Raw genomic sequence first — 115,343 nt, forward strand, 5'->3', positions numbered from 1 at the left:
AGGAGAAAGATCGGCAACTTCCAGCGCCACGGATTTCGATTGCGCGATCGCAGCCTTCGCGGCGGGGCTCAGCTGCGAGATGCGCGGATCGCTGAGGTGCATCGTCCCGAATAGGTAGGATCGCCCGGAGCCCGGCTTTTCAATCTTCCAGAGCATGGCTTCGGTGTTTGAGAGCTGATCGCTCTCGGCCATTACCTTTGCGTAAAGCTCGGGTTTGTTGGCCTGCATCTCGGCCAGCATGTCCTTGCCCTGGCAGTGGGCATCCGCCTCGGCGGCCGTCACGGGTGCCGTGGCGCCCGCTAAGAATATCAGCGCGTAGAGCGTTTGGCGGCTATATCGAAGAATGTACGAAAGCGGCGGCATGGGAATACTCGTGACAAGCGTCAGCGGCTTCAGGGTTGCGCTGCTCTCGGATGAGCCTGATCGTAGACAGCCAGCAAGCGCGCCCTGTCGACCTCCGTATAGACTTGGGTGGTCGACAGCGAGGCGTGACCCAAAAGCTCCTGAATTTGGCGTAAATCCGCACCTGCAGAAAGGAGATGCGTTGCAAACGAATGCCTGAGCGCGTGCGGCGTCGCCGTGTCCGGCAACTGCAACTCGTATCGCAATTTCTCCATCGCGAGCTGAATGAGCCGCGGCGACAATGGCCCGCCCCGGGCGCCCCGAAAAAGAGGCTTATCGGGCTCGAGTGGATAGGGGCAGAGCCGCATGTATCTGCCGATGGCGTCGGAGACGATGGCGAGCGCTGGGACGAGGCGCTGCTTCCCGCCCTTGCCCGTCACGTGCATGATATCGCGACCCTCGATCGGTGCCGTGCGCGGCGTCAGGCTCAAAGCCTCGCTGATCCGCAATCCCGCGCCGTAGAGCAGCAGCATCACCGCGGTATCGCGCGCGGTGATCCATTCCTCGGCATCGCCTCCTTCTCGTCCGACGAGCGACGCCGCGCCCTGAACGGTCAACGGCTTCGGAATGGAATGCGGGATTTTCGGCGTGGCGACCTGCATGACAGCCCGATTTTTCACCGCTTCTTCGCGTTCGAGCCACCGGAACAGCGTACGCAGTGCCGACAGCGTCCGCGCCAGCGACCGCGAGGTGACGCCCGCCTTGCGCCGGTTCGCGAGAAAAAGCCGGATGGTCTTCGCATCCAGCCGCTCGAGATCAGCAAGGCACGGCGGATGACCAAGATGCAATTTAAGAAACGCCAGGAATTGACGCGCATCGCGCTCATAGGCTTCCCGCGTCGCCGTGCTCTGCCCGCGTTCGACGATGAGATGATCGAGCCACGCCGCCATGACGACTTTGAGATCGCCGCTCAGCGGCAACTCGGCATCAGCCGTCAGAATGTCGTCGAGCGATTGCGCCAAGAAAAATGCCCCCACGTCGGCGTCAGCGTAACGTCCGAGCCTCCACCGGCTTTGGTTAATGAAAGCTTAACGCGTTACGCGCTAAAGCAATTTGCCGGGGTTTAGGATCCCTTTCGGATCAAGCGCATGCTTGACCGCTCGCATCATGTCGATCTCGACTTGAGATTTATAGCGGACGAGCGCCTCGCGCTTCATCTGCCCGATGCCGTGCTCGGCCGAGATTGAGCCGTCGAGTTCGGTGACGAGTTCGAAGATCGCCTCCGACATCGTCTCCCACAGTGCCAGATAGGCCGCTCGATCCATCCCTTCGGGCTGGCTGACGTTGTAATGTAGGTTGCCGTCCCCGAAATGGCCGAACGGCACCGGCCGCGCGCCAGCGCAAATGCGCTCGACCACCACCGCAGACCGCTCGAGAAACTCTGGAATGCGCGCGACCGGCACGGAAATGTCGTGCTTGATGCTGCCGCCGGCCCCCTTCTGCGCCTCTGAGAACGCTTCGCGCAGCCGCCAGAAGTCTTCCGCCTGACGCAGCGAGCGCGCGATGGTGGCATCGAGAATGAGGCCCTTCGCATGCGCGCACGTGAGTAAGGGCTCGATCGTGTTGGAAACGCGCGCGCCGCTGCCGCCGTGCGAAAGCTCGATCAGCGCGTACCACGGATAGGCATCCGTGAAGGGATCGCGAACATTGGGACTGTAATCGAGCGCGAACGCCTGCGCCCGATGCGCCCAGAACTCAAACGCCGTCAGCGCGCCTCCGGCCTCGGCTTCCGCCAGCCGGAAAAGCTTCAGCGCCTGTTGCGGCGATTGCAGCGCGACAATCGCGGTCTCGCGTTCCGCCGGCGCCGGAAAGAGCTTCACGCAGGCGGCAGTGATGACGCCGAGCGTTCCTTCCGACCCGATCAGGAGATCGCGCAGATCGTAACCCGTGTTGTCTTTCTTGAGCCGCCGCAGACCATGCCAGACGCGGCCATCGGCGAGCACGGCCTCGAGCCCGAGCGTCAGACTGCGCGCATTGCCGTAAGCCAGAACCGCAGTGCCGCCTGCGTTCGTCGCCAGCACGCCGCCGATCTGCGCGCTGCCCTCGGAAGGCAGGCTCAACGGAAACATGCGGCCCGCCGCCGTCGCCGCATTCTGCGCGCCGAGCAGCGTGACGCCGGCTTCGACGATCATCGTGCCGCCGGCCGCATCGACATCCCGCACCTTGTTGAGACGGCCGAGCGAAAGCACGATCTCGTTGCCCTCAACCGAAGGGATCTGCCCGCCGACGAGACCCGTATTGCCGCCCTGCGGGACGACACCGACGCTCTCCGCATACGCCAGCGCCAAAATGCGCGAGACTTCCTCGGTCGAGCCGGGCCGCAGAACAACGGGCGTCTTACCCGAATAGCGATCCCGCCATTCGGTGAGATAAGCCGCTTGATCGCCGGGGCGCGTCAATGCGTTCGCGTCGCCGACGATGTGTGCGAAGCGCTCGATCAGATCCTCGGATAAGGGTTCGCGCACGTGTTCGTGCCTGCCTCACACGATCTTTTGGCCGGTCTTCTTCCAGTCGTTGACGAACGTGACGAGACCGGCGTCCGTCAGCGGATGCTTGACGAGCGCCTTCAGAATGCCCGGCGGAATGGTCGCCACATCGGCGCCGATCATGGCGGCTTCCTTCACGTGGTTCACCGTGCGGATCGAAGCTGCGAGAATGTCCGTCGAGAGATCGGGATAATTGTCGTAGATCGCCCGGATCTCGCGAATGACGTCCATGCCATTGAGCCCGATATCGTCGAGACGCCCGATGAACGGCGATACGAACGTGGCACCGGCTTTCGCCGCAAGCAACGCCTGATTGGCCGAGAAGCACAGCGTGACGTTCACCATCGTGCCTTCGCCCGTCAGCGCCTTGCAGACCTTGAGGCCATCGAGCGTCAACGGCACTTTGATCGTGACGTTCTTGGCGATTTTGCGCAGAACTTCCGCTTCCTGCAGCATGCCGGCATAGTCCGTCGCCGCCACTTCGGCCGAAACCGGACCCGGCACGAGCGTGCAGATCTCTTTGATCATTTCCTTGAAGTCGCCGCCGGCCTTCGCGACAAGAGACGGGTTCGTCGTAACGCCGTCCAGCAAGCCCGTCGCCGCCAATTCCTTGATCTCGGTCACGTCGGCGGTGTCGACGAAGAATTTCATTTCTTTCTCCTCACCTCGTCCTTAAGTCTGGCCCTGCCTTTGGTGCGCCGCAACTTCTGGGCAAACCTAGCACGACCGATTCTTGGGAAGCTTCTAGTCCGTTGAACGCCCCTTTGGATAGCCTGCTTCAAATCCTGGATAATGGCGCCTCGGAGGCCGCGGCGCCCTCTCGCAGCGTGCCCGTGCTCATGCCCGTGGCCCTCGATCAGACCTACGATTATCTGGTGCCCGATGGCATGGATGCCGCGCCTGGGTCCTTTGTTCTCGTGCCTTTCGGGCCGCAAACCCGCATCGGCATCGTTTGGGATACACCTCGCGGCGAAGGTAAACCCGTCGATCCCAAGAAGATGAAGGCGCTGACCAGCCGGATTGACGCACCGTGCCTGCCCGAAATTTCCATGCGTTTTGCCGAATGGGTCGCGCGCTACACATTGGCGCCCCTGGGCATGGTCGCACGCATGATGATGAGTGCGGATGCCGCATTTGAGCCGCCTAAACACCGTTTCGGCGTTTGCATCGTCGAAGGCGCGACGCCGCCGCCGAAAATGACCCAGGCGCGCACCCGCGTCATGGAAATCGCAGCCGACGGCCTCATCCGCTCGAAGTCCGATCTCGCCAATCTAGCTGGCTGCTCGACGGGTGTGGTGGATGGCTTGGCCGCAGCCGGCATGCTCGTCGAAGTGGCAATTCCCGAACGTGTTTTCCCACGTCCGCACGCCGGTCACGGCACGACCGGCTTCACCGACGATCAGACGCGTGCTGTCGAAAGCCTGCGCAGCGCGGTCGATGCGAATAACTTCTCCGTCACCTTGCTCGATGGCGTCACGGGTTCGGGCAAAACCGAAGTCTATTTCGAAGCGGTGGCACGCGCGCTCGAAGCTGGACATCAGACGCTGATCCTGCTTCCCGAAATCGCACTGACGAGCCAATTCCTCGACCGCTTCGCGCGCCGCTTCGGTGCGCCCCCTGTCGAATGGCATTCCGCATTGAGCCCCGCCGAACGCGGCCGCATCTGGAAGGGCGTCGCACGCGGCGACGTCCGCTGTGTCGTCGGCGCGCGTTCCGCGCTCTTCCTGCCGTTCTGCGATCTGGGCCTCATCGTCGTCGACGAAGAGCACGACCAGGGCTTCAAGCAGGACGACCGCGTCCACTATCAGGGTCGCGACATGGCGGTGGTGCGCGGCAACCTCGGGAAGTTTCCGGTCGTCCTCGCGTCCGCCACGCCGTCGATCGAAAGCCATGTGAACGCGCTCATCGGGCGCTATCGCCACGCCATTCTTCCGGGCCGCTTCTCGGGCGTCCAAATGCCCGACGTGAGCGCGATCGATCTGCGCTCGGAAAAACTCACGCCCGGCAAGTGGCTGGCCGAGCGCCTCGTCGCCTCGATGACCGAGACGCTCGAAAAAGGCCAACAAACGCTGCTCTTCTTGAACCGGCGCGGTTACGCCCCGCTAACATTATGCCGGTCCTGCGGACATCGCCTCGAATGCCCGCAATGCACAGCTTGGCTTGTCGAGCATCGCTTCAAGAAGAAGCTCACTTGCCATCACTGCGGCTTCTCGCTGTCGCTGCCCGAGAAGTGCCCGAAGTGCGCCGCGCCGGGTTCGCTCGTAGCCTGCGGTCCGGGTGTCGAGCGCGTGCAGGAAGAGGTGGCCGAGCGCTTCCCCGATGCCCGCGTCGCGCTCCTCTCCTCGGACCTCATTCCGGGTCTGCCCGAAATGCGCGAGATGATCCGCGGTATCGAAGCCCGCGAGTTCGACATCATCATCGGCACACAGATCGTCGCCAAGGGCCATAACTTCCCGGGCCTCGCCCTCGTCGGCGTCGTCGATGGCGATCTGGGCCTCGCCCACGGCGCCGACCCGCGATCCGCCGAACGCACTTTTCAGCTCCTGCATCAGGTGACGGGCCGCGCTGGGCGCACGAGCTTCGTCGGCCGCGGCTTCGTGCAGACCTATTCGCCCGACCACCCGGTGATGACCGCCATCGTCGCCGGCGACCGCAACGCGTTCCTCAATTACGAAGTCCAAACCCGCCAGGCCGGACTGCTGCCACCCTACGGCCGCCTCGCCGCGATTATCGTCTCATCGCGCGAGAAACCTCTGACCGAACAGGTCGCCCGCGAGATCGCCCGCCGCGCGCCCCCAAGCGACGTCATCTCCGTGTTGGGCCCCTCCGAAGCGCCCATCGCCGTCGTACGCGGCCGCCACCGCTGGCGCCTTCTCGTCAAAGCCCCGCGCGATGCCGATCTGCAGGGCTATCTCCGCGCCTGGGCTGGAACCATTCCAAAACTGAAGTCGGACGTGCGGATCACCGTCGATATCGACCCCTATAATTTCCTCTGACGGAAGCGGCCGCCGCCAGGAACTCTGCGGCATGTTTGCCATACGAGGCACGCCAGCAAGGCGACCCGCCAGCCCATCATTCCGCCCGCTCCGCAAATCGTCTAAACGACGAAGAGGCCAGCGGGCCAATGCGCTGGCTTGATGAAACGCCGATACATCACGAAAGCACGTCATGCCCCTCCGCATTGCCGTCCAGATGGACCCGATCGACCGCATCGACATTGCGGGCGACTCGACCTTTGCCATCCTTCTCGAAGCGCAAAAGCGCGGGCACGATATTTTCTACTACACGCCGTTCGATCTGAGCCTGCGCGGCGACAAGCTCTTAGCGCGCGGCCATACGCTGAAGGTCGAAGACAAGCACGGCGCGCACCACGCGCTTTCCAATCCGCGCATCGAAAACCTCGGCGATCTCGACGTGGTGCTGCTGCGCCAAGACCCGCCCTTCGACATGAGCTACATCACGACCACGCATCTGCTCGAGCGCATTCATCCGAAAACGCTCGTCGTCAACGATCCGGCAAGCGTGCGCAACGCGCCGGAGAAGCTGTTCGTGCTCGACTTCCTCGACCTGATGCCGCCGACGCTCGTCACGCGCTCGCTCGCCGACGTGCAGGCGTTCCGCGCCGAATACAAAGACATCATCGTCAAGCCGCTCTACGGCAACGGCGGCGCCGCTGTGTTCCGCCTGCGGCCCGAGGACGGCAACCTGGGCTCCCTCGTCGAACTCTTCCAGACGGTCTTCCGCGAGCCCTTCATGGTGCAGGAGTTCCGCCCCGAGGTGAAGGACGGCGACAAGCGCATCATCCTCGTCGATGGCGAGATCGCAGGCGCGATCAACCGCGTGCCGCAAGCCGGGGAAACGCGGTCCAACCTGCACGTGGGCGGCACCGCCGCGCCCGTCGCATTGACCGATCGCGATCTCGAAATCTGCGAACGCTTGAAGCCCGAACTGAAGCGCCGCGGCCTGATCTTCACCGGCATCGACGTCATCGGGCCCTACATCACCGAGATCAACGTCACCTCGCCGACGGGCATCCGCCAGGTGAAGGCGTTCGGCGGCAACGACATCGCCGCCATGATCTGGGACGTCATCGAAGAGCAGAGACAGCAGCAGCGCTCGTGAGCGCGCTCAACGGGGGAAGAGCATGACAGGCATTTCGAAGTGGAAGTCGCTCACGATCGCCGGCGCGCTGGCAGCGGTTGTGTTCGCCGGCAATGAAGCCAGCGCCGTCACGGCCTCGCCGTTCGCGCCCCTCATCGGCCGATGGACCGGCGCCGGCATGATTGGCTACAAGGCGAGCCCGGCCGAGAAGGTCAAATGCCGGGCGACCTATCTCCTAACTGACGCCGAAGACGAGCTGAAGCAGACGATCCGCTGCGCGACGCCCGGCGGCGCGGTCGAGATCGTCAGTAATGTGAAGGAAACGGACGGCAAGCTCTCGGGCCATTGGAAAGAGACGATCCGCAATTTCGAAGGCGACCTGACCGGCGAGGTGACGCCGAAGGGCTTTCACGTCGTCATTCAAAGCAGCGACGTCGCCGCCAACATGGACATCGTCGTCAACAAAGACAAACAGGCCGTCGAAATTCAGTTCACGAATTCATCCCTGATCGGAATGACGCTCGTGATGACGAAGGGGTGAGGCTGCGCAGTCGCGCGAACGCGCGTTCATGTGTATGCCCCAAGCGCGGCTAGAACAGAATTTCTCAGGGCGCTAGCCCGCTCTTGCAGCGCCCCAATTTCCTTTATCGTCTTCGTCACGTCATCAAGGTCGATGTCTTTTATCCCGTATCGACGATCGGCGTTCGGCATCGCTCTAAACTGGCCGACAGCGTCGGAATTTGCATCGATGTACCACGGGTCGTGTACCCATCGAGCCCGCCAGTCAGCTACCGGATATGCATCACTCATCAACGTGCGCGCGGGTTTTAAAACGCTGTCATCCAACTCTCTTAGTTCGCCAAGAGCTTGGATCACTTTGCAGCGGGGTCCAACGCCCATGATCTGAGCGGTAATGCAAGCCAGAACGCTCTGATGCATGTTGAGCTTCCACCCGGCTAGGTCCCAGATAATAAGATCGAGCGTGTGCTCAAGATGGGCCCATTCAGACGCGACGCGCCCAATGGCCATGTAAAATGGGTGCTCGTCGGGAAGTCGCTTATGGTGACGCAATTTGACTGTGGCCGCTTGCGTGAGGGGCCCTAGGGCGACGTTGTGTTCAACCTCGATAGGCCCCTTAGAATCATCTGGCATAGAATTCACCACTTCCTTCTAGTAAGAGGGCGGACGTTTCCCTTGTATTCAGGATGTGTATTGGGGACGTTTTATGAAGTGCCCTTATCTGTCTGAAGCCAGTGGGGACAGATCTGCGCAAGAGAATAAGATCTAAGGATGCCTCGGTCGCGGCGGTCGATACTTTGTCAGGTTTGATTGATCTCGTGCGAACTTAGGCCGTCTGCTGAAAAGTTGAGCTTGTGCAATCTATGGCGTTCCCTCTTCGTTCTTGACTTCGGCTCATTCCGGTGATTAGCTCCTCTCAGGGGGAGCAAATGTACGGTCAGATCTCCACGCTCGCGTTCATCGGCATCGAGGCCCGGCCCGTCGAAGTGCAGGTTCGGGTGACGCCGGGGGCGGCCGCCTTCGCCATCGTCGGCCTGCCCGATAAAGCCGTCGCAGAAAGCCGTGAGCGCGTCCGTAACGCCCTTCACGCGGTCGGCCTGGGGCTCCCCTACAAGCACATCACCGTCAATCTGGCGCCCGCTGACCTGCCCAAGGAAGGCAGCCACTTCGATCTGCCCATCGTGCTGGCGATGATGGTGGCGATGGAGGCGATCGCGCCCGACGCCATCGCGGGCTACGCCGCCATCGGCGAGCTGGCGCTGGATGGCTCCATACGGGCCGTACCGGGCACGCTGCCGGCTGCCATCGGGGCCAACGCCATCGGCAAGGGCCTCATCTGCCCCGCCGCCTCGGGCCCCGAGGCGGCCTGGGCAAGCGAGGACATCGCCATCCTCGCCGCGCCCCACCTGCTGTCGCTCGTCAATCACTTCAAGGGCACGCAGACGCTGTCGCGGCCCGAACCCAATGTTCTCCCCGCGCAGAACTACGCCGCTGATCTCCGCGACATCAAAGGCCAGGAAACGGCAAAGCGCGCGCTCGAAATTGCAGCCGCTGGAAATCACAACCTCTTGATGATCGGCCCGCCCGGCTCCGGCAAATCGATGCTGGCCTCGCGCCTGCCCTCCATTCTGCCGCCGCTACAACCCGAAGAGATCCTCGAAGTCTCGATGGTGCATTCGCTCGCGGGCGAGCTGATGGGCGGTAAGCTCACGGTCGAACGTCCGTTCCGCGCGCCGCATCATTCAGCGAGCATGGCGTCGCTCGTCGGCGGCGGTTCGCGGCCAAGGCCCGGCGAAGTGTCCCTCGCCCACCACGGCGTGCTCTTCCTCGATGAGCTGCCCGAGTTCCAGCCGAACGTGCTCGATGCGCTGCGCCAGCCGCTGGAATCGGGCGAAACCGTCATCGCCCGCGCCAACCACCGCATTTCCTATCCCTCGCGCATTCAGCTGATTGCGGCGATGAACCCGTGCAAATGCGGAGGCAGCAATCCCGGCGAGCCCTGCCGCCGCGGGCCGCGTTGCGCCGGAGATTATCAGGCGCGCGTATCCGGCCCGCTTCTCGATCGCATCGATCTGCAGATCGAGGTTCCCGCCATATCTGCGGCAGATCTCGTGCTGCCGTCTCCTTCAGAGGGAAGCGCGGAAGTCCGCACGCGCGTTGCGGCAGCGCGCGAACGCCAGCGCGCACGCTTCGAAGCGCTGGGCGCCAGAGGCGTCCGCACCAATGCCGATTGTTCGGCAACCCTACTTGAACAAACTGCTATGCCTGACGAGGCAGGCGTGACATTGCTACGCCATGCAGCCGAAACCCTGGGTCTATCGGCGCGGGGCTTTCATCGCACCCTTAAAGTCGCACGAACAATAGCGGACCTGGAGCGTTGTGGCACGGTATCCCGCGCGCACGTCGCGGAGGCGCTGAGCTATCGAGGAGAGACATTGCGGCAGCTGAGAGCAGCTTGAATTTTCAAGGAATGGTGAAGCGCATGGAATTTCGAAACTCATCAATTATTCGAGCCGCGGAGTACGATCGTACAAACAAGACGCTCGACATCGTCTTTTCCGACGGCACCTGCTTCACGTACTTCGAAGTGCCTGATCGCGAATACGAAGGCCTCGTCAAAGCGGCCTCCGTTGGCGATTACTTCAAGAAGCGCATCCGCGCCAAATACATGTGCGAAGAGCGTGTGCGAAAGCCTTCGTCCCGCGCAAAGAAAAGCGCCGGAACCCGAAAGTCCCGGCGCACAATTCACTGAGTGTCAGGCCGTAAGGCTCAGCCGAATACCGACTTCACACCCGCCTGCATCGCGGCTGCCTGAGCCGTGTTCCGCAACAGACACGCAATCGTCATCGGACCAACGCCGCCCGGAACCGGCGTGATCGCACCGGCAACCTTCGCGCACTCTTCATACGCGACGTCGCCCACGATCTTCGTCTTGCCGTTCTCCGACGGAACGCGGTTGATGCCGACGTCGATGACGGTCGCACCGGGCTTGATCCAGCTGCCCTTGACCATCTCCGGAATGCCGACGGCAGCGATCACGAGATCCGCGCCGCGGACGACCTCTTCGATGTTCTTCGTGCGCGAGTGCGCAATCGTCACCGTGCAGTTTTCACGAAGCAGCAGCGCCGCGACCGGCTTGCCGACGATGTTCGAACGGCCGATGACAACGGCGTTGAGGCCCGAAAGGTTCTGCTGAACGGTCTTCGCCAGAATGACGGAGCCCGTCGGCGTGCACGGTACCAGCGCGCGTTCGCCAACCCAAAGGCGGCCGACATTCACCGGATGGAAGCCGTCGACGTCCTTATCGGGGCTGATGAGGTTCAGCACCTTCTCGGCGTTGATGTGCTTGGGCAGCGGCAACTGCACGAGGATGCCGTGGCAGGCCGGATCGTTGTTGAGCTTCTCGACGAGCGCCAGCACGTCGGCTTCCGGCGTCTCGGCGGGAAGGCGATGCTCCCACGAGTTCATGCCGACTTCGACGGTCTGCTTGGCCTTGTTGGCGACATAGACCTTGCTCGCCGGATCTTCGCCGACGAGCACGACGGCCAGTCCGGGCTTGATGCCATGCTCTTTCTGCAGCCGCGCGACTTCGGCCGCGACCTCAGCGCGGACATTCGCCGCAATCTCTTTGCCATCGATGATTTTCGCCACGGACATTTCCCGTCTTTCCTCCTCGTTCCCTTATTTTCTCAAACCGTCGCTTCGTTCCTGCAGTAGCCTTTCGACCGCCTCCGGATCTCCGGAAATCCGCAAGGACTTGAGCCGCGACTTGCCCCCGGATGCCAGCGAAACCGAGCTTTTCGCCACGCCGAGCCAGCGCGCGGCCAGCTCTTCGAGCGCCCGGTTGGCGGCTCCATCCTCGGGAAGTGCGCGCACTCGCGCCTGGAAGGCCGGACCGTCGGGGGTTTCGACGATGCCGTCAATCGCCTCTTTGGAAGATTTTGGCGTCAAACGAAAGAGCGCAATGACGCACGCGCTCCCATGCCGCCAAGCCTTGCGACCCGCCGGCTGAGCCGCGTCGCGGCGGATCACACGATCGCCTTGGCGATATTCGGCAGCACGACGCTCTGAATGAAGTAGCAGGCGAGCAGCAGAATGACGGGCGAAATATCGAGCCCGCCCATGTTCGGAAGGGCGTTCCGGATGGGGCGAAGCAACGGCTCGGTCACCGCGTTCAACCCCTGCCAGATCGAGCGCACCATCGGGTTGTAGGCATTGATGACCCCGAAGGCCATGAGCCAGCTCACGATTACGACGGCGATGACGACGTAAGTGTAAAGAGTGATGAGATAGCTGATAAATTGCAAAAGCTCGAGCATTCGCCGTCCCGCAGTTGTGCGCCTCGCGCCATGTAGCCCCGACGGCCAGCGCGCCGCAAGTAGTGATAAGGTTGCAGGACAGGGGGCCTTGCGGGTGCCGGCGGATGCGCCGCTTTCTTGACAACAAATGGGCCCCAACCCTAAATCGGGGCCACCTGGGGCCGTAGCTCAGATGGGAGAGCGCTGCAATCGCACTGCAGAGGTCAGGGGTTCGATTCCCCTCGGCTCCACCAATGCCCTAAGCATTTGCAATCGTTGAATTGGCAGAACGCCAGCGACAGCCTGGCAGGCTTGGCCATTGCAAGCCGCCATTCGCCGGGTTGGATCCACTTACAACCTGTGCTGCAATATCCAGAAATCCACCTAGGTGCGATCGGCAGAGGGCTGATGACAGCCACGGATTGGATAGCCGCATTCCCCGGATTGAAACAGCTCGAGCCTGCCATCACACGGCGGCTCGTCGAGACGAGCACGGTCGTGCGGCTTGCCGCGGGCACGCGAATCTTCGGCCCGGGACAGGCGCCGGAAGCCTACCTGCTGCTGCTTGAAGGCGTCGTGCGAGTCCAGCAGGTTTCCGACACAGGCAGGGAGATCGTGCTCTACCGTGTGTCGGCCGGCGAGAGCTGCGCGCTGACCACGGCGTGTCTGATGGGGTATGAGGAATATCAAGCGGAAGGCATCGCTGAGACCGACGTCGAGGCCGTCGCAGTTCCGCGCGGCACCTTCGACGACCTGATCGCGAGCTCGGCCACCTTCCGGAAATTCGTGTTCACCGCGTTCAGCGTACGTATAACGAACCTGTTCCGCGTCATCGATGAAGTCGCATTCTCCCGTATCGACGTGCGGCTAGCGCAGAAGCTTCTGGAGCTGGGCAGCGGCAAAGGCCATATCGACTCGACCCATCAGCAGCTCGCAGCCGAACTCGGAACCGCGCGCGAGGTCGTCAGTCGTCAGCTCAACGAGTTCCAGCGGCGGGGGTGGATCACGACATCGCGTGGCGCCATCGACTTGGCCCGTCCGGAGGCCCTTCGCCAGCTCGCCGCCGCACCCTGACTTTGGTTTGTGACTAGGTCACAGACCGCAGGACCGCTCTCGGGGTAAGCGTACCTCTAGAATTTCGATCCTGAGCATGGGCGCATGAGACGACCACATGCCGAGGGTCCAATCCGGATCAAAAAGCAAGCCGCTTCGGCGGCTCTGAGCGAGACAAGCTATGACGAATTTCACACCTCTAACCGCAGCCCTTGGCGGCTTATTGATCGGCCTCGCGGCCAGCCTTCTGATGCTTGGGATCGGCCGCATCGCTGGCGTCAGCGGCTTCGTGTCCCGCCTGCTGCCGCCCTACGAAGACAGTGACTGGTCTCTTCGGATCGCCTTTCTCGCCGGACTGCTCGCGGCGCCCTGGCTTTGGCAGGCCCTCAGCGGGGAGACAATCGAGATCACGGAGACGGCAGGGACGGGACTGCTCATCGCGGCCGGCCTCCTCGTCGGCTTAGGCTCTGTGCTCGGCGGCGGCTGCACGAGCGGCCATGGTGTTTGCGGCACAGCCCGCTTGTCGCCCCGCTCCTTGATCGCGACGGCGACGTTCATGCTCTTCGGCCTCGCGACGGTTTTCGTAACGCGTCACATTTTGGGGATTGCATGATGAAAGTTTTCATCGCGTTTGCCTCCGGGCTCATCTTTGGCGCTGGGCTCGTTGTCTCGGGCCTTATTAACCCGGCCAAAGTTCTAAGCTTCCTCGATGTTGCAGGGAACTGGGACCCGAGCCTCGCGATAACCATGGCAGTTGCGGTTGTCGTCACCGCTGCTGGCTATCGCCTCGCATTTGGCCGCGGTCACCCCATGTTCAGCGGGAAATTCGAACTGCCCAAATCAACGATGATCGATGCGCGCCGTGTTGGCGGCGCGGCCGTCTTCGGAGTTGGTTGGGGATTAGCTGGCTTTTGCCCCGGCCCGGCGCTCGCCGCATCGGCTCTTGGCATCGCACCAGCACTCATATTCACGGCGGCAATGCTTGCCGGCATGGCGATGGCCCGCCGCATCACTTCGCCGAGGCGCTCCACCATCAGCTCGCGCCCGGCACCCGAAAATTGAGAGACCCAGGAGATAGTTTTTATGAATTCCATCCCGCATCCGGTTGACCTGAGCGTGAAGCCCGAGGTCACCGCATTTTTTGATGAGCAGACCAACACCGTCAGCTACGTCGTCAAGGATCCAAAGTCGAACGCGTGCGCGATCATCGATAGCGTCATGGACATCGACTACGCCGCGGGAAGGATCAGCTATGAATCTGCGGACAAGATCATCAAGTTTGTCAAAGATCATGAGCTCCACGTCGACTGGCTGATCGAGACGCACGCCCACGCCGACCACTTGTCGGCGGCGCCCTACATCCAGAGCAAGCTCGGCGGCAAACTCGGTATCGGCGAGAACATCAAGATCGTGCAGCAGGTCTTCGGAAAAATCTTCAACGAAGGGACCGAATTCCAGCGCGACGGCAGCCAATTCGACCGCCTATTTAAAGACGGCGACACATATCAGATCGGCTCGATGACCGCGTTCGCGATGCTGACGCCCGGCCACACGCCTGCGTGCATGACCCACGTGATCGGTAACGCCGCCTTCGTCGGCGACACGCTCTTCATGCCGGACGGCGGAACGGCGCGCGCGGATTTTCCGGGCGGAGATGCGCATGTGCTCTATCGCTCAATCAAACGCGTGCTGGCGCTCCCGCCGGAGATGCGGCTCTTCATGTGCCACGACTACGCGCCGGGCGGACGCGAGATAAAGTGGGAGACGACGGTCGCTGAAGAGCGTGCCAACAACGTCCATGTGCACGACGGCGTGAGCGAAGACGAATTCGTCAAGATGCGAACGGCACGCGACGCGACGCTCGACCTGCCGAGGCTCATCATCCCATCCATCCAGGTCAACATGCGGGGAGGCAATCTTCCCGAGCCCGACGAGACGGGCAAGCGGCACCTGAAAGTGCCAATCAACGAGCTTTGACCTGCTCACGACGTTCCGGAGTTACAGGATGCAAGTTAAGCAGCTGACACCCGATCTATCCGTCGCCCCTCAAGTCGGCACCACGGATATGGCTGACATCGCAGCTCAAGGCTTCCGGTCCATCATATGTAATCGCCCTGATGGCGAAGGCGCGGACCAGCCGTCGTTCGCAGAAATCGAAGAGGCAGCCACGGCCGCGGGACTGCGTTCGCGCTACGTGCCCGTCATTCCGGGCAAAATTTCGGAGTTAGATCTGGCGCAATTTACGGCGGCGCTCAGCGATTTGCCCAAACCTGTTCTCGCCTACTGCCGGAGTGGATCACGCTCCGCTCAGCTGTGGTCGCTAGCGCAGCAGAGGGGCGAAGCTGCATCGCGCTCAACGGCAATCGGCAAACCAGCAGCAAGCCACGACATCGTCATTGTGGGAGGCGGCGCCGCCGGTGCAGCCGTTGCGGCAAGCCTCCTTCGCCGCAATCGCGATCTCGACATCGCCATCATCGAGCCTGCGGAGACCCACTATTATCAACCTGGCTGGACGATGGTCGGCGGCGGCATCTTCAATGCTGCGTCAACCGCTAAGCCTATGGCTGCGGTCCTGCCGAGCCGGGTCAACTGGATCAAGGCTGCCGTCACGGCATTCGACCCGGACAACAACACGCTCGTCGCCGACGGCCATGCTGGCGTTCGCTACAACCATCTCGTCGTATGTCCCGGCATCAAGCTGGACTGGGGCGCTATTGAGGGCCTCTCCGAAACGCTGGGCAAAAACGGCGTGACCTCTAACTACCGCTATGACCTCGCTCCCTACACATGGGAACTGGTGCGCGCGATGAAGTCAGGCCGCGCTCTCTTCACCCAGCCGCCAATGCCGATCAAGTGCGCCGGCGCCCCACAGAAAGCGATGTACCTTTCAGCCGACCATTGGTTGCGCGAAGGCGTCCTCAACAAAATAGACATTGAGTTCTTCAATGCTGGCGGCGTCTTGTTCGGCGTCGCCGATTACGTTCCGGCGCTCATGGACTACGTCAAACGCTACGATGCGGCGCTGAAGTTTCATCACAACCTCGTCGCCATTGATGGGCCCGGCAAAACCGCATTCTTCAAGAAGACCGGCTCGGACGGGAGCGTCGCAACCGTCGAAGCACGCTTCGATATGATTCACGTTACGCCGCCGCAAACGACACCGGATTTTGTTCGCGCGAGCCCGCTCGTAGACACGGCCGGGTGGGTCGATGTCGATCAGACAACGCTCCGCCATAAGCGCTACGCCAACATCTATGGCCTCGGAGACGTAACAAACACGCCGAATGCCAAGACAGCCGCCGCAGCAAGAAAGCAGGCACCCGTCGTGGCGGAGAACCTGCTCTTCGACAAGGGCCAGCGTCCCTCGGTGTACGCCTACGATGGCTACGGATCGTGCCCACTGATCGTGGAGCGCGGCAAGGTCGTGCTGGCAGAGTTCACATACGGCGGAAAGATCGCGTCCAGTTTTCCGCCTTGGCTCATCGACGGTACAAAGCCGTCCCGGCTGGCGTGGCTTCTGAAAGAGCGAATTCTTCCCCCGATCTATTGGCAAGCCATGCTGAAAGGCCGCGAATGGATGGCCAAGCCGAAGGCCGTCAGCTGATCATCGCGAATGGCGACACGCATTGTGGAGCGATCTAACGCGCCACTGAATGTGAAGCGTCCGTATGCGGATTTAATGTGGGATAAGCCAGTCAGGTATGAAATATCAAGAGCGGCTCTGCGTTCGTGAAAGTATACCTGTACGCATCCATTGCTGACGATATTTTAGAAGACCTGAAGTCAATATACTCGAAATCTCAATTACTTTTGGCCGCCCGAGTCCTGCACATCTGGCCGAAGACATATTTGTCTCGTCCGCGGTCAATCGAAGAGCCTGCTTTCCGCAAAGCTTCTGCATGATCGACCGTCGCGTAAAAACAGATGCGGAACGAAACGCTTTTGTAGAGTGCCGCCGCACTCAGCCGGTCGTGTTGTGTTCAAAGTCAGGGGGCGCGAACCATGTACGCTGGAAGCATAAGACGGTATTTTAGGAGCTTGGAAGAGAGTGCCAGATGGGATGCTGTCTTTCAGAAGGCCGGCACTTGTAACGATCTAAGCCAGTATGAGCAGGAAAAGTACCAACACACACTGAAGCTCCTACCGGAGGATATCGCTAAAGACGCATTAGAGCTCGGCTGCGCTGAAGGTATATTCACTGAGATGCTGTCCGCGCGCGCCGAGCGGGTTCTTGCGACTGACATTTCGATGGTTGCGATTGAGCGTGCACGAGAACGCTGTGCGCGACTGTCGAATGTCTCGTTCGCTTGGTGCGATATCTCTGCTTCGCTTCCAAGGGGTGAATTCGACCTGATTGTCTGTTCGGAAATTCTCTACTACCTGCAGGACAGCAATGCGCTACAGGACTTTTCTGAGCGAATTGGCTCGCTTCTAAGACCTGGCGGCAGCCTTGTTTTAGCTCATGCGAACGCGGTTGCCGATGACCCCGACTCGACAGGATTTGACTTTGCCTCGTTCGGCGCGAAGTTCATTGGGCAAATTTTTGCTAGCCTTCCACAGTTTGAGTTTTCTTGCGAATTGCGCACACCCCCTTATCGGATCCAGCGGTTCAAGAAGGTCGAAACCAGAGCACGCCGCGCGTGGAGGGATCGATGCACGGCCGCACTCGAAGTGATAGAAGAAAATACGACCTTCGCCCATCCCGCATTGAAGATTGGCGGTTGCGCCGTCGTCGACTCAGAGGCGCGCCATTGTTATCGTACGCGGAACATTCCAATCTTGATGTATCATCGCATTGCGTCTGACGGCCCAACTGAACTTGCGCCGTATCGTGTGACACCCGAAATGTTCGCCCGTCAGATGCAGTTCTTGCATCGTCACGGTTATCGCACCGTCTCCGTGGATGAGGCGAGTGCAAGCTACCAGTGCCCTGCAGAGAAAGACGGGAAGGCCGGCCGGCTGATTGCCTTGACTTTTGATGACGGCTACCTCGATTTCCTCGAGGAAGCTTGGCCTATCATGCGTCGCTACGGATTATCGGCGACGGTCTATCTCCCCACCGACTTCGTCGGTGGAAGATCGGACTGGGATGCATCCTATGGAGTTCCCGCCCCGCTGCTATCTTGGGACCAAGTCTCCAAACTCAGCGATGAGGGCGTAATTTTTGGTGCCCATAGCTGCAGTCATCGGCGCCTGTCCCTCCTGAACCAAAGACAATTGTTCGAAGAACTGAACGGTTGTGGAGAGATCATCCGCTCGAAAACAGGACAGGCTGTCACGTCCTTCTGTTACCCTTATGGGGATGAGAACCCGGAGGTACGTCGCGCTGTCGCCGATGCCGGCTACGAGAATGCTGTCGCGGCATATCTCAGTGACGGGACAGACCGATTTGCATTACCAAGAATCGATATTAGCGGTTCCTACTCTTTGGAACAGTTCGTTGCAGTTCTCCCTGAGCCAGAATTGGTATCCGAGACAGATCTGCAGCATTACCGCAGCCTTCGCGCGCTGAAAGACCGTCGCCTGTATATGAGCTGAGCTAATGCTTCGGAATGGTCGAGGGGTTCACGCGCCTTGACGCGTTTCAGGAAGCAGGTCGCAATCCCCGGCGCGCGTTGACGTTGCGAGAGAACTCAAACTTCAAAATTCGGCGGGCGCGGCAGCAGATGCGCTAGGTTGAGAGCTGTACAAAGCGCCATCTGCGCCGAAACTGCTTTTGCTTACCTAGGTTGAAGGGGTGGCGCATGAACGACAGGAACGCTAGGAGGCGCCGATATTGAGACCGGTCCACACGCTTTCCCGATTGAGCTGCGACACATACGGGGCAGGCAGGCTTTGATACCTCGGCGTGCTGCTCTGGGATAAGAGGCATATGCGTAGGCATATGCGTATAAGCGCGACCATTGAAGTCGATGCCTATGGATCCCGGAGGTAGATCAAACCTTCCTTCGAGTTTCCAAATGGCCTTCATTTGATCCATATAACGCCAAGGTATTTCGCCGACCTCAGCTGTGCTGACGTTTACGCATTCGCCCCCGACTCCTCTGACATCGATCACGCGATCAACATCCCACTTTTTTGAGAATAGCCGCCAACCGTCCAACCGGCCGCGAAGGTGCTGATAATCAGCGCCGTAGTGGCTGTTCGCATGATGATGATAAGCCATCATGGATGGGCAATAGGCGACCTTCAAGTCCGGAGCGTTCGTTTTCAAGTTGAGGTAAAAATCTTCATGCTCGCCCGTGATTTTAAACTGCGGATCCCAGCCCACCCTTCCGCTATGAAAGGCGCTGGTTCTCATCATTGCAAAATTGAGAACCGCATCGACGAGAAAATAAGGAACATCACCTGCATAGATGGGTCTGGGCCGTCCAATTTCTGCTGGGATTAGGGTCAACGTTCTCCGGCTTTTGTCGAGGTACAATACCTTTTCCCAGGAACGAGGATGATTATCGCTAATCATTTCGCCGTCACGGAGGTCAAACAAGAGCCCGCCAACAATAGCGATATCGGGGTCCGAATTAAAAACGATCTGCGCGCACGCAAGATCCGTAATGGCGGAGAAAATGAAATCGTCATCGCAAAGTAAAAAATATGGGGTCCTAACCAAAGAAGCCAGAGCGTTGCGTGACGCTGAGACACCAAAATCGTAAGGTAAACTCACGACTTCGGCATCTATGCCAGCCAACTTAGAGCAGCCCGCGTTACGCTCTTGCTCACCGATCAATATTCTCACGTTCGGATAATGCCTTCTGATGCTCTCGACTAAACGAAAGCACGAGGCAGGGCGGTCAATCGTAGCAAAGCATATTGTTACGTTAGACGGCGATATCGTCATTGTTATCGACCAGATATCAATTCGTTGAGGCCAATGATGTAACCAAGGTCGGATATTCGAAAGCAGTTTCCGGCGAATTCCTCATCGCTGGTGCTATCAGACAATAGGTTAAGCCAGTCCCGCGTCGATGTCGGAACGCCGATTTGCTGCCAATACGGATAATTCTGATCATACTTCTGTCTGGCAATATTGGGGTATTTCGACTGGGTAACGCCCTGCCAAAAATAGCGTCTGCGAAACCAAGTTTTGGTGAGCCGAGAGGCCGGAATGAAATGTTGTACCCGAATGGCAGGGTCGAAGTATTCTTTGAAACCATTACTTCTTGCAATCACATTCACGAAATTCTCGCCCGATAGCAAGTTATCGCCCTTCCTCCCGAGCTCTTCGGGAAAGCCGCCGTGCTGCCGCAGCAGTTCCACTCGGAATGCAATATTGACTTCGCATAGCCATTCGTCCGAAACCAACATCCGGGCCTCGTCCGACCATCCCAGTCGCGCGGAGAGTGGCTTCAGAAGCTCATCTGTCAGCCAATGCGGCCGATCCGCTTCAAAAATTGGATCTATTTCTCCGCCAATAGCAAAAACATCATCGGGAAGTTTGGAAAAGGTCTGAAAGTACGATTGAACCCAGTTGTCCGGAACAACGGCATCGTCATCTGTGAAAGCAATAAAAGGCGATGCAGCCATTTCCAATGCATGGTTGCGTGCTCTCGCCAGGCCTTCCACAGGTTCGTATGTGTAGATAAAGCGAGGATCGCGGTCAGCCCATCGCTCTGCAACCTCTCGCGTTCCATCGGTGCTGGCATTATCGACAATAATGACTTCGAAATTGGGAGATGAAGCAGTCTGCCGACTGAATGACTCCAGGCATTTATCTAGATGAAGCGCCCGATTATAGGTGCAGACCGCTGCAGAGAAATCGACCATAATTGGTGTCTCCAGGCGAAACTAATGGTTCGTCCATCCATCTCCGCGTCGAACGCGATCGCTTTCCGTGATCACGCGGAGGCAAAATTATACGCTCACTGGAAAAATGGGTTTGTCGTGGTCGCAGATAAAAAGAGGACCAACTAATTACAATGCAGAACGATATGCGTCCGGCGACGGAAATAAATCCAGCAGATAAAAGTTTGTATGGGCTCTGACGAATTGACTTTTACTGAGATCTGGAATGGCGTCGAAATGAATGTTGAGCGCAGGAACTGCGTCGAATGCCGTTATGGCATTGATCACGTCTCCCGCAGCAAAACCAAACCGCGGATCTGTTCGTGAGACAATTGGAACGTGGCACTATACATCACAACCCTGTGAATTCGGTATTTGTTCGGGTCAAATGTCGAGAGCGACTTTCAATCACCTTAATTACAAGCCGCTTGAAGTCGCTGCGCGGTCGGTGATGCGCCTGGCATAGGAATGAGCGAGGAGCTGAAGCTGGGGTTTGGCTGGAAGATTGGTACTCCCCTCGCTCCTAACAGTGTACACTGCCTTGTGACGGAGGGCGAACAAGAGGCTCGAAAGAGCCCCAGCCTGTGGAGGTCACGCCCATGAAACGATCCAATTTCAGCCGACAGCTGATGATCTTAGCCCTGCCGCTCCTCGCGTTGGGAGCGCTGCCTGCAGCGTCCCAAGCACAGGAGCCGGCGCCGCCAGCCCGCCACTATCCTCCCAACGCCTACGGACCACCTCCAGCAGGATATGGCTTCAGACAGCGCGCACCTGTCGCGGTAACGCCGCCCGCGAGCCGCAACGGATGTGGCGTCTTCCGTTACTGGGACGGACGGAAATGCCTCGACGCGCGTGATACGCCGCCGAAGCTTGATTAGCTATCGAGCGATCGCAACCCTGAGCGACGAGCAGGATCCGGCGCGTCTGTCACGAATGTCGATATTCGGCCGCCGCGGCGCCTCCGATAGTTCGTGTCCAAACTGACGCCGCGATCGGGTGTGCAGCAGATGTTTACCCTGCGGCGGTGAGCCTTCATGCTTCATTGCAGGACAATTCGGCCGCAGCGGCAATAGTGATCAGTTAGCGTCAGATTCTAAGCACAATTGATGTTGAACCTCGGGATACAACCCCGAGGGATCTCTCTGAAGTGAAACATCGATTTGTGCTGAGTATTCTGGCGGCAGCCGTGGCAACGGTCTGCGCGCATCGAGCCGAGGCTGCCACCACCGTCTCAATTGCCGGACAATCCATGAGCTGCGGCTCAACACGCGTGTTTTCCGACAATCGTCTTCCGATGGAAGGACGCTTCGTGCCTGGCAGGGGCATCATTATCAATCATGGGCTGATGAATCAGCTGCCACCGGCAGTCCGGAAGTTCGTCTTCAAGCATGAATGCGCACACAAGACGGTGGGCGGCAACGAACTCGCCGCAGACTGCATCGCGGCCCAAGAGGGTGCGCGCGAAAAATGGCTGACGTCCGAGGGCGTCGATACCGTGTGCAAAGCCTTGGAAAATGAACCGGCCAGCCCCGGATATCCGTCCGGGATCGCGCGCTGCGCGAACATCAAGAAGTGCTACGCCAATCCGTCAACGAGAAGCGTGCAGAAGTCTGGATCCCAAAGGCCGGCAGGAAGCCGCGCTCCGCGGCCGGCATACTAAGCGCGGCCTAGCGCGGTCAAAATAAATGCGGACCGCATATGTATGTTATGCGGTCCGCTTAGTGATTTGAGAAAGCGGCGTGCGGAATCGTCCGCCGCCACTTCGATATGAACTTATCTGCCTCTGAAGCCGCCGCCGCCTCTGAAACCGCCACCGCCACCGAAGCCGCCTCTGAAGCCACCACCACCGAGGCCGCCTCTAAAGCCACCGCCCATACCTACGCCTCTGAACCCGCCGCCTCTAAAGCCGCCTCCGCCGAAGCCGCGGCCGCCAAAGCCCGCACGTCTGAAGCCCGGGCCACCGCCCCAACCACGGCCTCCCCAGCCGCCGCGGAATCCATAGCCAGGACCGCGATAGCCGCCTCGCCAACCCCATCCTCTATGCCGCCAACCCCAGCCTCTGCCGCCGCGCCAGCCCCAGCCGATGCCCCAGCCGGGGTAGCCCCAGCCTGCACGCCAGCCGTAGCCATAGCCGGGATATCCCCAAGCCCTACGACGCCAGCCCCAGCCGCCATAACCCCAGCCTCTGCGCCAACCCCAACCTGCGGCGACCGGATAACCAACGCCGGCACGCCAGCCGTAGCCACCACCACCGCATCCGCATCCGCCAAAACCAAAGCCGCATGCGTTTGCCGATGTTGAAAGCATGCCGCCGCCAAGCGCGAGAGCAATTGCGCAAATGGCGATCTTCGTTTTCGAAGCATTTCTGATAGCCATTTATATTCTCCTTAAGCTACCCGAGGGCTTGTGCCTCTCTGCGCGCAAACCGGGGTTTCGCTTGGCAGTTCCACTGTTTCTTCTGAGTGCTTAACGGATAGAATGCTCTTCAATTCGCGGCATCGCGATTGCTGCGCAATTCCCAAGGCGCATTTGCGCCATCGATGCGAAAAAAGGAAACGTCAGTGGCGTTTCTATCGGATGTATGCCGCGGGGCAACTTCAGAAGGGACAAGCCGCTGGTACGCCTGGATTGGCGGCTGCCGTTCAAGCGCCGGTTATCCAGTATTCAGTGCTTGCAAGAAGACCTCGCGAAGGTCACCGGACAAAAGCGCGGCGAGCAACTTGTCGTCGCGCGCGAGGACCGGCTCGCGATGAGCGGGTTGTGACGATATAAAATCGCTAGGCGTGCCCGCAACTGATGATGAGCAGCCCGTGATCAACGCACTTTGCGGCCAGAGGATCAGCTCGCCAAACGATCGCCGCTCAAAGCAATCCGCACAGAGATGAAATTGCTCTCGGCCGCCATAATGCCTGCATTTCGAAACTCTGAAAAAACACTATCGCTGGATGGCTTCTTCAGCCGACCTTAAATTTTGCCGTCTATGTTGGTCCCGCCAATTCACCAAACATCGAGAAGGCGCGTGATTTATCTCACGTCATATTTGTTGCGGTGTATTGGGGCCGCGGTAGTAAGGAACGGCTAGCAATAAAGAAACATCTCCGCCGCACGCAATTTGATTTGGCTTGAGTTCCCTGGTGCGGCGCGTAAAAAAGCGAGGCTTTGCCGTAGCGCCTGAGTGCCGACTGACGATTTTGATGTATTGAGAATTTTTTCGCTGAAATTTCCTTTTTCGTTGCAGATGAATACGATCCGAATTGCACGGTTGCAAACGGGGCCTAGCGTCCCGGGTAACTAAATAAGCGCATATTGGATTTTTGAAATTACGGCTGCGGCTTTGATGTTTTCGCGGCCGAACGATATTGCACGTGAATTGTATGTTGGCGATTTTCTTTTAACCGGAATTTTCCGGGGGTAACCCATGCTGCTGAATGTTGTGCGTCGCGCATCGTCTCTATTCAATCTGCTCTTTCCAATCGCGTTAATCGCGATTGTCGGCTGGTTTGCGTATTTAAAGCTCGATTTGACGTCGGCGGCGGCGCCTCGGGCGAATTCCGCGCCGTTGATCGCGATTAGCGACGCAGTTGAACAGAGCAAACCTGTAAAGACCGCAGCGCCTCCAGTTACGAAGCCCGCGGAGAGAACAGGCGACAATTCGATAATCTCGGTGGGCGACACGCTGCAACTGGCGTTCTACGAGCGCCTGATAAACGAGGACGACAAATGGGCGGCGAAGAGCTTCTCTAACCGCCCGGCCGTCAGCTTCCAGCAAAGAACTGAGCTAACAGGCGACTACGACGTCCGGGAGGATGGGGTGGTTGTGGTCCCGCTGCTCGGTGCGTTCCAGGTCGCAGGCCGATCGGTAGCTCAATTCGAGGCCGACGCAAAAACCGCCTTCGAGCAACTCATCGGACGCTTCGCCTTCATGAGCGTCACTGTCAATCGACGGCCCGTCTATATCGTCGGACCCGTCAAGAAGCCCGGCTATTACAAGTACAAGGACGGCATGACGGTTCTTCACGTCATCGCAATGGCCGGAGGCTATGATAATCCGGCTGTTGACCTCGGAAACATTCTCCAGGCCGTTCATGAGGCCGAGCAGAAACAGAAAGCCGGCGATCGGCTGAAGCGGCTCTGGGCCAAGCTTGACGTTTTGACAGCAGAGCGTGACGCAACAGAAGTCTCGGCATCGCGCGAGCTCCTCCAACTTTGCAGCCCAAGTGAAGCCAAGGAACTCCTCGCAACGGAAGCATCGTTACGGGCGCTCGCGGTACGAAACAGGGAGGCTCAGGCCAAGGCCCTCGCCTCTTCCATTCAATCGACCCGCAATGAACTGCAAAGTCAGATTGAGCGGCAGGATCAGGTTCAATCGGGCGTTTCGGCAAGACTTGCGCGCGTCGATAACCTCGCCAGTCTCGGTGACAAGATCGGCCGCCCGATCCGCGCTGCGGCCGAAGCTGAGCTGAGTGACACGAGAGCGCGAGTACACGAGTCGAGCATCGCCATCCACGAGACGGAAAGCAAGTTGGCGCAGCTGGAAAAAGAGCAGCAGACCCTCGAGAACCAGACTAAGATCGAACTTCAGCAGCAGATTGCGGAGCTGCGTTCGCAAGTCGCGGAAGCTTCGAGCACGACGTCCGCGAGTTCCAGTGCGCTCGATGCGATGCGCACTGCCCTCATCGTTGATAGCGAAGGCAGCGGCGGCAACACGCAATTCCAGATCGTTCGCGGAACCCGCAGCAACCGGCAAACTCTCACCGTTCCCGGCACAGAATCCATCAATCCCGGTGATCTCGTGCGTGTCGTTGTGACGTCGGAATTCAAACAGCCGATGTGATCCCCCACCTTTTTGTCCTGGCGTAGCGGGAGCAGCCCTATGAGTACGAGTGCCACGTCGGCCGCCAATAAAGGCGTGCCCAAAATTGCCGAATGCAGCGTCGGATTTCCGACAGTCAGCGTGATTGTCCCGACGCTCAACGAAGCCAGAAACCTGCCGATCTTATTCGCCAGAATGCCTGATTGGATTCATGAGATCGTCATCGTCGACGGCCGCTCCACCGATAATACGCGCGAGGTCGCGCGCGCATTGCATCCGGCCGTCCGCGTCATCGAAGAACCCAGGAAGGGCAAGGGTGCGGCGCTCCGCGCCGGCTTCAACGCAGCGTCGGGTGACATCATCGTTTCCATTGACGCCGATGGCTCGATGAATCCTCAAGAACTGATTTTGTTCGTTGCCGCGCTGATGGCGGGAGCAGATTTCGCAAAGGGGTCGCGGTTCCTGCAAGGCGGCGGCACCGAAGACATGTCGTTCATTCGGATGCTTGGAAACTGGGGGCTCACGCAAATCGTCCGCGTGCTTTTCGGATCCGGCTTTTCAGACCTCTGCTACGGCTACAACGCGTTCTGGAAGCGTCATCTGCCGCTCTTCAATGTTGCGTGCGATGGCTTCGAAATCGAAACGGCGCTCAATCTCAGTGCTTTGCGCTCCGGCGTGAAAATCATTGAAGTCCCGTCGTTCGAGACAAACCGGATTTATGGGGAAAGCAATCTCAATGCGTTGACGGATGGCAGCCGGGTTCTCTGGACGATCTGCAAGGAGGTGTTCCGAAAACCGGCCAGTCGAACCATGAGCACCGATGGTGCGTCGCCTTCGCCGTTAGGCGGTGAGCAGCGTGTAGCGCGGACGGTGTGATGCGTATTTTAATGGCCTCAGCGCGCTATTTTCCATTCGCGGGCGGAACGGAAACCCACGTTCATGAGGTGGGACTCCGTCTCGCCGCTCGCGGTCATGCCGTCTCCATCCTCACGGCCAATCCGGGAGGCAGGTTACCGGAACGCGAAATCATCGCTGACATGAACGTGCTCCGCTTGAGGAGCTGGCCGGCTGGGCGTGACTGGCATCTGACCCCCGGGGTCACACGCGAAATGACGAGTGCGCGTCCCGACATCGTCCACGTCCAAGGCTATCATACGCTGTTTGCGCCAGCCGCAATGTCGGCGGCAGCGAAGAGCGGCATTCCATTCATCCTATCCTTCCATAGTGGCGGGCATTCGTCAGCACTGCGGAACGGTATTCGGGGAATTCAGGCTGCCGCACTGGCCCCTCTCGCGCGCCGGGCCGAGATCTGCATCGCCGTATCGCACTTCGAGGCTGCGCACTTCGCGCGTGCGATGCGCATGCCCGAAGAGCGTGTTTGCGTGGTGCCGAATGGAGCCGACTTCAGCGCGCAAATGGTGCCCGGCGGCCAAGCGGCCGGAGATGAAAATCTCATCCTCTCGGTCGGCCGGCTCGAACGGTATAAAGGCCATCACCGCGCGCTTGAAGCCATGCCGCATCTTTTGCGTTTGCATCCGGGCGCCCGGCTTCAGATCGTGGGTGGCGGCCCTTACGAGCAAGCTTTGCGGACGCGCATCGCGCGGCTCGGCCTGGCCGATAAAGTCAGCATAGGGGCAATTCCGCCAGGCCGCCGTGCCGATATGGCGGCATTGCTGACCAAAGCCCGCCTCGTCGTTCTCTTCAGTGACTATGAGGCCCACCCTGTGGCCGTCCTGGAAGCACTCTCGCTCAACAAAACGGTGCTGGTTAACTCCACATCTGGGTTACGGGAACTTGCGGACCGCGGATTGGCCCGAGCAGTCCCGCTGAACGCCAGCCCGGAAGCCGTCGCGGCGGCAATGCATGACGCGATGACGAAGCCGCAAGCGCCGAGGCTTGTGAAGCTGTCGTCTTGGGATGAATGCGCGAGCGAGCTTGAAGACCTGTATCGAAGCGTCCTCGCCAAGCGCATCCCTAACGCAGCACTGCCGCAGACCTGCGAGGCGCAATGAGTTCATTCCTCGCACGAGCATGGACGGTGGCGCGACCGCTGTTTCCAGCGGAGGCGGGCTATCCGCAGGAGCGTGCAACGACAGCGGACTGGGGCTGGTTTCCCTCTTTAGCGCTATGGGCCGGCGTTTGCATCGCTTTGGCCGCGACCGGCACGCAGGCCAATCGCTGGTCGGCTGCGTGGGCCTCCCCTCTATTCTATGCCGCCATTGGCCTTCTCGTGCTACCGATCAGCGCCCGGCTGGTCTGGCCCACCCCTTCGAGGCTGGAGCGGATCGCGCTTCTTCTGCTCGCGGCTTTGGGTCTGTTTCTCATCCGCATGCTTCACGAGCCGACGGCATTCGTCGATCACGACGCGTTTCTGCACTGGGCCACGGCAAACGACATTATGCGGTCAGGCCACCTCTTCACGCCCAACCCCCTGCTGCCGATTTCATCGGTGTATCCGGCTATCGAGATCGTGACGACCGCGCTCACCGAGATCTCTGGATTGCCGCTCTTTGTCAGCGCGCAGCTTCTGCTGATCGTTATCCGCATGCTCTTCGTTGCCGCGCTTTTTCTCGTCTATGAGCGGGCCTCAGGCTCGCAGCGTGTGGCCGCGCTTGCCGCCGCGGTCTACATGTGTGTGCCGAGCTTCGTCTACTTCGACACCACGTACTCCTATGGAAGCCTCGCGATATTCTTTCTCGCCATCGCGCTCCTTATCGATGGCCGGGTCGAGCAGACCGAGAGTTGGCGACCCGTCTGGATCATTGCACTGCCGATCCTTGCCGCGCTTGCAGTAACGCATCACTTGACCGCCTTCATCACAGCCCTGCTGTTGGCCGCGTTCGCCGTCGTCGAGATCGCGAGCCGGAAGTCCCCTCGCTCTCTCCTGCGCATTCTAGCGCTGCCGGCCGTTGCGATCGTGTCTGCCGGCGGTTGGAGCATGTGGACCGGTAACCCAACAGAAAATTATCTCGGACCCGTTTTCGACCAAGCGGTCGCGGAAGCCGCGCGTTTCCTGTCCTTTGGTGGCGGACGTCTGCCATTCGTCGCCGAAGATGGATCGACAGCGCCCGTCTGGCAGCGAGCCATCGCGATAATATCCGTTGTGCTTATGTCGGCGGCACTCGCCACAGGCTTCTTTCGCGCCCTGGCCGCCGGCGGCGTCCCAGTGCTTTGGCAGCGCTTTCCTGGGAAGTGGCGCGAATTCCTGCGTTGGGACAACAACCGGCTCGTTGTTCTGACCTTGCTGACCTTGGGTTACCCGGTGAGCATCCTGCTACGCCTGACGCATGCTGGCTGGGAGGTTGGCAATCGGATCGCGCCGTTCGCATTCCTGGGGGCCGGCGTCGTCGTCGCGATTGCCCTCATCACGTTTTGGCAGGGCTGGTCACAGAGCCGCCTGCGCGCCGGCATCATCGGCACCGCGATTGCGCTCTGCGTTTCTGCCGGCGTCTTCAGCGGCAGCGGCGCTTTCATCCTAGGTAGCCCGGTCTATCGGGTCGCCGCCGATTCCGATTCCGTAGAACCGATGGCGATCAGCGCAGCGACCTGGACCCGCCAATGGCTCGGCACCCGCAACCGCTTCTTTTCAGACCGCGTCAATCGTCTCCTGCTGTCAGCATACGGTGGCCAGCAGGTGATTACGAACCTTTACGACAGGGTTGATCTTGGAGAGGTCCTCTTTGCGGAGAAAGTCGGCCCGGCGGAAATCGATGCGATCCGCCAAACATCGGCGAGTTATTTTCTTATCGACATGCGGCTTACCCAGCAGCTGCCGCCCATGGGCTTCTATTTCGATCCCGGACCTGTTTACCGCAAGCCGCCGCTCCCGCGCGTTCTGACCAAGTTCAACGGCCTCCCTGGCGTCAGCCGCGTTTTCGACAACGGCTTCATGTCGATCATAAACATCGCAGCACTGCGGGATGCCACCGATGCGCAATGACCCTCAGATTTGCGCAACGCTCGCGCTCGCAACATTGATATCGCCGCTGTTTCCCGAGCCAGCGCGCATCTGCTTGGCCGTTCCGATGATCCTGTTCGTTCCGGGCTTCGTGGCAACAAAGATCGCATTTCCCGGTCTGCCGCTCGATCTGGAGCGGTTCGCACTCGCCGTCGCGGCTAGCCTTGCTATCACCGTCCTGGCAGGTTTCGGCCTGGACAAGATTGCGATGCTGAAGCCCGCGGGATGGTCGATCATGATGGGCAGCATCACACTCCTGCTCTTGCCCTTTGCCGGGTGGAGCGACCAGACGAACGAACGCCTGCCGAGGTTCACGAAACGAGACAAGCGCTCTCTTATTGGGGCCTCCGCGCTCGCGATATCGGCGCTGCTGCTGTCGGGATACGGCTATGTCAGGCATCGCGAGTTCCGCTTTAGCGAGCTTTGGATGGTGCCGGCAGGAGGCTCGCTTTACGCGGTGGGTTTCTCAAATAAGCAGCTGCGGCCGTCAACTTATGACTTCGACGTCCTATCGAAACAGGGGACCATCGCGTCTTGGAGCGGCATCGTTCTGGCCGATGGCGAGACATGGCAACGCGTCATTGAGCTGCCGATCAAAGCCAACTTCCCAAAAGAACAACGCTTCATAGCCAGACTTCGCGATCGGAGCGATCCGGGGATCGAGGGCCAGAAGGTGTGGGCCTCGATCCCTCCGGCAAAGAGCACTGAGCAGCAGCTGCAGATCACGGCCGAAGTCCATCAGCCAACGCAGGAAGGGGTGCGCTGAATGCGGATCTTAATGCTCACTCAGTTCTTCCCGCCAATCATCGGCGGCGAAGAACGGCACGTCAAAGTTTTGAGCGAAGCTCTTGTCCGAAGAGGACACGACGTCAGCGTCGCGACGATCAAGCAAGGCGATCAGCCCGACGTCGAAGTTCAATCCGGCGTCACGATCCATCGCCTGCAAGGATCTCTGCAACGCAACGCAGGTTTGTTCTCTGAAAGCCAGCGACGGCACGCGCCGCCCTTCCCTGATCCGGAATTGATGTTTCGCCTGAACCGCATCCTGCGGGCGGAAAGACCGGATGTCGTTCATGCCCACAACTGGTTGCTGCACTCGTACCTGCCGTTGCAGCGCATTTATAAGCAGCGCCTCGTCGTGACCCTGCACGACTACAGCATCGTTTGTGCCAAGAAGAGCATGATCCGTGACGCCGCGCCCTGCTCGGGTCCAGCGCCGTTGAAGTGTCTGCCTTGCGCGAGCCAGCATTACGGCGCTGTCAAGGGCGCGGTGACGTGGCTCACGAATGCATCTCTTGGACGTATGGGATTGAGCCAAGTCGATACGTTCATTGCGGTCAGCAATTCGGTGGCGAGCCGGTGCGGAATGGATCCGAAGCTCCACCAGTTCGAGGTCATTCCCACCTTTATTGCCGAAGATGTCGGTCAGTTGGCGGACGGCTACGAAAACTATCTTTCGCTCTTGCCAAAATCGGATTTCATGCTGTTCGTCGGCGACCTGATGCGGCTCAAGGGCGTGCACACGCTCATCGAGGCTTACCGCAGAATGGCCAATGCTCCACCGCTTGTGCTCATCGGCCGCCGCTGCAAAGACACCCCGAACAACCTCCCTCCAAATGTCACGATGTTGGATAGCTGGCCTCACGCAGCAATCCTGCACGCGTGGAACCGTTGCTTGTTTGGAATTGCGCCCTCCGAAGGTCTCGAAACCTGCGGGACCGTGGTGATGGAGGCAAATGCGTTCGGCAAGCCTGTCGTCGCTTGTCGCACCGGCGGGCTTCCCGAGACCGTCGCCGACGGCAAGACGGGCATTCTCGTTCCGCCTGCTGATGTCGAGGCCCTAAGAGGGGCTCTGGTGACGATGTCAGAGAATCACGACTTGCGAGAGAAAATGGGCGAGGCGAGCCGCGTCCACGTTGGCGCCTTCATGTCCGAAGCCGTCGTTCCGCGGATCGAGAGAATTTACGAAGGCGGCATAGGCGTCTCGCGCGCCGGGAGGCTGCAATGAAGATCTGCGTGGTTATCGGCGAAACGTGCGCGCGTGAGTGGCACAAGGTCCTCGTCGCGCGATTGCTCGCCGAAGAGCACGATCTCGCTCTGTACATTTCCGACGGGAAACTTCCGCTACCCGCCGCCTTGCCGCTGACGCTGGCCTTTGAACGTGTCGTCTACGGCATTTCGGAAAAACCTCTTATCGCCGCCATACCATCCGATGAAGCAGAACTCGGAGCGCAGCCGATCCCGCACCAGGACTCCTGCGTGTTCGACATCGTCATTCGCTTGGATGGCGGTGATGCGCTTGCCCCCGATGGCCGGAGAGTTCTCCGTCCTCTCTTCAACGGATTGCCGAGCGAAGCCGGAGCACTCGCTGCGATGCTTGACGACCGGCAAGTCACGATCGGCGTTGAGGAGGCAACGCATGGCGGTGCGAGTACGGCATATGCCATCGAAACCGAACGCCCCACCATTCTTTCCAAAACACTCAACAATGCCTGCGGCCGCATGATCGATCTGCTGGTCTGGGAATGCTCAGCCGTGCCGGTTCGGCCTGCAGCAGGCACGGCCCACGCCGGAAACGGGGGCGTCACACGCGCGTCGCTGGCGTTGCCAATGATCATGCATGCGGTATCGGCGTTGAGTCACCGTCTCGCGCGCCGCTTGGATACGATGTCCCGCGGCGGCGATAGATGGGTCATTGGATGGCGCAACGCAGCGGGCACGCGGTTTGATCCGGCCGGCGCCGCGACGACGATCACCTATAGCCGAATTCCCGATGATGGCCGCCGCTTTCTTGCCGACCCGTTTCCCGCCTTCTCGCAAGGCCACGCGTGGGTGTTTTGCGAGGAATATCCCTACGCAACCGGCAAGGGCATCATCTCGGTCATTGACCTGAATGATCCAAAGATGGCTCCACGGCCGATTATCGAAGAGCCGCATCACCTCTCCTACCCAATGATTTTCGCGGACAACGGGCAGTGCTGGATGATTCCCGAATCCGGCACGAGCGATCAGGTCTCCCTCTATCGCTGCAAGACGTTCCCCTTCGAGTGGGTCAAGGAGGCGGTGCTCATCGAAAACGTCGCGGCATCGGACCCGACGCTTTATCGTGATGCTAGCGGCTATTGGCTCTTTTTCGCCTCTTGCGCCGGCAAGGGATCGCCATCCGATCGTTTATGTCTCTTCCATGCGCCGGCATTGCAAGGTCCGTGGGCTCCCTGCGGGCCGCAACCTTTGTCGCTCGATCCCAGAACATCCCGGCCCGCGGGGCACATCATTGGCGCTGGCGAAACTCTCTACAGGCCCACTCAGGACTGCACGCACCGGTATGGCGGCGCAATCGTCTGGTGCCGGTTCACGTTACCTGCGGGTCGCGCCTTCATGCAGGACGAGGTTGGAACGCTCCGGCCGCGTGATGTCAGAGAACTTCCCGGAGGTCACACCTTCAATCGCTGCGGACCCCTCGAGACCGTCGATGTATTCGGCGCCCCGAAGAGCGATCTCATCGAATTCGTCTACGAGACGAAAGCAGCTGCGCGCGACTTACTGCCGAGCACATCTGGCCATGCAGCCGTTCTGAAGAAGGAGCAGACATATGCTCCCAACTGAAGGCGTCTCGGTGATCATCTGCGTCCATTCGAACAAGCGGCGCGAAGCGATGCTCGAAGCCGTTCGATCGGCCAGATGTCAAACCCTGCCGGTCAGCGAAATCATTGTTGTCGTTGATCACAATCTCGAGCTGCAGGCATGGCTCACACAGACATTGGCCGGCGTAAAGATCATCCCCAATGTTGAGGAGCCGGGTCTTTCAGGCGCGCGCAACACCGGCATTGCAAACGCCAAGGGCGGCCTGCTGCTGTTCCTGGATGATGATGCGGCGCTGGAGGATCACTGGGTCCAAAAGGTATCGGCGCATTTCGAAGACGAAAACGTGTTGGGTGTCACGAGCCGTATCGTCCCGCGCTGGCAGCAAGCACGCCCATCCTGGTTTCCGGATGAATTTCTTTGGGTGATCGGCTGCACCTACGAAGGCATGACGCCTGGCCGGGTTAGAAACCTCATCGGCGCCGCGATGTGCGTCCAACGGGCGGTATTCGATGGGGTCGGTGGCTTCGCGACGTCACTAGGCCGTTCGTCGACTGGCCTGCCGATGGGCTGCGAAGAGACCGAGTTCTGCATCCGTGCGGGCAAGGCATTCCGCGACGGCGAATTCAGGTATGACGACGCTCCATGGGTGACGCACCTCGTCAGCGGCGAACGCGTGACGTGGCGCTACTTCCTTCGCCGCTGCTATGCCGAAGGCTCATCCAAGGCGGTTCTCGCAGCTATGGCGACTGCAAAACACGCCTTGTCCAGTGAACGGCGCTACGTCTCCAAAACTTTGCCTCGTGGCGTTGTTCGTGGTTTTGGAGATGCACTCCGAGGCGACGTCGCGGGCCTGTTCCGTGCAACTGCAATCGTCACCGGGTTCGTCGCCACAGCCGTGGGTTACCTCGCGAAAAAAGGAGCGCTCCTTGCTAATCCGCCCAGCCCTGTGACGTTTGACGCCTTGCGATCCGGAAGAACGCCATGAGGGACCGTTTCCGCTATTATTCCGATCGCATCGGGGCTGGCATCGTCCTGCACCGATTGCTGTTAGCCAACACAGGCTTCTTGACGATTGCTACGGGCGTTAGTGCGCTTCTCGGCTTTGTATTCTGGCTCTGGACAGCGCGTAGCCTTTCCCCCGAGCAGCAGGGGCTGGCGTCCGCAGGAATCTCTACAATCAATATGCTCGCCTTTCTGGGCGAATTGGGCCTGGGCACTCTGCTGATGGGCCGCTTGAAAATGAGCGAGAACGCCGGCGGGCTGATGACCGCGGCGCTCGTGTGCAGCTTCGCTGGGAGTTTGCTCACAGCGCTCGTTTTCGTCAGCTGCAGCGATAGGCTGTCGCCCCAGTTGAGAGGCCTCGTTCAAAACCACAGTCCGCTCTTTATCGCTGGCGTGGTCGCCTCCGCTATCGCCGTGACCGTCGACGGAGCGGCCATCGGCCTGCTCGCGAGCTGGGCTCGGATGGTTCGCGAGATCATATTCTCGGTACTTCGAATTGTTTTTCTTCTGGTCCTCTTCAAGACCGCGAGCGGGGTGCAGCCCGCCGCCATCATCGCCGTGTGGATTGGCGCGCTCTTCGTCTCTCTTTCCTGCACATTTGGCTGCTACGCCGTGCGCAAGCGCAGTGATCTCCGCCGTCCCGATTTGGCAAAGATTGAACGGTTTTCGGGGGACATCCTGGGGCACCATGCGCTGAACATTGGTGCGTCAGGCGGATCGATCGCGCTTCCGTTCCTCGTGACGGAAGTGCTGTCACCGACCGCGAATTCGGTCTTCTACATCACGTGGATGTTTCTGCAGGCGGCCATGCTCGTGCCCGGCGCAGCGGCAACCGCCCTCTTTGCGATCTCGTCCGCCAGCCCACAGGCAGCGATCGCGCGTCTGCGCTTCTCGCTCAAATTATCAACCCTGTTCGGCGTGCTTGCAGCCGCCGGATGCTACATTTTCCTGCAGCCTATGCTGGGCTTCTTCAACAGCGCCTACCCGGCAATTGCCGGCTCGAGCCTCGATTGGCTTGGACTGAGCCTGCTGCCCATCATGATCAAGTACCACTACATCGCCGTCATGCGGCTGCAGCGGCGCATGGGAACGGCGGCATTGATCGTCGGCGCTGGGACTTTGTTGGAAATCGCAGCTGCCGTCATCGGCGGGACTTACGCCGGCCTCTATGGGCTCACGACTTTCTGGATGTCAGCGATCGTGTTGCAAGCCCTTATTCAACTTCCAGCCGTTCTTTCAGCTGCCCGTTGGGGCGGGGAAGCGCCTGCGGTCCAGCCGACGTGAGAGGATAGAGAACCCGATGGGCAAGCTTTGCGGAACGTTTCACGGCGCGATCGCGGCGGCGCTTCTCTGTGTTGCCGCTTGGCCGTCCGCCGGAGCCAAGGCTCAAGACGCGTCACCCTTCGTCACCGTCAAGGGCAACCGCTTTATGCTGAAGGGCGAGCCCCTCTTCGTCGCCGGCGTGAACAACCATTACCTGCCCTTTGGCTCGCCAGCCGAGGTCACCCGCGTGCTTGATGATGCGGTGGCGATGAATGCCAACGTGGTGAGAACCTTCATCCAGCCGGTCATCGGCTCACTGGACGGCACGACGCCGACAATCTGGAATTGGCGAAGCACCGCCGATTCAAGCAATCTCAATGTGCACGGCGTTGTGATGATGGCCTGGGATCCCATCAGGGCGCGCATGGTTGTGAATGATGGGCCAGACGGGCTTCAGCGCATCGATTTCCTGCTCGACGAAGCCAGGAAGCGCGGCCTCAAGGTCATATTGGCTTTTCTGGACTTCTGGTCCTACACGGGCGGAGCACAACAAATGCGGGCCTGGTACGGGAGCGACGATGAATATTCCTTCTTCGCCAAGGACCCCCGCACGATTGCCGACTACAAGCGCTGGGTGAAAACCGTCATCACGCGCGTCAACAGCATCAACGGCGTCAGCTACGCAGCCGACCCAACGATCTTTTCCTGGGAGCTTATGAACGAGCCGGACATTCACCCGGCTCCGCTCCTGGCGACATGGCTCAATGAAATGGCTGTGTATGTCAAATCTCTGGACCGCAATCATCTCCTGGCAAGCGGCCACAGCAATCCGACCGGCGAATTCCCGGATATGGCGATCAGCAAAATCGATTTCGGCACCTGGCACGGCTATCCGCGATTCAACGGAATAACCCCGGAGCAAATGACTGATCGCATTAGCGCATTCTGTTCGATGAGCGTTGCATTCAACAAGCCGGTGCTGCTCGAGGAGTTCGGATGGTCAAAGGCCCATGCCAATCAGCTTGACGTGTACGGGAGCTGGATGCAGGCGTTGTACAATAGCGATTGCGCCGGTTGGGTCGTGTGGCGCCTCGTCTCGCGACAGGACAGCGGTCTATTTCCTGCGGATCCAGTGGACGGATTCGATATTCATAACGACGGCGGCCAATTGTGGACGCTGATGCAAAGCGCAGCAAAGAAACAGATAGATAAGCAGGCCAAAGTCGAAGCGCTGTCAGCTCCTTAAGCCGCAATTTGGTCAGTCGGATTTGCACGGATCGCCGATAAAGCTCGCTCGGGACAAAATCCCAGGCACAAGGGAAAATATCCTCCCTGAACGCACGTAATCACCGCCTGTCGCCCTGCAGCCGCAGATCCACGCATTTCGACAGTCATCTGATTGACAATACAACCTCCCCATGGCGTCGTGCGCGCTGGGATGAATAGGGGAGTAAAAGCAATGATATCCAAAATCGGCGCGGCGGTTCTTGTTGGTCTCTGCCTCGTCGGCTCTGCGACGACTGCGGACGCAGCGCGCTGGAATAAGCGCGGTGAGTGCCGTGCACCTTTGGAAGGCGCCGCGACCGGCAAAGGGGTTTTCGGCCTAGGTAGCCAGCGCGCGCGGGAAGCCGCGGTTAGCAATTGGGAAGACGAAGCCGAGTACCGTTACGGCCGCGCGTTCGCGAATTTCAACCGTGCAGCACATGTTCGGTGGGATTGCGCCAAGAACGCTTTGATCACCGCAAAGTGTGTCGTTATCGCCCGTCCCTGCTCGGCGCGGATTAGCGGCTAAGCTCACTTCAGCAAGCTCATCCATTATGAAAGCGGCCGGCCGCCACACGCCAGTGTGTGTCGTGGCCGGCCGTCCGCATGTCTGCTGCTTCACCGCACCGGAGGTGCAGGATCCGGCTCCGGCGGTCCGCCGGGATCGTCGATCGGTATGGGCGAAGGCTGCGGCGGCTCCTTGGGCTCGGGCGGAAGCGTCGGAAGCTCACCGGGCTCCTGAGTTGGAAAAGGAATGGTCGGGGGATCGTTGCCGTTTCCCATTGCGGATGTCCTTGATTGATCGTCGTTTCCTCGCTGGGCAACGCGTTGCAAAGACGGGCCGTTCCCTCGGGCGGCCTGATCGACGGCTTCCATACAAAAACGGCCCGGCATAAATGCCGGACCGCCGCACCGAACCGTTGCTTCGTCTTGAAGCCCTCTGTTCCTGCCCGCGCTCAGTGCCCCGCGACTTGCGCGTCTTTGTTTGATGGCGCGAAGAGGCCGACAGGATTGCCGTCGGGATCCGCAACAATCGCGATCCGTCCGACATTCACGGCATCCGTCGGCGCCTTGATGACCTTGCCGCCCTTTTTCAGCGCTTCGACAACAGCATCGTCCACGCTTGCAACTTGGATGTAAGTGAGCCAGCCGGGCTTCGGATCGCTCGGCTCATGGCCGTCGTATTTCGTCAGACCGGCGCTCTCGACTCCGTTCTGCAGGAACAATGTGTATTCGTTCTCGCCGGGGGCAGGTGCACGGGACGTATCATCCGCGGCTACGATCTTGGGAGACCAGCCGATAACGCTCGCATAGAAATCCCGGCTGCGTTCCGGATTGGCGCTGATGAGTTCGTTCCACCAAACGCTGCCCGCATCGCCCTGCGCGGAGCCCGACGGGCTTTCTGCCTGAGCAGGCATCGCGATGAAAACGGCGCATACGGTGGAAATAAGCGCGAGGACGCCGGCACGTGGCTTTGCATGAATTGGGGACATTGGCCCACTCCTGGTTCGGATCGAATTGAGAGGACCGAAGCAAGCCCAATGCCAAGTGCGGTGAAACCTAAGTTAGCCTACTTCCGTTTGCAGGCGATAATATAGGTAAATCCCCGAAAGCCGCTGTAGTCAGAGCCTGGGTCGAAGGGCGTGATGAGCACGCTTTTGCCGTCGGCTGGAGGGTTCTGCAAGGCGAGCATCGACAGCGGATCGACGAGTTCGGCGCTGTCATTCCACCAGTCCGGCGCACCGTAGCGGTTCTCGCGCCACGTCAGCTTGTCGTGGTCCGCCTTCCAAACTTCCCAATGGACTTCGGGAAGGTAGCTCTCGTTTTCACCCGGACGCGTCACGCGTGCGAGCCGCTGGCCCCGTTCGATCCTGTCGCCGGGCTTGAAATGTTTGATCTCATTGAAGTCCAGATGGTCGAACTCTGAATAATAGAATTGGGGTCCATTGCTGAGATTGAGATCTTGGCGATCGTGCCGGATCATCAGCGCACCTTCGCTGCCCCATTTCCAATTCGCTCGCCAAACGGCGCGAACGGTTCCAGGGCCAGGTGCGATCACCCATTCTCCGAGCCGCCCGGCATCGACGCCGCTGTGAATTTCATCCCGGCGAGTTCCATCGACGTCGATCCAGCTCGCGTATTCCGATGTAATCGGCGAGCAATCGTATTCAGCCGGATAAACGGGTCGCAACCCACTGGGCTCGATAGCGGAAGCCTCTCCTTCGTTGCCTGAATTGCTGATGGTGGTCATGGCGAAGAGGCAGAGCGAAAGGGCGATGGCGCCGACAAGTCTCCGCCGGAAGAACAACACGCTTGAATGCTCGCTCGAAAGAATGCGCTGCTGAGGAATGTCTGCATCGCTCTCACATAGGTGAGGCGCTTTGTAATTGCGATAGGCAATTTACCTTTATATGAGCAATTTTATCAGTAATTGTATTTTATCATTTCGTTAATGAGCTGTTCTTTTTAGAGCAGGCCGCAGCCGTCATACGAGAGGCGACTGCGTTTTGTCTGCGTTGATCCTGAGAATCGCTGAAAGGCTTCCGTCATTCGGAAGAAATGCGCGTGCCAATGAGGTGTGCGCAGCCGAGGTCGACATCCCGAGTCACCGCATTTCCTCGGCGCAAATCTCTTCAAATGTCCGAATTTGGTACGTCCCACATTCTCAGACAGCGGATCATTGCGGGACTCTGACGAAAGACGACATCGCGGAATTCGCCTCAATACGCAATTTCCAAAAGCGCCAGCGCTCGCTCGCGACGCGCAGTGTTCTGAGAATAGCTCTGTCGGAAGCCGCTGGCGGACGCACTGCTCCGCATGAATGGCGCTTTGATCGCTCGGACGCCGGCAAGCCGGGCCTCGCGGGCGGCTCGGGAGAGCTCAATTTCAGCTGTTCCCATACGCCTTGGGCGTCCGTCGTTGCCGTTTCCACGGCCGGACCCATCGGCGTCGATATCGAGAACGCCTTCATTCCCGCGACCGAAGAGTGGCTGCACGACGTCTTCACCCCTACCGAACGCGCAGCATTGAGCGAGATGGGCATGGAAGAGCGGGAGCGCGCCGTTTCGAGGCTTTGGGCGCTCAAGGAAGCCTACCTCAAGATGCTTGGCACCGGAATTGCTGAAGCATCGACAGTTGCATTCGATCCTCGCAGCAATCGTCTCTGTCCGGAGCACCGGAACCGTGAGAGCGCGCCGGTGACCTTCCGGGCTTGGATCGCAAAATGCCAAGGGCAGCGACTTTCCGTGGCCATCTCAATGGGCGGCGTCAGGGAAGATGAGGCTCCGAGGCACCAGCTGATCGAGGAAGCCCGTGTCTGTATTCGAGCCAAATTGGCAATCGCACAAAACCGAGAGGACGCGCGAGCCTCGGCTCCTGCACCATTATTTCGAACTCCAAGCGCAGCGGCGGCCTGATCACCCCGCAATCGAGTTCGCGGGCGAAACTCTCACCTATGAAGAGCTGGACGCGGCCGCGAATAGGATAGCCAACTATCTTGTGACGAGCGGGATCGGTGCCGAAGACCTCGTCGGCATTTATCTCAAGAAGTCGCCGCATCTCTACGCCGCGATCCTTGGCATCTTGAAAGCCGGCGCGGCCTATGTGCCGATCGATCCCCGTTCGCCCATCGAGCGCATCCGGGCGATCGAGGATGACGCCAAGCTGCGGCTGATCATTTCTGAAGACGTGCTGGCGCGCACGATCGATGGAAACGTTGCGACCCCGCTGCTGCTCGTTGATCGCGACCGGCACGAACTGGAAGAGCAATCGGATGAGCCCGTCGACTTCCTTCTGGACAAGGAAATCAGCCCCAACGCGCTGAGCTATATCATCTATACGTCCGGTTCGACGGGCCGCCCCAAAGGCGTGATGATCGAGCACCGGAATGTCGTCGCGTTCGTCAAGTCGCTCCGCAGTGTCTACCAGGTGAGCGCCGACGACCGCGTCTATCAGGGATTTTCGACCGCCTTCGACGCGTCGGTTGAGGAGATCTGGGCCGCGTTCTCGCGCGGGGGGACTTTGATCGTCCCTCCCGAGGAAGTCGAAAGATCTCCAGCCGACGTCGCGCAGTTCATCGACGATACGCAGATCACCTACTTCTCGACCGTGCCGACCATGCTCGCCATGATCGATCGCGACTTGCCGACGGTGACGACGCTTGTCCTCGGCGGCGAAGCCTGCTCGCAGGAACTCGTGACGCGTTGGGCAAAGCCCGGCCGCCGGATGCTGAATACGTATGGCCCGACGGAAGCAACTGTTGTTGCCACGTGGTCTGAATGCGTCAGCGGTGAACCGGTGTCGATCGGCAAGGCGCTGCCCGGGTATTCGGCCCACGTGCTCGATGAAAAGTTCGAGCCGGTGGCACCCGGAGAAAGCGGCGAACTGTTCATCGGGGGCGCGGGCGTTGGGCGGGGCTATATGAATCTGCAAGCCCTCACCGATCAGCGCTTCATTCCCGATCCATTCGGGCTCGATAAAAAAGGCCGCCTCTACCGCACCTACGATCATGTTCGGCTGGGCTATGAAGGAGAGCTGTATTTTCTCGGACGGCTCGACGATCAGGTGAAGCTGCGTGGCTTCCGCATCGAGCTTTCCGAAATCGAAGCGGTAATGATTGAGCATCCGCAGGTCAAAGCTGCCGCTGCAGCTGTGATCGATATGGGCGGTGATCTCAAGGAACTGGCAGCTTTCGTCGTCTGCCACGGCTCGCCCGAGCAGCTTGACCGCCAAGCGCTGGATGAGCTGCTGCGTAGCCGCGTGCCCGCATACATGGTGCCGCAATATCTCGATGTGATCGACGAGCTGCCGATGACGACGAGCGGCAAAGTCGACCGAAAGAGCCTTCCGAAACCGAAAACGCTCTTCAAGGGCGCCGGCAACATCGTTGCCCCTGAGACGGAAATGGAAACGCGTATCGTCGCGGCTTGGTCGGATGCCTTCCGGCTGCCGACGGTTTCGGTAACCGACGACTTCTTCCTCGATCTCGGCGGCCATTCACTGTTGGCATCGCGATGCGCGAGCTTGGTTCGCGAAGCGATTCCCGGCGCCCAGATATCCGTGCGCGATTTCTATGAGCATCGCTCAGTGCGGGCGCTGGCGGGCGTTCTCGAAAGCCGCCTTGGCAACGCGACCGTGGAAGATGCGGCACGGGTTGACGCTTCGGCAGAGGCCTTCCGTAGCGTCCATCCGGTCACGCGCTGGACCACGGTCTCGCTGCAGGCAGTGTGCGTTGCCCTGTATTACGGGATCATCTCGGCGCCGCTCGCCTACATGGTGCTGATTGCCACCGCCGTTCACGATGGAAAGCTCGATTGGGTGGACGCCGCGCAGATCTCGACTCTCATCGGCTTTGCCGTTTGGCCGAGCATGCTGCTCTTGAGCGTCGCTCTGAAGTGGCTGGTCATCGGCCGCTTCAAGCCCGGCCGCTATCCGCTATGGAGCTTCTACTATTTCCGCTGGTGGGTCGTCACGCGCTTCCAGGCGCTGAGCTGGTCGGACATGTTTGCTGGCACGCCGCTGATGAATATCTATTTGCGGGCGATGGGCGCCAAAATCGGTGCTGACACCAGTCTCTCGACTTCGCTGTTCGGCGCCTACGACGTCATCTCCATCGGCCACGGCTCGAGCATCGGCGTTGAAAGCCAAGTTCTTGGATATCGCGTCGAAGACGGCTGCCTCGTGATCGCGCCCGTGGAAATCGGCAACAACTGCTTCATCGGCATGCATTGCAATCTGGGCCTCGCAACGCGCATGGGCGATGGCGCGCGCCTCGACGATATGTCGTCTCTGCCCGATGGCACCGCGATGATGAGCTATGAATGCCGCCGCGGATCGCCCGCGCAGTTGGCGGAAGTGGTCGCGCCGGAGGGCGGGCCTCAGTCGCGAAGCAAGCTGCGGGCATTCGCATTCGGAGCACTGCACCTCGCGCTGATTTATGCGATGGGCTACTTCCTGCTCGCGACGATCATCCCTTCGGTCGCGATTATCTATGCAGGCTTGGCCGTCGCCGGGCCCCTCGGCGGCGCGGCCGGTGCGTTGATCTCCGTTCCAGTCGGCATCCTGACTTACGTCTTGGGTGCAGTAACCCTGACCCGTCTGCTCGGGCGGTCCAAAACGAAACGGATGCCGCTCTACAGCCTCGCCTACGCCAAACATTGGTTCGTCAGCTATCTGCTGAAAAACACGAAAACCATTCTGCTGCCGGTCTATGCAACCGTTTATTGCCCGCCGCTGCTCCGTGCTCTGGGCGCTAAAATTGGCAAGGGCTCGGAGATCTCCACCGTATCGCACATCACCCCGGACTTGCTCGAAGTGGGAGACGGCAGCTTCCTCGCGGATGCCTGCCTCATCGGTGGCCACCGCATCAACGCTGGCGTGGTTGAGATCGGAGCCGTGCGGATCGGTTCGCGCAGCTTCATCGGCAATAGCGCCCTCGTACCGGGAGGGCATACCTTTGGCGACAATGCTCTGCTCGGCGTCGGGTCGACGCCCCCCACCAATGCCGCCAAAACACCTGATGGCACACGCTGGCTTGGGGCGCCGGGTTTTGCGCTTCCCCAGACGCAGCGCAATGTTTGTTTCGACGAAACAGAGATATTCACGCCCACGCGCGCCGCATGGATCGCCAGAACGATCACGGATACGCTTCGCGTGTTACTGCCCGGCTTGATCGTCGCCGCCGAAGGCATCGCCTTCACGGCATATCTGGTCACGGCCTATTACGCCCTGCCGCTGTGGGCTGTCGTAGCCGGCATCCCCCTCGTTGCCTCGGCGATAGCGGCGGCCGCCATTTTGAGCTGCGCGCTGATCAAAACGCTCTTCGTCGGTCGCATCCCGGTGACCGTGAAGCCGCTATGGTGCCGTTTCATTTGGAACAACGAACTCGTCAACGGCGTGTATGAAACCGTTGCCGCCACCGCGATGACGCCGCTGTTGGGCACGCCCTTCATTGCGCCCGCACTGCGCACGATGGGGTGCAGGATCGGAAAGTGGTGCTTCATCGAAACGACGCTCTTCTCCGAATTCGATCTCGTCGAGATCGGCGACCGGGCTTGCCTCAACCTCGGAGCGACGATCCAAAATCATCTCTTTGAAGATCGCGTGTTCAAAGCCGACCGTATCGAAATCGGCGACGGCTGCTCGGTGGGGAATATGGGCATCGTCCTCTATGGCACGACGATGCAGGCCGGTTCGAGCCTCGGGCCTCTGTCGGTTCTGATGAAGGGCGACGTGCTGCCGGCCGGTACGCGCTGGCACGGCACGCCCTGCGAGCCGCTCGTCGCGCCGGCGGCAGTCCGGGCCACACAGGTTTATGCACAACCTAAGCGCCGAGCCCGTCTGATGAGGAAGCGGATGGAGCTGCTACCCGTATCGGTGTGAGCATAATAGTCCGTCCGCTGTGGCTTCCCGGACATCCCTGGGAAGCCTCTTCCCGAGGTCAACGTTCCTGAACTCGACTTGAGCACGCGAATCACTTCCCCTCAATCGTAGCATTGAGACTTATTGCACCTGCCCTATCCATCTTCACGCTGAGGATGGGACGTGCGCGCGCTCCAGTTCCGGTCGAGGAAAAACGATGAAGAAGCTTTTTGCGGCTGTTGCATGTGGTTGGGCGCTGCCCACAGTTGTCACGCCCGCACTCGCCGACGGCCCCTTCTCACTGAAAGACACGCCTGTCCAGGTGCAAGCACCGACATGGTCGGGGGTTTATTTCGGCGTTGGCGCCGGCTACGGCCATAACCACTCAAAGAACAACTACCGGGACAGCGACGGCGAGACCTCGTCCAGAAACGAGTCGGCTAGCGGCGGCATCGTCTCGCTGATTTACGGCATCGATCGTCAGATCGGCAGCCGCTTCGTCGTCGGCGCGTTCGCCGACATCTCGACGTCCGAACTCAATCGCGGCGATTTCGACATCGGCAACGGCATGACCGTCGATCGCTCGTGGGCGATCGGCGCCCGCGCCGGTCTCCTGGTGAATGACCGGACGCTGGTCTATGCAACGGCCGGCTACACGCAAGCCCACTTCTCGAACGAAGGCTGGTGGGACATCGACGTTGGTCCGACGACCTTGCCAGGCCGCGGCGGCCAGACGTTTGGCGGCTATTTCGTCGGCGGCGGCATCGAGCGGCAGCTGAACGAAAGCTTCTACCTCCGCGGCGAAGCACGATATTCCGACTTCTCGGGCAAGGTCACGAACTCGGGCTCGTTCGAGGACGTCAATTACGTCGACCGCGAGGTGCCCTCGATCGTTACGGTCCAGGCAGCACTCGTCTACAAGCTCGACCGCGAGAAGGTCTTGCGGCCCGACCCGGTCACGGAAGATCGCGGACCGAAGGTCATCACCTACAGCGGCATCGATGCCGCGCACGACTCGGTGGCTTATTACGGCGGAACCATTTTCGGCCTGAGCGGCGACCTCTACAAGAATGGCGTCCTGCTCCGCACGCAGGGCATCATCGCCGATTACGACTATCGCGCTGGCGAGCCGATCGACCGGACGGTCGACGCTGACGATCGCTCGCTGGACGTCATGCTGGGCTACCAGTGGGTGTTCTCGAACTGGAGCGCGGCCGCCTACCTCGGCTATGAAGTGCGCAGCGTGCATCTGTCTCCGCGAGACCTGGACAACGATGTTCGCGGCGGCGCCGACGGCTTCAAAGTCGCTGTCGAACTCGAAACCGAATCTGACGGTCCCTTCTACGGCAGCCTCGAAGGCAGCTATTCGACGGCCTTCAATTCGTTCTTCGCGGAAGCGCGCGCTGGCTACAACTTCAAGCGCTTCATCGTCGGACCTGCTAGCTCCGTCTACAGCGATGAAGGTGATGTGGCGACGCGTGTCGGCGCGTTCACGACCATTCCCTTCAACCTGCCTTGGAACGGGCTCCCCGCCAAGCTGACCTTCGATGTCGGTCATCAGTTCGTGAGCAGTGACAGCGAGTCGAGAGCAGGCGGCGAGGGCATCTACGGCGGCTCGATGCTGCGCATTGACTTCTAAGGCTCACGTAATCGAACGAAATGAAAAGGCGCGCGCTGATCCTCAGCCGCGCCTTTCTCTTTTTGGCCCGGCCTACTCGACCGCGCCGGTCGTGACGTCCGATTTGCCGTTCGCCTGAGGCGCCCCGCCCGTCAGAGGCTGCACGGGTGACCCAGGGCCGATCTTCTGCAGATTGCCCGTGATGATGAGGTCTTTCTCGTCAACCCCCGTCACGCTGATGAGATCGCCATCCGCGGGGCCGAGCGTCACCAGCTTCTGCTGCGCAACGTTGTGCGCATCGACCACGTAAACATATTTGCCGAGCTGGCTTGAGCCGACCGCGGTCTGCGGCACCATCAGGGCATTGGGATCTTCGCCCGCATGAATGCGGATGCGCACGTACTGCCCGGGCAGAAGCGTGCGATCAGCATTGGCAATGGTCGCCCGCGCAGTGAGCGTGCCCGTCGAGTGGTCGACGCTATTATCGACAAAGGTAATGGCGCCGGTGCTCTGGGGCTTGTTGCTTCCAGGTACGAAAACTTCGGCAGCTGCGGCGCCGCTCGCCCGCACCTTTTCGATCGCGGCGAGTTCCGCTTCGCTCGGATTGAACGTCACGTAAATCGGATCGATCTGGACAAGCGTATTGAGCGGCGCACCGCCCGCACTGATGAGGGCCCCGAGCGGGGCCTGGTTCTTACCCAGCCGCCCGGCGAAGGGCGCGCGAATTTCTGTATATTCGAGATTGAGCTCGGCCGTCCGAATGGCGGCATCATCGCTCATGATTGCAGCCTCCGCCTGCCGCAGCAAACTCGTCCGCTGATCGTACGTGTCTTTGGCGAGCCATCCGCTCTTGGAGAGTTCCGATCCGCGCTCGAGATTGGAACTCGCATAATCGCGCGCGGCGACGTCGCGCGCTTTTTGGGCTTTCGCGCGATCAAGGGCTGCTTGGTAGTCACGCGGATCGATCACATAGAGAAGGTCGCCGGCTGCAACGTCAGCACCGTCGGGGACCTCCTGCTTTTGCACGTAGCCCGAGACGCGCGCTTGCAGGGTGATGTCGCGGATGGATTCCGTGCGTGCGGAGTATTCCAGATAAATATTGACCGGCCGTTTGACGACCTGAGCCACAGGCACCGGCATGACGAAGGCAGGCTGCGCCGGAGCGGCAGGCTTCTCAACCATGGCAAGAAGTTTTGGAAGCTCTTTCCGGTGCACGAAGGCGGCGCCGCCTGCAGCGGCCAGCAAAGCCAGAATGACAATCGACCAAAGTCGCATCGCGAAATCCCTGTCTATTCGGCAGCTGCCGGATGTGAAGCGTCCTCGCCGTGGGCCGGCGCAGGTTTCCCCGATTTGCTGGCTTCACGTCCTTCGCGCCACTCTTCGATCATGGCGTAGAACACCGGAACGAAAAGCAGCGTCAGCAGCGTTGCCGCCAGCATGCCCCCAAAGACTGCAGTGCCAATGGACTGCCGGCTGGCAGCGCCCGCTCCCGTTGCGATCATGAGCGGCACGACACCAAGAATGAACGCGAACGCCGTCATCAATATCGGGCGAAGCCTGAGCCGCGCCGCCTCCATCGCAGCTTCGACGATCGACAGTCCCTCAAGCCGCCGCCGTTTCGCGAACTCGACGATCAGAATGGCATTCTTTGCAGCAAGACCGATGAGCATGACGAACCCGATCTGCGAGTAGACGTCGATCTGCAGGCCGCGCACAAAGATCGCCAGCAATGCTCCAAAGAGGGCCAGCGGCACGGCCAATAGCACCATGAACGGCATCGACCAACTTTCGTACTGCGCCGCAAGGATCAAGAACACGAACACGCTCGCTAGCGCGAATACGACGAGCGCGATGGACCCTGCCTTCAATTCCTGGAACGTGATGCCGGTCCATTCGTAGCCAAAGTCTCGCGGCAGCGCCGTTGCAGCCGCCCGCTCCATTGCGGCGATCGCTTGGCCTGTGCTGTAGCCCGGCGCCGGCCCACCGTTGATGAGCGCCGACGCATAGTTATTGTAGTGAGGAACGGTTTCGGGCCCGACGATGGGCTTAAGCGTTCCAAGCGTGCTGAGCGGCACCATGCCCCCCGTGGCATTGCGCACGTAGAACTTGGACAGGCTGGTGGGATCGGCTCGCGCGGTCTTGTCCGCCTGCAATGTCACGCGGAACGTACGGCCAAATAGATTGAAGTCGTTGACGTAAAGCGACCCGAGATAAATCTGCAGGGTGTTGAACACGTCGGGCAGACTGAGGCCCAGGAGCTTCGCCTTCGCCCGGTCGAGGTCGTAGTGGTACTGCGGCGTCGAGGTCGAAAAGGACGTGAACAACTGTTGGGCATCGAGCTCCGGCTGCTTACGCGCCTCCGCGATCAGCGCCTGCGTCGCCTCGTCTAAAGCAGCGCTGCCGCGACCGGTCAGATCTTCGACCTGAAATTCGAACCCGCCGGTGGTCCCGAGCCCGGGGATGGAAGGGGGGTCGAAGCTCAGCGCGAAGGCATCGGGAATCATCATCAGCTTGCCGCGGACCTCCTGCACGAGGCGCGACGCGCTTTGCTCAGGCGGCCGTTCATTCCACGGCTTGAGGATGGCGAATTCGACCGCGGAGTTCGATTGTGCCGCGTTCGTCAAAAAGTTGAGACCGCTGATCGAGCCGACGATATCGACCCCAGGTGTCGCTTCCAGAATCTCTCGGACTTGCTTGGCCACGGCGTCCGTCCGCTCCAGCGACGCGCCGTCTGGCAACTGTACCACGACAAAAAAGTATCCCTGGTCCTCGACAGGCAAGAACGTGGAAGCGATCCGCTGCGAGATCAAATACGTTGCCCCGAGCAGGGCCACGAAAATGCAAATCATCACCCAGCGTATGCGGATCAGGAACCGCACGAGGTGAGCATAGCCGTGCGAGAGCCGGTCAAACGCAGTGTTGAACCAGCGGAACGGCGGAAACTTGGTCGGACCGCGATCCCGCAGGAAGGCAGCGGCGAGCGCGGGGCTAAGTGTCAATGAGTTGAAGGCAGAGAGCCCAACGGAAATCGCAACGGTCAGCGCGAACTGATTGTAAAGCCGCCCGGAAACACCTGGAATGAACGCGACGGGAATGAAAACGGCCATCAGCACGCCCGTGGTCGCGATGATGGGTCCCGTGACTTCCGACATGGCCTTCAAGGCCGCAGGCATCGGTTCCAGGCCGTTTTCAAGCTGGCGTTCCACGTTCTCGACGACAACGATGGCATCGTCGACGACAAGCCCGATCGCCAGCACCATGCCTAGAAGGCTGAGCATATTCAGCGAGAAGCCGAGCACGTGCATGATCACGAGCGTCGCAATCAACGAGACGGGAATGGCGATGGTCGGGATGATGGTCGTGCGCCAGCTCTGCAAAAAGACGTAGACGACGAGAACGACCAGAAACAGGGCTTCGAGAAGCGTGACCACGACGTCATGCATCGCAGCAGAGACGAACCGCGTGGTGTCGTAATGCATCCCGTAAGCAATCCCCTTCGGGAACCGCTTGGAAAGCTCCTCCATCTTGGTCATGACGCGCTGCTGAAGATCGAGCGCGTTCGAGCCCGGCATTTGGAAAATGGCCAGCACGACCGATGGATCCTCGCCGAAAAAGGCCGACGAGGAATATTGCAGCGCCCCCAATTCGATGCGGGCGACGTCGCGCAGCCGGACGATCGCGCCGGTGGCAGGGCTGGAACGCACGACGATATTGCCGAATTCTTCCGGACTGCTGAGCCGCCCGGCGGCGTTCACCTGCATCTCGAAAGGTGTACCCGGAGGTGCCGGAGATTGGCCGATCTTCCCGGCGGCGACCTGGATGTTCTGTTCGGCAACCGCGTTCTGTACGTCGACGGCCGTGATGCCGAGCTGAGCGAGTTTATCGGGATCGAGCCAGAGGCGCATCGAATAGCGCCGCTCGCCGAAAATCTGGACGTCCCCGACGCCCGCGAGCCGCTTCAGAGGGTCCACGATCTGCAGGTAGGCGTAGTTGCTGAGCGTCACCGGATCGACCGATTTATCGGGCGAGATGAGATTGACGATGAGAACGAAATTGGGATTCTGCTTGCGGATCGAGATGCCCGCCTGATTGACGATCGGCGGCAACGAGGAGGCCGCTTCGGCAACGCGGTTCTGCACGTCCACAGCCGCGATGCTGAGAGGGTAACCGACGTCGAACGTGATGGTAATGTTCGACGAACCGTCGTTGGAACTCGACGACGACATGTAAGTCATGCCCTCGACGCCGTTGATCTGCTGCTCGAGCGGCGTTGTAACGGTATCAGCGACTACCTGGGCGCTCGCGCCGGGATAGATCGCACTCACCACGACCTGCGGAGGCGTCACGTCGGGTAGCTGGGATACGGGCAGCAGGAAATAGCAAATGGCTCCCGCCAAAACCATGATCACGGCAATGGCAGAGGCAAAGATAGGACGATGTATGAAGAAGTTGACCATGCGCCGTCCGATCGCAATGTGAAAGCCGCCGGATCGCGCGCGGCCGGTGCTGTCCCTGTAGCCCTACTCTTTAAGGCGCCAGCAACCTCCCACCAAGAGCAGGCATTACGACCATCTTTGGGCGAGGTAAACGGAGGATCCGCACACTTACTGCAGCCCGCCAAGCCGAATGTCTGCGCTTCCTGAGTCTGGCGCCCTATTTCCGGTAGGCAGCGTATCATCGCAGCAACGAAGACGCCGTTTCGACGGCTCGATTGCTCGGCAAAAGCGTTCCCATTCAAGGTCGAACGGAGCAATAGGATTAGTTCTGATTAAAAAAAGGGCAGCTCAGGAATAGGCCGAATGCCAAACCCCTGACTAACGAGCGGCAATGAGAGGAAACCCGAAGCTGATTGAGGCGCAACACAAAGGCATCAATTGCTAATTTATCCGGCGGGATTATTACCCGGGCTTTCAGAACGAGTACTGAGAGTTCAACATTTCAGACAGCCACGTCCGCTGAAATTTCGGAAATGGACAGCGTCTAAACTCAGAGTTCGGTCTGAGTAATTGGAGGCCCATTCTGCGCACGTCCGATTTCCTTCTCGAGATCGGCTAAATCAAGAAATTGATCCGCCTGCCGGCGCAGCTCATCAGCAATCATCGGCGGCTGAGTTTGCAGCGTCGAAACGATGCTGACCCTCTTGCCCATTTGCTGCAGGGCGGCGACGAGGCTGCGAAAGTCTCCGTCGCCTGAAAAAATCACGATATGATCGAGATTTGCGGCAAGTCGCATGGCATCGACCGCAAGCTCGATGTCCATGTTGCCTTTGATCCGTCTTCGGCCAGCACTGTCGATGAACTCTTTCGATGCCTTCGTCACCATCGAAAACCCGTTGTACTCCAGCCAATCGATCAACGGCCGTATCGATGAGTACTGCTGCTCGTCGGCGATGGCAGTGTAATAAAGTGCTCTAACCAATTGCACTCGGCTCCTGAAAAGGCGGAGCAATCGGCGGTAATCAATGTCGAAGCCGAGCAATTTTGCGGCAGCGTAGAGGTTCGCCCCATCAATAAATAGGGCGACTTTCTCGGTTGGATAAAAATGCATTCAAAATTTCCGAAAGGCATAGTTGAGTACTCGGGCTGAGTATTCTCAGACTGCATCTAGAATTGTCAATAGTTGTCCGGCATACGTTCGTTCCCGGGTCGGGCGGAGCTTGGTTCGGCCCAAAACGTATTGGATTTTATAACAGCGAATTCTGTTTATTTGAGACACAAGTCTCCTTTGATCGCAAATTTTGCAATCAGTTTTGTGGAGATAAACGAAATTTCGGAGAGGTCTCGGCCAGCGGGCCTGGAAGCTCCGTCCGCTGCGCGAAGTGATGGAAGAGCTTCGTCAAGCGCAGAGGCCTGGCATCAGCTCCGCGTTTTCGTCGCGCCTGCCCCACGGATCACCGCCATGACGAAGGGAACGTTACGTGGTAACGAGCGATCCCCGGCGCAATCGGGCTTAGCCAGAAGGGGGCTTAGCCATTGATTGACGCGCCAGAAGCCGGCTCCGTCTTACTCCGGACCCCGGCATGCTAGCTTTCTCCAGGATTATGAAATGACCACGTCAAAGCGCGCGACGCGCTTTCAAGCGACGCGCCCGGACATTCCGGCAGTCCCCTTATCGATCCCATTCGTAGAGTTCGTCACTCTCACCGCCGCGTTGATGGCGCTTACGGCGATGTCGATCGACATCATGTTGCCGGCCTTGCCGCAAATTGCCTCCACCTTCGGCATCGAAAAGGAAAACGACAGGCAGCTGGTCGTCATTCTCTACATGGCGGGCTTTGCCGTGGGGCAGCTCTTTTTTGGCCCGCTTTCCGATCACTTCGGCCGCAAGCCGGTCCTGATGGCCGGGCTGGCAATCTTCATTCTGGGCTCAATTGGCGCTGTCGTGGCAGGATCGTTTGAAACGCTGCTCCTGGCACGCATCGTCCAGGGCGTAGGCGCAGCCTCTCCGCGCATCATCGCTGTCGCCGTCGTCCGCGATATCTACAGCGGTCGCCAAATGGCGCGCGTGATGTCCTTCGCGATGATGGTCTTCATCATGATACCCGTCTTCGCTCCCTCTATTGGCCAAGCTATGGTGCTGCTCAGCAATTGGCATTGGATATTCGTCTTCTTGCTTGTGATGGCCGTCATCGCCGCCATCTGGGCGGGGGCGAGATTGCCCGAGACCGCACGCCCGGCGCTCGGGGTTGAGCGCCCGATGAACTTGCTTGAGGCACTCAAAGCCGCCGTCATGAACGCCCAGACGCTCGGCTATGGCGCTGCGGGCGGCTTCATGTTTGGATGTTTGCTCGCCTACGTCGCCAGCGCCCAACAGGTTTTCGTCGACCTGTTTGGCATGGGCGAAACATTCCCCGTCGTGTTCGGAGCGCTAGCCTCCGCGATCGCCTTGGCCTCGTTCGCAAACGCTCGCCTTGTCGGCCGCCTCGGTATGCGGCGCGTCTCGCATACCGCATTGGTCGCGTTCATTGGCGTTTCGATTCTCATGGCTGCTGCAGCAGCTCTTGGCATGGCGGACTTCTGGGTCTTCGCCATCTGCGTAGGCGTCACGTTCTTCCTCTTCGGCCTGATCGCTCCGAACTTCAACGCGCTCGCGATGCAGCCGCAGGGCCACAATGCCGGAATGGCATCCTCGGTGATCGGCTCGCTGGGCACCGCCATCGCCGCGATCGCAGGCGGTATCGTCGCCGGAGCGTTTGACGGTTCGGTCTGGCCGATCGCGGCGGGATTTGCAGTGTGCAGCGTAATCGCGGGTGTCATCGTCCTCGCAATTGAAGGTCCCAAAGGGCTGCTGGGCCGCAACCAACCCGCGTAAGCTCGCAACGCGCGAGCCTAAAATTTACGTAATGGGTGTCCGGATGCTCATCTGTCGTCTGGCCACCCATTGCAACGTGTACTAAATGCTGCGGCGGCGCCGGATGCCGAAGGCTGGACCCCGGGCCGCGAGGGTCGACGTGCATGAGAATTCTCCTGCTTGAAGATGATCTCAACACTGCACGATATGTTCTGAAGGGCCTCGAGGAAGAGGGGCATACGGTTGACCATCTCGCCGATGGACGCGATGCGGTGGCGCAAGCCGTCGCTGAGAATTACGACGTCATCATCCTCGATCGCATGCTTCCGAGCCTCGATGGACTCGCCATCATCAAAACCATCCGCAGCGCCGGGCGCGGCGTACCTGTTCTATTTTTGACGGCGCTCGGTGGAGTCGATGACCGGGTTGAAGGCCTTGACGCCGGCGCCGACGATTACTTGATCAAGCCCTTCGCATTCTCCGAGCTTATGGCGCGCGTGAATGCGCTCGCACGGCGCCCCCATACGAAAGGCGAGGAAACGCGGCTCAAGGTCGGCGATCTCGAAGTCGATTTGGTCTCGCGGCGAGTGACCCGGGGCGGCGATATCATCGATCTTCAGCCCCGCGAGTTTCGCCTGCTCGAGGTTCTGATGCGCAATCGTGGTCGCGTCGTCACGCGGACGATGCTGCTGGAGCGGGTATGGAGCTTCCACTTCGATCCGAAGACCAGCGTGGTAGAGACCCACATTTCACGCCTGCGTGCCAAGATCGACAAGCCCTATGGGAAAGAGCTGATCCACACGATCCGCGGCAGCGGATACACGGTCCATGACGGCACGTGATCTGCTGAAGCGCACGCCGTTCAGGCTCGCGGCGGCGTTCTCGCTGTTCTTCATCACGACCATTCTGGCGCTTTTCACCGTCATCTACTTCGTCGCCAGCGAGCGCCTTGCAGCCGACATACGCGATCGCGTCGAGACGACGCTCGATTCTCTCGCAGCACTCGACGGCGACCGCACGTTCGATGATCTCGTGGGCCTCGTCGCAAGCGAAAGCCAATCCGTTCGCGATCCCGACTTCATCATGGAGCTGGTCGACAAGAATGGAAACTTTCTGGCCGGCAACGTTCGCGGTGTCAGAAACTCCACCAACTGGATGACGCTCAAACGCTCAGACGTGTTTCTGACGCTCGATCGGGGCGAACCCGACGACGAGTTCCTTGCGATCTGGAGACCGCTTGCAAAAGGACGCCTTCTCGTCGGTAGCGACAACAGCGAAGTCAAGCTGATGAAGTCGTTTCTGCTGAATTTGTTGGGCTACGGCGTGCTCGCGGCAGGCTTGGCGCTTGCGCTTTGCGCCGCGTATTTTGCGCGCGAAGCGCAACATCGGATCAATGCTTTTGCCCAGCCGCTCGCCAAGGTTTCACAAGGCGAGATCGCCGCCCGCGTCCCGATCTCCGGCCAGCATGACGACATCGACCAGGTTGCGTTGCAGGTTAACCGCATGCTGGGCGATCTGCAGCGCCTGATCGAGAACGTCAATCAATCCTCCTCCGACATTGCGCACGATCTCAAGAAGCCGCTGGGACGCTTGCGCCAGCGTTTGGATGACGCGCGCCAGATGGAAGACAAGGAGGAGTTCCGCAAGGCTCTTGAGGCGGCACTCGGAGATATCGATTCGATTTCGGAGACGTTCGACGCCCTGCTGCGCATCACGCAGATCGAAGCGGGCGCACGCAAATCCCGCTTCGTCACGCTGGATCTCGCGCGCGTGCTAGCGGACGTCCGGGACGTTTATGACGTCGTGGCCGAGGATGCCGGTGACAGTTTGAAGTACGTTGGCCACGTGTCCGGACCCGCAAACGTCCGGGGCGATCCTGAACTTCTCGTACAACTCTTCGCCAATCTCGTGGAGAACTCAATCCGCCACTGCCCAAGCGGCACGAAGATCATCATGTCGCTTTCCGCGCGCGATGGAGCCTATGTCGTGGATGTTGCCGACACCGGTCCAAGTATTCCGGCCCATGAGCGCGTGAACGTCTTCCGCCGCCTCTATCGCCTGGAGCGCGCCCGTTCGACCGAAGGCAGCGGGCTGGGCCTCAGCCTCGTTGCGGCGATAGCCGAACTCCATTCCGCGAAGGTCGAGCTCTTAGATAACAATCCGGGCCTGCGAGCTGAAGTCAGCTTCCCCGCCGTGTGAGAGTGCCGAAGCAACACTAGCGGGCGCACTTCATGCGCCTCTTCGAACGGCAATGCGCGAGCGTTTCCCGTGAATCAAACCGCTGGAGCTTGCCCGGCGTCAAAAAATGCGACCCTGTGCGCGGCCGCCGCTCAACGGTCGCCGATCAAAGCACCTCGTTCATGCGCACTTATTCAGCCGCAGCGCGGGAGGACTTCGAGCCGTCGCCGCTAACTTCCTGGATCACATCGAAGCCTTCAAACTCTGGCCGGCCGAGATAGAGCTTCCGCGCCGACTCGCCGGCAGACGCGTGTGACTTGCGGAAAGATTCCGACTTCGTCCACGCCTGAAAGTCGGCGAGCGAACGCCAGACCGTGTGCGAGGCATAAAGAACGTGATCATCACGAACAGGCCCTCGCAACATTTGGAATGAAATGAACCCCGGCTCTTTGTGCAGGTGCACTTCCCGGCCGATCCATAGTTGCTCGAACTCCTTGGCAAGCGACGGTTCGACCTTGAAGCGGTTCATCGCGATGTACATTTTTGACATCCTTTCCATGAAGGAGCGGCAGACCGGAGCTGTACGGCTTCCGGTCTGCCAAGCGATCTCAGAGCTGCGAGACGGGAGTCATTTCGCTCCAAGATACGTCTATAAATTGATCGTCCGATGCGCTTTCGGAACCTTGCGATCCTAAACTCTGAGCGAAACGTAAACGCGGCAGGCCCGCAAACGGCTGCGAAAATGCCAAATGGTCGTGTCGTCACGCCTGTACGAACGCTTAAAATTGTTCACTTCGTCAGAATGAGCTTGCCGGTTGCCGTGATGCGCAGGCGATACTCCTGCCCGCAATGGAGAAGAATGACTTCCCGCCTGCCTTTCAGCAGTTCGTCCACGCGATATCTGAGGCAGCTTTCATTGTCTGCCTCGGCGTCGGGCGGCGCTGAAATAGAAGCAGGCTGAGTTCCCACTTGCCGCGGTTTGGGCTCCGCGGGTTCTTTCGTTGAGGTCATTCGATCGATCGGCGCCGTCTCTCTTAGGGAGGACATGAGGCACACGCCCTTAGTGAAGATACGAGCTTCGGACGGTTTGCTTTTCCAGCTCGTGGCTCTCGGCCTCGGCATGGTCGTCCCGGCTGGCAGCGATATGCTGCAGCTGGAAGGCTGCAAGCGCGCGAACCGCAAATTGCGTGCGTGCTGAGGTTGGCTGCCCATCGAGGGCGAGCTTCAAACCACGGAAAAGCGCAGTCTCATCGCCCACGCGGGCCGCTTTCAGCAATCCCGAGACGGCAAGCTCGTCCGGCGACACATGCTGGCAGCCGACGCTGAGATAGGAGAACCCGATTTTTCGTTCTGCTCTGAGCGCGCGCAGCAGCGCGGTCACGCGCGCGACCAGAATAGGCCCCTCGCCGGCGCCGAGCTTTTCTTCGGCTTCCTTCATGGCGATGTCCCAGGGCTGCGCCGAACCTGTGGTGTAGACCTCGCAAAGACAGCGAAAGAGATCGAGCGTAATGCTTTCGATCGGCAGAAATCCGAGTTCCGCCCGCATTGGAAATCCAAGTGCGTGGCCGGCACAGAGATCTTCGCCAGCAGAGTGGCTGGTCGCATTATCGTTGTTCAGCTTGGAAAGTTTGCTTCGCATTGCTGCTGACCCATGTTTCGGTTTTGAAATTGTCGCTGCTCAAGATTCGCTGTCGGACGCTTCGTCCTCAGACAAATTGGAGAGCATGCGGTCGAAAGCCGAGACATGACCCGTTGCGAGGTCCCAGATCATTCCGGCTGACGCGGCGAACATGGATGCGGCAAGCACGGCGGTGGTACTCTCGCGTGCCTCTAGCCGCTCACCACCGCAGTGCGAGCGTTTCATGGGTTCTCTCTCCAAAGTATCGGGGTTCAAGGCCCCGCAAATGGCGAGCAACCATTAAAGCGAAAGTATACTTCGCGAGTCAAGTTTAAACTTTTGCCGCCACGGCAGGCTTAGTGGCTGGCTTCTTGACGCCCTGGTGAATGACGCGATGGATGAAGGCGAGCTTGTCGTAAGCCGCGCCCGGGATCACGAACGGATAGAAATCATCGTGGCCCATGCTGCGGCTCAGGCTGTTCATGGCGATTGTCAGCGGCACCCAACGCGCCATCAGAGCATCGAACGTCACGCTGGAATAAATATCGTCGCGCAGGTCGAGCCGGATGCCGTGGCCTTCCATGCCTTCGGCTGCAGCCGTGTCGAGCGCATCGACCATGTGCAGGTAGTGCGCCCAGGTCTCGGCCCAGTCTTCCCATGGGTGCGAGCTGGCATAGGCAGAAACGAAGCGCTCCTGCCAATCGGGCAGCGGGCCGGAACTATGATGGCGCGTCAGCGCCGCGTCGTAGTCCTCGCGTTCATCGCCGAAAAGCGCGCGATATTCTTCCAGCCTGCCGGATTCCTCGACGAGAACCATCCAGTAATAATGCCCGCTCTCGTGGCGGAGATGTCCGAGCAGCGAACGATAGGGTTCATCGAACTTCTGCCGTTGCCGCTCCCGTTGCACGGAATCAGCTTCGTTGACGTTGATGGTCACGACGCCGTCCTGATGCCCCGTCAGGGCATTGCTTACGAAATCGAAGGTGAGCGCACCTTTGGCCGAGGCCTTCTCGTCGAACGGCAAGCCGAAGCGGAGCAGCGAATACACGAGGCGCTTCTTCGCCTGCTCGAGCGCGCGCCATGCTTGCAGGCTGCCCGGCTCCGAAAGGTTCGGAATGAAGCGATTGAGGTCGCAAGCCTTGCAGAAGGCGTTGCTCTCGGATTCATGTGTCAGCCAGTTGCAAACGCCGAACTCCGCGTTGGCGCAATATCGTAGCGGAACGTCGGTCGGCGTACTGCTCAGCTTCCGGAAAATCGGCGCATCCGGCGTAACCTTGCTGAGGCCCGATTCCTCGATTGTCACGACCGCGAGTTCGTCCGGATCGAACCCCAAGGTTTTGCTACAACTTATGCACTTCACGTTCTCGAAGTACACGGTGTTTCCGCAATGCGTGCAGGCGTAGTTTTTCATGCCGCGTACCGATTAAATCCAATGGACGTGTCTGGATGCCATTTGGCGCCCCGCGGCCGGTCTTCTGACCTTGCCGATGAGCTTCGAAGATGCCCTTATAAATCGCACGGACCCCAGGTTTTTGCAGGCAGCCTGCTTAAACCTAAAGCAGATTGGCCGACTGCGTACTTTTTGGGCTGACGAGCGCTTGTACCACAAGTTTCCGGCCGGTAACGCAGGTAGAACTAATTCGTTTCCGCGGCCGTTGGTGTCTGCCTATTTGAGATGCCTTGCCCGCGCATCTGTTCAAGAAAAGGATAATGACGGTTCATGGTCCTTCACGTCGCGCTGACCCACCAAACGAGCTACCGCTACGATCAAATGGTGAGCATGGCGCCGCAGGTGATACGCCTCCGCCCAGCTCCGCATTGCCGAACGCCGATTCTCAGCTATTCGCTCAACATCCAGCCGAAGCTGCACTTCCTGAACTGGCAGCAGGATCCCTTTGGCAACTTCCTCGCGCGCGTCGTCATTCCGGAGGGGACAACGGAGTTTTCAGTCACCGTTGACCTCGTGGCCGACATGGCCGTCATCAACCCGTTCGACTTCTTCATCGAGGAAAGCGCCACCACCTGGCCGTTCGCCTACGGCGACATCTTGAAGACAGAACTCGCCCCCTACCTCGTAGCCGCTCCGCCTGGGCCCAAGCTTCAGCGCTATCTGCAGCGGATCGACCGCAATCCTCAAACGACGATCGACTTCATCTGCGATCTCAATCGCATGGTCCAAGCCGACGTGAGCTACCTCATCCGCATGGAGCCGGGCGTGCAGACGCCGGAGGAAACACTCACCAAGGGCTCGGGATCTTGCCGCGATAGCGCCTGGCTTCTGACGCAGATCCTGCGCAACGTCGGCCTCTCAGCGCGATTCGTCTCCGGCTACCTCATTCAGCTGAAGCCTGACGTAAAGCCCCAGGACGGTCCTGCCGGCGCAGATACCGACTTCACCGATCTTCATGCCTGGACGGAGGTCTACATTCCGGGTGCCGGATGGATCGGCCTGGACGCCACCTCAGGCCTGCTCGCCGGCGAAGGTCACATCCCGCTCGCAGCCACACCCCATCCCGTCAGTGCGGCACCGATCAGCGGCAGCCATACGAAGGCTGAAGTTTCGTTCGACTTCAAAATGGGTGTCACGCGCATTCGCGAGACGCCACGCGTCACCAAGCCGTACGATGACGGCACGTGGAACACCATCGTCGAAGCAGGCAAGACGATCGACGAGCGCCTGGTTGCAGGCGATGTGCGCCTCAGCATGGGCGGCGAGCCGACCTTCGTCGCCGCCAACGACATGGAGGGCGCGGAGTGGAACACGGCAGCCGTCGGCCCCACGAAACGCCGCTACGCCGATGACCTGATCCGGCGTCTGCAACGGCGGTTCGCGCCGGGTGGTTTGCTCCACTACGGCCAAGGGAAATGGTACCCCGGCGAGCAGCTGCCGCGCTGGGCCTTCGCACTCTACTGGCGCGGTGACGGCCTTCCGCTTTGGGAGAACCAGGAGCTCATTGTCAGCGAGAATGTCGCCCGGCCCGCGATGATCGAGGATGCCGAGGCTCTGATGCGCGGCCTCTGCGCCAGGCTTGGCCTTCCGGAAGATAGCGCCGTCCCGGCCTATGAAGACCCCGCGCACTTCTTGCTCGTCGAGCGCAAACTGCCCATCAACGTCACGGCCGAGGCCAACAAGCTCGCCGATCCGGCCGAGCGCGAGAGGATCGCCCGCGTCTTCGATCGCGGACTGGCCAATGTGGCGAGCTACGTCCTGCCGATACAAGCTTGGCAGACGGCCGATCGCGGCCGCCGCTGGGTCACCGAGCGCTGGGCGCTGCGCCGCGAGCACCTTTTCCTGGTGCCTGGCGACTCTCCGGCCGGCTTCAGGCTGCCGCTGCAGTCCTTCGCCGTGCTCGAGCCGCACGAACAATCAAATGTCTTCCCACGCGATCCCATGAGCCCGCCGCGGCCGTTGCCGGAGCGTTCCGTCCTGCTGCAGGAACGGCGCACCGTGACGCTCGAGGCCGCCAAGCCAAATGCGTCGAGCGCGATCATGCCGGAGGTCGCCGGTTCGGTCAGGACGGCGCTAACGGTAGAACCGCGCGGTAACGCCATTTGCGTGTTCCTGCCGCCGCTGACGGACGCTGAAGATTATGCCGCCCTCGTTGCAGCGATCGAGGAGACCGCCAAGGAGACCGCCGTCCCCGTCCAGATCGAGGGCTATAATCCGCCGCCGGACGCGCGTCTCAACGTGATCAAGGTCACCCCCGATCCCGGCGTCATCGAGGTCAACATCCATCCCTCGTCCAGCTGGGAGGATTCGGTCGCGATCACGACGGCACTCTATGAAGAAGCGCACGAAGCCCGGCTATCAGCCGAAAAATTCATGCTCGACGGTAGGCACACCGGAACAGGCGGCGGCAATCATATCGTCTTGGGTGGCATGGAACCGGCCGACAGTCCCTTCCTGCGGCGTCCCGATCTTCTCGCCTCCGTGATTGCCTATTGGCAAAACCATCCAGCGCTTTCCTACTTCTTCTCGGGCATGTTCATTGGCCCCACGAGTCAGGCGCCACGCGCTGACGAAGGCCGTCATGAGGCGCTCTACGAACTCGAGATCGCGCTCAGCCAAGTGCCGGATCATGGCGCCGGGCACATCCCGCCCTGGCTGGTCGACCGTCTTTTCCGCAACCTGCTCATCGATGTTTCGGGCAACACGCATCGCGCTGAGATCTGCATCGATAAACTCTATTCGCCGGACAGCCCGACAGGCAGGCTGGGCCTCGTGGAATTCCGCTCGTTCGAAATGCCGCCGCACGCGCGCATGAGCCTCGCCCAGCAACTGCTGCTGCGGGCGCTCATCGCAATGTTCTGGGAGAGGCCCTATCGACAGAAGCTGGTGCGCTGGGGCACGGCACTGCATGACCGGTTCATGCTGCCGCATTATCTCTGGTCTGATCTGGCCTCCGTCATCGCTGACCTAAAAGCGGCGAATCTCCCGGTCGAACTCGAATGGTTCCGCCCGCATTTTGAGTTTCGCTTTCCCCTCTATGGCACCATCTCGGCGTCCAACCTCACGCTCGAACTCCGCCAAGCGCTCGAACCTTGGCATGTGCTGGGCGAAGAGAGCGTCTCCGGCGGAACCGCGCGCTACGTTGATTCCTCGCTCGAGCGCGTCGAGGTGAAGGTCAAAGGCCAGACCGGCGACCGTTATGTCGTGACGTGCAACGGCCGGCCTGTACCGCTGGCGCCGACGGGCAACTGGGGCGAAGCCATCGCTGGCGTTCGCTACCGCGCTTGGGGGCCGCCGTCCGCGTTGCATCCTACGATCCCCCCGCACGTGCCGCTGGCCTTCGACATCGTCGACACCTGGAGCGGACGTTCGATCGGCGGCTGCCGCTATCACGTTGCGCACCCGGGCGGGCGCAACTTCGAGGTCTTTCCGGTCAACGCCTATGAAGCCGAAGGCCGCCGCCTCGCCCGCTTCGATAGCGAGGGCCATACCGCGGGACCGATGTCGGTCAAGCCCGAGAGCGTTAACCCGGATTATCCATGCACGCTGGACCTGCGCCGCAATCCCGGGTGAAGACAAGCTGTGCGTAGCAGGCCATTTGGTATAGACGCGGCGCGGGGTCGCTTGCGGAGCGTGGCTGGGCACCCGATAGTGCACGGGGTGATTTGGGGGAAGGACGTCGCGGCGTGGATCGGTCGCTATGACGACAGCAGCGGCAATGACAGAGCAGCACGTGTCCAGCCTCCTGAGCACATACCGGGTGAAGGAGATTGCGGGCTACGACGAACTGCTCGACCGATCGGGCGCTGTCCGCCCGCAGTGGCAGAGCTTGCTCGAAGGCCTGGGCGATCTGCCCGATGACGAACGCCAGGCGCGCGCTTCTCGGCTGGCATTACGTGTGCGCGAAACGGGCATCGCCTACGATATCTTCGCCGATCCCTACACCACACCACAGCGCTGGACGCTGGATCTCCTGCCCGTCGTCATCTCGGCGGCCGAATGGCACAGCTTGGAATCAGCGCTCATCCAGCGCGCCCGTCTCTTCGATGCGCTGCTGAATGACGTCTACGGCGAGCAAAAGCTGCTTCGCCAAGGGCTGGTGCCCGCCGAGCTGATCTTCTCGGACGCCGCCTATCTTGCTCCCGCCAACGGCGTGCTGCCGAACGCAGGCGGCCTGATGTTCTACGCGGCCGACATAGCGCGCGGCGAAGATGGCAAATGGCGCATCATCGACAACCACACCGAAACACTGGCGGGCATCGGCTTTGCGCTCGCCAACCGCGTCGTGCACACGCACGTCGCCGGCGATCTCTTCAGGGACTGCAACGCCCGCCGCTTGGCGCCATATTTCCAGGAACTCCAGGCGACTTTGACGGAGCATTCCGGGCGCGAGAATGCGCGCATCGCGCTGATGACGCCGGGCCCGCACCACGAAGACTATTTCTCGCACGCCTATCTCGCGCGCTATTTGGGCTACCTTCTCATCGAAGGCCATGACCTCAAGACCCGCAACGAGCAGGTCTATTTAAAAACGCTCGAAGGCCTGAAAGAAATCGATCTTCTCGTGCGCTGCATCGAGGGCAAGACGAGCGATCCTCTCGAACTCGATCCGACAGGCTTCGTCGGTCCCTCAGGCCTGCTCCGCGTCTGCCGCCGTTCGCCACGCCTCGTCGTCAACGCCATCGGCACGGCACTGGCCCAGAACCGCGGTCTCGGACCCTATTTGCCGGAATTGGCGCGGCAGGTACTCGGCGAAGACCTTGAATTGCACGACGCCCCGCGCCGGTGGCTTGGTGATCCGCAAGCGCGCCGCCAAGTTTTCGCCGAGCCTGAAAAGTTCATCATCCGCAAAGCGCAGGAAGGCACAGGCCGGCCGGGCCAAGCCGCGCTCGGATGGGAAGCCCGCACCCTTTCCGCGCCCGACCGCGAAAAGATGAAGCGCGAAATCGAGCTTCATGGCGCGACGCTCGTGGCGGAAGAGAAGGCAGGCTTCAGCTCCGCGCCGGTCTTGCACGATGGCGGGCTCGCGCCGAAACCGTTCGCCGTGCGTCTCTTCGTGTCGAGGACAGCCCCGGGCTATCAGGTCATGCCGGGCGGTCTCGCCATGAGCATCGATCCCGAACGCGCCGTAGCATTGAGCGCACCGGACGGCCGCACGCGCGACGTCTGGGTGCTGTCTGACCAGGAACTCGCACCACACGTGAGCCTCTGGCGTCCGACATTGGCCACCACGCGCATCGAACGCTCGCAGCGCGTGATCCAAAGCCGCGTCGCCGACGATTTGTTCTGGCTCGGCCGCTACAGCGAACGCGCCGACTGGACCATGCGCGTTCTGCGCGGTGCGCTCCGGCGCATTGAGGAAGACAGCGTTCCCGACACCGGCCGCCGTGCTGCGCGCAAATGCTTGGAAGTGCTTCTCGGCAAGGATCTGGGGCTCGCCTCGGACAGCCGTGAAGCCCCGCCCGATTCGGAAATCGAAGCGCTATGTGAGCGTCTCATCACCAACGGCGTCGGATCGCGCACGCTGGAGCGCACGCTCGACGGCCTTTATCGGGTCGCCCATCTCGTGCGCGATCGCCTCTCGCTCGAAGCTTGGCAGACGCTGACGAAATTCCGCCCGGGCGACCGCTGGCGCGAAGCGCTGAACTCCGCGCAGCCACTCGAAGTGCTCGACGTGCTGGACGAAGGCCTCGCCTCAATCGCTGCCTTCAACGGCTTCATGCATGAGAACATGACCCGCAACTACGGTTGGGCATTTCTTGACATGGGCCGCCGCATCGAGCGCGCGCAGGACTTATCCGAGGCGATACTCACGCTGTTCATCCCGCTTCCCGATCCGGAAGAAACGGCGAGCAGCCTGCTGCTGCTGCTCGAACTAGCCGACAGCTTCATTACCTATCGCTCGCGCTACCGGCTGGATCCGATGTTGCCGCTGGTGCTCGATCTGCTCTTGCTCGACGAGTCAAATCCACGGAGCCTCGCCTACCAGCTCTCAGCCATCGCCCGCCATCTCGAACAGCTTCCCGATGCGCACAAGGGTGCGGGCCTGCCGGAAGACCGCCGGCTCATCCTCGCGCTGCTGACGTCGCTGCGCATGGCCGATATCGAAGCAATGTCGAAAGAACCGAGCGGCGCGACGCTAGAACGGCTGCTGATGGATCAGCTCGATATGCTGCCGGAGCTGTCGAACGAAATCACGCGCCACTACTTCAACGTCATGGATGAAGCGCCCCACCGGGCCCACACGAGGGCCGAGCCCTCGCTATGATCTTCGATATCACCCATAAGACGCATTACCGCTACCGCTCGATGGTCGTGCAGTCGCTGCATCTCGTGCATATGACGCCGCGCACGCTGCCCGGGCAGATCGTTCGCCATCACGAGCTGACGGTAGAACCCGAACCCGCGTCCCGCCAGGACGGCATCGATACCTTCGGCAACATCGATATCATTCTCGATATCGAATCTCAGCATAAAGAGCTTGTGCTGACCGCGCGGAGCACGGTCGAGAAACTGGCGCCACCGCCGCTTAATCTGCTCGGCACCACGCCGTGGGACCAGCTGGACGAGAAGCTTCTCGCAGCCGGCCACGAACGTGATGTGCACGTGCTGATGTTCCGCTGCGCATCGCGCTTGACGGTCCCGACGCTCGAGATCGCGGAATACGCGCGGCCCTCCTTCGCGCGCGGCCGCCCCGTGCTCGATGCGGCCATGGATTTCACCATGCGCATGTACCGGGAATTCACCTTCGATCCGCATGCAACGGATGTCTCGACGCCAGTCGCCCAAGTCTTCCGGACCAAGCGCGGCGTCTGTCAGGATTTCGCCCACGCCGCACTCGCCTGCTTTCGCGCACTGCGCATCCCCGCGCGCTACGTCAGCGGCTACCTCCACACCCGGCCGCCGCCGGGCCGCCCGAAGCTGCAAGGTGCAGACGCCTCGCACGCTTGGGTTTCAGTCTGGTCGCCGGAATACGGCTGGGTGGATCTCGATCCAACCAACGGCATGATCGTGCGCGACGAACACGTGACCGTCGCCTACGGCCGCGATTATGATGACGTAAGCCCCATCAGCGGCGTTCTGCGCGGCGGCGGCGAGCATTCGGTCAGCGTCGGCGTCGACGTCAACATGGTCGCTGGCGCACCTGCCGACGCATTGAGCGGACGCTGAACCGGACAGCGGTTACCTTTGTGTGCCCTCTTGAAGAAATTCCGCCGCGCCTGCATCTCAGCCGGGCTGGGCCGTTGGTGGCCGAGCGTTGACCTGGGGCAGCGATGCTTGTTCGCGATACATCGGGAGGATACGGAATTGTCTCGCGGCTCTTCCACTGGCTGATGGCGATCGCGATTATCGCCATGTTCGTTCTCGGCGTGTGGATGGTCGGTCTCGACTACTACAGCCCCTACTACAATTCCGCCCCCGACATTCATCGCAGCGTCGGCATGCTGCTGCTGTTCGCGCTGATCGTGCGCTGGCTGTGGCGCGCGGTAAACGTCAAGCCGTCGGACGCAGAGCTTTCACCTGTCGAGAAAACGGCGGCGCGCGCAGTGCACTGGGGCTTCTACCTCTTGCTGCTCGCGCTACTCGTCAGCGGCTACTTGATCTCGACCGCAGGAGGCGAGCCCATCAGCGTCTTCGGCTGGTTCAACGTGCCCTCGATCTTCCAGATGCGCGGTCTCGAAAGCCGCGCCGGCTACGTCCATAAAATCCTGGCTTACGGGGTGATCGCCCTTGCCGCCGTCCATACGCTCGCCGCTTTGAAGCACCATTACGTCGACAAGACCGCCATCCTGAAGCGCATGTGGTCGGGCCCGCCGAATTCATGACCTACCAAAGAAGGAAAGACGTCCATGAAGTCTAGAATAGCAGCTCTCGCGGCATCCATGTCGGTCGCGCTATTGACCTCGCTGCCCGCGACGGCCGCTGACTACGTCATCGACACCAAGAACGCGCATGCGTCGATTACCTTCCGCATCAAGCATTTGGGCTTCAGCTGGCTCACGGGACGCTTCAACAAGTTCTCCGGTAACTTTACCTTCGACGAAAAGAACCCCGACGCTTCGAAAGTGAAGGTCGAGATCGATACCGCGAGCGTCGATACCAACCACGCCGAGCGCGACAAGCATTTGCGCGCCGCCGATCTGCTTGCCACCGACGAGTTCCCGACGGCCACGTTCGAGAGCACGAGCGTCAAGGCTGAAGGATCGGATAAGGCGAAAATCACCGGCAACCTCACGCTGCACGGCGTCACGAAGGAAATCACCATTGACGCCGAACGCATCGGCGGCGGCAAGGACCCCTGGGGCGGCTATCGCGATGGCTTCGTCGGGACCACGGAATTGACGCTCGCCGATTTCGGCATCAAGCGCGATCTGGGACCCGCAGCGAAAACGGTGGAACTCGAGCTCAACATCGAAGGCATTCGCCAGTAGGCGAAGCGCTCTACCAGCGAAAGACTGCGGCGCCGCCGGTCAATCCGGCGCCCGCCGCGGTCATCAGCACCGTATCGCCGCGCGTGTAAGGCCTGTTTTCGGCCGTAGCCGAAAGCGTAAACGGGATCGTCGCCGCAGAGCTGTTGCCGAACGCTTCGATCGTCGAACGCAGCTTCTCGGGCGCGATATCGAGTTGATGCGCAAGCGTGCCCATCATCCGGTCGTTGGCTTGATGCGGGATGAGATGATTGACTTGGCCAGTCGAAAGCCCCGCCTTCGCCAAAGCCTTCTCCGCACAGTCCGTCATCATCGCGACAGCGCCGGCGTAAACGGCCCGGCCGTCGTTCATCACCATCAGCACGTCCTTGGGATCGGTGATCTTTGAAAACGGCTTGCGGCTCCCGCCGCCAGGTATCGTGATCAGATCGTACTGCTGACCTTGCGCCGCTAAATGCGCGCCGATAACGCCGGCGTCCGCGCGCGCGCTGGGTGCAAGCAACACGGTACCTGCCGCATCGGCAAAGAGGACGCTGCTCGCGCGATCCGCTTCGTTGATCCGGCGGGAAAGAATGTTCGCCGCGATGACGAGAACCGGCATCTGCTGCGTTCTGACGAAACTATCAGCCAAGGTGAGTGCATAAATGAAGCCGGCGCACGCACCCGCCATGTCGATCCCTCCGGCACTCGCCAGTCCGAGGCGATGCGCGACGAGCGGCGCCGAGGGCGGCAGCAAGTGATCGGGCGTCGAGGTGGCAAGCAACAGCAGACCGACGTCATCTCGCGAAAGCCCGGCGCGCGCCAGCGCCATATCTCCCGCTTTCACCGCAATGTCGGAGAGCGCTTCGCCCTCGGCCGCATACCGCCGCTCTTCGATCCCCGTACGCCGCTTGATCCAACCAGCCTCAAGGCCGAGCCGCGCCTCGATTTCGCTGTTGGGAACAACGCGCTCCGGTGCATAGTGCCCAAAGCTGACAATTTCGACGCCCGTCATGACAGCACCTCGTCGACGGCTTCGACGATGCTGCGGTAGACGAACTGCAATTCATCCTTGGTCGTGCAGTAAGGCGGCATCACGTAGACGGTCGATCCCAACGGACGAAGCAGCACGCCGCGTTCCAAGAGCCGCGCCCGCAGGTCCAACGCAACATTGGCGAGATAACCGGCTTGCGTATCGGCGATTTCAAAAGCGGTTATCGTGCCGGTCTGGCGCAGGTTCACGAAGCGCGCATCGGCTGCAAGATCGTTCAGGCACAGAGCCTGGCTTTGCGATACCGCCAAAATCCGTTCGATAACGGGCTCCGTGCGCCAGACTTCGAGGTTGGCGGCCGCCGCCGCGCACGCAATCGGATTGGCGGTATACGAACTCGAATGAAAAAACGTCCGCGAACGGTCTTTCGAGAAGTGCGCATCATAGATAGGCGCCGAGCACATCGTGACCGCGAGCGGTATCGACCCGCCCGTCAGGCCCTTGGCGAGGCAGAGAATATCCGGAGGAATGCCCGCCTGCTGGCAGGCAAACACGGTGCCGGTCCGTCCGAAGCACGTCATCACTTCATCCGCGATGAAGAGCACGTCGTGCGCTTTGCAGATGCGGTGCATTTCCTTCAGCGTGTCAGCGTCATACATCAGCATGCCGCCCGCGCCGAGGATCAAAGGCTCGCAAATGAAGGCGGCGACATCGCCTCTCCGGCAGGCGATTTCGAGCGCATCGAACGTCGGCTGAGCATGGTGAGGCTTGGGGCGCGGAATCCGCCCAACCTCGAACAGCAAGGGCTCATAGGCAGCGTTGAACACGCCGCGCGCACCCGCCGACATCGTGCCGATCGTGTCGCCGTGATAAGCATCCTCCAGCGCGAGAATGCGCGACCGCGACTGCCCCGTGTTCTTCCAGTAGCCAAGCGCCATTTTCAACGCGACCTCGACCGAGGTCGAGCCGCTGTCGGAAAAGAACAAGTAGCGCAACCCTTCGGGCGCGATCTTCAGCAGCCCATCCGCGACGGCTTCCGCCGGCTCATGCGTGAACCCCGCGAAGATCACCTGATCCAGCCGCTCGGTCTGCGCGCGCATGGCCGCGATGATTTTGGGATGCCGGTGTCCGTGCGTAATGACCCACCACGATGAGACGCCGTCGAAGATGCGCTTGCCCTCCGGCGTCTCCAGCCACGCGCCTGCCGCACGCGCAATCGGCGTCATTGCAGGTTCGAGCCCATGCTGCGTGAAAGGATGCCAGATCGAACTCGATGTCATGGGCCGACAGCCCCGATATCGAGAACATCCGCCACCGAGAAATTCTCCGCGAACGCAGCCTGCAACGTGTCCGCATCAAGATGGCTGAGACGCGGCAACCGGCCGAGCCGCCGCACGGCGCCGAACGCTGCAATCGTCCGCTCGCTGTCGGCATTCTGGTTGCCGATGAAGGCGACGCCGATGATCGGAATGGCACGCCGCTTCAGCGCCTCGATGGATAGAAGCGAATGATTGATCGTGCCGAGTTCCGTAGAAGCACAAAGAATGACGGGCAGCCGCCACTGCGCCAGCAGGTCGATCTGCAACATCCGGCGCGTCAGCGGCACCATGAGACCGCCCGCGGTCTCGACCACCAGCGGCGTCGGCAGCCCGAACGGCGAAAGCTTCTTCGTGTCGATCTCGACGTGGTCGATCTCGGCGGCAAGATGCGGCGAGGCCGGTGTATGCAACCGGTACTTCTCCGGAATGATCCGGGAAGAGGGCAGGTGGGTGAGCCGGCTGACCGTCTCCGAATCCGTCCCTCCAGCCAGCCCCGATTGCACGGGCTTCCAATAATATCCGTCGAGTGCGTTCGTCAGCGCCGCGGAGAAAACGGTTTTGCCGATGTCCGTGCTGGTGCCGGCGATCACGATGCGGATGGTCATGCCGCGGTCTCCGCTTCCGCTTCGGCGATATCGTCGACGAGGCGCGTGATGTCAGCTTCCTCGACATTGAGCGTGATCGTCAGCCGGAGACGTGATGTGCCCTCCGGCACCGTCGGCGGACGAATAGCGCGAATGTCGTAGCCCCGGCTCTGCATCGATTTCGCCATCGCGACTGCGGGAACATCGCCGCCGACGACGAGCGGCAGGATCTGCGAACCAGACGGTGTAAACCGCGTCTTCGCTCTCAACTCGCGTTCCGCGTGCGCGAGGAGAGCCATCAAGCGCTCGCGCCGCTCGGGCTGCGTCCGGCAGATGTCAATTGCAGCACGCACGGTCGCAGCGATCAGCGGCGAGGGAGCCGTCGCGTAAATGAATGGCCGCCCGCGATTGACGAGAAAATCTCTGACGACGCGCGGGCCAATCACCAATGCGCCCATGGCGCCGAGCGCCTTGCCGCACGTATGCAGACTGATGACGTTGTCGTGGCCTTCAAGATCCGCCGCGAGCCCGCGTCCTTCCGGGCCGAACACGCCGGTCGCATGCGCTTCATCGATAATGAGCACCGCATCGTGACGCCGCGCGATGGCGAAGAGGTCGCCGATCGGCGCGCGGTCGCCGTCCATGCTGTAGAGGCTTTCGATGACGATCCACGGCTGGCCGGTTCCACCCGAGCGCCGCCACGCCGTTATCGCGTCCTCGAACGCCTGCGCGTCATTGTGGCGAACCTCGACCGCGGTCGCCTTCGAAAGACGCATGCCGTCGTGCGCGCTCGCGTGAATGTATTCGTCGTAGGCAATGAGATCGCCGCGTGCAGGCAGCGTCGAAAGGAGCGCCGAATTGGCGATGAACCCGCCGCCGAAATAAAGCGCTGTCTCGCCGCCGAAAAAGCGAGCCGCCTCCTCTTCAAGCGCTTCGTGCTCCTCGTGATTGCCGCGCAAGAGCCGCGAGCCGCCGGCTCCAACCGGCACGCCACGCGCAATCGCCTGCTCAACGGCTTGCGCAAGCTCGCGCGACTTCGCGAGCCCCAGATAATCGTTCGAGGTGAAATCGATGCCGTGCGCCGCTTCGAGCGTTCTCAAACGCCCGCGGCGCAGGAGCGCGTCGAGCGCACGCTCATGATTGGCAGGCATCCCGCTGAACCGTAGTGGACGCTAACTCTGCCCGGTGAGATTCGTCGCTCTCGATTTCGAGCGCCGAAAGACCGAGCTTTGCAAAAAGCTTGCTGTCCTTGTCTTCGCCCGGATTGTCGGCGGTGAGCAGCGTTTCGCCGACGAACACCGAATTGGCGCCGGCGAAGAAGCACAGCGCCTGCATTTCGTCCGTCATTTCGGTGCGGCCTGCGGAGAGGCGCACGAACGACTTCGGCATCATGATGCGCGCAACCGCGATGGTGCGCACGAAATCGATGGGATCGATCCGCTCGGTGTTTTCGAGCGGCGTGCCCGGAATGGCGATCAGCATGTTGATCGGCACGCTTTCGGGATGCTCATCGAGATTGGCGAGCGTGACCAGCATGTCGACGCGGTCCTGCCGCTCTTCGCCCATGCCGACGATGCCGCCCGAGCAAACCTTCATGCCCGCATCGCGAACCCGCGCCAGCGTGTCCAGCCGGTCGGCGTACGTCCGCGTGGTGATGATCTTGTCGTAGTAGGCTTCCGACGTATCGACGTTGTGATTGTAATAGTCGAGACCGGCATCGCGCAGCTTGACGATATCGTCGTCGGATAGCATGCCGAGCGTCATGCACGTTTCCATGCCGAGCGACTTGACGCCTTCAACCATGGCAACGACGACGTCCATGTCGCGTGCCTTCGGGCTGCGCCATGCAGCGCCCATGCAGTAGCGGGTCGCGCCGGCGGCCTTCGCCTTCTTGGCCTCCGAGATGACGCGCTCGACTTCCATCAGCTTCGAGGCTTTAAGCCCCGTCTTGTGGTGTGCGGACTGGCTGCAATAGCCGCAGTCCTCGGCGCAGCCGCCCGTCTTGATCGACAGGAGGCGGCTCATCTGAACTTTATTCGGATCGAAAGACGTCCGGTGCACGCTCTGCGCGCGAAACAGCAACTCCATGAGCGGCAGCTCATAGAGCGCCAGCGCTTCGGCGCTCGTCCAATCATGGCGGATTGCGGGACCTCCGCGGCTGCTGGCAAGCGCAGAGGCATCGAGGCGGCTAACGGTTGATGTCATTCGGGTGCAATCTCCACGGGGCAGACGTCGCCCCGGTCCGGAGAAGATGTTTGCACCGCTTCCGCCCCGGCTAGCAACCGCCAAAATGCCTCCCTTGACCGGCGGGAAAGCCCGAAAACGCCAGGATAGCGCTTTTAGTTAAGATCTTCCGGCAGAGCGGGCAGGATGCCGAACGGCACGCCTTCCTCGGACAGCGACTGCGCCTCCTCGAGTGTCGAGGTCCCGCGAATGTGGCGTTCCTCGGCTTCACCGAAATGGATCTTTCGCGCTTCTTCGGCAAAACGCGTTCCGACGTCTTCCGAGTTCTCGAAAATGCTCTTTTTGATGGCGCGCAGTGCCTCGAGCGCCACCTTCGCGTCGCCGCTTTGCATGGGAATGGCGTTGGTGTTTGCGTTGGTCTGACGCGGAGCGACTGACGTCTTGGTCACGATCGACGGCGCCATGGGCTGCTTCGAGATATCGAGCGAACCACACAGCGGGCAGCTAATCTCGCCGGCGCTTGCTTGCGCGTCATAGTCGGCGCTGGCGCGAAACCAGCTTTCGAATTCATGTCCGGAAGGACATCCCAGAAGGTATTTGATCACGATTCATGCACCAGGGAAGGTGCCTTCGAGTTTGCGACCACGATATTGAAATCGCGGTCATGCAGTAGCGACGGAATGCGCCGCCGCACTTGATCGACGTAAGCCGAGTCGATATCGGCAACGACGACGCCCGGGTCAACCCCGGCTTCTGCGAGAATTTCGCCCCACGGCGAAATGATGATGCTGTGCCCGAAGGTCTCGCGCCCATTCTCATGGAGGCCACCCTGTCCGGCCGCGAGAACATAGGTGCCGGTCTCAATAGCGCGGGCGGCGAGCAGTGTATGCCAATGGGCCTCGCCCGTTGTGCGGGTGAAAGCAGCCGGCGCTGCGATGAACTTCGCGCCTGCTTTCGCCAGCGCCCGGTGCAGAGCCGGGAAGCGCAGATCGTAGCAAATGGTGAGCCCAAGCGATCCCCACGGCAGGTCGGTGAGGATGGCGTTAGGTCCCGCCTGATAGTTCACGCTCTCGCTGTAGGACTCGCCGCCGCCGAGATCGACATCGAACATATGGATCTTGTCGTAGCGGGCAGCGATCGTTCCATCCGGAGCGATGACGTAGGCGCGGTTGGCAAGTTTCCGCTCGCCGACCTTCACCGCCATCGAACCGATGTGAAGCCACAGATTGCGTTTGCGCGCAGCATCGCTGAACGCGGCGAGCGCGGCATTGCCTTCTTCAGGCTTCGTTTCGCTCATGAGACGGTCCTGATCGAGTTCCATCAGCGTCGTGCATTCGGGCGTCTGAACGTAAGACGCGCCGCGATCCGCCGCTTCGTTGATGAATGCGATCGCGTCGGCGACGTTGCGCTCAACGCTCCGCCCGGCTCGCATTTGAACGAGAGCGGCACGGAATGCTGTCTTGGATCGCGAGGACATGATCAGGCTGCTGTCAAAAGCGTATCGAGGCGGCCAGAACGCTCAAGGTCGAAAAGGTCATCGCAGCCGCCGACGTGGACGTCACCAATCCAGATCTGGGGAACCGTTCTCCGGCCGCCGGCCCGCACACTTAAATCAGCACGCAAATCATTGCGGCCCGTGAGGTCGATTTCCTCGAACGCGGCGCCTTTGCGCCGCAACAGGTCCTTGGCCATATGGCAGTAGCAGCAATTGCCAGCAGTATAGACCGTCACCTTCTGCATTTCTAAGGCGCCTCTCAACACGCCGTACGGACACTTCGAATCAAAACTAAACCGTTCCCAAGGCCGTGCAACCTTGCATCGCAGATTTGCGCCGCTGTGCCGCGGCTAAGTCACGCTCTTTGCAGTCTCAGGAATATCGTTCTGAAACAATTGCAAGAGCGAGAACATCGACCCTGCGAGCGCCAGCCCGTTTCAGGGCGCGGGTGGCGGCCGATGCCGTGGCCCCGCTCGTAATGACATCGTCAACCAGAACTATGGCTTTTCCAGCAACCGCCGGCAATTCACTCTGGGGTACACGGAAGACGCCTGCCACATTTCGCATACGTTGGGCGCGGGTGAGCCCGATCTGGTGCGCGGTCGACCGGATCCGCTGAAGCGCGAATGGGTTGACCGGCTTTCCCATTCTCCGCCCCGCTTCCACGGCGAGAATTTGCGATTGGTTAAACCTGCGCGCCAGCAGCCGCCACCGGGCGAGCGGCACTGGCACAAGGAGGTCAGTCTCCGCCAGAAGATCGCGTCCAAACTCCGCGAGCCATCGCCCGAACAGCCGTCGCGCGTTGTGGCTATCGTGGAATTTGAAGCCGTGAATAAGGCCCCGCATCAGCCCGTCGAAGCTGGCAACCGCACGGGCGCGATCGTAATACGGCGGATCTGCGATTGCCGCTGCAGAGAGTGTGGGCGCGCCGGGATCGAGGCCGGCATCGAAAGCGAGCGGGATGCCGAGCCGGTCGCAAAGCGGCGGCCGGATGAAGTTGATCTGCCGCCAGCACGACGGGCAGAGCGCGTCGTGGTCCATGATCCGGGTACGGCAGCCGAGGCAGACAGGCGGCAGAAGCATATCGAGTGCCGCGCGCCGAAGCCGGGCGAGAGGACGAACACCCATGAGCGCATCGGAAGACCGGCTCCGGCGGCCCTCGCTCAGGTCATCGTCGTCCGTGCTGGCCTCTGCAACCATATGACTGTTCGACATTGCACAACCCTAGCGCAACGCGCTAACGCCAGCGAGAACTTCGATGCGGGGGAACCCCGGGCAGACCACGTTGGCTGGGGTCTCAACTCAATAGAAAGGCTGGCGAATGCCCGGCGCACCGCGGATCTTCGACCGATCATCGATCAGACAGCGCCGTGACCGCGCCGCCGCCAAGGCAACTGGCGCCAGCCTCCCGGATTTCCTGCTGGAGCGGGTGGCCGATGATTTCGCCCTGCGTCTGTCTCTCGTGCGCCGGGATTTTCCCCTCTGCGTCAGCCTCGGCGCCTATCATGGCCTGCTGGCGGAGCGGCTGCGGCAGCTGCCGTCCATCGGCACGATCATCGATGTGGAGCCCTCCTTCGCGGCTCTCGCGCGCGCCGGCGGGCTGAAGGTCGTGGCCGACGAGGAGGCGCTGCCGTTTGCAGCTGGCAGCCTCGATCTTGTGATGTCCGGCCTCTCGCTGCACCTCGTCAACGACCTGCCGGGCGCACTCATCCAGATCAACCGCGCCCTGAAGCCGGACGGCCTTTTCCTCGGCGCGATGCTGGGCGGCGAAACGCTGAAAGAGCTTCGCGAGGCCTGGATCATCGCCGAGGACGAGGTTTTGGGTGGTGCCTCTCCTCGCGTTGCGCCGTTCGCGGATGTGCGCGAATTGGGCGGGCTTCTGCAGCGCGCGGGTTTCGCGTTGCCCGTCGCCGATAACGACATCGTCGAGGTGACCTACGCGTCTCCGTTGGCGCTGATGCAGGAATTGCGGGCGATGGCAGCCAGCAATCCGCTGACGGAACGCCGCCGCACGCCGGTGACGCGCGGCCTGCTGCTGCGCGCGGCTGAGATCTATCAGGAGCGGTTCGGATTACCGAACGGCCGCATTCCGGCGACGTTCGAAATCGTCACGCTGACCGGCTGGGTGCCGCACGAAAGCCAGCAAAAGCCGCTGCAGCCAGGCTCAGCCCAGGTCAGCCTCAAGGACGTGCTGAAGCCTCGCTCAACAGATCCCTCAGCCAAGGGATGAGCGGCTCGTCAGCCGGCGGCATCGGATAGCGGTTGAGATCGAGCGCCCGCACCCATTTGACGGTCTGCCCTTCGCGCGGCCTGATCTCGCCGTCCCACGTCCGGCAGAGATAGAGCGGCATCAGCAGGTGGAAAGTCTCATACGCGTGGCTCGCGAAGTTGAACGGCGCGAGACACGTCCGGCAAAGCTCGATGTCGAGTTCTTCCTTGATCTCGCGGCAAAGCGCATCTTCCGGCGTTTCCCCCGGCTCCACCTTGCCCCCAGGAAATTCCCAGAGACCGGCCATGGATTTGCCTTCCGGGCGCTGGGCAATGAGCACCCGGTTGTCGTCGTCGATGAGCGCGACGGCGGCAACGAGAAGCAACGGCTTCATGAGCGCCGCCTCAGCAGATATGCCGTCTCTACAAGGCGCGTGACGCCGCGCTTTTTCAGGTTTTGGCTGCCTGCCAGCCCATCGCGCGCCTCGAGCACGTCGATCTCGAAGGCCGCGCCAAAAAGCCGGCGGACCTCATCCGGAGAAACGGAGAATGGCGGCCCCGTGATTTCGCCCTCGGGATACTCGATCGCGATCAGGAAAATGATGGCCTCACGCGGAATAATGCGCGCCAGCGTTTCGGCATATCGGACGCGCATGTCCGGCGGCAACGCGATCAACGCGGCACGGTCGTAGACGGCTACGGCGTCTTTGACGACGTCGGGTGTCATCTCGAAGAAATCGCCGCAATAGATCTCGAACGGCCCGGCCGAAGAAACCTCGAACCCGCCCGACGAAGAGCGGTTCGGTACCTGCCCGCCTTCCTGGAAGAACTCGCGCACCGCCATATCCGACAGCTCGACCCCGATCACGCGATGGCCCTGCGTCGCCAGCCAAACCATGTCGCGGCTTTTGCCAGCCAGCGGAACGAAGACAGTGCTTGCCTGCGGCAGCCCAAGCTTCGGCCAGAAGCGCAACAGCTGCTCATGAATGTGCTGCTGGTGAAACCCGATTTCGCGGCTCTGCCAACGCTCGTGCCAGAATGCCTTATCCATGAGATCTCAGCTTTTCAGCTCCGGTAATCGGCATTGATCGATACGTATCCATGCGTGAGATCGCAGGTCCAAACGCGGGCGTGCGCTTCGCCGACGCCGACGTCGACGCGAATGAGAATTTCCGAATTCTTCATGTAAGCGGCGACGGTCTTTTCGTCGTACTCCTCGGCGCGCTCGCCATCCCGCGCCACGCAATGCGGTCCAAACCAGATCGCAAGCTTGTCGCGATCGGCGGCCTCACCCGACTTGCCGACGGCCATAACGACCCGGCCCCAGTTGGGATCCTCACCCGCGATCGCAGTCTTGAGAATGGGTGAATTGGCGCAGGCAAGCGCAATCGTCCGCGCCGCCTCCCAAGACTTGGCGCCGCCGACCTCGATGGTGACGAACTTCGTCAAACCCTCGCCGTCCTTAGCGACCTGGATCGCAAGATCGCGCATCAGGTCGAACAGAGCCTCGGAGAATGGCTCGAGCCGTTCCGACTTCGCCTTCGTGATGGGCTTCTGTCCGCGAGCCTCCGCTTTGCCCGTCGCAAACATCAGGCAGGTGTCGCTGGTCGAGGTATCGCCATCGACGGTCATGCAGTTGAACGTCGTCTGCACGTGCTCGGACAGAAGCTTCTGCAACACGTCGGGTGCGATTGCAGCATCCGTGAAGATGAAGCACAGCATCGTCGCCATGTCGGGCGCGATCATCCCCGCGCCCTTGCAGAAGCCGTTGATCGTAACCTCGACGTCGCCGATCAGCGCCTTTCGCGTCGCGAGCTTCGGAAACGTGTCCGTCGTCATGATCGCCCGTGCCGCCTTTTCGAAGGCGTCGGGCTGTACCTCATTGGCGAGGCGGCCGAGCAGATGCGCGAACTTGCCCGCATCCAGCGGCTCACCGATGACGCCGGTCGAAGCGACGAACACCTCGTGCGGCTTGCACCCGACCGCTTCGACGGCATGCGCAACCGTCTCGTCGACAGCGTCGCTGCCCTTTTTACCGGTGAAGGCATTGGCATTGCCGGAGTTGACGACGAGCGCCCGGGCTTCGCCTTTCTTCAGGTGTTTGCGGCAGGCAAGCACAGGCGCGGAGGCCGTTTTGGACTGCGTGAGCACGCCGGCGACAGATGTTCCCTCGTCGAGCACAGCGAGAAGCAGGTCGGTGCGGTTCTGGTAGCGGATGCCGGCCTCGGCAGTCGCGAAGGCGACGCCTTCGATGATGGGCAGTGTTGCAAGCGTCTTGGGTGCGAACGGCGAAACGTCCGAGGCTTTGCCCATGAGGGATCTCCGGCCGGGGGATGGGGTATGAGGCTCCCCCTCAAACAGATCGGGCCGCCATAATCAAGCGGCCCGAGCAGGAACTTCGTGACTGAACGAGAAAACCGGAAGTTCAGGGCTTCGGCGCTTCCGCCGGGGCTTCCTTCTGGGCGTCCTTGGGAGCTTCCTTTGCGGGCTCCGTGGCTGCCGGCTTTGACTGGCTCTGGATCATCGCGTTGCGCGCATCGACGGCTTTCTTGATGTCCGGATCGACGATCTCGATCTTCGACTTTCCGCGCAGACCGACAGCCGTCTGCTGGGCCTTCTGCAGAAGCAGCGACTGGATGATCCGGTCCTTGACGATGTCGAACGCCGGGGGCTGCTTCGTGCGCCGGTCCTCCAGCTTCACGAGGTGCCAGCCGAACTGGGTCTTCACCGGATCGGAAACTTCGCCCTTCTTCAGCTTGAAGACGATCTCTTCGAACTGCGGCACCATCTGCCCGTGACCGAAGTAACCGAGGTTTCCGCCGTCATCCTTGGAGCCGGGATCTTTCGAGTTCTCCTTGGCGAGTTCAGCAAAGTCGGCGCCCTTGGCGAGCTTGTCCTTCAAAGCCTTGGCTTCGTCTTCGGTGGCGACAAGAATATGCCGCGCGGATACTTCTTCCTCTGGCTTCAAGAGCTTGACCTGATCGTCATAGATCTTGCGAGCATCAGCATCGGTGACAGAAGCCTTGATGACCTTATCGAAGTACAGCTCGCGCAGGGCGCGGCGCTTCAGATAGTTGAGGCGGGTTTCGAAATCGGACCCCTGGTTCAGCTTCTCGGCTTCCGCAGCCTCGGCGAAGAGCTGGTTGTCGATGAGGAATTCGAGGAGCGACATGCGCTTCTGCTCGGCGGGCATCGTGCCCATGTCGGAGCCGATCTCGCTCTCGGCAACGGCCAGATCGCCTTCGGTGATGGGCTTGCCGTCGATGGTGGCGATAACCTTGTCTTGCGCCAGCGCCGTGACAGGCGCGGCAAAGCCGGCCAACGCGAAAGTCATGAGAATAAGGGGGATGCGCTTCATCAGCGTCGGCTCCGCATTGAGGTTGAGGATCTAGAAACCACCGTCTCGGGGCTCGAGCGGGCACGACGGCGGCACCGCACGCGGGCGGCCAGCAGCGGGCTTCGATAGCCGTCCAAGGCCGGAAAACCAAGTTAATTCTTGGCCACGAGGATAAAATCTCCTACCTCGGCGTTATGGCGCAGAACATTGACAGTAAGGGGGGCTAGTTCTTATGTCTGCGCCTAATCGCGTCGGGTATTTAGGGCCCGTGTCGACCGCGCAATTCGCAAGCGCCGAGGGAACGTTGACGCAGCCGTGGCGGGGGAAAGTCTCCAGCCGCGCATTCTTCGCGTGATGCTGCCCGGCGACAGGAAACTGAATCGGCTGCCCGCTGACGGCGGGGCCAATATGATGAAATTTGCAGGGACGGACCCAAAGATATGCTCTCGTTCGGTGATCTGGCTTCGAAAATATTCGGCTCCTCGAACGAGAGGAAAGTCAAAGGCTTCCGGTCTCGCGTCGCAGCGATAAACGCGCTGGAAGCCGAGCTGCAGGATCTCTCCGACGAAGAGCTTCGGGCGCGCACGGAACAGTTCCGGAAAGAGCTGGAAGGCGGCAAGACACTCGACGACCTGCTTGTCCCCGCCTTCGCGACCGTCCGCGAGGCCGCCAAGCGCACGCTCGGCCAGCGCCACTTCGACGTTCAGCTCATCGGCGGCATGGTGCTCCATCAGGGCGACATCGCCGAGATGAAGACGGGCGAAGGTAAAACGCTCGTCGCCACCCTCCCCGTCTACTTGAACGCGCTGACGGGTAAGGGCGTGCACGTCGTGACCGTCAACGACTACCTCGCCAAGCGCGACGCCGACTGGATGGGCCAAGTCTACCGCTTCCTCGGCCTCACCGTCGGCTGCATCGTGCACGACATGAGCGACGAGGCCCGCAAGCTCGCCTACGCCTGCGACGTGACCTACGGCACCAACAACGAACTCGGCTTCGATTATCTGCGCGATAATATGAAGATGAACTACACCGAGATGGTGCAGCGGCCGCACATCTACGCGATCGTCGACGAAGTGGACTCGATCCTCATCGACGAAGCGCGCACCCCGCTGATCATTTCGGGCCCCCTCGATGACCGCGCCGACCTCTATCAGTCGATCGACGAGCTGATGAAGATCGTTACGCCCGAGGACTTCGAACTCGACGAGAAACAGCGCCAGGTTTCATTCACCGAAGCCGGCAACGAGAAGATGGAGCGCGCGCTTGAAGAAGCCGGACTTCTGAAGGGCACGCTTTACGACATCGACAACGTAACGATCGTCCATCACCTGACGCAGGCGCTGAAGGCCCATAAGCTTTTCCAGCGCGACAAGGATTACATCGTCAAGGGCGGCCAAGTCGTCATCATCGACGAGTTCACCGGCCGCATGATGCCCGGCCGCCGTTATTCGGAAGGCCTGCATCAGGCTCTCGAAGCCAAGGAAAAGGTCGAGATCCAGCCCGAGAACCAGACGCTGGCGTCGATCACCTTCCAGAACTATTTCCGCCTCTACAAGAAGCTTGCCGGCATGACCGGTACGGCGATGACGGAGGCCAGCGAGTTCCTGGATATTTATGGGCTCGAAGTCATCGAGATCCCAACCAATCTTCCCATCAGCCGTATCGACGAAGACGATGAGATCTACCGCACGCAACGCGAGAAGCTCGCTGCCATCGTGCAGTCGATCGCCGAAGCCAAGGAGCGCGGACAGCCGATCCTCGTCGGAACGACCTCCATCGAGAAGTCCGAGCAGCTCTCAGAGCTTTTGAAGGACCACAAATATCTCCAGGAGCTTGCCAAGCAGCTCGAAGAGCAAGCAGCAAGCCTCAAGCCCGGCAAGGAAGAAGAGCTTCGCAAGCATCTGACCGATATGGCAGCGCTTCTGAAGAAGTTCGCAGCGAACAAGGGCGACGCGATCCCGCACCAAGTCTTGAACGCGCGCTACCACGAGCAGGAGGCGAACATCGTTGCCCAGGCCGGCCAGCCTGGAGCCGTGACGATCGCCACCAACATGGCGGGCCGCGGCACCGACATTCAGCTGGGCGGCAACGCCGAGTTCCGTCTGCGCGACTGGATCGCCGAGGAAACCGCCAAGGGCACGCCGCCAGACGAATCTGCCATCAGCACCAAGCGTGTTGAACTCGTCGCCGACGTCGCGGCGAACAAGAAGAAAGCGCTCGAGGCTGGCGGCCTCTACGTGCTCGCGACCGAACGCCATGAAAGCCGCCGTATCGACAACCAGCTTCGCGGCCGTTCCGGCCGTCAGGGCGACCCGGGCCGCTCGAAATTCTATCTCGCGCTCGATGACGACCTGATGCGCATCTTCGGCTCCGCGCGCATGGACAAGGTGCTCCAGACGCTAGGCCTGAAGGAAGGCGAAGCGATTACGCATCCATGGATGAACAAGTCGCTCGAAACCGCTCAGAGAAAGGTCGAGCAGCGCAACTTCGAAATGCGCAAGCAGATCCTGAAATACGACGACGTGATGAATGACCAGCGAAAGGTCATCTTCGAGCAGCGCCTCGACATCATGGGCCAGGAAGACGTTTCCGAAACGGTCGTCGAGCTTCGCAACGAGCTGATCGACGAGTACGTCACCCGCTTCATCCCGCCGGCGGCCTACGCCGAGCAGTGGGACACGAAGGGCCTCGCCGGCGAGATCTCAAACGTCTTCGGGCTCGAACTTCCCATCGATGCCTGGGCGGAAGAGGAAGGCATCGCCGATCAGGAGATCAAGGAGCGCATCAAGGCGGCCGTCGACGCCAAGGCGAGCGCCAAGGAGCAAGAGCTTGGAACCGAGCTCTATCGCCAGATCGAGAAGATGGTGCTTCTCCAAACCCTCGATCACCTCTGGCGTGAGCATCTCGTGACGCTGGAGCATTTGCGTCAGGTCATCGGCTTCCGTGCCTACGGCCAGCGCGATCCGCTGAACGAGTACAAGTCCGAAGCCTTCATTCTGTTCGAGAACATGCTGGGCCGCTTGCGCGAGAACGTGACGGGCCAGCTGATGCACGTCGAAATGGCGCCGCCCGAGGAGCAGCCCTCGCTGCAGCCCGTCGAACTGCCGCCGATGGAAGCCCATCACGTGGATGCCACGACGGGTGTCGACGAGTTCGAACCTGATCCCGAGCTCGCGCTGGCAGACGCCGCAATCGCAGGCGCCCGCGCGCGCCGCGCCGCGGGTCCCGAGCCCGAGAAGCGGGCGCCGCTGCAAAGCCGAAAGAACGATGGCGCAGTCGATCCCAAGGACGCCGCAACCTGGGGCCGCGTATCGCGCAATGCCCCCTGCCCGTGCGGATCAGGCAAGAAGTACAAACACTGCCACGGCAAAATGGATTGATTGAAAGATTGAAATAAAAAAAGGCCGGCGCAGTCATCTGCGCCGGCTTTTTTTTGTCCAGTTAAGTCCGCTCAGCCCTTTTAGTGGCCCTTCGTCTTTCCCGTTTCGGAGGGCGCTGGCTCGCCATGGTCCCCGCCGCCTGCAATCCGGTCAGACAGCGCCAAGAGCACGCTCGAAACCACGAACACGACGTGGATGATGACGAGCCACATCAGTTCCTTCTCGCGCTCAGGCGTCACCGTGGTGAGCGACATGAACTGGCGCAGCAGCTGAACGGCGGAAATCGCGACGATCGACGACAGCATCTTGAGCTTCAGAGCCGCAAAGTCGATTGTGCCCATCCACGCTGGCCGGTCGCCATCGTCCGAATGATCCATCTTCGAGACGAAGTTTTCGTAGCCCGAGAAGATGACGATGATGAGCAGCGAGCCCGTGAGCGTCAGGTCAACGAGCGACAGCAAGCCCAGGATGACGTCCGATTCACTCGACGAGAACGCGATGGCCGCGAGATGGATGAGCTCCATCATGAACTTGATCAGCAGAATGACCAGCGATGCTGCCAGGCCGAAATAGAATGGCGCGAGAAGCCAGCGAGAGGCGAAAAGCATGCTTTCCGCTCCGATTTCGACGCGCTTGATGAAGGTTTTTTCGGCCATTTGATCCTCAATCTGTGATTTTGAGTCTCTATTGCAACCATGGCTGCGCAACGCAAGCGCAACACTGTCGCCCGTGGAGACGCCCGCTACGTAGGATTGCGAGACGGCGTTCTCAAGATTCAGGAAGCCTAACGAATGAGACGCCAGGAAAACATTGGTGGCGGAGCATCACTCTCCAGGCTCGTCTGAATCTGGGGTGTCGCCGTGGCTTTCGACTGAGCCGTTTGCGCGGGCTTCGGCAGGAAGGGAGAGGGCCGCGGGACGTTATTGAGCCATTGCTCCTGCTCGCGGATGGAGGCGAGCGTCGGCCCGCACGCATCGAGCGTCCCGGGCAGCTCGCGACCGCGGGCTTGTTGGAAAATATAACGGCCGCTGCAGACGCCGACGAGCGGGGGCCGCTGCGTCCGCTCAAACAGGTCGTACCCTTCCTTCAGGTTGTTCCAGAACGGCGACCATGGCGAGGCGCTCTGCGCCGCCATGTTTTCATCCGTCATGCGGAAGGGGAAAATATGCACCGGCACCCGCTGCATTCCCGCATCTATGGCGGCAATTGTCAGCTGGTGGATCTCTTCCGAAACGGGGTTCGTCATCGCAAAGCAGCCCACGGATGAGCATCCGCCATGGATGAGGATGTCTGAGCCGGTTCGCGCCTGCGATTGATCGAGAATGTTGGGATAGCCAAGATCGATCGACACCGGCCACCGGCCCACGTGCCGGGCCTGGGCGCGCGTGACCGTGTAGAAGCCCTCCGGCGCCTGCCGGTCGCCGTCGCGAAGCTTTGGCCCAAGCGTGCCTGACCAGTGGCAGATCGGATAGGTCGCAAAGAGGACGAAGCGATCATCCTTCTGCTTCCAGATCTCGAGTTCGGATTCGGTCTTGAAGATGCGTATGAGAATGGGCGAGGCGAGCGTCACACCCTTCTCGCGCAGGCGCTGCTGAAGCACCGCCACGTCGGGCGTTCCCGGAAGCGGAAGTGCTCCTGTCGCCGCTGCGCGCTGCCGCTCGACGCGATCGGCGGCGACATCTTTCAGTTCGATCGTGAGCGCATGTGCCGGCCGGCTCACGGCATGACCAATCGCGACGAGGCCGAGGAGCATCGCCGCGACGGACTTCAGACGCGTTGAACCGTACGACACCATGGATCTGCGACCGGTACCTATATCTCGCGAGCCAGACATTATCGCTCAGGCAGGCGATTCGAAGTGTCTTTTTGCCAACAGGCGGCCTCAGAAGCGCTTCTATGAACGGTTAACTGCGCGCGTCCTCGGTTGTGCACTTGTCGTCGATCGAATCAACGCTCGCCGAGCCCTTTTCGCCGGGCTCAAACCGGTATTTGCCGCCACAGACGGCCACCTTCGGCGGGACCCTGCTGGTCTCGAACAGATCGTGCCCCGCCTTCAAGGACGTCCACAGACCAATGTGAGGATTGCTCGCGTGCTTGGCGAGCATCTCATCCGTCATGCGGAAGGGAAAGACTTGAACTTGAAAGCGCTTTTGGCTGCCCGCGAGCGCTGCGGTGACCAGCTTCCAGATTTCCTGCATCTGCGGGTTCGTCATCGCAAAGCAGCCGATCGAGCCGCAGCCGCCGTGCACCATGATGAACGAGCCGGTGCGGCCCTGGGCGCGGTCGAATGCATTCGGGTAGCCCAGATTGAACGAGCGAAACCAGCGGCTGTTCGGATTGAGCGCTGACGCATCGACCGTATAGAAACCTTCAGGCGCCTGCCTGTCGCCTTCCCGTTTCTTCGGGCCGAGGTCGCCTGACCAGCGGCAGATGGGATACGTCGCAAAATGGCGGAAGACGCCGTCTCGCTGCATCCATAGCTCGAGCTCGAATTCGCTTTTGAAAATCCGGATGAGGACAGGCGCGCCTTCGATAAGCCCGGCGCTCTTGAGGCGCTCAGCATAATTCGCAAGATCAGGTTCGCCTGGCATCGGCAGGCCGAAATCCGCTCTCAGCCGTCTCATATGCCGCTCGTACTTGATGAGCGCCACATCCCCGTTCGGAAATTTCGGCAGCCACACCGGCACCGAGACGAACGCCAGCACGCCAAGCGCGACAAGGACAAGGCTTAGCCCCAGAATCCGTCCAAATGAGCGTCTGCGCTGCTGTCGCAACTCGGGCCAACCTCCGTTATGCGCGATTTAAACCGCGGACTGCAGAATCAGTTCGCGTTGGTATCAGCCGATGACGGCAGCGCTGTGGAGCGCGACTGCTGCTGCTTGGCGACCTTGATTTCCGCGAGTGAGGGTTCGCGGTCCGGGTCCGTGATGCCTTTGAGCTTGTTGCCGCTCGCGACATTCACTTCAGAGGGCTCAGGCAGCGGCGTAAAGGCGGTGACAGGCGGCCTGGCGAGGGGGGGGCACTGTCCTGCGGGATCGGGCCGGCTGCGCGGTATCGCATCGACCACGTAGCGGCGCTCGCAAACTGTGATGGTCGGCGGAATGCGATACTTCTCGAAATAGTCGTAGCCCTGCTTCAGCGTCTTCCAGAAGCCGTACCATTGGTTCGACTTCTCTCTCGCCATCCGCGCCTCCGTCATCCGGAACGGATAGGCGTGGAGCTGGAAGCTCGGCTGACCCGCCTTCAGCGACTCGCGCGTCAGCCCATAAATCTCTTCCATCAGCGCATCCGTCATCGCGTAGCAGCCTGCGGATCGGCAGCTGCCGTGCACCATGACGGAATCGCCCGTGCGGCCCCACGAGCGGTCGAATGCGTTCGGGTAGCCGAGATTGAACGACAGATAGTATTTCGAATTCGGGTTCATCAAAGCGGGCGTGATCGAATAGAAGCCCTCCGGCGCCTGCCGGTCGCCCGTGCTGAGCTTGGGCCCGATCGCACCCGACCAATTGCAGATTGGGTAGGTCCTGAAATGGTAGAAGTGCCCGTCGTCGCGCTGCTTCCAAATTTCAAGCTCGGATTCTTCCTTGAAGACACGAACGAAAACCGGCGACCCGGGCTGCATGCCTTTTTTTGCAAGCAGCGCCAGCGCCTCCTTCGAGAGCGGGACTTCCGAAGGCGGGGGAATGGTGGGCGCGCTCGAGCACGCGGCGAGCATCGCCGCGGCGGCCAAAGCGATGATCAGCGCAGCAGCTCGCATCATCGAGCCAGCGTTCGTTCCCACCAATGCGCCCTTCACGTCCCCAAAGAATGCCCTGTGCCCGAGTCGGCAACCGTCAGTGCAACGCACTCGAATGATTACTGAAATCGGCGGAGACCAGAGTCAAATCCGAAGCCTCCGCCCGAGTATCGGGCGAAAATACGGCATCACGGTGGGTTGGCGCCTCCAGGCGGCTTTACCGCCCGATCGACAAAAACCGCTCGTGACGCTGCGCGCGGATATCTTCCGGCGACTTGCCGTCGAACTCCGCAAGCATACGGGCAATCGCATTGCCCGTGGCGATAATCACTGATTCGCGGTCGCGATGCGCGCCGCCGGTCGGCTCCTTCACGATGGCATCGATCACGCCCAGCTGGTCGAGATCCTGCGCCGTGATCTTCATGTTCGTGGCAGCTTCTTCTTTCTTGTTGCTGTCGCGCCAGATGATCGAAGCAGCACCCTCCGGCGAGATGACCGAGTAGATGGCATGCTCGAGCATGAGGATGCGATTGGCCGTCGCGATCGCGATGGCGCCGCCCGAGCCGCCCTCGCCAACGATGACGGTCACGATCGGCACGCCGAGCCTGAGGCAGCACTCGGTCGAGCGTGCAATGGCCTCGGCCTGGCCGCGCTCTTCGGCACCGATGCCGGGATAAGCGCCTGGCGTGTCGACGAACGTGATGACCGGCAGATTGAAACGCTCAGCCATTTCCATGAGGCGCACGGCCTTGCGATAGCCTTCTGGCCGCGCCATGCCGAAGTTGTGGCGGATGCGCTGCTCGGTATCGGCGCCCTTCTCGTGACCGAGGACGAGCACCGAACGATTGCGGAAACGGCCGATGCCGCCGACGATGGCTTCGTCTTCCGCGAAATAGCGGTCGCCGGCGAGCGGTGTGAATTCTTCGATGAGGCCGCCGATGAAGTCGAGGGCGTGCGGCCGTTCCGGATGCCGCGCGACGAGCGTCTTCTGCCAAGGCGTGAGCTTCGCATAGGTGTCGGCCAGAGCGGCCTTCGCCTTCTGCTCGAGCTTTGTGATCTCATCGGCAATGTGCGGACCCTTGCCCTCGGTCTGCATCGCCTTGAGCTCGGCAACCTTGTTTTCGAGCTCAAGGATCGGCTTCTCGAAGTCGAGATAAGTACGCAATGCGGTCGTAGCGTTCACGGAACTTTGGCTTTCCTAAACTGCGCAACTGAAGCGTGCGGCAAGGGCTTTATTCACGTGGCACATTCGCCACGGCTCGCTTCAGGTGTCAAGGCATGAGGCCCCGGCCGCCCATTTATGGGCTTGCCGCGCGCCCCCAATGCTTAACTTTCGCCTTCCGATAGGCGCCGCACGGTTGGCGCAATCGCGAACATCAATGCCGCAGCGACGGCGACGATCCCGGCTTGCGCCAGGAACGACAGGGCCAGCGCGTCGGGATCGGTTGCGGTAAACGCGCCCCCGATGTCGCCGGCAAGCTTGTTCCCGAAAGCCGTGGCCAGAAACCAGATCCCGAGCATCTGGCCCGACATTCTGGAAGGCGCGATGCGGGTCATCGTCGAAAGCCCGACCGGGCTCAGCATCAGTTCGCCCGCCGTGAACAGGAAGTAGAGCCCGATCAACCATAGCGGTGAGACCCGGCCCTCAGCGGCAAGCGCAGCCGCAGGAACGATCAACAAGAAGGACGCGGAGAGGAGCACGAGCGCGAAGCCGAACTTGAAGGGCGACGACGGCTGCTGCCGGCCGAGCTTCAGCCAAAGAGCGGCGAAGAGGGGGGCCAGCAGGATGACGAAGATGGGATTTGCGGATTGATACCAGGACGAGGGGAATGAAAACCCGAAGACCTCGTTGCGGGTCAGCGTATCGGCGAACAGGGTGAGCGACGTGCCTGACTGTTCGAAGATCGCCCAAAACGTCATGGCCGCGATGAAGTAGACGCCGATGGCGGCCAGGCGCCGGGAATCGGGGGTCTGCCGCGCAACGCCGTAGACGATCACCATCAGCGGCAAAGCGACGAACAGCCAGCGCAGCCAATGGAAGCCGTCCACGTCCGCAAGTAGCGCGATGCCGAGAAGGAACAGCGAGCCGAAGCCGACGAACAGTCCCTGGCGAATGACCGATCCAGTCGAGTCAGGGCTCCCGGCGTCCGGATCTTCCAGCTCGCGCATTTTCCAAGCGAAGATCAGGATCGAAGCCGTCATGCCGATGCCGGCCGCCGCAAATCCCCAATGCCAGCTCTGATTGGGGTCGAACCCGGCTTGCGCGAGCCAGCCCTTGAAGACGCTGCTCTGGGCGAGGAAGCCCGTTACCAGCGGCGCTAAAAAAGCGCCGATGTTGATGCCCATGTAGAAGAGCGAAAATCCGGCGTCCCTCCGCGGATCGTCTTTCGAATAAAGAGCGCCGACGAGAGCTGAAATGTTGGGCTTGAAAAGGCCGGTGCCGATCGCGATGAGCGCGAGGCCAACGTAAAAGAACTCACCCGTGGGCCAGGCCAGCGCGTAGTGACCGAACGCGATGGCGGTGCCGCCGAGAAGCACGCTGCGCTTCGCACCGATCAGCCGGTCCGCGATGAAGCCGCCGGGAAGGGCGAGAAGATAAACCGCCATCCCGTACGTGCCATAGATGCTGCCGGCGTCGGGTGTGGTAAAGCCGAGACCACCTTCGGCGACCGGAGCCACCATGAACAGAACCAGCAGCGCCCGCATGCCGTAGAAAGAAAAGCGCTCCCAAAGCTCTGTAAAGTAGAGCGTTGAGAGCCCGCGCGGGTGCGATGAAAGGCCGAGCCAGGAGCCGCGAGGTTTCCGCACGACCGAAGCCGTGTACCTCGGTGAAGCTATTTCATCGCTCTTTTGCGCCGCCATTATGCGCCTTTATCTCCGCTCAAGACTTTGCCCATCCACTCGTCGATGGTCGTGGTTCCGAGTTCCTCGACTTTGTTCCGCTCAGAGGGGCGCAGCACATCCTGCATGGCATCGATGCGCTTCCACTCGCAGAACGGCGTCTCGGCTTCGATGCCGGGTGCATAGCGAGAACTCTCGACACGCTGATAACGATGCACGTAGCGCGGGCAGTTCATCCACACTTCATGAATGCTCACCTTCACAGCCATTTCGGCCTCCGGGAAGCCGTCGAGCTCTGGGCCGCTCACGATGAGCTCGGCGCGGCCTTGCGCGCGCAAGCGAAACGGCTTCTCGAAATCGATGAACAGCATGCCGATCTCGGGGTTGCCCGAAATATTTCCCATCGAGAGGTACATCCCGTTGCCATCGTAGCTTGGAAAGAGCAGCGTATGAGCATCGGGCACCTTGATGAAGCCGGGCGCGCCGCCTTTGTAGGAGACGGTCGGACGGCCGCGATCGTCGATCGTCGTCAGGAAGAACATGTCCCGGCTTTCGATGAAAGCCTTAGCACTGTCGTCGATCTCAGGCTTGAGGGCAACCGCCTCGACCCGGTCCGCCATCGCCCGGGTGTCGAACGCCATTTGCATGGCGCGATGGATATCTCCGTATAGGCGGCTCATCAGCGTTTTCCTCTCTGCTATGAGAGCCGTGCATCGCGGAGGATCGCCGGCTCTTCTCTATGTTTTATGTTTTGCTTCTGGCGAGCGGATGATGGGCATTGACGAGCGCCTTCAGCCGTTCCTGCAACACATGCGTATAAATCTCCGTCGTCGAAATGTCAGCATGGCCAAGAAGCTGCTGCACCGCTCGCAAGTCGGCGCCCCGGTCTAGCAGATGACTGGCGAAAGCGTGGCGCAGCACGTGCGGAGAGACGCGATCCGGCGCGATTCCGGCTGCTTCGGCGATACTTTTGAGATCCTGCGCGAAGCCCTGGCGCGTGACGTGGCCGAGTGCCGATCTCGAGGGAAAAAGCCATTCCGAATTATCGAATCGCCCCGCAACAGCAAGAAAAGCGTCGAGCGCCGCGCGCGCCGTTGCGTTGAGCGGAACCAGCCGCTCGCGGCCCCCTTTGCCTTTGATCGTGAGAACGCGTTTGTCGCCGCGAAGCACGCTGCGCGGCAGCCCGACGAGCTCGGAAACGCGCATGCCCGTCGCGTAGAGGAGTTCGAGCAAGCAGTGGAAGCGCAAGGCTCGGAAGAGCGCGCGGCCCTCCTGGCCTTCGCACTGCTGTTGCGAGACGGTCAGCAGCCGGTCGACTTCGTCAATGCTTAGCACTTTCGGCAGCGCGCGCTGCTTCTTTGGCCCTTGCAGACCCGCCGTCGGATCGTCGGCGATCAGAGTCTCGGCTAGCAGAAACCGGTAGTACTGCTTGATCGCCGAAAGCCGCCGCGCGCGCGATGTCGGCGCTTGGCCCTGGCTCGCGAGATATCCGAGATAGGCCTGTACGTCCTCCGACTGAGCGTCAGGGGCCGCTATGCCTTTGTCCGAGAGGAAGCCAACGAAGCTTTCAAGATCGGCGGCGTAGGCCTCGATGGTATTTGCAGAGGCGCCGCGCTCGGCCGAGAGCATGGCAAGAAAGTCAGCGAGGTGGCCATCGCGTTCGCCGGACGGCGTCATAAAATCCTCAATTCGTTTCCGTGTGCGGCCACGAAGGAAGGAGCGCCTCGAGGCCCAGTCTGCGCGCATCGGCTTCGAGTCCCGCGCGCTTCAATGCGCGAATGCTGTCGCCCAAAGCGATGAGGTTCGCATCCTGCGCCCCGTTCGGCCCAAGCGCTTTCATGACCAGAAGAACGGTACGGCCGAACTCCTGCTTTTTCGATGCAACTTGGAGTTCCGTCAGAACGCCGGTCTCGGGCAGATACCCGGACGTCGGCTGCGGTGTTCTGTTGGCAGCCTCCCAAAGCGGAATGGGCACGAGATAATCGAGCGCTTCCAAAACCGTCGTCAGCCGGTAAAGCGCGGCAGCTGGGAAACGATTGTTGGCGACGTAGCTTTCGAGCACGGAAAAGCTCCGGCCGCGGTCCGGCTCCTTCGCATCGGCGATGTCGATGAGCGCCCGCCAATGGCCAAGCCCAGGACCGCCGCCCTGATCTGCGACCGCGATCCAGTCGCGAGACACGTTGAATTGGCCCGACGCCAGGCCGATTTCGACGCCGGTTTCTGCGAACCACACGACCTCCGGAACGGGGCGGATTTCGGCAGCGGCGGATGCAATCATTTTAGCGGCGAGCAGGCCCAAGCCTTCATGCTTCGCCTCGTCGAGGAAGGCCCGGACGAGCCTCGCCTTGCGCATCGGCGTACGCTCTTCTGTTGCGGCCCTGAACAAGGCCGCACGGCGCGCGCCCCCCTTCGGGCCCCGTCCGGCCAGAAGCTCGTCCGGTGGAACTTGCTCGCCGTTGACGCGGAAAATGCCGGCCAGCGCTTCCGGCGTGAGCGCGTTGAACCGTGCGGCGGCCTCCGTCGCGGGCAGACCGAGATCGACCGGCGTCGTGTGGTCGCTCGCGAGTGCCACGAGCAGCGCCGGTTCGCCCTTCTCCAGGACGGTCGCATGCGGAAGCCGCGCCACCTTTTCCGCGATCCGGTAATCGAGCAGCGTGATCTGCTTCACCGGCGAATAGTGAGGCTTGGAATTGATCGAGAGGGCATCCAGTGCTTCAAGCCCCGGTGACGTCTCGACGCCTTCCTCCCGGGCAAGCTCTGCAGCCAATCCTGCCGATGATTTATCGTCCTGCGCGGCCGAGCAGTAGCCGGCCATCAGGATGGACTGCCCCTTGAGGCGCGCTGGGATGGCGCCTTTGAGCGTCGCCGATCGCGCGATGAGTTCGCAAGCCTTCTCGGGCTTTCCTGCCGCCAGTTCGTTGCGCGCTTCGAGCGTGAGGAGAAGAGGGTTCTCGGGCCCCGACTGCTTGGCGATTTCGGCGGCCGCCTCCCGCGCCAAGCCCGAGCGGTAAAGCGCTTCCAGCCGCAGCGCTGCGAATTCGGGGCTCGAAGCGCCGGGCGACGGCGACGTGATGAGCCGCTTCCAAAGATCGTGGAGCACGGGCGAGCGCGGTGGAATTTCGATCGTACTGATCAGCTTCTCGAGCGACGCGGCATCCATGCCGCCCCAGAGCTCGTAGGGCAGCCCAGAGCCATCTTCCGACATGACGGGCGCAAGTTCTTCCGTTTCGACCCCCGGAAGTAGGGGTTTGCGAACAACCGCGTTCTGCGCGTCCGGCCCGCCTGCGGGCGCCGCATTGGGCCTTCCGCCACCCGGGCCCGATCCTCCGGGCCAAGCGTCGCTCCCGCTGGGCCTTCCAGCCGGCCCCGTCGCGGCGGGTCCGTCCAGCGGCTGCAGATAGGTTCGCTCCTCGGCAGGCGGCGAATAGGCATCGTCCCGCCGGGGCTTCTTCTTGGGTGCAGAAGATGACGCGCCGGGCATCTCCTGCGCCGCCACCGGCAATGGCGCGGCAAGCGCCGGAAGCAGCGCGAGCATAGCTAGGCCGCTCACGGCCATCATCAGTTTTCGGTGTGCATACACCATCGCCATTCACCGCCGGATTTTGATATTCTGCACGGGCTTGCTGATGGTCTGCTGCTCGGGCTCGAACCTGGTAGCCAGCACATAAAGGCACCCGAGCACCAGCGCAGCGATCGCGCCAAGTACGAATAATAGCCGGAAAAGGCTCGGCATTTCCTGTATCCCCGTCCCCGGCCCGTTAGGTGAACATCTCAGATGGCGTGATTATGACTCGATATGGTATTTTGCCGAAGAGCGCCCGCCGGGATGAACGATTAAATTCGGATCGGCTGCAACTCACGGTCAAGTTTCCAATTTGCGAACGTTTTTGGTTCGTGGCATGACGGCCCGGAAATGACCACCCTGCCGCGCGGCGCACCGCCAGACACCAAGCACGAAACCAACCAACTCGCCGAACCCGTCGGTAGTGAGCCTCGGATGACTGAAGCCGAAGCGATCGAGCGCGCGAAGAAGAATATCGGTCAGCGGCCGATCGTGGTCGTTGGCCTCATGGGCTGTGGCAAGTCGTCGGTTGGCAAGCGCTTGGCATTCAAGCTGAACCTACCCTTCGTCGACGCCGATGACGAGATCGAGCGCGCCGCCGCCAAAACTATCAACGAGATTTTCGCCGATCATGGCGAGGCCCACTTTCGCGCCGGTGAGCGCAAGGTCATCGCGCGCCTGCTCGGCAACGGCGCGCAGGTTCTGGCGACCGGCGGGGGCGCCTTCATGGACCCGGAAACGCGGCGGCGGATCAAGGAGACGTCCGTCTCGATCTGGCTGCGTGCGGATTTGCCGGTCCTCATGCGCCGGGTGTCCAAGCGCGATCACCGCCCGCTTCTGCGTAACGGCAACCCGGAAGCGACGATGCGGAAACTGATGGACGAACGCTATCCCGTCTATGCTGAAGCCGACATGACGATCGACAGCCGCGATGAGCCCCACGACGTCATCGTTACCGAAATCATCAATCGCCTCGCGGCCGGAACAGAAATCCCCTCGATGTCCATCATTGAAGCAAATCCATCCCGCACCGTGCACGTCGAACTCGGCGAGCGCTCTTACGATGTGCTGATCGCCCGCGGCATTCTTCGCGACACCGGAGCGCTGCTGAAGGCGCGGTTCGGCGCGGTCAAATGCGGCGTGGTGACGGACGAGAACGTTGCCCGCCATCATCTGGCAACGCTCGAGGAAAGCCTCAAAGCCGCGGGCCTCTTCGCCGGCTCCGTAATCATGAAGCCGGGCGAGGCGACGAAAAGCTTCCGCGATTTGGCGACGCTCTCGGAGAAGCTGCTGGAGATGGGCCTGGAACGCGGCGACCTCGTTTTGCCGTTCGGCGGCGGCGTCATCGGCGACCTCACGGGGTTCGCGGCAGGCATCCTGCGGCGGGGCGTGCGCTTCGTGCAAATTCCAACATCTCTGCTGGCGCAGGTGGACAGCTCCGTCGGCGGCAAGACCGGCATCAACACGCCGCAAGGCAAAAACCTCATCGGCGTCTTCCATCAGCCAAGTCTCGTTCTGGCTGACACTGCCGTGCTGACGACGTTGCCCGCGCGCGAGATGCGCGCCGGTTATGCGGAGGTCGCTAAATACGGGCTTCTAGGCGACGCGCCGTTCTTCTCCTGGCTGGAAGCAAACTGGCAGGCCGTGTTCGGCAACAACGGCCCGGCGCTCACCAACGCGATCGAGACGAGCGTTGCCGCCAAGGCCGCGATCGTCGCCCGCGACGAAACCGAGACCGGCGACCGCGCTCTGCTGAACCTCGGGCACACCTTCGGACACGCGCTGGAAGCCTGGACCGGCTATTCAGACCGCCTCCTGCACGGCGAAGGCGTGGCGATCGGCATGTGCCTGGCGATCCGCCTCTCCGAGGAACTCGGGCTTTGCCCGCCGGGCCGGGCGGAACGGGCGGCAAATCATCTCCGCGCCGTCGGCCTGCCGACAAAAATCAACGACATTCCCGGCGGACAGGCTGACCCCGCGGAGCTTTTCCGCCTCATGGGTCAGGACAAGAAAGTCAAAGCTGGCAAGCTTGCGTTCATTCTCGTGCGCGACATCGGTGACGCCTTCGTTTCGCGTGACGTTGCGCCTGAAACCGTGTTGGCCTTCCTCGCCCGGGAAGTGGCGCGCTGAGGGCCAACGTACGCCGGTGATGTGCTAGACTGCTGCCAATCCTGATCGGGGACAGCGAACACCCATGACCATAGCTCTAAGCCTCGCAGCGATCATTCTGCTGATCTTCCTATCGGCCTTCTTCAACGGCAGCGAGACGGCGCTCACCGCCGCCTCCCGAGCGCGCATGCACTCCCTCGAAGAAGATGGCAACGCCCCCGCCGCTCTCGTGAACCGTGTGCTCTCGCGGCCGGAAAAGATGATCGGCACGGTCCTGCTCGGCAACACGCTGGTGGACGTTCTGGCAGCCGCGCTCGCCTCCAACATCGCCGTCCAACTCTATGGTGAGGTGGGTGTCGCCTACGCCACTGCCATTATCACGATCCTGATCGTGATCTTCGCCGCCGTGCTGCCGAAGACCTACGCACTGGCCTATGCCGACCGGGTCGCGCTGCTTGTCGCGCCCGTCATGCAGGTCCTGATCTACGTGCTGACGCCGTTCACGCGCGCGATCGAGTTCATCGTCCGCGGCATCCTGCTATGGACGCCCGGCAAGGCCGATGACGAAGCAAACATTCTGGCCGCCCATGAAGAAATTCGCGGCACCATCGATCTGCAGGCGAGAGAAGGCACGGTCGCCAAGATCGACGCTGAGATGCTGGGCGGCGTGCTTGATCTGCGCGATCTGCAAGTCGCCGACATCATGGTCCATCGCACGAAGATGGAGACAATCGACGTAGACGATCCTCCGGCGAAGATTCTCGACTTCGTGCTCCGCTCGCAATACACGCGCGTGCCGCTATGGAAAGACGAGCCCGAAAATATCGTCGGCGTTCTCCATACCAAGGATCTGCTGCAGGCGTTGTCGCGCACCAATTGGGATCCCGACAAGCTCGACATCATGAAATCGGCCTCCGAGCCGTGGTTCGTCCCCGATACGACGACGCTGAAGGATCAGCTCAATCAGTTCCTGAAGAAGAAAGTGCAGATGGCCCTCGTCGTCGATGAGTACGGCGAGGTGCAGGGCCTCATCACGCTCGAGGATATTCTTGAAGAAATCGTCGGGCAGATCACCGACGAGCACGACATGCCCGATAGCCACATCCGCATGCAGTCGGACGGCACGGTGAACGTCGACGGCACCGTTGCAATTCGCGACCTCAATCGCCATCTAGACTGGAACCTGCCGGACGATGAGGCGACGACGGTTGCGGGCCTCGTCATTCACGAAGCTCAGACCATCCCGGAGCCCGGCCAGGTCTTTACGTTCCACGGCTACAGGTTTGAAATCTTGCGCAAGAGCCGGAACAAGATCACGGCCATTCGCATCAAGCCTGTCGCGCTGATTGAAAAGGCGAGCCCCACGGCAGCACCGGCGCGGATCGCGAGGTGATGGTGATGAGCGACCGCTTTCGGAAGCGGACTTTCGATCAAGTCCGCGGCAAGGCTTCTCCGGGCGCGAGCGTTGCCAGCGCCAGGGCATGGATGCCGCCAGCGAGTTCGTCCTTCAAAAGCTCGTTGACGAGCCGGTGACGTTCGACGCGGGATTTGCCCGAAAATACATCCGAGACGATGAGAATGCGAAAATGGCTTTCGCCGGTTCCAGGCGAACTGCGGTGGCCGGCATGAAGCTCCGACTCATTGATGACGTCGAGCCGTGTCGGCTTCAACCCAACCATCAGCTTTTCACGAACCCGGCCCGCAACGGACATCTTTGTCTCTTAACGTAAGTGCTCTAGAAAGCGGCATGACCGCGATATGCCCGAAAGGGCCTATTAAGGGATTGACCGCACAGTCGCGACGGAAATCAAGCGTTTTCTTGCCGCCTTGTTTCGGGCTGCTCCAACCCTCATAATTCAGACAATGAAACTGGAATCGAAATACTTCGACAGCATCCGGGTCTCCTCGAAGCGCCAAGGCGGCGCCAAGAAGGAAGAGCGCGCGCCGCTTTGTCAGTGGAAGGGCTGTGAAAAGCCCGGCGCTCACAGGGCGCCGAAGGGCCGTGGGCGCGATGGCGAATTTTTCCACTTCTGCGTCGATCACGTCCGTCAGTATAATGCCGAGTACAACTACTTCGAGGGCATGAGCGACGCCGACATCAGCAACTTCCGCAAGGACGCGCTGACGGGTCACCGCCCCACGTGGAAGACGGGCGCCAACGCCTGGGCCCACGGCGCGCGCGATGAGGGCAGGACAGCCGAAGCTGCTGCCCGCGTCCAGGCGACCGCGAGAGCGCCGCGCAAGCCCCGCTCGTCCCGAACAGAGACCTCCACGTTCCGCCGGCAGTTGAAGCCCCTGGAACAGAAGTCGCTGCGCGTGATGGACCTGCGCGACGATGCGACCTCTCAAGATATCAAGACGCGCTTTAAGGAATTGGTGAAAATCCACCATCCGGACGCCAACGGCGGCGACAGCCGTTCGGAGGAAAAGTTGCGCGAAATTCTCCAGGCCTATAATTACTTGAAGCAATCTGGCCTGGTCTAATCCTCCGAGCCTGAACCGAGTGCACTCCAGCCGAGTTGCACCATTTCGAGGCTTTCACGGCAGCTGGGCGATTTGATCGGGAACCCCATGGAAATGCGCACGTCATCTAGCGCGGCAGGCGCACCGGCCGCCAACCTTCCGGACTTGAAACTGTCGGTCCGCCAAGTCTTCGGTATCGACAGCGATCTCGAGGTTCCGGCCTATTCGCAGGCGGACGAACACGTCCCGGATGTGGACCCGGATTATCTCTTCAACCGGGATGTGACGCTCGCCATTCTCGCGGGCTTCAAGCACAACCGCCGCGTGATGATCCAGGGCTATCACGGCACCGGTAAGTCCACGCACATCGAGCAGGTTGCCGCGCGCCTCAACTGGCCCTGCGTACGGGTCAACCTCGATAGCCACGTCTCGCGCATCGATCTCGTCGGCAAGGATGCGATCGTGCTGAAGGACGGCAAGCAGGTGACCGAGTTCCGCGAAGGCATTCTGCCCTGGGCCCTGCAGAACAACATCGCGCTCGTCTTCGACGAGTATGACGCCGGCCGTCCGGACGTCATGTTCGTCATCCAGCGCGTGCTCGAAGTCTCGGGCAAGCTGACGCTTCTCGACCAGTCGAAGGTCATTCGCCCGCATCCGGCGTTCCGGCTGTTCGCAACGACGAACACGATCGGTCTCGGCGATACGTCGGGCCTCTATCACGGCACGCAGCAGATCAACCAGGGCCAGATGGACCGCTGGTCGATCGTCGCGACGTTGAACTACCTGCCCCACGACGACGAAGCGAAAATCGTGCTGTCGAAGGTCAAGTCGTTCGCCAAGACGGACGCCAAAAAGAAGCAGATCTCGCACATGGTTCGCGTCGCCGATCTCACGCGTTCCGCCTTCATCAACGGCGATCTCTCGACCGTGATGAGCCCGCGCACCGTGATCACGTGGGCAGAGAACGCCGAGATCTTCGGCGACATCGGGTTCGCTTTCCGCGTCACGTTCCTGAACAAGTGCGACGATCTCGAAAAGCCGCTGGTCGCTGAATTCTATCAGCGCTGCTTCGGTGAAGAGCTTCCCGAAAGCACGGCAAACGTTGCACTGAGCTGATCGCGTGATCGAGGCCGTTGAACTGGGCCGTCCATGACCCCGCCGAACAAACGCCGCGAAGCCCCATCCGAACCACTGAAGCGTGTGCTCGGTCCCGCCGTGCGCGCCATCGCCGGTGACGGCGAGATCGAGGTCGATTTCGGTCCCGGCAAGGGCGATGTTTCGGGCAAGGCCGTGCATATCCCCGACCTGCCGCGCGCGCCCTCGGCCAAAGACGTGGCGCTGACGCGGGGCTGGGCTGATAGCTTGGCCCTCCGGATCGGCTGCCATGATGCGAAGCTTCATCGCCGCATCGCGCCGCCGTCTGGTCCCGCACGCTCTGTTTTTGAAGCAGCGGAGCGTGCCCGCATCGAAGGCTTGGGCTCCGCCCGTATGCCCGGTATGGCGGCGAACCTGACGGCGCGCCTCGAAGATCACTACAGCCACGGCCGGTTTCGGAACGTGAACACGCGCGCCGATGCGCCGCTCGAAGATGCGCTCGCCCTTCTCATCCGCGAACGCATCACCGGCCAGGCGCCGCCGCCTTCGACGAAGGGTCTCGTCGATGTTTGGCGCCCGGTCATCGAAGCCCGCGGCGGCAAACTGTTGAGCCGCCTCGAAGCCCTGTCTGAAAGCCAAGAGCAGTTCGGCCGCCAGATCCGTGACCTTCTGAAGATCCTCGAAATGGCCGATCAGAGCGATCAGCCTCAGAACGAAGAGGAAGAGCAGGAGAGCGAAGAAGGCGCAGCCGAAGGCGGCTCCGAGGACTCCGAAGACAAGACCGAGGATTCGACCGAAGGTCAGGACCAGGAGAGCGAAGAGCAGCAGTCCGAAGGCGATCTCTCCGAATCCGAAGAGACGATGGAAGCGGGCGAGACCGAGCCGCAGGATCTCGACGACAGCGACCTGAACGACGAAGAGACGCCGGCGCCATGGCGTCCGAACATGACCGTTCTCGATAACCCTGAAGCCTTTGGCTACAAGGTTTTTACGCGCGCCTACGACGAAGAGGTCAGCGCCGAGCAGCTCTCGACGCCCGAAGAGCTCGAACGCCTGCGCGCGTTTCTCGACAAGGAATTAAAGACGCTCTCCGCCGCCGTCGCCAAGCTCGCCAACAAGCTGCAGCGCCGTCTCCTGGCGCAGCAAAACCGCGGCTGGGATTTCGACCTCGAAGAAGGTCTGCTGGACGCCGCGCGGCTGACCCGTATCATCACCGATCCCACGGGCGCTCTCTCGTTCAAGCGCGAGCGCGATACCGACTTCCGCGATACCGTCGTGACGTTGCTGCTCGACAATTCAGGCTCGATGCGCGGCCGCCCGATCATGGTTGCCGCATGCTGCGCCGATATCCTCGCGCGGACGCTGGAGCGTTGCGGCGTCAAGGTCGAGATCCTCGGCTTCACCACGAAAGCCTGGAAGGGTGGCCAGTCGCGCGAAGAGTGGCTGGCTGCAGGCAAGCCATCCTCACCCGGACGGCTCAACGATCTTCGGCATATCATCTACAAGACGGCGGACGCACCGTGGCGGCGTTCGAAGAACGCGCTCGCGCTGATGATGCGCGAAGGCCTTCTGAAAGAAAACATCGACGGCGAAGCGCTGGCATGGGCCCACTCGCGCATCGTCAATCGTCCCGAGCAGCGCCGCATCCTCATGATGATTTCGGACGGTGCGCCGGTCGACGATTCAACGCTGTCGGTGAACTCCGGCAGCTATCTTGAGCAGCACTTGCGCCAGGTCATCCACGAGATCGAGACGCATTCGCCGGTCGAGCTCATCGCCATCGGCATTGGCCACGACGTGACGCGCTACTATCAGCGCGCGGTGACGATCACGGATGCCTCCGAGCTTGCTGGAGCGATGACGGAAAAGCTCGTCGAGCTATTTGAGGAAAAACCCGCCGCCGACGAGCCGCCCGCAGCGCGCCGTCGCCACGCGCGCCTCCATTGATGGCCGCCTTGGCCAGCATCGCTTATTGGCGTGCTGGCCTTGGTTTTGCGCTTTTGGCAGTCGCAACTGCAACGGCAGCCGCCGCCGATAAACCCGACATCGCCAAGCTCAAAGCTGGCCCAGTCGTTGTCGTGAGCAAGCGCATCACCGCATTCAAGCGCTTCGGGACGGAGCAGCCGCTCGCCAAAGTGACGTTCCGCGGCGGCCTCGAATTGTCGTCGCCCTCACCCTTCTTCGGCGGCTGGTCCGCCCTGCTTCTCGACGATGCCGCACAGAACTTCGTCGCCATCTCCGATGCGGGAGAGTGGTTGACTGGGTCCCTCATTTACGACGGCATCCACCCCGCCGGTGTGCAGAATGTCCGCCTTGGGCCGCTTCTTGAGAGCGATGGCCGCCCAATCAAGCGCAGCCGGAACCGTGACGCGGAATCCGCCGCGCTTGCGAGCGGGGGGTTGCAGCGCGGCTCCGTTTTGATCGGCTTTGAAGGAAACCCGCGCATTACGCGCTACCAGCTGTCGCCGGATGTCATTTCACCGAGCGGCGGGAACCTCACCTTGCCGCCCGCGGCCAAGACGATGCGGCCCAATCAAGGCTTCGAAGCATTGACGGTGCTGAGGGGAGGACCCTTCAAAGGGAGCACTTTGGCCTTTTCCGAACGGCTCTTCGATCTACGCCGCAATCATACGGGCTGGCTCTGGACGGGCGATGGGCCGCGAACGGTGCATCTCAAAAACATCGGCGACTACGACATCGCCGATATTTCGAGCCTCGATGACGGCACGCTTTTCGTGCTCGAACGCCGCTTTCGCTGGACCGAAGGCCTCAAGGTTCGCCTGAGACGCGTCGCACCGGAAGATTTGGCGCCGGACCAAACGTCCGAAGGCGAGATATTGCTGGAGGCCGATCTCAACGATCAGATCGACAACATGGAAGGCCTGAGCGTCACCCGTCTGGAGACGGGAGAAATCCTGATCACGATGATATCAGATGACAACTTCAACCACTTGCTTCAGCGCACATTGCTTCTGCAATTCGTGACGAAGGAGAGCAGACAAGCGAAAGCCCGGCCGTCGCATTGAGCGGGCCGGGCTAAAATTCGCTGGCAGAAAACCGCTTGCTTAGGCTGCGGTCTTGGCAGCCTGGGCCTTCTGAATCTCGCGCTTGAGCTTCAGGCAGGTCGGCGACAGCTCGTCGTTGTCAGCCTTGAGCAGGAACGCATCGAGGCCGCCGCGGTGCTCGACGGACTTCAGAGCCCGGGCCGAGACGCGCAGGCGGAACTTCCGCCCCAGAAGGTCGCTCATCAGCGTCACGTGGCAGAGGTTCGGACGAAACTTCCGCTTCGTCTTGTTTTCTGCGTGGCTCCGAAGTTGACCTGAGAGGGGCAGAGTCCCCGTCAGCTCGCAACGCCTGGTCATAACTATCTCCTGTGCCGCAGCTATTCTCAGCGCGGTTTCCGAAAGCCTGCTTTTGCAGCAAAAAATTGTGCCCCGCAAGCCGAGCCTACGGGGTTTCGGCTGCTGTATAATGGACAAGCCCGACCGGCGTCAAGGCAGGCTTTGCACGCCGGCCCAAGTCCAACAATCGTCGCAAATCCGCCGTAACACCGGGTCGCCGGTGGGGGAGCAGAACATGACGATGCCAAATTCGCGTTCTGGGGTCAAAAGACTGGGCTTGGCTTTCTCTATGATGGTGGCCGCGGGGGCTGGCGCAACGGCCGCAGATGCGCAATTCCCAAGCGAGGTCTCAGCCGTCTACAGGCTGTCCTTCAACGGCTTCGACGTCGGCAAATACCGCTTCAATTCCCGCTACGACGGCAAATCCTATACGGCCAAGGGCGATACCCAAGTCTCGGCCCTGTTCGGCGCCTTCAAGTGGGCGGGAAACTTCACCGGCAGCGGCTCAGTTGAAGGGAAGGATCCCCAGCCGGCGAGTTTCGAGATGAGCACCAAGACGCGCTCGAAAACGACCAGTGTGAAGGTGAGTTTCAATGGCTCCCGCGTAGCCTCGGTCGCACTCGTGCCCAACAAGAACCCGTCGCCCGAGGCGGTCAAGGTGAAGCCAGAGAACCTGCGGAACGTCTTGGACCCGATGGGCGCGACGCTCGCGATCTCGAGCGCAAACGATGCCGACGCGTGCAACCGCACGATCCCTGTTTTCGACGGCAAGGCGCGCTACGATCTGAAATTGACCCCCAAGGGGCGCGAGCCCGTGAAGGAGAAGCGGCAATCGGGCCAGCCGGCCGAGCTGCTGGTCTGCCAAGTGAAGTATGTGCCGATTGCCGGACACAAGCCCAAGGATTTCGTCAATCCGTGGATCGACTACGATCACATCGAAATTGCGCTGCGCGCCGTTCCGTCAGCTGGTGTCTACGTCCCTTACCGGGTAACCGTCCCCTCGACCATCGGTGCAGCCGTCATGACCGTTGAAAGCATTAACATTACGGCTGCCAACAACCAGCGGATCGCCCTGAAGCAATAGTGCGCTGAGTGCGCAGGCTCGGGCGCGACCCGGTACCCCGCCGCTGAGGCGCCGAATAACCCTTGATATCTTGGCCCTCCTCTGCAATGCCAGGGCTCGATCGGAGTCAAGTACGACATGGCAAGTGATCTCGAGGCCCGCATCCGAAATGTGACCGCGGTGCTCGGACCAACGAATACCGGCAAGACGCACCTCGCAATCGAGCGGATGCTCGGCCACGAAAGCGGCATGATAGGCCTCCCGCTGCGACTCCTCGCGCGTGAAGTCTACGACAAGATCAAGCAGCGCGTGGGAGCCGACAAGGTCGCGCTCATCACCGGCGAAGAAAAGATCAAGCCGGAACGCGCCCGCTATTGGGTCTCGACCGTCGAGGCGATGCCGCGCGACATCGATGTCGACTTCCTCGCGATCGACGAGATCCAGCTGTGCGGCGACCCTGAGCGCGGCCACGTCTTCACCGATCGCCTGCTGCATGCGCGCGGCCGCTCCGAAACGCTGCTGCTTGGCGCACAGACGATGCGCGAAGCGATCAGCGATCTGATCCCGGGCGCCAACTTCATCTCGAGGCCGCGGCTTTCCAGGCTGAGCTACAGCGGCGAGAAGAAAATCACGCGTCTTCCCTCGCGCACCGCGATCGTCGCGTTTTCCGCGCAAGAGGTCTACGCGCTCGCCGAATTGATCCGCCGCCAGCGCGGGGGCGCCGCGGTCGTGCTGGGCGCGCTGTCGCCCCGCACGCGCAACGCCCAGGTCGCGCTCTATCAATCGGGCGACGTCGAATTCCTCATTGCGACCGACGCGATCGGTATGGGTCTGAACCTCGACGTCGATCACGTCGCGTTCTCCGCGCTTCGCAAGTTCGATGGCTACAACCATCGCAATCTGACGCCCGCGGAAATCGGACAGATCGCGGGCCGCGCCGGCCGCCACATGAATGATGGCACGTTCGGTGTCACCGGCAGCGCGGATGGGCTCGATGCCGACATGGTCGAGCGTCTGGAGACGCACAGCTTTGACAGCGTGAAGACGCTGCAATGGCGTAGCCGCGCGCTCAATTTCTCGTCACTTGATGCTTTGCATGCTTCGCTCCGCGAACTGCCGCGCGAGCAGCGCCTGACGCGTGCTCGCACCGCCGACGATGTTGCGGCCCTCGAAGCGCTGACGGCCGATCGCGAAATCGCGGATATCGCCACGAACCGGGAACGCGTTGCGCTGCTGTGGGACGTTTGCCAGGTTCCGGATTACCGCAAGATTTCCGGCCAGAGCCACGCCGAACTCATCGGCAATCTCTACCGTCATCTGACGAGCGGCGATAATCGCATCTCGGAAGATTGGTTTGCAAAGCAGGTGTCGTTGGCCGATCGCACCGACGGCGATATCGACACGCTTGCAAACCGCATTGCCCACATCCGCACGTGGACCTTCGTCGCCAATCGCCCCGATTGGCTGCGCGATCCGGGCCACTGGCAGGAACGGACCCGGGCCATTGAGGATAGCCTGTCGGATGCTCTGCACGAGTGTCTGACCCAAAGATTTGTAGATCGCCGAACCAGCGCGTTGATGAAGGGCATGCGAGACAAAGATGAACTGACGGCCGACATCGCGGATGATGGCGCGATCACGGTTGAGAACCACTTCGTAGGACGCCTCAAAGGCTTCCGCTTCACACTCGATGCGGCAGGCGATGGCATCCATGAAAAGGCGACGCGCCAGGCGGCGATGCAAGTCGTCACGCGCGAGCTTGGCATGCGTGCCCGGCGGGTCGCTGCCGCTCAGAACGATGCGTTCAAGCTCACGCGTTCGGGCAGCATTGTCTGGCGTGATGACGAGCTTGCAAAGCTCGAGCCCGCGGAAGATCCTCTGCAGCCCGGCGTAACATTGCTCGCCGACGATGCGATGAGCGAGGCCGATCGGGAGAAGGTTCTGGCCCGCCTCAAAACGTGGCTCGAAGACACCATCGCCGATAAGCTGAAGCCGCTCGTCGAGATGTCTCGCAGCACCGAGCTGCAGGGCTTGGCGCGCGGTATCGCCTTCCAGCTGAAGGAAGGTCTCGGCGCATTGAAGCGCGAGACGGTGGCCAACGAGATCAACGCGCTCGATCAAGCCGCGCGCGCTGAGCTTCGCAAGTTTGGCCTGCGCTTTGGCGCCTTCAATATTTTCTTCCCGCTGATGTTGAAGCCCGCTCCGGCAGACCTTGCGGCAACGCTGTGGCTTTTGAAGAACCCGACGCCCAACGGAACGGTGCCGCAACTGCCGCGCGCCGGTCTGACGAGCGTCGCGGTCGATCCGGAAACGCCGGAAGCGCTCTATCGCGCCCACGGTTTCCACGTGTGCGGGCCACGCGCCATTCGCCTCGATATTCTCGAGCGCCTTGCAGATTTGATCCGCCCGCTGCTTGCTTGGCGGTCCGCGCCCGGCAAAATGGATGCGCCCCCGAAAGGCTCGACGGGTGACGGTGGTTTCAGGGCGACCGACGATATGATGTCGATCCTCGGCTGTTCGGTTGAAGAGCTGAGCGAAGTCCTGAAAGCGCTGGGCTTCCGTCTCGAGCGGCGGCCGATCCCGGCAGCCGCACCTGCTCCCGAAGCAACGGCAAGCGCTCCAGCTGAAACCGCTGAAGTGGCTCCGGCTGGCGAAGAGAAGGCCGTGGAAGGCGAAGTTGCGAGTGCCGAAGCCTCGGATCAGCCAGCAGAGCAGCCTGCCGTCGAAGCGGCGCCGCAGCCCACCGAGCCTGCGGCAGCAACCGCAGAAAACACCGAAGCTGCCGCCGCCGAGACGGCTACCGCTGCGGCTGAGCCCGAGACCGAGAAGTTTGAGGAGATCTGGCGGCCGCGCCGGCATCAGCGTCCCGAGCGCAGGGATGCGCCGCGTCGCGATGGCCAGCATCGTCACCAGCGCCACCATGGCAACAGGCCCAACGCAGGCGCGCAGCAGGCCGGTACGGCCCCGGCGGCAAATGCCGGTGCCCCGGTCTCGGAGGCGTCCGCAACCGGTGATCGGCCTGAGCATCAGCGCCAACGGCACGAGCGCAACGAAAACCGCGGTGACCGCCCGCGCTTTGAAGGTCGCAAGGGCGGTGACCGCCGACCCGATCAAGGCTCGAGAAAAGAGGAAGGAAACCGCCCGCGCCGCGATGACAATCGCAATGGCCGCCGCGAGGACCGCCGTTCACCACAGGTGATCACGGCGGCACCGCCGAAGTCGGCCGCTGCCGATTCATCCTCGCCCTTCGCTGCGCTCGCTGCGCTGAAGGCGCAGATGGAGAAGCGGAGCGAGGGCTCGGGCTCCACCTGATCTCATGCCTGACGCGCCCGCAGGGTCCGTTCAACGCGTCGATCAATGGATGTGGTTTGCCCGCTTCGTGAAGTCGCGGACGTTGGCGCAGGCGCTGATTGAGCGCGGCAAGGTCCGCATCAACCGCGAGAAGATTTATAAGACGAGCACGATCGTGAGGCCTGGCGATGTACTGACTCTGTCGCTTGGGCCTCGCGTTTTGAGCATTGAGGTCTTAGGAATTGGTTCGCGGCGTGGACCAGCATCTGAGGCCGCACTGCTCTACCGCAATCTTGCAAGTCCATCGCCCGCTCCCATCTCCGGTGCAGAGGGGGAAACGGGCACGGTGGAGGAGGGGATGGACGCGCCGCAGGCGGCTCGCTCCACTGGCGCGGGGAGGCCGACGAAGCTTGAACGCCGTCAGCTCGACAAGCTGCGTGGGCGCAGTTGATTGAACTGTGACGCCCCGTCCACCTAGGCAGCCGTAACGCCTATGCTTATAAGAGCGCCGCTAGATCGAGCCGTTGAGTTGGCGCGCACCAGGCCAGCCACCAATCGATCGTCTTCGATGGACCAGGAATCCGAATGACCTACGTCGTCAATGAAAAATGCATCAAATGCAAATACACCGATTGCGTTGAGGTCTGTCCGGTAGACTGCTTCTACGAGGGCGAGAACATGCTCGTCATCCACCCCGACGAGTGCATCGATTGCGGCGTCTGCGAACCGGAATGCCCTGTCGACGCCATCAAGCCCGACACCGAGCCCAATCTCGAGAAGTGGATGGAGCTCAACCGGCAGTACGCTGATGTCTGGCCGAACATCACGGCCAAGAAGGCGCCGTTGCCGGAAGCCGAAGCTACGAAGGACGAGACGGGCAAATTTGAGAAATATTTTTCTCCGAACCCGGGGTCCGGCGACTAAAAAATTGCTTTGCACGGAAGAATTGAAATCGGAAAGAGCAAAACCGGCATAACATGTTGGTTTTGCATTGTTTTTTAAAGAACGCCTTAATCTCGACCAGATTGTCTCAGAACGCCACTCTTCATTTACCGCCAGAAGTGTGTTACTGTTCTCCTTGATGGCATTGAGTCTGCACAAATCCGGAACGGCCGCGAACAAAAAAAGGCTGCCTCATTCGCAGGCGGCTCGCAATAAGGCGTATGGGGCGTCGCTGGGCCACTTCAGAGTCGGACAGGATTTGCAAAGGTAGGCCACAAATGAGCGCGCAGGGGAACGGCCTCCCGACAAAGGAGGCTCGGATCAATGCGCGCGTGTTGTTAGGATGCAACATGTATCCGGCAGCACTGATGCTCCGTCCACACAGGGCGGACAGACGGCCAAGCCGATCCGTCCGGTAAGGCCTAGTATGCGAGAGTGAGAGATCGATATGGCTCAGAAGAAAAAAGCTCCGGTCCCCCCCAAGTCCGCAGCGAAGAATGCCGCCCGAAAATCTGTTCCTCTGAAGGCCAGCGCGAGCGCCAGTAAGGCTGCCGCCAAACATACCACCAAGCCGAAGGCGGAAGCGCCTGCCAAGGCCAAGGCAGCCCAGCCGGCCGCTGCCAAGCCCGCAAAGAAATCCGTTCCTGTAGCAGCTGCGCCGGCCAAGCCGGCGCCTAAGACCGAGGCCCCCTCCGTTTTGAAAAAACCGCTCTCGAATTCGCCTGCAACCGCCCACATCGCTGCCAAGGCGGCACCCGCACCGCAGCGCACGGTCGCCGTACCGGCCAATGCGCACAAAGCTGCGAGCCAGAAGCTCACGGCCCCGGTCGCGCCTGCCCAGCAGCCGGCGACGCCTAAGGCGATTGCCGAGAAGGCTGCCGCTGCCCGCCAGATCCTGGCTGTGCAGAAGAAGCCGGTCAGCCAGCGCCACGGCTTCAAGGCGAACGAGTTCGTCGTTTATCCCGCTCATGGCGTCGGCCGTATCGTCGGCATCGAAGAGCAGGAAATCGCTGGCATGTCGCTCGAGCTCTTCGTCATCACCTTCGACAAGGAGAAGCTGACGCTGCGCGTGCCGACAGGCAAGCTCGCAAGCGTCGGAATGCGCAAGCTCGCCGATGAGGGCCTGGTTAAGAAGGCCATGGAAACGCTGAAGGGCCGCGCACGCATCAAGCGTACGATGTGGAGCCGCCGGGCGCAGGAATACGTCGCCAAGATCAACTCCGGCGATCTCATTGCCATCGCCGAAGTCGTCCGCGACCTCTACCGCTCTGAAGCGCAGCCCGAGCAGTCCTACTCCGAGCGGCAGCTCTATGAGGATGCCCTCGACCGCATGGCCCGCGAACTCGCAGCAGTCGAGAAGCTCGACGAGCGCGGCGCAGTCCAGAGGATCACCGACATCCTCTCGAAGAGCGCCAAGGGCCGTCGCGTGGCTGACGGTGAATCGGTCGGCGAAGCCGCATAAGACGGCACTGACACTGCAAGTATTATCGCGCCTGGTTCCAAATGGAGCCGGGCGCGTTCTTTTGCGGACCGCGGGGTTAGATCGGATCGCCCGGCAATCCCACCGGCTGCAAAGGACTTGGCGTGTCCCGCTCGCTGACGGTGGCCGCAGCGCCCCCCGCCTCCGGAATGTCAATCTGCGAGGGGTCGGCGATATCGATGAGCGGCCCATTGCGCCGTTCGATCCACCCGCGCAGCACGACAGTCTTGCCCGCGAGGCCGTCGAGCGATCGATCGAATGCGGGATTGGCGGCAAGAACCTTTCTGTCGATGCGCGCCGTGAAATCGCTCTGCCAGTCATTGCTGAAGTTGAGATACGTCGCGCCCTTCGTGCGGCTGACGGTAACGACGGAACCCGTGACCCGCACATACTTGCCGCGCTGCTTCATCAACGCGCTGGGATGATCGGCGCTAAACGTACGATAGACGCCATTGCTCCAGAGCCCCGATCGCCGCCGCTGTGCTTCCGCCTCGTGCGCTAAGAGTTCGCGGGCGCACGCAAAGCTCTCAGGCAAACCGTACGCACGCGCATGGCCGCTCGCGAGCAGGGCTCCCTGAACCCAGTCCGAGCGGCTCCTATCGGCGACAAAAACCTGCGCGAGAATCCGCCCATAGCGATCGGAGCGGCTGCCGGCGAACCCGAGCTTGACCCTCTTCCCAAGCACGAGGTCGGACAGTGCCTTGATGGTCTCGTTCTCGGGCGGCCAGGCACCGGGCGCCGCATTGGCGTCGCGCGCTCTGGGCGCGAGCGCGCCAATCAACCGGACGGCCTTGCCATCATCGAGAATAATCGTTTCGCCATCGACGACGCGCGTGACGGTCCGAACGGGCCCGGGCTCGAGGGTGCACGGAGTGGGAGACGCAGAGGGCTGTGCCATAGCGCAAGGCGGAACAAGCAACCCCGCCGCGCCGAACACATATGCCGCCCATCGCCTCGCCATATGGAATAGAAATCATAAGCGAGGCCGCGCGCCAAGGACGAGCGACCCGGTTGGCGGATGGCGCGCTTTCGAGAGCTCAGAAGCGGTGGACGAAGCCGAAGCTGAACTTATTCATCGAAGCGTCCACCTCGTCGTGGCCAGCTGGCAAGGAATCGAAGCTCTCGCCGGAGAACTCAACGCGCCGGTATTCGAACCGCAAGCGATTGTTGTCGCTCCAAAGATACTCGATGCCGCCGCCGGCGGTCCATCCGGACAGCATTTCGGTGTCGCTGACGCCGAGAGAGCCATTCCGGACTTCCAAGTTGGCGAAGGCGTAGCCGCCGGTCGCGTAAATCAGGGTGCGATCCCACAGCAAATAGCCCAGCCTGCCGCCGACGGAGCCGTCGAAATCGACGTGGCCTTTGAATCCCGAGATGCCGTCTATGCGGGAGCTGTCGCCGTAGAGAAAATCGTAGCTCAAATCGGCGGTCGGGCCGAAAATGAAGTCATTGTAGCGAAAATCGTATCCGGCCGACGCTCCGAGCGTGATGCCGTCAGCGTCCCTCAGCCGGCCGCCGCTGGTGCCGAATGACAGGGTGTTGAAGCTGAGCGTCGGTTTCCAGTACGCACCTTCCCAGGACGAAGGAAGCGGCCTTTCGACATAGTTCGGGACGACGATGTTATAGGGGCTGCTCAGATTGCCGATGGGCTTCAGATCATCGGGAAGACTCTGCGCCATCGCGGCGCCTGCTGGTGACAGTACCGCCGTTGCGGCCAACGCAGACAGAATCTTTCTCATCAGAGTATTTCCCTCACGTGTAGCCTCGACCAACACCGCCCCGCAGTGTCAGATTGGAAGGCCTCTTCATGTGTGACTAGAACGCCCCCGTCCGACTGGCACAGCGCGTCTATCATGAGCCAGCAGAAGGCTCCGCAGCAGGATCGCACTCTTTGCTACGTTAAGTACTTTTGAAAAGGAGGAATTTTGAGCATATCGCATCTTCCTGGTGAGTGTGTCCCGAAGAGCCTTCTAAAGGCTCGCTCATGGGTCGTAGTCCGACGCGGGCACCACAATTTTGGGCCGGGCGGCCCTCGCCGCAGCACCCGCAAATCGCCTCCGTCTGCCGCCGTGGCCGGGTCTGATTCGGTGCGAGTGGACGTCCAAGTGCCAAGCTGAAGCTTCGCGGAAAGCCAAATCGGCCTGCCTCAAAATCTCCGCGGCCCCCGCGCTTGACCTGGAGCAATGGTCACCGCATAGCTTCCACACCGCACCGCCGATGCGAGAGCGCCCGGCAAGCCATGCCGGAAGGTTGGACCGGCCCCGTAGCTCAGCTGGATAGAGCAACGGTTTCCTAAACCGTAGGTCGCAGGTTCAAATCCTGCCGGGGTCGCCAAATTCATGACCGGGTAAACCTTGCGACCGGGCCGCCGTCCGCACCGGAGCCTCAACGGGAGGCTGTTGCAACTCTTATCGAGACAACTGCGCGCTTGGCGGCGTGGGGCAAGTTGGGTAGGTATCCCAAGGAAGCCACACTTTCCGCGCCACGGTATTATGAGCAATGCTCATCACCCCTTCCCCAGGAGACCAATGCACGGATGACCGCCAAGATCGAGGTCACGATCGCCGATCAAAATCCGGTCGTACGTGCAGGTCTGGAAGCGCTGATCGCACGTGATGGCCGCTTCACAGTCTGCGGCGTCCACGCCACCGGTGAAGGCCTGATCAACGCGCTCAAGACGAAACCCGTCGAGATCGCAGTGGTCGGGTGGACACTTCCCGACATGACCGGCGGCGCGGTGCTGTCGCGCGTAAAGCAGGAAAAGTGGCAGACCCGGATCATCATCTACACGGGCGAGCGCTCGCATGATGTTCTGCGCACATCGATCAAGGGTGGCGCCTGGGGATTCGTGTCCAAGACCGAAGATCCGCAAGTGCTCCTCGAAGCGGTTGTTTCCGTCGCGCGTGGCCGCTTGTCGCTGCCCTATGTGGATATCGACCTACTCAATCACGATCCGCTCGAAGGCCTGACTGCGCGCGAGCGAGAATTGCTTGCTGCACTTGCGAATGGCTGGACCAATCTGCAGATCGCCGCGCGTACGGGCATCTCCCGTAATACCGTGAAATACCATCTCAAAAATTTGTACGACAAACTGGGCGTGTCGAACCGCGCGATGGCTGTTGCACTGCACGTGTCCGTTAACCGTAACGAGCAGCAGTAAAGCCCAAGCACGCCTGCAGCAAAGTGCTGCACTACCAGCAAATAAGGTGGGTAGCGGGGTTTGCCCAACAGGGTGTTGATAGTTTTTCGTTCACACCTTCACTGTCCCCCTGCTAGTTAAGACTTACGCCCGCATCAGCGATGGGGCGAAGGATCAGCAAAAGCATGCCGCAACGCCTCCCCTGCTGCGTCGGGGGCCGTCGGCTTGGCACAACGCAGCGCGGAGGAACGCTTCTATGTCTGTTACGCCTCATCTTTTCATTCCCGGGCCGACGAACGTGCCCGACGCCGTTCGCATGGCGATGAACGTTCCTATGGAGGACATGCGTTCTCCGGAATTCCCGAAGTTCACGCTCCCGATCTTTGAAGACCTCAAGAAGGTTTTCAAAATGAAGGACGGCCGCGTTTTCATTTTCCCCTCGTCCGGCACCGGCGCTTGGGAATCGGCCATCGAGAACACGCTCGCCGTCGGCGACAAGGTTCTGATGAGCCGCTTCGGCCAGTTCTCGCTGCTCTGGGTCGATATGGCCGAGCGTATGGGCCTGAAGGTCGAGCTTTGCGATGAAGAGTGGGGCACGGGCGTACCGCTCGAGAAGTACGCCGAGATTCTCGCGAAGGACAAGAATCACGAGATCAAGGCCGTCTTCGCCACGCATAACGAAACCGCGACGGGCGTCAGCTCGGACATCGCAGGCGTCCGCAAGGCGCTCGACGACGCGAAGCACCCCGCTCTCCTCTTCGTTGACGGCGTCTCGTCCGTCGGCTCGCTCGAGATGCGCATGGGCGAATGGGGCGTAGACTGCTGCGTATCGGGTTCGCAGAAGGGCTTCATGCTCCCGACCGGCCTCGGCATTCTCGCCGTGAGCCAGAAGGCGCTCGACGTCAACAAGACGAAGAACGGCCGTATGAACCGCTGCTTCTTCTCTTGGGAAGACATGATCAAGACGAACGATCTTGGCTACTTCCCCTACACGCCGGCAACGCAGCTGATCCGCGGTCTCCGCGCCTCGCTCGACCTCATTTTCGCTGAAGGCCTCGACAACGTTATCGCTCGCCATCACCGTTTGGCGACGGGCGTCCGTCACGCCGTCGACGCATGGGGCCTCAAGCTCTGCGCGAAGGAGCCGAAGTGGCATTCTGATACGGTTTCGGCGATCCTGGTGCCGGAAGGCTTCGACGCCAACAACGTGCTCAAGACGGCCTACTATCGCTACAACACCTCGCTCGGAACCGGCCTGAACAAGGTCGCTGGCAAGGTCTTCCGCATCGGCCACTTGGGTGCGCTCGATGAGTTCATGATCGGCGGCGTTCTGTTCGCAGTCGAAATGGCGCTGAAGGATACCGGCATCAACATCAAGCTCGGCTCCGGCACGGGCGCTGCCGCTGAATACTTCAGCAAGACCGCGACGAAGTCGGCAACGGCTCCGACGCCTGCGCAGGCAAAAGCTGCCTAAGACATTACGCCCGGCCTCAAACGAGGCCGGGCGGCTCTTTCTGACGTGATGACCGTCGACCCAAATAAGAAAACGCGAACCCGAATCTAGGAAGGCACGCCCCAATGAGCTTCACGCTTTACCCGCTTCGCAAACAGAGATTGCAGCGCTCGTATCTCGCGGTTCCGGGTTCCAACCCGACCATGATCGATCGCGCTCACAAGAGCGCCGCTGACTACGTCTTCCTCGATTGCGAAGACGCTGTTGCCCCGCCCGAAAAGGAGCAGGCGCGTAAGAACATCATCCAGGCGCTGAACGACCTCGATTGGAAGGCCGCCGGCAAGAGCGTGAGCGTCCGCATCAACGGCCTCGACACCCACTACATGTATCGCGATGTCGTCGACATCGTCGAGCAGGCCGGCCACAAGCTCGATACCATCCTCATTCCGAAGGTCGGCGTTCCCGCCGACGTCTACGCGGTCGAAACCATCGTCAGCCAGATCGAAGTGGCCAAGGGCCTGCCGCACCAGATCGGCACCGAAGCGTTGATCGAAACGCCGCTCGGCATGGCAAACGTTGAAGCGATCGCATCCGCCAACAGCCGCCTGGAGTCGATGCACTTCGGCGTCGCCGACTACTCGGCATTCAACAAGGCCCGCACCGTGGTCATCGGCGGCTTGAACCCCGACTATCCGGGCGACCAGTGGCACTTCCCGCTCTCCCGCATGACCGTTGCTTGCCGCGCTTTCGGCCTGCGTCCGATCGACGGTCCGTTCGGCGGCATCGATGATCCGGAAGGCTACAAGGCTGCTGCGCGCCGTGGCGCGGCCCTTGGCATGGAAGGCAAGTGGGCGATCCATCCCTCGCAGATCGAACTCGCCAACGAAGTGTATTCGCCGACCGCCAAGGAAGTCGAACGCGCCGAGCGCATTCTCGTGGCGCTGAAGGAAGCGGAAGCACAGGGCAAGGGCGCAGCATCGCTCGACGGCAAGATGATCGACGCGGCATCCGAGAAGATGGCTCGCAACTTGCTCGTCACGGCAGCCGCCATTAAGGCTGCCGAAGCAGCGCGCGCTGGCAAGTAAACGCCCGGCAACGTCAAAATTCCAAGGAGTCCAAAATGGACATTCACGAGTATCAGGCAAAGGAACTTCTTGCGAAGTTTGGCGTGCCGATTCCCCGCGGCGGTCTCGCCTATAGCCCTGAGCAGGCGACCTATCGTGCGAGCGAGCTCGGTGGCACCGTCGTCGTGAAGGCGCAGATCCACTCTGGCGCCCGCGGCAAGGCCGGCGGCGTCAAGCTCTGCCGCAACGAGCGGGAAATCGAAGAAGCGGCCGAGTTCATGCTCGGCCGCAAACTCGTCACGCATCAGACCGGCCCGGCCGGCAAGCTCGTCTCGCGCCTCTACATTGAGGAAGCGACGAACATCGATCGTGAAATCTATCTTGGCTTCGTGATGGATCGCGCGTCCGAGCGCATCGTCGTCGTGGCCTCGGCAGCAGGCGGCATGGACATCGAGGAAATCTCGGCGACCCAGCCCGACACCATCATTCGCGTGACGGTTGACCCGGCCGTCGGCATGCAGCAGTTCCAGGCCCGTGAACTGGCCTTCGGATTGGGCGTCGATCCTGACATCGTCAACAAGATCGTCCCGGCGATCATGGGCTGCTACCGCGCGTTCCGCGATCTCGACGCAATGATGGTTGAGGTCAACCCGCTCGTCATCACCAAGGAGAAGCAGGTTCTCGCGCTCGACGCCAAGATGTCGTTCGACGAAAACGCGCTCTTCCGCCGCCCGCACATCGCCGAACTCCGCGACAAGAGCCAGGAAGATCCGCGCGAGACCTACGCCTCCGATCGCGGCCTGTCCTACGTCGGCCTCGATGGCGACATCGGCTGCATCGTCAACGGTGCCGGTCTCGCGATGGCCACCCTCGACATGATCAAGCTTGCAGGCGGTGAGCCGGCGAACTTTCTCGACATCGGCGGCGGCGCCTCTCCTGAGCGCGTGACGAAGTCGTTCAAGGCCGTTCTTCGCGACAAGAACGTGCGCGCCATCCTCGTCAACGTCTTCGCTGGCATCAATCGCTGCGACTGGGTTGCCAAGGGCGTCGTTGATGCCGTCAAGGAACTCGAGATCACGCTGCCGATCGTCGTCCGCCTCGCCGGAACCAACGTCGAAGAAGGCCGCAAGATCATCGATACGAGCGGCCTCACAGTGATCAGTGCCGAGACTCTTGCTGAAGCAGCAAAAAAAGCGGTCGAAGCAGCGAAAAAAGCGGCCTAATCGGGAGCAACGCACCAATGGCAATCTTTATCAATGAAAAGACGCCGATCCTGATCCAGGGCTTCACCGGACGTATCGGAACGTTTCACGCCCAGGAAATGATCGACTACGGCTCCAACGTCGTCGGCGGCGTGACTCCGGGCAAGGGCGGCACTTCGCATCTCGGCCGCCCAGTGTTCAACACCGTCAAGGGCGCGGTCGATGAAACCGGCGCTGAGGCGTCCATCGTGTTCGTGCCGCCGCCGTTCGCGGCCGACGCGATCATGGAAGCAGCCGACGCAGGGATCAGATATTGCGTCTGCATCACCGACGGCATTCCCGCCCAGGACATGATCCGTGTGAAGCGCTACATGCGGCGCTACAAGAAGGAAAGCCGCATGGTCCTGACCGGACCGAACTGCGCCGGAACGATCTCGCCCGGTAAAGCCATGCTCGGCATTATGCCGGGGCATATCTACCTTCCGGGCCGGGTTGGCATCGTCGGCCGCTCGGGCACGCTCGGCTATGAGGCCGCAGCCCAGATGATGGCGCTCGGCATCGGCGTTTCGACCTCGGTCGGCATCGGCGGCGACCCCATCAACGGCTCATCGCATC

Annotated in this window: 101 protein-coding genes, 2 tRNA genes and 1 pseudogene (1 of these 104 running past the window's edge); 56 read left to right on the plus strand and 48 right to left on the minus strand. The window is 61.0% G+C overall.

Annotated features, from left to right (window positions below):
- The 4 genes from VFG26_RS16875 to fsa form a co-directional block, all read right to left on the minus strand.
- Window positions 1-363, minus strand: a 363-nt coding sequence (locus VFG26_RS16875) for a TraB/GumN family protein (protein WP_325027200.1), incomplete at its 3' end; no start/stop codon positions are given.
- A gap of 29 nt (window positions 364-392) precedes the next feature.
- Entirely contained in the window at window positions 393-1,364 is a 972-nt protein-coding gene (locus VFG26_RS16880; protein ID WP_325027201.1) for a tyrosine recombinase XerC, read from the minus strand.
- 81 nt (window positions 1,365-1,445) lie between these two features.
- A complete protein-coding gene (locus tag VFG26_RS16885; RefSeq protein WP_325027202.1) occupies window positions 1,446-2,867 on the minus strand; it encodes an FAD-binding oxidoreductase in 1,422 nt (473 codons plus the stop codon).
- Window positions 2,868-2,882: 15 nt separating this feature from the next.
- The gene (gene fsa, locus VFG26_RS16890) at window positions 2,883-3,539 is read right to left on the minus strand and encodes a fructose-6-phosphate aldolase (RefSeq protein ID WP_325027203.1); all 657 of its coding nucleotides are present in this window, start codon (window positions 3,537-3,539) and stop codon (window positions 2,883-2,885) included.
- 101 nt (window positions 3,540-3,640) lie between these two features.
- Between fsa and VFG26_RS16895 the strand changes: the two genes are divergently transcribed.
- From VFG26_RS16895 to VFG26_RS16905, 3 genes are all read left to right on the plus strand, one after another.
- Window positions 3,641-5,884, plus strand: coding sequence for a primosomal protein N' (locus tag VFG26_RS16895; RefSeq protein ID WP_325027204.1), 2,244 nt, complete (start codon window positions 3,641-3,643; stop codon window positions 5,882-5,884).
- A gap of 172 nt (window positions 5,885-6,056) precedes the next feature.
- Window positions 6,057-7,010 (plus strand): glutathione synthase, encoded by a 954-nt coding sequence (gene gshB / locus VFG26_RS16900; RefSeq protein ID WP_325027205.1) that lies wholly within the window; start codon window positions 6,057-6,059, stop codon window positions 7,008-7,010.
- 22 nt (window positions 7,011-7,032) lie between these two features.
- Window positions 7,033-7,530 carry a hypothetical protein gene (locus VFG26_RS16905; RefSeq protein ID WP_325027206.1) on the plus strand — a complete coding sequence of 166 codons (498 nt, stop codon included), beginning with the start codon at window positions 7,033-7,035 and terminating at the stop codon, window positions 7,528-7,530.
- A gap of 26 nt (window positions 7,531-7,556) precedes the next feature.
- Here the strand turns inward: VFG26_RS16905 and VFG26_RS16910 are convergent, their stop codons facing one another.
- A complete protein-coding gene (locus tag VFG26_RS16910) occupies window positions 7,557-8,018 on the minus strand; it encodes a hypothetical protein (protein ID WP_325027207.1) in 462 nt (153 codons plus the stop codon).
- Between the two features lie 419 nt (window positions 8,019-8,437).
- On the opposite strand from VFG26_RS16910, the gene VFG26_RS16915 reads away from it, so the two are divergent.
- Both VFG26_RS16915 and VFG26_RS16920 read left to right on the plus strand, forming a co-directional pair.
- Window positions 8,438-9,967: a YifB family Mg chelatase-like AAA ATPase gene (locus VFG26_RS16915; protein WP_325027208.1), complete on the plus strand. Its 1,530-nt coding sequence runs from the start codon at window positions 8,438-8,440 to the stop codon at window positions 9,965-9,967.
- Window positions 9,964-10,260 (plus strand): KTSC domain-containing protein, encoded by a 297-nt coding sequence (locus VFG26_RS16920; RefSeq protein WP_325027209.1) that lies wholly within the window; start codon window positions 9,964-9,966, stop codon window positions 10,258-10,260. Before VFG26_RS16915 ends, VFG26_RS16920 begins: the two co-directional genes overlap by 4 nt.
- Window positions 10,261-10,277: 17 nt before the next feature.
- On the opposite strand, the gene folD is transcribed toward VFG26_RS16920, so the two are convergent.
- From folD to VFG26_RS16935, 3 genes are all read right to left on the minus strand, one after another.
- Window positions 10,278-11,165 carry a bifunctional methylenetetrahydrofolate dehydrogenase/methenyltetrahydrofolate cyclohydrolase FolD gene (folD, locus tag VFG26_RS16925; protein ID WP_325027210.1) on the minus strand — a complete coding sequence of 296 codons (888 nt, stop codon included), beginning with the start codon at window positions 11,163-11,165 and terminating at the stop codon, window positions 10,278-10,280.
- A gap of 24 nt (window positions 11,166-11,189) precedes the next feature.
- Window positions 11,190-11,474, minus strand: coding sequence for a DUF167 family protein (locus tag VFG26_RS16930; RefSeq protein WP_414653328.1), 285 nt, complete (start codon window positions 11,472-11,474; stop codon window positions 11,190-11,192).
- Window positions 11,475-11,536: 62 nt separating this feature from the next.
- A complete protein-coding gene (locus tag VFG26_RS16935; RefSeq protein ID WP_325027212.1) occupies window positions 11,537-11,827 on the minus strand; it encodes a YggT family protein in 291 nt (96 codons plus the stop codon).
- Between the two features lie 157 nt (window positions 11,828-11,984).
- Between VFG26_RS16935 and VFG26_RS16940 the strand changes: the two genes are divergently transcribed.
- The 7 genes from VFG26_RS16940 (at window position 11,985) to VFG26_RS16970 (ending at window position 18,397) form a co-directional block, all read left to right on the plus strand.
- Window positions 11,985-12,060, plus strand: a tRNA-Ala gene (locus VFG26_RS16940).
- A gap of 154 nt (window positions 12,061-12,214) precedes the next feature.
- A complete protein-coding gene (locus VFG26_RS16945; protein WP_325027213.1) occupies window positions 12,215-12,880 on the plus strand; it encodes a Crp/Fnr family transcriptional regulator in 666 nt (221 codons plus the stop codon).
- Window positions 12,881-13,040: 160 nt separating this feature from the next.
- A complete protein-coding gene (locus VFG26_RS16950; RefSeq protein WP_325027214.1) occupies window positions 13,041-13,472 on the plus strand; it encodes a YeeE/YedE family protein in 432 nt (143 codons plus the stop codon).
- Window positions 13,469-13,921, plus strand: coding sequence for a DUF6691 family protein (locus tag VFG26_RS16955; protein WP_325027215.1), 453 nt, complete (start codon window positions 13,469-13,471; stop codon window positions 13,919-13,921). Before VFG26_RS16950 ends, VFG26_RS16955 begins: the two co-directional genes overlap by 4 nt.
- A gap of 21 nt (window positions 13,922-13,942) precedes the next feature.
- Window positions 13,943-14,836 carry an MBL fold metallo-hydrolase gene (locus tag VFG26_RS16960; RefSeq protein WP_325027216.1) on the plus strand — a complete coding sequence of 298 codons (894 nt, stop codon included), beginning with the start codon at window positions 13,943-13,945 and terminating at the stop codon, window positions 14,834-14,836.
- 28 nt (window positions 14,837-14,864) lie between these two features.
- Window positions 14,865-16,463, plus strand: coding sequence for a TIGR01244 family sulfur transferase (locus VFG26_RS16965; protein ID WP_325027217.1), 1,599 nt, complete (start codon window positions 14,865-14,867; stop codon window positions 16,461-16,463).
- Between the two features lie 434 nt (window positions 16,464-16,897).
- On the plus strand, window positions 16,898-18,397 hold the full coding sequence (locus VFG26_RS16970) for an SAM-dependent methyltransferase (RefSeq protein ID WP_325027218.1): 1,500 nt from the start codon (window positions 16,898-16,900) through the stop codon (window positions 18,395-18,397).
- Window positions 18,398-18,530: 133 nt separating this feature from the next.
- Here the strand turns inward: VFG26_RS16970 and VFG26_RS16975 are convergent, their stop codons facing one another.
- Both VFG26_RS16975 and VFG26_RS16980 read right to left on the minus strand, forming a co-directional pair.
- Window positions 18,531-19,595: a hypothetical protein gene (locus VFG26_RS16975; RefSeq protein ID WP_325027219.1), complete on the minus strand. Its 1,065-nt coding sequence runs from the start codon at window positions 19,593-19,595 to the stop codon at window positions 18,531-18,533.
- Window positions 19,596-19,699: 104 nt separating this feature from the next.
- Entirely contained in the window at window positions 19,700-20,623 is a 924-nt protein-coding gene (locus VFG26_RS16980; protein WP_325027220.1) for a glycosyltransferase, read from the minus strand.
- Between the two features lie 617 nt (window positions 20,624-21,240).
- Here VFG26_RS16980 and VFG26_RS16985 point away from each other — a divergent pair.
- Window positions 21,241-21,519, plus strand: a complete 279-nt coding sequence (locus tag VFG26_RS16985; RefSeq protein ID WP_325027221.1) for a hypothetical protein — start codon at window positions 21,241-21,243, stop codon at window positions 21,517-21,519.
- 269 nt (window positions 21,520-21,788) lie between these two features.
- Window positions 21,789-22,301 (plus strand): hypothetical protein, encoded by a 513-nt coding sequence (locus VFG26_RS16990; protein WP_325027222.1) that lies wholly within the window; start codon window positions 21,789-21,791, stop codon window positions 22,299-22,301.
- A gap of 116 nt (window positions 22,302-22,417) precedes the next feature.
- Here VFG26_RS16990 and VFG26_RS17660 read toward each other — a convergent pair.
- Window positions 22,418-22,726 (minus strand): annotated as a pseudogene (locus tag VFG26_RS17660) (hypothetical protein); the annotation flags it as partial.
- A 496-nt stretch (window positions 22,727-23,222) separates the two neighbouring features.
- Here VFG26_RS17660 and VFG26_RS17000 point away from each other — a divergent pair.
- The 12 genes from VFG26_RS17000 (at window position 23,223) to VFG26_RS17055 (ending at window position 37,054) form a co-directional block, all read left to right on the plus strand.
- On the plus strand, window positions 23,223-23,405 hold the full coding sequence (locus tag VFG26_RS17000; protein WP_325027224.1) for a hypothetical protein: 183 nt from the start codon (window positions 23,223-23,225) through the stop codon (window positions 23,403-23,405).
- Between the two features lie 654 nt (window positions 23,406-24,059).
- Window positions 24,060-25,475 carry a polysaccharide biosynthesis/export family protein gene (locus VFG26_RS17005; protein ID WP_325027225.1) on the plus strand — a complete coding sequence of 472 codons (1,416 nt, stop codon included), beginning with the start codon at window positions 24,060-24,062 and terminating at the stop codon, window positions 25,473-25,475.
- A 39-nt stretch (window positions 25,476-25,514) separates the two neighbouring features.
- Window positions 25,515-26,330, plus strand: a complete 816-nt coding sequence (locus tag VFG26_RS17010; RefSeq protein WP_325027226.1) for a glycosyltransferase family 2 protein — start codon at window positions 25,515-25,517, stop codon at window positions 26,328-26,330.
- 11 nt (window positions 26,331-26,341) lie between these two features.
- Window positions 26,342-27,466 carry a glycosyltransferase family 4 protein gene (locus tag VFG26_RS17015; RefSeq protein WP_325027322.1) on the plus strand — a complete coding sequence of 375 codons (1,125 nt, stop codon included), beginning with the start codon at window positions 26,342-26,344 and terminating at the stop codon, window positions 27,464-27,466.
- Window positions 27,463-29,394, plus strand: coding sequence for a hypothetical protein (locus VFG26_RS17020; protein ID WP_325027227.1), 1,932 nt, complete (start codon window positions 27,463-27,465; stop codon window positions 29,392-29,394). Before VFG26_RS17015 ends, VFG26_RS17020 begins: the two co-directional genes overlap by 4 nt.
- Window positions 29,384-30,178, plus strand: coding sequence for a DUF1616 domain-containing protein (locus tag VFG26_RS17025; RefSeq protein ID WP_325027228.1), 795 nt, complete (start codon window positions 29,384-29,386; stop codon window positions 30,176-30,178). The genes VFG26_RS17020 and VFG26_RS17025 overlap by 11 nt, the downstream gene beginning before the upstream one ends.
- Window positions 30,179-31,420 (plus strand): glycosyltransferase family 4 protein, encoded by a 1,242-nt coding sequence (locus VFG26_RS17030; RefSeq protein WP_325027229.1) that lies wholly within the window; start codon window positions 30,179-30,181, stop codon window positions 31,418-31,420.
- Complete coding sequence (locus VFG26_RS17035) at window positions 31,417-33,018, plus strand: glucosamine inositolphosphorylceramide transferase family protein (protein WP_325027230.1); 1,602 nt, start codon at window positions 31,417-31,419, stop codon at window positions 33,016-33,018. The genes VFG26_RS17030 and VFG26_RS17035 overlap by 4 nt, the downstream gene beginning before the upstream one ends.
- A complete protein-coding gene (locus VFG26_RS17040; protein WP_325027231.1) occupies window positions 33,005-33,982 on the plus strand; it encodes a glycosyltransferase family 2 protein in 978 nt (325 codons plus the stop codon). The genes VFG26_RS17035 and VFG26_RS17040 overlap by 14 nt, the downstream gene beginning before the upstream one ends.
- Window positions 33,979-35,283 (plus strand): lipopolysaccharide biosynthesis protein, encoded by a 1,305-nt coding sequence (locus tag VFG26_RS17045; RefSeq protein ID WP_325027232.1) that lies wholly within the window; start codon window positions 33,979-33,981, stop codon window positions 35,281-35,283. The genes VFG26_RS17040 and VFG26_RS17045 overlap by 4 nt, the downstream gene beginning before the upstream one ends.
- Window positions 35,284-35,428: 145 nt before the next feature.
- Entirely contained in the window at window positions 35,429-36,508 is a 1,080-nt protein-coding gene (locus VFG26_RS17050; protein ID WP_325027233.1) for a glycoside hydrolase 5 family protein, read from the plus strand.
- A 213-nt stretch (window positions 36,509-36,721) separates the two neighbouring features.
- Window positions 36,722-37,054: a hypothetical protein gene (locus VFG26_RS17055; protein WP_325027234.1), complete on the plus strand. Its 333-nt coding sequence runs from the start codon at window positions 36,722-36,724 to the stop codon at window positions 37,052-37,054.
- Window positions 37,055-37,481: 427 nt separating this feature from the next.
- On the opposite strand, the gene VFG26_RS17060 is transcribed toward VFG26_RS17055, so the two are convergent.
- Window positions 37,482-38,018 carry a VOC family protein gene (locus tag VFG26_RS17060; RefSeq protein WP_325027235.1) on the minus strand — a complete coding sequence of 179 codons (537 nt, stop codon included), beginning with the start codon at window positions 38,016-38,018 and terminating at the stop codon, window positions 37,482-37,484.
- Between the two features lie 77 nt (window positions 38,019-38,095).
- The gene (locus VFG26_RS17065) at window positions 38,096-38,836 is read right to left on the minus strand and encodes a M23 family metallopeptidase (protein WP_325027236.1); all 741 of its coding nucleotides are present in this window, start codon (window positions 38,834-38,836) and stop codon (window positions 38,096-38,098) included.
- Between the two features lie 265 nt (window positions 38,837-39,101).
- On the opposite strand from VFG26_RS17065, the gene VFG26_RS17665 reads away from it, so the two are divergent.
- From VFG26_RS17665 to bcsS, 3 genes are all read left to right on the plus strand, one after another.
- Window positions 39,102-39,941, plus strand: coding sequence for a 4'-phosphopantetheinyl transferase family protein (locus tag VFG26_RS17665; RefSeq protein WP_414653329.1), 840 nt, complete (start codon window positions 39,102-39,104; stop codon window positions 39,939-39,941).
- Window positions 39,838-43,905: a Pls/PosA family non-ribosomal peptide synthetase gene (locus tag VFG26_RS17070; protein WP_325027237.1), complete on the plus strand. Its 4,068-nt coding sequence runs from the start codon at window positions 39,838-39,840 to the stop codon at window positions 43,903-43,905. The genes VFG26_RS17665 and VFG26_RS17070 overlap by 104 nt, the downstream gene beginning before the upstream one ends.
- 196 nt (window positions 43,906-44,101) lie before the next feature.
- Window positions 44,102-45,523, plus strand: coding sequence for a cellulose biosynthesis protein BcsS (gene bcsS / locus VFG26_RS17075; protein ID WP_325027238.1), 1,422 nt, complete (start codon window positions 44,102-44,104; stop codon window positions 45,521-45,523).
- Between the two features lie 72 nt (window positions 45,524-45,595).
- Here the strand turns inward: bcsS and VFG26_RS17080 are convergent, their stop codons facing one another.
- The 3 genes from VFG26_RS17080 to VFG26_RS17090 form a co-directional block, all read right to left on the minus strand.
- Window positions 45,596-46,777: an efflux RND transporter periplasmic adaptor subunit gene (locus VFG26_RS17080; protein ID WP_325027240.1), complete on the minus strand. Its 1,182-nt coding sequence runs from the start codon at window positions 46,775-46,777 to the stop codon at window positions 45,596-45,598.
- Window positions 46,778-46,791: 14 nt separating this feature from the next.
- Window positions 46,792-49,959 (minus strand): multidrug efflux RND transporter permease subunit, encoded by a 3,168-nt coding sequence (locus VFG26_RS17085; RefSeq protein ID WP_325027241.1) that lies wholly within the window; start codon window positions 49,957-49,959, stop codon window positions 46,792-46,794.
- Window positions 49,960-50,488: 529 nt separating this feature from the next.
- Complete coding sequence (locus VFG26_RS17090) at window positions 50,489-51,049, minus strand: NYN domain-containing protein (RefSeq protein WP_325027242.1); 561 nt, start codon at window positions 51,047-51,049, stop codon at window positions 50,489-50,491.
- Window positions 51,050-51,547: 498 nt separating this feature from the next.
- Between VFG26_RS17090 and VFG26_RS17095 the strand changes: the two genes are divergently transcribed.
- The 3 genes from VFG26_RS17095 to VFG26_RS17105 all read left to right on the plus strand — a co-directional run bounded on the left by VFG26_RS17095 (window position 51,548) and on the right by VFG26_RS17105 (window position 54,991).
- The gene (locus tag VFG26_RS17095; protein ID WP_325027243.1) at window positions 51,548-52,813 is read left to right on the plus strand and encodes a multidrug effflux MFS transporter; all 1,266 of its coding nucleotides are present in this window, start codon (window positions 51,548-51,550) and stop codon (window positions 52,811-52,813) included.
- A gap of 143 nt (window positions 52,814-52,956) precedes the next feature.
- Window positions 52,957-53,634 carry a response regulator transcription factor gene (locus VFG26_RS17100; RefSeq protein WP_325027244.1) on the plus strand — a complete coding sequence of 226 codons (678 nt, stop codon included), beginning with the start codon at window positions 52,957-52,959 and terminating at the stop codon, window positions 53,632-53,634.
- Window positions 53,621-54,991, plus strand: coding sequence for a HAMP domain-containing sensor histidine kinase (locus VFG26_RS17105; protein ID WP_325027245.1), 1,371 nt, complete (start codon window positions 53,621-53,623; stop codon window positions 54,989-54,991). Before VFG26_RS17100 ends, VFG26_RS17105 begins: the two co-directional genes overlap by 14 nt.
- Window positions 54,992-55,160: 169 nt before the next feature.
- Here VFG26_RS17105 and VFG26_RS17110 read toward each other — a convergent pair whose 3' ends face one another.
- The 5 genes from VFG26_RS17110 to VFG26_RS17130 form a co-directional block, all read right to left on the minus strand.
- Complete coding sequence (locus tag VFG26_RS17110; RefSeq protein ID WP_325027246.1) at window positions 55,161-55,511, minus strand: antibiotic biosynthesis monooxygenase; 351 nt, start codon at window positions 55,509-55,511, stop codon at window positions 55,161-55,163.
- A gap of 248 nt (window positions 55,512-55,759) precedes the next feature.
- Window positions 55,760-55,981, minus strand: coding sequence for a hemin uptake protein HemP (gene hemP, locus VFG26_RS17115; protein ID WP_325027247.1), 222 nt, complete (start codon window positions 55,979-55,981; stop codon window positions 55,760-55,762).
- Between the two features lie 49 nt (window positions 55,982-56,030).
- Window positions 56,031-56,609: a hypothetical protein gene (locus VFG26_RS17120; protein ID WP_325027248.1), complete on the minus strand. Its 579-nt coding sequence runs from the start codon at window positions 56,607-56,609 to the stop codon at window positions 56,031-56,033.
- 39 nt (window positions 56,610-56,648) lie between these two features.
- Window positions 56,649-56,834, minus strand: a complete 186-nt coding sequence (locus VFG26_RS17125) for a hypothetical protein (RefSeq protein ID WP_325027249.1) — start codon at window positions 56,832-56,834, stop codon at window positions 56,649-56,651.
- Window positions 56,835-56,919: 85 nt separating this feature from the next.
- Window positions 56,920-57,999 carry a zinc-binding metallopeptidase family protein gene (locus tag VFG26_RS17130; protein WP_325027250.1) on the minus strand — a complete coding sequence of 360 codons (1,080 nt, stop codon included), beginning with the start codon at window positions 57,997-57,999 and terminating at the stop codon, window positions 56,920-56,922.
- 309 nt (window positions 58,000-58,308) lie between these two features.
- On the opposite strand from VFG26_RS17130, the gene VFG26_RS17135 reads away from it, so the two are divergent.
- From VFG26_RS17135 to VFG26_RS17155, 5 genes are all read left to right on the plus strand, one after another.
- Window positions 58,309-61,611: a transglutaminase family protein gene (locus VFG26_RS17135; RefSeq protein ID WP_325027251.1), complete on the plus strand. Its 3,303-nt coding sequence runs from the start codon at window positions 58,309-58,311 to the stop codon at window positions 61,609-61,611.
- Window positions 61,612-61,738: 127 nt separating this feature from the next.
- Window positions 61,739-64,306, plus strand: a complete 2,568-nt coding sequence (locus VFG26_RS17140; protein WP_325027252.1) for a circularly permuted type 2 ATP-grasp protein — start codon at window positions 61,739-61,741, stop codon at window positions 64,304-64,306.
- Window positions 64,303-65,208 (plus strand): transglutaminase family protein, encoded by a 906-nt coding sequence (locus VFG26_RS17145; protein WP_325027253.1) that lies wholly within the window; start codon window positions 64,303-64,305, stop codon window positions 65,206-65,208. The genes VFG26_RS17140 and VFG26_RS17145 overlap by 4 nt, the downstream gene beginning before the upstream one ends.
- Window positions 65,209-65,312: 104 nt before the next feature.
- Window positions 65,313-65,864 (plus strand): cytochrome b, encoded by a 552-nt coding sequence (locus VFG26_RS17150; protein ID WP_325027254.1) that lies wholly within the window; start codon window positions 65,313-65,315, stop codon window positions 65,862-65,864.
- A 24-nt stretch (window positions 65,865-65,888) separates the two neighbouring features.
- Complete coding sequence (locus VFG26_RS17155; protein WP_325027255.1) at window positions 65,889-66,470, plus strand: YceI family protein; 582 nt, start codon at window positions 65,889-65,891, stop codon at window positions 66,468-66,470.
- Window positions 66,471-66,480: 10 nt separating this feature from the next.
- On the opposite strand, the gene VFG26_RS17160 is transcribed toward VFG26_RS17155, so the two are convergent.
- The 9 genes from VFG26_RS17160 to VFG26_RS17200 all read right to left on the minus strand — a co-directional run bounded on the left by VFG26_RS17160 (window position 66,481) and on the right by VFG26_RS17200 (window position 74,234).
- Entirely contained in the window at window positions 66,481-67,461 is a 981-nt protein-coding gene (locus VFG26_RS17160) for a beta-ketoacyl-ACP synthase III (protein WP_325027256.1), read from the minus strand.
- Window positions 67,458-68,717: an adenosylmethionine--8-amino-7-oxononanoate transaminase gene (locus tag VFG26_RS17165; protein ID WP_325027257.1), complete on the minus strand. Its 1,260-nt coding sequence runs from the start codon at window positions 68,715-68,717 to the stop codon at window positions 67,458-67,460. The genes VFG26_RS17160 and VFG26_RS17165 overlap by 4 nt, the downstream gene beginning before the upstream one ends.
- Entirely contained in the window at window positions 68,714-69,361 is a 648-nt protein-coding gene (gene bioD / locus VFG26_RS17170) for a dethiobiotin synthase (protein WP_325027258.1), read from the minus strand. Before bioD ends, VFG26_RS17165 begins: the two co-directional genes overlap by 4 nt.
- Window positions 69,358-70,491, minus strand: a complete 1,134-nt coding sequence (locus VFG26_RS17175; RefSeq protein ID WP_325027259.1) for an 8-amino-7-oxononanoate synthase — start codon at window positions 70,489-70,491, stop codon at window positions 69,358-69,360. The genes bioD and VFG26_RS17175 overlap by 4 nt, the downstream gene beginning before the upstream one ends.
- Complete coding sequence (bioB, locus tag VFG26_RS17180; RefSeq protein ID WP_325027261.1) at window positions 70,475-71,545, minus strand: biotin synthase BioB; 1,071 nt, start codon at window positions 71,543-71,545, stop codon at window positions 70,475-70,477. The genes VFG26_RS17175 and bioB overlap by 17 nt, the downstream gene beginning before the upstream one ends.
- A gap of 134 nt (window positions 71,546-71,679) precedes the next feature.
- On the minus strand, window positions 71,680-72,129 hold the full coding sequence (locus VFG26_RS17185) for a DUF1178 family protein (RefSeq protein ID WP_325027262.1): 450 nt from the start codon (window positions 72,127-72,129) through the stop codon (window positions 71,680-71,682).
- Entirely contained in the window at window positions 72,126-73,001 is an 876-nt protein-coding gene (locus tag VFG26_RS17190) for a carbon-nitrogen hydrolase family protein (protein WP_325027263.1), read from the minus strand. Before VFG26_RS17190 ends, VFG26_RS17185 begins: the two co-directional genes overlap by 4 nt.
- 2 nt (window positions 73,002-73,003) lie before the next feature.
- Complete coding sequence (gene grxC / locus VFG26_RS17195) at window positions 73,004-73,264, minus strand: glutaredoxin 3 (RefSeq protein WP_325027264.1); 261 nt, start codon at window positions 73,262-73,264, stop codon at window positions 73,004-73,006.
- Window positions 73,265-73,391: 127 nt separating this feature from the next.
- The gene (locus VFG26_RS17200) at window positions 73,392-74,234 is read right to left on the minus strand and encodes a ComF family protein (protein WP_325027265.1); all 843 of its coding nucleotides are present in this window, start codon (window positions 74,232-74,234) and stop codon (window positions 73,392-73,394) included.
- Window positions 74,235-74,340: 106 nt separating this feature from the next.
- Here VFG26_RS17200 and VFG26_RS17205 point away from each other — a divergent pair, with 106 nt between their 5' ends.
- Window positions 74,341-75,249 (plus strand): methyltransferase domain-containing protein, encoded by a 909-nt coding sequence (locus VFG26_RS17205; RefSeq protein ID WP_325027266.1) that lies wholly within the window; start codon window positions 74,341-74,343, stop codon window positions 75,247-75,249.
- Here VFG26_RS17205 and mutT read toward each other — a convergent pair.
- From mutT to VFG26_RS17225, 4 genes are all read right to left on the minus strand, one after another.
- Complete coding sequence (gene mutT, locus VFG26_RS17210; protein WP_325027267.1) at window positions 75,200-75,622, minus strand: 8-oxo-dGTP diphosphatase MutT; 423 nt, start codon at window positions 75,620-75,622, stop codon at window positions 75,200-75,202. The two genes, VFG26_RS17205 and mutT, sit on opposite strands and share 50 nt — an antisense overlap.
- Window positions 75,619-76,278, minus strand: coding sequence for a thiopurine S-methyltransferase (locus VFG26_RS17215; RefSeq protein ID WP_325027268.1), 660 nt, complete (start codon window positions 76,276-76,278; stop codon window positions 75,619-75,621). The genes mutT and VFG26_RS17215 overlap by 4 nt, the downstream gene beginning before the upstream one ends.
- A gap of 14 nt (window positions 76,279-76,292) precedes the next feature.
- Window positions 76,293-77,540 carry a bifunctional glutamate N-acetyltransferase/amino-acid acetyltransferase ArgJ gene (argJ, locus tag VFG26_RS17220; RefSeq protein WP_325027269.1) on the minus strand — a complete coding sequence of 416 codons (1,248 nt, stop codon included), beginning with the start codon at window positions 77,538-77,540 and terminating at the stop codon, window positions 76,293-76,295.
- Between the two features lie 112 nt (window positions 77,541-77,652).
- On the minus strand, window positions 77,653-78,585 hold the full coding sequence (locus tag VFG26_RS17225) for a peptidylprolyl isomerase (RefSeq protein WP_325027270.1): 933 nt from the start codon (window positions 78,583-78,585) through the stop codon (window positions 77,653-77,655).
- A 419-nt stretch (window positions 78,586-79,004) separates the two neighbouring features.
- Here VFG26_RS17225 and secA point away from each other — a divergent pair, with 419 nt between their 5' ends.
- Window positions 79,005-81,947, plus strand: coding sequence for a preprotein translocase subunit SecA (secA, locus tag VFG26_RS17230; RefSeq protein ID WP_325027271.1), 2,943 nt, complete (start codon window positions 79,005-79,007; stop codon window positions 81,945-81,947).
- Between the two features lie 80 nt (window positions 81,948-82,027).
- Here the strand turns inward: secA and VFG26_RS17235 are convergent, their stop codons facing one another.
- The 10 genes from VFG26_RS17235 to VFG26_RS17280 all read right to left on the minus strand — a co-directional run bounded on the left by VFG26_RS17235 (window position 82,028) and on the right by VFG26_RS17280 (window position 92,257).
- Window positions 82,028-82,603 (minus strand): TIGR00645 family protein, encoded by a 576-nt coding sequence (locus VFG26_RS17235; protein WP_325027272.1) that lies wholly within the window; start codon window positions 82,601-82,603, stop codon window positions 82,028-82,030.
- Between the two features lie 128 nt (window positions 82,604-82,731).
- A complete protein-coding gene (locus VFG26_RS17240) occupies window positions 82,732-83,742 on the minus strand; it encodes a murein L,D-transpeptidase family protein (protein WP_325027323.1) in 1,011 nt (336 codons plus the stop codon).
- A 109-nt stretch (window positions 83,743-83,851) separates the two neighbouring features.
- The gene (locus VFG26_RS17245; protein WP_325027273.1) at window positions 83,852-84,721 is read right to left on the minus strand and encodes a murein L,D-transpeptidase family protein; all 870 of its coding nucleotides are present in this window, start codon (window positions 84,719-84,721) and stop codon (window positions 83,852-83,854) included.
- Window positions 84,722-84,768: 47 nt separating this feature from the next.
- A complete protein-coding gene (locus VFG26_RS17250; protein ID WP_325027274.1) occupies window positions 84,769-85,728 on the minus strand; it encodes a murein L,D-transpeptidase family protein in 960 nt (319 codons plus the stop codon).
- 172 nt (window positions 85,729-85,900) lie between these two features.
- Window positions 85,901-86,848: an acetyl-CoA carboxylase carboxyltransferase subunit alpha gene (locus tag VFG26_RS17255; protein WP_325027325.1), complete on the minus strand. Its 948-nt coding sequence runs from the start codon at window positions 86,846-86,848 to the stop codon at window positions 85,901-85,903.
- Between the two features lie 161 nt (window positions 86,849-87,009).
- On the minus strand, window positions 87,010-88,491 hold the full coding sequence (locus VFG26_RS17260) for a peptide MFS transporter (protein WP_325027276.1): 1,482 nt from the start codon (window positions 88,489-88,491) through the stop codon (window positions 87,010-87,012).
- Window positions 88,492-88,544: 53 nt separating this feature from the next.
- A complete protein-coding gene (locus tag VFG26_RS17265; RefSeq protein WP_325027277.1) occupies window positions 88,545-89,204 on the minus strand; it encodes a pyridoxamine 5'-phosphate oxidase family protein in 660 nt (219 codons plus the stop codon).
- A gap of 64 nt (window positions 89,205-89,268) precedes the next feature.
- Complete coding sequence (locus VFG26_RS17270) at window positions 89,269-90,201, minus strand: site-specific tyrosine recombinase XerD (RefSeq protein WP_325027278.1); 933 nt, start codon at window positions 90,199-90,201, stop codon at window positions 89,269-89,271.
- 7 nt (window positions 90,202-90,208) lie between these two features.
- On the minus strand, window positions 90,209-92,080 hold the full coding sequence (locus VFG26_RS17275; protein ID WP_325027326.1) for a hypothetical protein: 1,872 nt from the start codon (window positions 92,078-92,080) through the stop codon (window positions 90,209-90,211).
- 33 nt (window positions 92,081-92,113) lie between these two features.
- Window positions 92,114-92,257, minus strand: a complete 144-nt coding sequence (locus VFG26_RS17280) for a hypothetical protein (protein WP_325027279.1) — start codon at window positions 92,255-92,257, stop codon at window positions 92,114-92,116.
- Between the two features lie 264 nt (window positions 92,258-92,521).
- Here VFG26_RS17280 and aroB point away from each other — a divergent pair, with 264 nt between their 5' ends.
- Both aroB and VFG26_RS17290 read left to right on the plus strand, forming a co-directional pair.
- Complete coding sequence (gene aroB / locus VFG26_RS17285) at window positions 92,522-94,216, plus strand: 3-dehydroquinate synthase (RefSeq protein ID WP_325027280.1); 1,695 nt, start codon at window positions 92,522-92,524, stop codon at window positions 94,214-94,216.
- Window positions 94,217-94,280: 64 nt separating this feature from the next.
- Complete coding sequence (locus VFG26_RS17290; protein ID WP_325027281.1) at window positions 94,281-95,588, plus strand: HlyC/CorC family transporter; 1,308 nt, start codon at window positions 94,281-94,283, stop codon at window positions 95,586-95,588.
- 37 nt (window positions 95,589-95,625) lie between these two features.
- Here VFG26_RS17290 and VFG26_RS17295 read toward each other — a convergent pair whose 3' ends face one another.
- Window positions 95,626-95,907 carry a BolA family protein gene (locus VFG26_RS17295; RefSeq protein WP_325027282.1) on the minus strand — a complete coding sequence of 94 codons (282 nt, stop codon included), beginning with the start codon at window positions 95,905-95,907 and terminating at the stop codon, window positions 95,626-95,628.
- Between the two features lie 151 nt (window positions 95,908-96,058).
- Here VFG26_RS17295 and VFG26_RS17300 point away from each other — a divergent pair, with 151 nt between their 5' ends.
- From VFG26_RS17300 to VFG26_RS17315, 4 genes are all read left to right on the plus strand, one after another.
- Complete coding sequence (locus VFG26_RS17300; RefSeq protein ID WP_325027283.1) at window positions 96,059-96,679, plus strand: J domain-containing protein; 621 nt, start codon at window positions 96,059-96,061, stop codon at window positions 96,677-96,679.
- 93 nt (window positions 96,680-96,772) lie between these two features.
- Window positions 96,773-97,774 (plus strand): cobaltochelatase subunit CobS, encoded by a 1,002-nt coding sequence (cobS, locus tag VFG26_RS17305; RefSeq protein ID WP_325027284.1) that lies wholly within the window; start codon window positions 96,773-96,775, stop codon window positions 97,772-97,774.
- A gap of 33 nt (window positions 97,775-97,807) precedes the next feature.
- Window positions 97,808-99,700, plus strand: coding sequence for a cobaltochelatase subunit CobT (cobT, locus tag VFG26_RS17310; RefSeq protein WP_325027285.1), 1,893 nt, complete (start codon window positions 97,808-97,810; stop codon window positions 99,698-99,700).
- Window positions 99,701-99,708: 8 nt separating this feature from the next.
- Entirely contained in the window at window positions 99,709-100,779 is a 1,071-nt protein-coding gene (locus VFG26_RS17315) for an esterase-like activity of phytase family protein (protein ID WP_325027286.1), read from the plus strand.
- Window positions 100,780-100,818: 39 nt separating this feature from the next.
- Here the strand turns inward: VFG26_RS17315 and rpmB are convergent, their stop codons facing one another.
- Complete coding sequence (gene rpmB / locus VFG26_RS17320; protein ID WP_325027287.1) at window positions 100,819-101,115, minus strand: 50S ribosomal protein L28; 297 nt, start codon at window positions 101,113-101,115, stop codon at window positions 100,819-100,821.
- A gap of 214 nt (window positions 101,116-101,329) precedes the next feature.
- Here rpmB and VFG26_RS17325 point away from each other — a divergent pair, with 214 nt between their 5' ends.
- The 5 genes from VFG26_RS17325 to VFG26_RS17345 all read left to right on the plus strand — a co-directional run bounded on the left by VFG26_RS17325 (window position 101,330) and on the right by VFG26_RS17345 (window position 107,852).
- A complete protein-coding gene (locus VFG26_RS17325) occupies window positions 101,330-102,178 on the plus strand; it encodes a DUF3108 domain-containing protein (protein ID WP_325027288.1) in 849 nt (282 codons plus the stop codon).
- Window positions 102,179-102,295: 117 nt separating this feature from the next.
- Complete coding sequence (locus VFG26_RS17330) at window positions 102,296-105,469, plus strand: helicase-related protein (protein WP_325027289.1); 3,174 nt, start codon at window positions 102,296-102,298, stop codon at window positions 105,467-105,469.
- A 4-nt stretch (window positions 105,470-105,473) separates the two neighbouring features.
- Entirely contained in the window at window positions 105,474-105,899 is a 426-nt protein-coding gene (locus tag VFG26_RS17335) for an RNA-binding S4 domain-containing protein (protein ID WP_325027290.1), read from the plus strand.
- Window positions 105,900-106,033: 134 nt separating this feature from the next.
- A complete protein-coding gene (fdxA, locus tag VFG26_RS17340; RefSeq protein WP_325027291.1) occupies window positions 106,034-106,372 on the plus strand; it encodes a ferredoxin FdxA in 339 nt (112 codons plus the stop codon).
- Window positions 106,373-106,838: 466 nt separating this feature from the next.
- A complete protein-coding gene (locus tag VFG26_RS17345; RefSeq protein ID WP_325027292.1) occupies window positions 106,839-107,852 on the plus strand; it encodes a CarD family transcriptional regulator in 1,014 nt (337 codons plus the stop codon).
- A gap of 76 nt (window positions 107,853-107,928) precedes the next feature.
- Here VFG26_RS17345 and VFG26_RS17350 read toward each other — a convergent pair whose 3' ends face one another.
- Window positions 107,929-108,768 carry a thermonuclease family protein gene (locus VFG26_RS17350; protein ID WP_325027293.1) on the minus strand — a complete coding sequence of 280 codons (840 nt, stop codon included), beginning with the start codon at window positions 108,766-108,768 and terminating at the stop codon, window positions 107,929-107,931.
- A gap of 139 nt (window positions 108,769-108,907) precedes the next feature.
- Window positions 108,908-109,609, minus strand: a complete 702-nt coding sequence (locus VFG26_RS17355; RefSeq protein ID WP_325027294.1) for an outer membrane protein — start codon at window positions 109,607-109,609, stop codon at window positions 108,908-108,910.
- 518 nt (window positions 109,610-110,127) lie between these two features.
- Between VFG26_RS17355 and VFG26_RS17360 the strand changes: the two genes are divergently transcribed.
- From VFG26_RS17360 to sucD, 6 genes are all read left to right on the plus strand, one after another.
- Window positions 110,128-110,204 (plus strand) — tRNA-Arg (locus VFG26_RS17360).
- Window positions 110,205-110,406: 202 nt separating this feature from the next.
- Window positions 110,407-111,030: a response regulator transcription factor gene (locus VFG26_RS17365; protein WP_325027295.1), complete on the plus strand. Its 624-nt coding sequence runs from the start codon at window positions 110,407-110,409 to the stop codon at window positions 111,028-111,030.
- Between the two features lie 235 nt (window positions 111,031-111,265).
- Window positions 111,266-112,483 (plus strand): aminotransferase class V-fold PLP-dependent enzyme, encoded by a 1,218-nt coding sequence (locus VFG26_RS17370; protein ID WP_325027296.1) that lies wholly within the window; start codon window positions 111,266-111,268, stop codon window positions 112,481-112,483.
- Window positions 112,484-112,587: 104 nt separating this feature from the next.
- Window positions 112,588-113,547 (plus strand): CoA ester lyase, encoded by a 960-nt coding sequence (locus VFG26_RS17375; RefSeq protein ID WP_325027297.1) that lies wholly within the window; start codon window positions 112,588-112,590, stop codon window positions 113,545-113,547.
- A 35-nt stretch (window positions 113,548-113,582) separates the two neighbouring features.
- Window positions 113,583-114,749: a malate--CoA ligase subunit beta gene (locus tag VFG26_RS17380; protein WP_325027298.1), complete on the plus strand. Its 1,167-nt coding sequence runs from the start codon at window positions 113,583-113,585 to the stop codon at window positions 114,747-114,749.
- Window positions 114,750-114,766: 17 nt separating this feature from the next.
- On the plus strand, window positions 114,767-115,343 hold the 5' portion of the coding sequence (sucD, locus tag VFG26_RS17385; RefSeq protein ID WP_325027299.1) for a succinate--CoA ligase subunit alpha. It continues 323 nt past the right edge of the window; only the first 577 of its 900 coding nucleotides appear in the window; its start codon is at window positions 114,767-114,769; its stop codon lies beyond the right edge, outside the window.

The organism is Hyphomicrobium sp., assembly GCF_035687085.1.
Classification (GTDB): domain Bacteria; phylum Pseudomonadota; class Alphaproteobacteria; order Rhizobiales; family Hyphomicrobiaceae; genus Hyphomicrobium_B.

Excerpts from the sequence above, each read along its gene's own strand:
- VFG26_RS17175 (WP_325027259.1), bottom strand. The coding sequence starts at position 70,491 with ATGCCTGCCAATCATGAGCGTGCGCTCGACGCGCTCCTGCGCCGCGGG.
- VFG26_RS17280 (WP_325027279.1), bottom strand. The coding sequence starts at position 92,257 with ATGCCGAGCCTTTTCCGGCTATTATTCGTACTTGGCGCGATCGCTGCG.
- VFG26_RS17215 (WP_325027268.1), bottom strand. The coding sequence starts at position 76,278 with ATGGATAAGGCATTCTGGCACGAGCGTTGGCAGAGCCGCGAAATCGGG.
- VFG26_RS17010 (WP_325027226.1), top strand. The coding sequence starts at position 25,515 with ATGAGTACGAGTGCCACGTCGGCCGCCAATAAAGGCGTGCCCAAAATT.
- rpmB (WP_325027287.1), bottom strand. The coding sequence starts at position 101,115 with ATGACCAGGCGTTGCGAGCTGACGGGGACTCTGCCCCTCTCAGGTCAA.
- VFG26_RS17155 (WP_325027255.1), top strand. The coding sequence starts at position 65,889 with ATGAAGTCTAGAATAGCAGCTCTCGCGGCATCCATGTCGGTCGCGCTA.
- VFG26_RS17000 (WP_325027224.1), top strand. The coding sequence starts at position 23,223 with ATGCCGCGGGGCAACTTCAGAAGGGACAAGCCGCTGGTACGCCTGGAT.
- bioD (WP_325027258.1), bottom strand. The coding sequence starts at position 69,361 with ATGACCATCCGCATCGTGATCGCCGGCACCAGCACGGACATCGGCAAA.
- mutT (WP_325027267.1), bottom strand. The coding sequence starts at position 75,622 with ATGAAGCCGTTGCTTCTCGTTGCCGCCGTCGCGCTCATCGACGACGAC.
- VFG26_RS17350 (WP_325027293.1), bottom strand. The coding sequence starts at position 108,768 with ATGGCACAGCCCTCTGCGTCTCCCACTCCGTGCACCCTCGAGCCCGGG.
- VFG26_RS17270 (WP_325027278.1), bottom strand. The coding sequence starts at position 90,201 with ATGACGCCGTCCGGCGAACGCGATGGCCACCTCGCTGACTTTCTTGCC.
- VFG26_RS16905 (WP_325027206.1), top strand. The coding sequence starts at position 7,033 with ATGACAGGCATTTCGAAGTGGAAGTCGCTCACGATCGCCGGCGCGCTG.
- VFG26_RS17335 (WP_325027290.1), top strand. The coding sequence starts at position 105,474 with ATGCCTGACGCGCCCGCAGGGTCCGTTCAACGCGTCGATCAATGGATG.
- VFG26_RS17370 (WP_325027296.1), top strand. The coding sequence starts at position 111,266 with ATGTCTGTTACGCCTCATCTTTTCATTCCCGGGCCGACGAACGTGCCC.
- VFG26_RS17235 (WP_325027272.1), bottom strand. The coding sequence starts at position 82,603 with ATGGCCGAAAAAACCTTCATCAAGCGCGTCGAAATCGGAGCGGAAAGC.
- VFG26_RS17035 (WP_325027230.1), top strand. The coding sequence starts at position 31,417 with ATGAAGATCTGCGTGGTTATCGGCGAAACGTGCGCGCGTGAGTGGCAC.
- cobT (WP_325027285.1), top strand. The coding sequence starts at position 97,808 with ATGACCCCGCCGAACAAACGCCGCGAAGCCCCATCCGAACCACTGAAG.
- VFG26_RS16955 (WP_325027215.1), top strand. The coding sequence starts at position 13,469 with ATGATGAAAGTTTTCATCGCGTTTGCCTCCGGGCTCATCTTTGGCGCT.
- VFG26_RS16980 (WP_325027220.1), bottom strand. The coding sequence starts at position 20,623 with ATGGTCGATTTCTCTGCAGCGGTCTGCACCTATAATCGGGCGCTTCAT.
- VFG26_RS17165 (WP_325027257.1), bottom strand. The coding sequence starts at position 68,717 with ATGACATCGAGTTCGATCTGGCATCCTTTCACGCAGCATGGGCTCGAA.
- VFG26_RS17095 (WP_325027243.1), top strand. The coding sequence starts at position 51,548 with ATGACCACGTCAAAGCGCGCGACGCGCTTTCAAGCGACGCGCCCGGAC.
- VFG26_RS17005 (WP_325027225.1), top strand. The coding sequence starts at position 24,060 with ATGCTGCTGAATGTTGTGCGTCGCGCATCGTCTCTATTCAATCTGCTC.
- VFG26_RS17295 (WP_325027282.1), bottom strand. The coding sequence starts at position 95,907 with ATGTCCGTTGCGGGCCGGGTTCGTGAAAAGCTGATGGTTGGGTTGAAG.
- hemP (WP_325027247.1), bottom strand. The coding sequence starts at position 55,981 with ATGACCTCAACGAAAGAACCCGCGGAGCCCAAACCGCGGCAAGTGGGA.
- VFG26_RS17085 (WP_325027241.1), bottom strand. The coding sequence starts at position 49,959 with ATGGTCAACTTCTTCATACATCGTCCTATCTTTGCCTCTGCCATTGCC.
- VFG26_RS17200 (WP_325027265.1), bottom strand. The coding sequence starts at position 74,234 with ATGTCGAACAGTCATATGGTTGCAGAGGCCAGCACGGACGACGATGAC.
- VFG26_RS16935 (WP_325027212.1), bottom strand. The coding sequence starts at position 11,827 with ATGCTCGAGCTTTTGCAATTTATCAGCTATCTCATCACTCTTTACACT.
- VFG26_RS17290 (WP_325027281.1), top strand. The coding sequence starts at position 94,281 with ATGACCATAGCTCTAAGCCTCGCAGCGATCATTCTGCTGATCTTCCTA.
- VFG26_RS17055 (WP_325027234.1), top strand. The coding sequence starts at position 36,722 with ATGATATCCAAAATCGGCGCGGCGGTTCTTGTTGGTCTCTGCCTCGTC.
- VFG26_RS17365 (WP_325027295.1), top strand. The coding sequence starts at position 110,407 with ATGACCGCCAAGATCGAGGTCACGATCGCCGATCAAAATCCGGTCGTA.
- VFG26_RS17375 (WP_325027297.1), top strand. The coding sequence starts at position 112,588 with ATGAGCTTCACGCTTTACCCGCTTCGCAAACAGAGATTGCAGCGCTCG.
- VFG26_RS16960 (WP_325027216.1), top strand. The coding sequence starts at position 13,943 with ATGAATTCCATCCCGCATCCGGTTGACCTGAGCGTGAAGCCCGAGGTC.
- folD (WP_325027210.1), bottom strand. The coding sequence starts at position 11,165 with ATGTCCGTGGCGAAAATCATCGATGGCAAAGAGATTGCGGCGAATGTC.
- VFG26_RS17040 (WP_325027231.1), top strand. The coding sequence starts at position 33,005 with ATGCTCCCAACTGAAGGCGTCTCGGTGATCATCTGCGTCCATTCGAAC.
- gshB (WP_325027205.1), top strand. The coding sequence starts at position 6,057 with ATGCCCCTCCGCATTGCCGTCCAGATGGACCCGATCGACCGCATCGAC.
- VFG26_RS16950 (WP_325027214.1), top strand. The coding sequence starts at position 13,041 with ATGACGAATTTCACACCTCTAACCGCAGCCCTTGGCGGCTTATTGATC.
- VFG26_RS17240 (WP_325027323.1), bottom strand. The coding sequence starts at position 83,742 with ATGGTGTCGTACGGTTCAACGCGTCTGAAGTCCGTCGCGGCGATGCTC.
- VFG26_RS17140 (WP_325027252.1), top strand. The coding sequence starts at position 61,739 with ATGACGACAGCAGCGGCAATGACAGAGCAGCACGTGTCCAGCCTCCTG.
- VFG26_RS17205 (WP_325027266.1), top strand. The coding sequence starts at position 74,341 with ATGCCCGGCGCACCGCGGATCTTCGACCGATCATCGATCAGACAGCGC.
- VFG26_RS16945 (WP_325027213.1), top strand. The coding sequence starts at position 12,215 with ATGACAGCCACGGATTGGATAGCCGCATTCCCCGGATTGAAACAGCTC.
- VFG26_RS17325 (WP_325027288.1), top strand. The coding sequence starts at position 101,330 with ATGACGATGCCAAATTCGCGTTCTGGGGTCAAAAGACTGGGCTTGGCT.
- VFG26_RS17105 (WP_325027245.1), top strand. The coding sequence starts at position 53,621 with ATGACGGCACGTGATCTGCTGAAGCGCACGCCGTTCAGGCTCGCGGCG.
- VFG26_RS16910 (WP_325027207.1), bottom strand. The coding sequence starts at position 8,018 with ATGGCCATTGGGCGCGTCGCGTCTGAATGGGCCCATCTTGAGCACACG.
- VFG26_RS17110 (WP_325027246.1), bottom strand. The coding sequence starts at position 55,511 with ATGTACATCGCGATGAACCGCTTCAAGGTCGAACCGTCGCTTGCCAAG.
- VFG26_RS17275 (WP_325027326.1), bottom strand. The coding sequence starts at position 92,080 with ATGGCCGTGAGCGGCCTAGCTATGCTCGCGCTGCTTCCGGCGCTTGCC.
- VFG26_RS17130 (WP_325027250.1), bottom strand. The coding sequence starts at position 57,999 with ATGAAAAACTACGCCTGCACGCATTGCGGAAACACCGTGTACTTCGAG.
- VFG26_RS17265 (WP_325027277.1), bottom strand. The coding sequence starts at position 89,204 with ATGAGCCGCCTATACGGAGATATCCATCGCGCCATGCAAATGGCGTTC.
- fdxA (WP_325027291.1), top strand. The coding sequence starts at position 106,034 with ATGACCTACGTCGTCAATGAAAAATGCATCAAATGCAAATACACCGAT.
- VFG26_RS17090 (WP_325027242.1), bottom strand. The coding sequence starts at position 51,049 with ATGCATTTTTATCCAACCGAGAAAGTCGCCCTATTTATTGATGGGGCG.
- VFG26_RS17060 (WP_325027235.1), bottom strand. The coding sequence starts at position 38,018 with ATGTCCCCAATTCATGCAAAGCCACGTGCCGGCGTCCTCGCGCTTATT.
- VFG26_RS17150 (WP_325027254.1), top strand. The coding sequence starts at position 65,313 with ATGCTTGTTCGCGATACATCGGGAGGATACGGAATTGTCTCGCGGCTC.
- cobS (WP_325027284.1), top strand. The coding sequence starts at position 96,773 with ATGCGCACGTCATCTAGCGCGGCAGGCGCACCGGCCGCCAACCTTCCG.
- VFG26_RS17330 (WP_325027289.1), top strand. The coding sequence starts at position 102,296 with ATGGCAAGTGATCTCGAGGCCCGCATCCGAAATGTGACCGCGGTGCTC.
- VFG26_RS17045 (WP_325027232.1), top strand. The coding sequence starts at position 33,979 with ATGAGGGACCGTTTCCGCTATTATTCCGATCGCATCGGGGCTGGCATC.
- VFG26_RS17030 (WP_325027229.1), top strand. The coding sequence starts at position 30,179 with ATGCGGATCTTAATGCTCACTCAGTTCTTCCCGCCAATCATCGGCGGC.
- VFG26_RS17345 (WP_325027292.1), top strand. The coding sequence starts at position 106,839 with ATGGCTCAGAAGAAAAAAGCTCCGGTCCCCCCCAAGTCCGCAGCGAAG.
- grxC (WP_325027264.1), bottom strand. The coding sequence starts at position 73,264 with ATGCAGAAGGTGACGGTCTATACTGCTGGCAATTGCTGCTACTGCCAT.
- VFG26_RS17080 (WP_325027240.1), bottom strand. The coding sequence starts at position 46,777 with ATGCGACTTTGGTCGATTGTCATTCTGGCTTTGCTGGCCGCTGCAGGC.
- VFG26_RS17300 (WP_325027283.1), top strand. The coding sequence starts at position 96,059 with ATGAAACTGGAATCGAAATACTTCGACAGCATCCGGGTCTCCTCGAAG.
- VFG26_RS17125 (WP_325027249.1), bottom strand. The coding sequence starts at position 56,834 with ATGAAACGCTCGCACTGCGGTGGTGAGCGGCTAGAGGCACGCGAGAGT.
- VFG26_RS17100 (WP_325027244.1), top strand. The coding sequence starts at position 52,957 with ATGAGAATTCTCCTGCTTGAAGATGATCTCAACACTGCACGATATGTT.
- VFG26_RS17355 (WP_325027294.1), bottom strand. The coding sequence starts at position 109,609 with ATGAGAAAGATTCTGTCTGCGTTGGCCGCAACGGCGGTACTGTCACCA.
- fsa (WP_325027203.1), bottom strand. The coding sequence starts at position 3,539 with ATGAAATTCTTCGTCGACACCGCCGACGTGACCGAGATCAAGGAATTG.
- aroB (WP_325027280.1), top strand. The coding sequence starts at position 92,522 with ATGACTGAAGCCGAAGCGATCGAGCGCGCGAAGAAGAATATCGGTCAG.
- bioB (WP_325027261.1), bottom strand. The coding sequence starts at position 71,545 with ATGACATCAACCGTTAGCCGCCTCGATGCCTCTGCGCTTGCCAGCAGC.
- VFG26_RS17145 (WP_325027253.1), top strand. The coding sequence starts at position 64,303 with ATGATCTTCGATATCACCCATAAGACGCATTACCGCTACCGCTCGATG.
- VFG26_RS17190 (WP_325027263.1), bottom strand. The coding sequence starts at position 73,001 with ATGTCCTCGCGATCCAAGACAGCATTCCGTGCCGCTCTCGTTCAAATG.
- VFG26_RS16965 (WP_325027217.1), top strand. The coding sequence starts at position 14,865 with ATGCAAGTTAAGCAGCTGACACCCGATCTATCCGTCGCCCCTCAAGTC.
- VFG26_RS17015 (WP_325027322.1), top strand. The coding sequence starts at position 26,342 with ATGGCCTCAGCGCGCTATTTTCCATTCGCGGGCGGAACGGAAACCCAC.
- secA (WP_325027271.1), top strand. The coding sequence starts at position 79,005 with ATGCTCTCGTTCGGTGATCTGGCTTCGAAAATATTCGGCTCCTCGAAC.
- VFG26_RS17380 (WP_325027298.1), top strand. The coding sequence starts at position 113,583 with ATGGACATTCACGAGTATCAGGCAAAGGAACTTCTTGCGAAGTTTGGC.
- VFG26_RS17020 (WP_325027227.1), top strand. The coding sequence starts at position 27,463 with ATGAGTTCATTCCTCGCACGAGCATGGACGGTGGCGCGACCGCTGTTT.
- VFG26_RS17135 (WP_325027251.1), top strand. The coding sequence starts at position 58,309 with ATGGTCCTTCACGTCGCGCTGACCCACCAAACGAGCTACCGCTACGAT.
- argJ (WP_325027269.1), bottom strand. The coding sequence starts at position 77,540 with ATGGGCAAAGCCTCGGACGTTTCGCCGTTCGCACCCAAGACGCTTGCA.
- bcsS (WP_325027238.1), top strand. The coding sequence starts at position 44,102 with ATGAAGAAGCTTTTTGCGGCTGTTGCATGTGGTTGGGCGCTGCCCACA.
- VFG26_RS16985 (WP_325027221.1), top strand. The coding sequence starts at position 21,241 with ATGAAACGATCCAATTTCAGCCGACAGCTGATGATCTTAGCCCTGCCG.
- VFG26_RS17160 (WP_325027256.1), bottom strand. The coding sequence starts at position 67,461 with ATGACGGGCGTCGAAATTGTCAGCTTTGGGCACTATGCACCGGAGCGC.
- VFG26_RS17025 (WP_325027228.1), top strand. The coding sequence starts at position 29,384 with ATGCGCAATGACCCTCAGATTTGCGCAACGCTCGCGCTCGCAACATTG.
- VFG26_RS17050 (WP_325027233.1), top strand. The coding sequence starts at position 35,429 with ATGCTGAAGGGCGAGCCCCTCTTCGTCGCCGGCGTGAACAACCATTAC.
- VFG26_RS17120 (WP_325027248.1), bottom strand. The coding sequence starts at position 56,609 with ATGCGAAGCAAACTTTCCAAGCTGAACAACGATAATGCGACCAGCCAC.
- VFG26_RS17225 (WP_325027270.1), bottom strand. The coding sequence starts at position 78,585 with ATGAAGCGCATCCCCCTTATTCTCATGACTTTCGCGTTGGCCGGCTTT.
- VFG26_RS16915 (WP_325027208.1), top strand. The coding sequence starts at position 8,438 with ATGTACGGTCAGATCTCCACGCTCGCGTTCATCGGCATCGAGGCCCGG.